Here is an 83,997-nt window from a genome sequence, read left to right as displayed (position 1 = left end):
GGGGAGGGAGACCTTTTCCAAAAGGTCCCCTCCCCGGTCTCTCTTCATCCCGTAACTCATTAAGGAGCAGGCACATGACGTGGGAGAGCATCGAACGGCTGAAGACGGCGGCGGAACGCAATGCCCTGGCCATCAGCGAGGTCAAGGCGGCGGGGCGCAAGGTGGTGGGGTTGTACTGTCTGTATTCCCCGGCTGAGGTCGCCCTGGCGGCGGGTGCGGTGCCGGTGGTGCTGTGCGGCACGCGCAACGACCCCATTGCCACGGCTGAGCAGGTGCTGCCGCGCAACCTGTGTCCGCTCATCAAGAGCAGCTTCGGGTTCGCCATGGAGGGCTCGTGCCCGTACCTGTCGGCGGCGGACCTGGTGGTGGCTGACACCACCTGCGACGGCAAGAAGAAGATGTTCGAACTGCTGGGCGAGATGAAGCCCGTGCACCTCCTGCACCTGCCGTCCACCCCGGGCGAGGAGGCGCTGCCCTTCTGGCACGGACAACTGGAAGGGCTGGTGAAGCGGGTGGAAAGCGACTTCGGGGTGGCCATCACGCAGGAGAACCTCACCGACGCCATCAGGCTGGCCAACCGCGAGCGCCGCGCGCTGAAGGCGCTGATGGACCTGCCGCAGATGGACCCGGCCCCGGTGACCGGCATGCAGATGCTGGAAATGCTCTTCAAGCTGGGGTTCTTTGCCGACCGCGAGACCGTCATCGAACTGGCGGAAGGCGTGGTGGACGAGGTGCAGGCGGCGGCAAAGGCCGGAACCCTGCCCCAGGGCAAGGGCGGCCCGCGCATCCTGCTCACCGGCGTGCCCGTGGGCATGGGCTCGCACAAGGTGGTGCGGCTCATCGAGGAGTGCGGCGGCCAGGTGGTGTGCATGGAGAACTGTACCGGCTACAAGAAGGCCGACCTGGTGGACGAGACGGGCGACCCGCTCACCGCGCTGGCCCGCCGGTACCTGGCCACGCCGTGCTCGGTCATGGTGCCCAACCAGGGCCGCTTCGACCTGCTGGAAAAGCTGGTGGCCGACTTCAGGCCGCACGGCGTGGTGGACCTGACCTGGCAGGCCTGCCACACCTACAACGTGGAGGCGTACAAGGTGCGCAACTTCCTGCGCGACAGGTTCGACCTGCCCAGCCTGCACATCGAGACGGACTACTCCGAGGCCGACGCGGAACAGCTCAAGGTGCGCATCGAGGCGTTCCTGGAGATGGTGGGCGGGTAGGAACAGAAAAGCGAACGGCATCGGCGCGGGCGGTGGCCCGTGCCCGGTGCGCGGCGATGCATGCAAGGGGGCCGTCCGCAGGGGTGGCCCCTTTCGCGTGGCCGTGCCGCCGACGATGTCGCCCCCGCCGGACTCGCGCGGGTCTGGTGACCGTTGCGCGAGCCCGGCGGGGGCGGTGATGGGGCCGGGACGGACACCCGACGGAGGCGAGGAGCGGCATGCCTCCGGCGGAGGGCGTCGTGCACGCGGCATGCCCGTCCCGGCGGGGGTGTGGCGTTGCGGACCGCCGCACCCCAAGATTCGTCGTGCTTCGCTGGGCCGCGCCGTGCGGCGCGGTGTTACAGTTCCACCTGCGCGCCGATCTCGATGACCCGCCCCGGCGGGATGCCGAAGAAGGTGGTGGCGTTCCAGGCGTTGCGCGACATGAAGGCGAACAGCCCCTTGCGCCAGCCCGCCATGTTCGAGGTGCCGCTGGTGAGCAGGGTTTCGCGGCCCACGAAGAAGGTGGTGGTTTCCATGCGCATGGGCAGGCCGCGCGCGGCGGCCAGTTGCACCAGTTCGGGCACGCGCGGGGTCTGCATGAAGCCGTAGCGGGCCACCATGCGGTGGAACCCTTCGCCCAGCTTGTGCACCACCAGCCTGTCGGGCCGGGGCACGAAGGGCATGGGCTCGGCCACGATGGTCAGCAGCATCACGGTTTCATGCAGGGTGTGGTTGTGCTTGTAGTGGTGCAGCAGGGGCAGCGGGGTGCCCGTGGGGTTCACGGACATGAATACCGCCGTGCCCGGCACGCGCAGCGGCTTGGTGCGGCGCACCCCCTCGAGAAAGGTGCCGAAGGGGACCGAGGCGGCGGCAAAGCGGACGGAAAGGGCGGCCCGGCCGTCGCGCCAGGTGAGCATCAGGGTCATGACGCACAGGGCCAGCAGCAGAGTGAACCAGCCGCCGTCCATGATCTTGAGCAGGTTGGCGGACAGGAACGCCCCGTCGAAGGCCAGGAACAGCGCCACCAGCGGCACGGCCTGCCAGGCCCGCCAGTTCCAGCGCTGGCGCGCCACGGCGTAGTAGAGCAGCGAGGTCATGGTCATGGTGGCGGTGACGGCGATGCCGTAGGCCCCGGCCAGCCGGCTGGACTCCCGGAAGGCCAGCACCAGCCCCAGGCAGGCGATCATCAGCATCCAGTTCACGGTGGGCAGGTAGATCTGCCCGCGCGTTTCCTCCGAGGTGTGGATGATGCGCATGCGCGGTATGAAGCCCAACTGGATGCCCTGCTGCGTCAGCGAGTACACGCCGGAGATCATGGCCTGCGACGCGATGACCGCGGCCACCGTGGACAGCGTCACCATGGGATACAGCAGGGGGCGCGGGACCAGGGCGTAGAAGGGGTTGAAGGCCAGGCCCGGGTCGGCCAGCAGCATGGCCCCCTGTCCGAAATAGTTGAGCATCAGCGCGGGAAAGACCACGGCCATCCACGAAAGCCGGATGGGCCGCGCGCCGAAGTGCCCCATGTCGGCGTACAGCGCTTCGCCCCCGGTGATGCACAGCACCACGGACCCCAGCACCACCATGCCGTGCAGGTGGTTTTCCATGAAGAACCGTACGGCATAGGTGGGGCTGGCGGCCGCGAACACCAGCGGGTTGCGCAGCGCGGCCATGATGCCCAGCGCGGCGATGGAAACGAACCACAGCAGCATCACCGGGCCGAACACCCTGCCGATGCGTTGCGTTCCGTGCCGCTGGGCCATGAACAGCCCCACCAGCACCCCGATGGTGATGGGCAGCACGAAGGGACCGGCGGCCTCGGTGGCCACTTCCAGGCCCTCCACGGCCGAGAGCACGGAAATGGCTGGGGTGATCACCGCATCGCCATACAGCAGCGCGGCCCCGAAAATGGCGAACAGCGGCAGCATGCGCCGGAAAAGCGAAGGCGCGGGGGAAGGAGGGGGCGTTTCGCCATCCTCCCGCCCGGCATGGGCCTGTCTGGACGAGCCGTCCCGCAAGAGGGCCAGCAGGGCGAAGGTTCCGCCCTCGCCGTCGTTGTCGGCGCGCATGATGAACAGCACGTACTTGATGGTGACCACCACGGTCAGCGCCCAGAACACCAGCGAGAGCACCCCCAGGATGTTGGTGGGCGTCGGGGGCAGGGCGTGCAGGCCGTGGAAGCATTCCTTGATGGCGTACAGCGGGCTGGTGCCGATGTCGCCGTACACCACGCCCAGCGCGGCCAGGGCCATGGGCAGCAGGCGGTTGGCGGCGTGGGTGGGCAGCGTGGCGCCGGGCTCGACGAAGGGCGTGGGCGGAGCGGCCGGGCCGGATGGTGCGGCGGGGCCAGATGGGGCAGACGTGGGAGAAGTCGCGGAAATGGATGCGTGCGTGGACATGTGGTCGTGACCGGCAACGGGCGCGGGCCCGGCCAAAGGCACGGGCGATGCGCCCCCGGTGGCGGAGGCTTGCGGGGCGGTCTGCCCTTGGGTGGCGTGGGAAACGGGCGCGGCCGTGGCGCGCGCGGCGGGTCGCGCGTCGCCGTCCGGCATGCTGCCGGACGCGGCTTCGCCCAACGGAACGGGACCGGTGGACATTGGGCCTCCGAAAAGGGTGGGGAAAGCTTCCCCCACCCCGAGGCCCGTGGTCCGGCGGCGGCCGCCCGCTGCGGCGCAACGGACGGATGCACGGAAGGTGCTCGGAGGGGTGCTCTCCCTTCGACGCCTGCGAGGTTAGCTGACGGGCTCGGGCCGAAGAGATTGCCCTACGCCTTGCGGCGATGCGCCCCGTGCCGGGTGACCGGCTGTTGGGTCCCCCGCTTCCGCCCCCAGGGCGGAACTCGGCGATTTCGAGGAGGGGCTACGCCTGTCCGGGCATGCTGTCAATGGGGAGCGAACGCCATGTGCCGCAGGGCGTCGCGGGCGTACCGCCGCAGGTCCGCCGCCGGGGACGGAGGGGCGGGCCGGGCCGGGGAGGGCGGCGGGAGTAATGGACAGGCCGGGACGGGGCGGAACACGCCATTGCCTGCTGCCCGGTCCGGATATATCCGGATATATCCGGACATATATGGAACGCGCACGCGCGTGACGCGGCATGATCCGGCCCCGCCTGCCGGGCACGGGGCGCCGCGCGAGGGGGAGACCCCGGCGGGCGTTTTTACCGTTTTTTCGGGCCTCGCCGAAGAAACCGCTTGACGGTGGCGGCGTGCCCATGTAGATACCCCTCCTGCCTCGCAGGTGTAGGCGCGTAGCTCAGGGGGAGAGCACTTCCTTGACACGGAAGGGGTCAGCAGTTCAAATCTGCTCGTGCCTACCACACCGAAAGCCCAGAGAGGGAGGTTCCAGCCTCCCTTTCTTGTTATGGTGCGCGCGGCGGCAACAACAAACTCACCGAGGAGATTCGGCGTGAACGTGACCATCGAAGGACAGGTGTTCGACGTGCAGTCCGGCGTCTCCTGCCGTGACGCCCTCAAGGGCGCCCTGAGCGGGAAGAAATTCAAGAATGTCGTGGCCTGCCGCTGCAACGGCGCCCCGCTCGACCTCACCGCCACCGTGCCCGCCGACACCACCACCATCGAGCCGGTCTTCGCCGATTCGCCGGAAGGGCTCGAGCTCATCCGCCACTCCGCCGCGCACATCATGGCGGAAGCGGTGCAGAAGCTGTTCCCCGGCGTCAAGGTGACCATCGGTCCCGCCATCGACAGCGGGTTCTACTACGATTTCGACTACGAGCGCCCCTTCTCCGTGGACGACCTCGAAGCCATCGAGGCCGAGATGCAGAAGATCGTGGCCGCCGCGCACCCCTTCACCCGCACCGAAATGTCCAGGGACGAGGCCATCGCCCTGTTCGAGGGCATGGGCGAGACCTACAAGGTCGAGATCGTGCGCGACATTCCGGCGGACACGGTGTCCGTGTACCGCAGCGGCCAGTTCGTGGACCTGTGTCGCGGCCCGCACATTCCGGACACCAGCTTCGTCAAGGCGTTCAAGCTGTTGTCCGTGGCCGGGGCCTACTGGCGCGGCGACGAGAAGAACCGCATGCTCTCGCGGGTGTACGGCACCGCCTTCGCCGACCCCAAGGCCCTCAAGGACCACCTGCACCAGTTGGAAGAGGCCAAGCGCCGCGACCACCGCAAGTTGGGCCAGCAACTGGACCTGTTCGCCTTCCACGAGGATGTCGCCCCCGGCATGGTCTACTGGCATCCCAAGGGCATGCTGCTGCGCACCATCCTCGAGGACTTCCTGCGCAAGGAACACCTGAAGCGCGGGTACGAACTGGTGCAGGGGCCGCAGCTGCTGCGCCGCGAGGTGTGGGAAAAGTCGGGCCACTACGACAACTACCGCGAGAACATGTACTTCACCGTCATCGACGACAACGCCTATGGCGTGAAGCCCATGAACTGCGTCTCGCACATGCTCATCTACAAGAGCCACCTGCGCAGCTACCGCGACCTGCCGCGCCGCATGTTCGAGCTGGGCGTGGTGCACCGCCACGAGAAGTCGGGCGTGCTGCACGGCCTTCTGCGCGTGCGCCAGTTCACCCAGGACGACGCGCACATCCTGTGCCGTCCCGACCAGCTGGAGGCGGAGATCATCGGCGTCATCGCGCTGGTGCGCGACCTGATGGGCCTGTTCGGGTTCGACTACCGCATCGTCATCTCCACCCGGCCGGAAAAGTCCATCGGCTCGGACGAGGACTGGGACCGCGCCACCAACGCGCTCATCGGCGCGGTGGCCACGGCGGGCCTGTCGTACACCATCAACGAGGGCGACGGCGCCTTCTACGGCCCAAAGATCGACGTGAAGGTCACCGACGCCATCGGCCGTGAGTGGCAACTGTCCACCATCCAGGTCGATTTCACCTTGCCTGACAGATTCGACTTGGTGTACATCGGGCAGGATGGCGAGCGTCATCGCCCGGTTATGGTCCACAGGGCCATCCTGGGTTCGCTCGAACGCTTCATCGGCGTGCTCACCGAGCACTTTGCCGGGGCCTTCCCCACGTGGATCGTCCCGGTTCAGGCGCGCCTGCTGACCGTCACCGACGCCCAGAACGACTTCGCGCTGGGCGCGCGCGATCAGCTTATGGCCGCCGGCCTTCGCGTGGAGGCCGATACGCGCAACGAAAAGCTGGGCTACAAGGTCCGCGAAGCCCAGTTGGAAAAGATCCCCTACATCCTCGTGGTGGGGGACAAGGAAGTGGAGGCCGGGGGCGTCAACGTGCGCCTGCGCACCGGCGAGAACCTTGGCCTCAAGACCCTTGCCGAAGTGGCGGATATGATCAGGGCGGACTGCCAGGAACCCTTCAAACGTGGAGGAATGAGCTATAGCTTCTCCTAACAACAGGATGCGCCGCGATATCCCGCAGGACAGCGTGCGGCGCAATGAACAGGTCCGGGCCCGCGAGGTGCGGGTCATCGGGGCGGACGGCGAACAGCTCGGCATCCTGTCGCGCAACGACGCCATCGCGCTTGCCAAGGAGCAGGGTCTCGACCTCGTCGAGGTGGCCGCCACGGCCGACCCGCCCGTGTGCCGCGTGATGGACTACGGGCGCTTCAAGTACGAGCAGCAGAAGAAGAAGGCCGAGGCGAAGAAGAACCAGACCGTGATCCAGATAAAGGAAATCAAGGTCCGGCCCAAGACGGATGACCACGACTACGACACCAAGGTCAGGCACATCCGCCGCTTCATCGAGGAAGGCGACCGCTGCAAGGTCACCGTGTTCTTCCGCGGGCGCGAAATCGTCCACAAGGATCGCGGTCAGTCCATTCTCGACCGCATCGTCGAGGACACCAAGGACATCGCCAAGGTGGACCAGGAAGCCCGCGCCGAAGGCCGCACCCTGTTCATGATGCTCGCTCCGCTGCCGAAGAAATAGGCCGCTTCGGCCCTTGCTTCCGGCGCGTTTTTATCGCATTATGCCCCCTCTCGCCGGGGGTGCGGTCGCTTGCGCCGCGGCAACCGACCGGGAATTTTCGACGATCCAGTCCTTGAGAAGGCAAACCGGGTCCTCCGCCTTGCGGGGGGCTTCGTCATGCGTCCGTCGCCGCTCCGGCGGTTTCGGCGCGAGCAGAGAACGGCAAGGAGTATCCAATGCCCAAGATCAAGACCCGGCGTTCCGCCGCCAAGCGCTTCTCCGTGACCGGCAGCGGCAAGTTCAAGCGCCGCAAGCAGAACCTGCGCCACATCCTCACGAAGAAGAACGCCAAGCGCCGCATGCGCCTCGGCCAGTCCGCCACCGTGGACAGCACCAATGAGAAGGCTGTGCGGAGGATGATGCCCTACGCCTAGCGAAGGCGTTCAAAAAAGTACTTTTGCCCTCTGGCTGCGTCAGGCTCGTCCCGTGCGAAGGTCGAATATACCAGAATATACTCCCTCCGCCCGGAACTCGCCTTCCTTGCCAGAGAACAAAATTACCTTTTTTGAATCGCCTTCGCCGGGGCTCGTGCCCCGGCAGGGCGTGCTCTCGGCGTAACGAGAGCGCATCTCCCGCACTCATACATTATCCGCTCCGCTGGCCCGGTCTCTCGCCTCGCGGAGTCAAGATCACGATGGAGGTATTCCATGCGCGTGAAGAGAGGTCTCGCCTCCCACAGGCGTCACAAGAAGTATCTGGATGCGGCCAAGGGTTTCCGTGGCGGCCGCAGCAAGCTGTACCGCACCGCCCGCGAGGCCGTGGAACGTTCGTGGATGTACGCGTTCCGCGACCGCAAGGTGAAGAAGCGCGAATTCCGCAAGCTGTGGATCCTGCGCATCAACGCCGGCGCCCGCATGCACGGCCTGTCGTACAGCAAGTTCATGCACGGCCTCACCCTTGCCGGCATCTCCCTGAACCGCAAGGTGCTTGCCGACCTTGCCGTGCGCGAGAAGGAAGATTTCGCGAAGCTGGCGCAACTCGCCGCCTCGAAACTCAACTAACCCCCCACGGGGTCTCTACGCATGGACCTTCTCAAGGAACTGGAAAGCCTGGTCCCGGAACTCGAAAGAGGCCTGGACCAGGCTTCGTCATTGACCGAGCTTGAGGAACTGCGCGTCGCCTTCCTTGGCCGCAAGGGGCGTCTTGCGCAGATTATGGGCCGCCTGCCCGAACTTTCGCCCGAGGACCGGCCCCGCCTGGGGCAGGCCGCCAACGGCGTCAAGATGGCCCTCACCGAGCGCTTCGAGGGCCGCAAGGCCGCTCTCGAAGCCGCCAGCGAGGCCGCCGCGCTCTCGCGCTTCGACCCGACCCTGCCCGGCCGCGCGCCGTGGCGCGGCTCGCTCCACCCGGACACCCTGGTCATGGAGGAAATCTGCTCCGTGTTCCGGGGCCTCGGCTACGACATCGTGACCGGGCCGGAAGTGGAGATGGACCACTACAACTTCGAAGCGCTGAACATGCCCGCCGAACACCCGGCGCGCGACATGCAGGACACCCTGTACGTCACCGAGTCCATCCTGATGCGCACCCACACCTCGCCGTTGCAGGTGCGCACCATGCTGGCGCGCAAGCCCCCGGTGGCCATCATCGCCCCCGGCAAGGTCTATCGCCGCGACTCGGACATCACGCACACCCCCATGTTCCACCAGATCGAAGGTCTGATGGTGGACCAGGGCGTGAGCATGGCCGACCTGCGGGGCACGCTCACCTCGTTCCTGCGCACCGTGTTCGGCGGCGATACCAGGGTCCGCTTCCGCCCCAGCTTCTTCCCCTTCACCGAGCCCAGCGCAGAGGTGGACATCTCGTGCTGTATCTGCGGGGGCAAGGGGCACGTGGGCAGCGAACCCTGCCGGGTCTGCAAGACCACCGGCTGGGTCGAAATCCTGGGCTGCGGCATGGTGGATCCCGCCGTGTTCACCGCCGTGGGCTATGACCCGGAAGTGTACACCGGCTTCGCCTTCGGCCTCGGCGTGGAGCGCGTGGCCATGCTCAAGTACGGCATCGGCGATCTGCGCATGTTCTTCGAGAATGATGTGCGGTTCCTGTCGCAGTTTACGTAGCCACTGGCCCCGGATGGGTCTTTCGCCCGCTGGCGGCGTCGGGCGCGCCTTGTGCCTCGGTCACGTACGGGAAAAGTACGCTCGCCTCGGCCAAAGCTTGCCCTCCTTGCCAGCGAACGAAATCCCTCATCCGGGGTTGCTGCTGTCATGACCACCGTTTTTCGAATGCTTCTGCGGGGTAGTCCTGCCCCGCCCGGAAGGGGTGCAGGGGACAAGGTCCCCTGCCCGCCGGAGGCGTAAAAAACGCCTGGCGACGCCTGCCCCTTCGCAAACTTTCTCATGGAGTAGCCCCATGCTGCTGTCCCTTGCCTGGCTGCGCGAATTCGTTCCCTTCGAAGGCACCGCCGAACAACTCGGCGACCGTCTGACCATGCTTGGCCTTGAACTGGAGGAAATCCGCCGCCCGTTCGACGCCATCCGCACCATCGTGGTGGGCCACGTGGTGGAACGCGCCAAGCACCCCGAGGCCGACAAGCTGTCGGTGTGCAAGGTGGACGCGGGCCAGGGCGAACTGCTGGACATCGTGTGCGGCGCGCCCAACGTGGCGGCCGGGCAGAAGGTGCCGGTGGCCCTGGTGGGCGCCACCATGCCCGACGGCATGGTCATCAAGAAAGCCAAGCTGCGCGGCCAGCCCTCGCACGGCATGATCTGCTCCGAGCGCGAACTGGGCCTCAGCGACGACCACGGCGGCATCATGGTCCTGCCCGAGCACTTCACGGTGGGCAGGCTGCTGGTGGACGAACTGCAACTGGACATGGAGGTGTGCGACATCTCCATCACGCCCAACCGCGCCGACTGCCTCTCGGTGCTGGGCCTTGCACGCGAGGTGGCGCTGGGCTTCGGCCTGCCGCTGACCCTACCCCGGCTGAACCTGGTGGAGGACGGCCCGGACTGCTCCGGCGAGGTGGCCATCGAGATCGCCGACCCCGCGCTGTGCCAAGCCTACCACGGGCGCATCCTCGAAAACATCCGCGTGGGCAAGAGCCCGGCGCGCGTCCGGCACCGGCTCGCGGCCATCGGCGTGCGTCCCATCTCCAACATCGTGGACGCCACCAACTACGTGATGATGGAACTGGGCCAGCCCATGCACGCCTTCGACCTGGACCTGCTGGAAGGCGGGCGCATCGTGGTCTCCCCGGCGGTGGCGGGCGAGCGCATCGTGACCCTGGACGGCCAGGACCGCGCGCTGGTGCCCGGCGACCTGCTGATCCGCGACGGGGTGAAGCCCGTGGCCCTGGCGGGCGTCATGGGCGGCGCCAACTCCGAGGTTTCCGACGCCACCACCCGCGTGCTGCTGGAAAGCGCCGTGTTCCGCCCCGGCACCGTGCGCCGCACGGGCCGCAGGCTGGGCCTTTCCAGCGAGGCCTCGTACCGCTTCGAGCGCGGCGTGGACCAGGCCGGGGCGGTGTACGCCATGCACCGCGCCGCCCAGATGATGGCCGAACTTTCCGGCGCGCGGCTGCGCCCCGGCATGTGCAGCGCGGAACCGCGCCCGTGGGCCAGCCCCGAGTTGCGCTTCCGCCCGGCTCGCGCCCGGATGCTGCTGGGCCTTGGGGAGGACGCCATCGGCGACGGGTTCTGCGCCGACACCCTGACCAGCCTCGGCTGCGTGGTGGACCGTACCCAAGGGTCCGGCGGCGGCGACTGGAAGGTTTCCGCCCCCAGCCACCGCCTGGACTTCGAGCGCGAGGCCGACCTGATCGAGGAAGTGGGCCGCGTGTACGGGCTGGACGCCATCCCGCCCGTGCTGCCCAAGGTCATGCGTCCCCTGGACCAGGCGGGCGCGCCCGTGTCCGAGTATGATTTCTGGACGCGCATCAAGGGCTGGGGCCGTGGCCTCGGCCTCAACGAGGCCGTCAACTACAGCTTCGTGGGCCAGAAGGACCTGGACCACCTGGGGCTGCCCGCCGAAGGCCGCATCCCGATCATGAACCCGCTGTCCGAGGACCAGAACGTGCTGCGCACGGCGCTGGCCCCCGGCCTTTTGAACAACCTGCGCCACAACATCGCGCAGGGCAACGCGGGCCTGCGGCTGTTCGAACTGGCGCGCATCTTCACGGCGGACGCCGCTTCGGAAACCACCGCCCGCGAACGCGGCCGCCTGGGCATCCTGATGTACGGCGCGCGCCACGACAGCGCCTGGCCCAACCCGGAAGCCGACGCCGACTACCAGGACCTGAAGGGCGTGGTGGAACACTTCGCGGCCTTCCTGCATCTGGGGCAGCCGCGCTGCGAGATGGCCGACGCGCCGCATCCCTTCCTGGCCCCGTGCGTCACCGTGACGGTGCAGGGCAGGGTGCTGGGCGTCATGGGCCGGGTGAAGCCCGACCTCGCCGACGCCTACCACGCCCGCAAGGACGTGTGGCTGGCCGACATCGACCTGGACGCCGCGCGCCGGTTGCACGACGCGGTGGCGGTGCGCTTCGCCGCGTTGCCGGTGTACCCCCCGGTGCGCCGCGACATCACGGTCATGGCGCCCGCCTCGTTGCAGGCAGGGGCGGTGCTGGACCACGTGCGCACCATGAAGCTGCCGCTGCTGGAAGCCATCGAACTCATCGACGTGTTCGCCCCCGAAGACCGCGAGGAGCGCAACCTGACCTTCCGCATGACCTTCCGCCACGCCGGGCGCACCCTGAAGGACGCCGAAGTGGACAAGGAACGCGAGAAAGTGGCAAGTTCGCTCCAGCAGGCGCTTCCCGTACGGCTCTAGGGACCGGACAGGAGCCGGGCGGGGAGCGCCGCGTGCCCGCCCGCGGGCGGGAGTAGCGCGAACAAACCGGGAGACGGCATGGCGGAGCGGACATACCGGATAGGCGAGGCGGCGTCGCTGCTGAACCTGAAGACCTATGTCCTCAGGTTCTGGGAAACGGAGTTTCCCCAACTGGTTCCGCTGCGTACCGAGAAGGGGCAACGTCTCTACACCGAGGCGGACCTGGCCCTGCTGCGGCGTATCCGGTTCCTGCTGCACGAACGCGGCCTGACCATCGAGGGCGCACGCCGCATGCTGGCCGAGCGCGGGGCCGCACCCGTACCCGGTTCACCCGGCAGGGCGGACGTGGCGGCCACGGGCGGGCTGACCGGCTTCGGCGAGGACGACCCCGACGACGCGGCCCTGTCCGGCCTGCCGGGCGACGACGATGCTCCCGCCGACGCCGATGCCGCCGCCGATTTTGCCGCCGGTCTCGATGCCGACGCCCCGGCCGATGGCGGCGTGCAGGGCCGCATCCTGTCCGCATCCGCCTCGCGGGTGCAGGCGTGGGACCAGTACCTGCACGGCCTGCTGCTGCCCGAGGACGGCGACCCTGTTCCCGCAGGCGACCGGAACGGACATGTGGACCCGCAATCGGCCGAGACCGCGCCGGGTTCCGGCGCGTCCGTCACATTGTCCGGTGGCGCATCGTCCGGTGGTGTATTCCCCGGCGGCGCGGCGCCCGGAACGGTGCGCGCGATCATCGCGGAACTGGAGGCCATGCGCCGCCTGCTGGCCGGCGCGGACTGACCGTTCCCCTCTTTTCCGGCTGGCGAGGCCCGGCAGCGCCGCCCGTCAACCCGTTTCCGCCGTTCCCGGCCGCGCGCCGCGCAACCGTACGCAACGGTGGTTTCCCGCAACCGCGCATCCGCGCCACGAGCACCGCATGATCCTTTCCCCTTCGCTGCTGTCCTCCGACTTCGGCCGCCTGGCCGACGAACTGGCCGCCCTGGAGGCCGCCGGGCTGTCCTGGGTGCACTGGGACGTCATGGACGGCACCTTCGTGCCCAACATCACCTACGGCCAGCCGGTCATCGCCCATCTGCGGAAACAGAGCCGCCTGTTCTTCGACGTGCACCTGATGGTGGAACGCCCGGAGCGCTACCTGCACGAATTCGTGGACGCCGGGGCGGACATGCTGGTGGTCCACGCCGAGGCCACCCCCCACGTGCAGCGCGCCCTGGCCGAAATCCGCCGCCTGGGCGTCAAGTCGGGCGTGGCGCTGAACCCGCACACCCCGCTTTCCGTGCTGGACTACGTGCTGGACGACACGGACATGGTGCTGGTCATGACCGTGAACCCCGGCTTCGGCGGCCAGTCGTTCCTGCCCGCCAGCTACCGCAAGATCGCCGACCTGCGCGCCATGATCAACGCGCGCGGCCTGTCCACGCTCATCCAGGTGGATGGCGGGGTGGACCCGTCCAACACGGCGCAACTGGTGCGTAGCGGGGTCGACGTGCTGGTCTCCGGCTCGGCCTTCTTCAAGTTTCCGCCCTACGCCGAACGTCTGAAGGCGTTCGAGGCCGCGGCGAATTCCGTATTGTAAGCGCAACCGGGGCGGGCCGGGAATTCCCGTGGCCGGGAACGCCCAACGTGCATCCGTCCCATTCATTTTCCCGTTGCCAGAAGGCGCGGAACGGACTAGTCGGGTGTGGGCGCCGCCGCAGGGCAGTGCCCACCTCTCGTGTCTGCGGCGCATCCCGCCGCGTGGATGATCGTTCCGATGGGCGCGCCGCGCTTGTCATCCGTCGCCTGTCATTCCGGCGCGCCGCGCCGTACCGCTGCATCGCCAACGGCGCCGGGCGCCCGCCCGCCGCCGCATCGAACCCCGCTGGAGGTTGCAATGCCGTCTCGCAAGGAACTCGCCAACGCCATCCGCGTGCTCAGCATGGACGCCGTGGAAAAGGCCAAGTCCGGGCACCCCGGTGCGCCCATGGGCATGGCGGACATCGCCGAAGTGCTCTGGAACGACTGCCTGAAGCACAACCCCGCCAACCCCAAATGGGCCGACCGCGACCGCTTCGTGCTTTCCAACGGGCACGGCTCCATGCTCATCTATGCGCTGCTGCATCTTTCCGGCTACGACGTGAGCATGGACGACATCCGCAACTTCCGACAGCTGCATTCCAAGACCCCCGGCCACCCCGAGTACCCCATCACCCCCGGCGTGGAGACCACCACCGGTCCGCTGGGGCAGGGCATCGCCACCGCCGTGGGCATGGCCATGGCCGAACAGCTCATGGCCCAACAGTTCAACCGCCCCGGCTTCGAGGTGGTGGATCATTCCACGTACGTCTTCCTGGGCGACGGCTGCATGATGGAAGGCATCTCGCACGAGGCGTGCTCGCTGGCGGGCACCCTGGGCCTCGGCAAGCTGACCGCCTTCTATGACGACAACGGCATCTCCATCGACGGCGACATCGCCGGGTGGTTCGCGGACGACACCCCGGCCCGCTTCGAGGCTTACGGCTGGCACGTGGTGCGCGACGTGGACGGCCACGACGGCGAGGCCGTGGCCGCGGCGGTGAAGGCCGCCCGCGCCGTGCCCGGCAAGCCCAGCCTGATCTGCTGCAAGACCCGCATCGGCCAGGGCGCGCCCACCAAGGCGGGCAGCCACAACTGCCACGGCTCGCCCCTGGGCGCCGCCGAAATCGCCGCCGCGCGCGAGGCCATGAACTGGCCGTACCCGCCCTTCGAGGTGCCCGCCGACATCTACGCCGGTTGGGACGCCCGCCCGCGCGGCAACGCCGCCGAAGCGGCCTGGAACGACCTGTTCGCCCGCTACCGTGCCGCCCATCCCGAACTGGCCGCCGAATTCGAACGCCGCATGGCCGGCGACCTGCCCGCCGACTGGCAGGCGGGCGTGGCCGCTGCCCTGGCCGCCACTGATGCGGCCAGGGAAACGCTGGCCACGCGCATCGCCTCGCGCAACGCCCTCAACGCCGTGGCCCCGCTGCTGCCGGAAATGGTGGGCGGCTCGGCCGACCTCACCGGCTCGGTGGGCACCTGGCACAAGGGGTCCAAGCTGGTCACCCCGGGCGACTGGTCCGGCAACTACATCTCCTACGGCGTGCGCGAGTTCGCCATGGGCGCCATCATGAACGGCCTTGCCCTGCATGGCGGGTTCATCCCCTACGCGGGCACCTTCCTGATCTTCTCGGACTACGCCAGGAACGCCATCCGCCTGTCCGCGCTCATGGGCGCGCGGGTGGTCTGGGTGCTCACGCACGATTCCATCGGCGTGGGCGAGGACGGCCCCACCCATCAGCCGGTGGAACAGCTGGCCGGGCTGCGCCTGATCCCCAACGCGCAGGTGTGGCGCCCCTGCGACACCGTGGAAACCCTGGCCGCGTGGCAGGCCGCCGTGGAATGCGCCACCGGCCCCACCTGCGTCTCGCTGACCCGGCAGGACGTGCCCTTCGTGGAGCGCACCGACGAGCAGCGCGCCAACATCGCGCGCGGCGGCTACGTGCTGCGCGACTGCGCGGGCACGCCGGAAGCCATCGTCATGGCCACCGGCTCGGAAGTGCAACTGGCCCTGGCCGCCGCCGATGCGCTGGCCGCCAAGGGCCGCAGGGTACGCGTGGTGTCCATGCCGTCGTCTACCACCTTCGACAGGCAGGACGCCGCCTACCGGGAATCGGTGTTGCCTTCCGCCGTGCGGGCGCGCGTGGCCGTGGAGGCCGCCGCCGTGGACGGCTGGTGGAAGTACCTGGGCCTGGACGGCAAGGCCGTGGGCATGACCGGCTTCGGCGAGTCGGCCCCCGGCAAGGTCTTGTTCGAATACTTCGGGATTACGACCGAGAAGGTCATCGAGGCGGTGGAATCCCTGATCTAGGAACCCCACCGTACGGGAGGCGGCCCCCGCCCCCTGGTCTGGACACCGGGCGCGAACGTGGTAGGATGCCAAAGCCACGTTCGCGCCTTTTCTTTTGCCAACCAAATCAAGCCAATCGAGCAGTAGAGGTATATCCATGGCCGTACTCAAGATGACCGACCTTGATCTGAAGGGTAAGCGCGTCCTGCTGCGCGAAGACCTCAACGTGCCCCTCAAGGATGGCAAGGTGACCAGCGACAAGCGCATCCGCGCCGCGCTGCCCTCCATCGAAATGGCCCTGAAGGCGGGCGCCCGCGTGCTGCTGGTGTCGCACCTGGGCCGTCCCACGGAGGGCGAGTTCGACCCCGCCTTCTCGCTGGCCCCGGTGGCCGAGCATCTTTCCAAGGCCCTGGGGCGCGACGTGCCGCTGGTGCGCGACTACATCGACGGTATCGAGGTTGCCGAGGGGCAGTGCGTGCTGTGTGAGAACGTGCGCTTCCTGAAGGGCGAAAAGAAGGACGACGAGGCCCTGGGCCGCAAGCTGGCCGCCCTGTGCGACATCTTCGTCATGGACGCCTTCGGCGCGGCGCACCGTGCCCAGGCCTCCACCCACGCCGCCGTGCGCTTCGCCAAGGTGGCCTGCGCCGGTCCCCTGCTGGCGGCCGAACTGGACGCCCTGTCCCGCGCCCTGGATGCCCCGGCCAAGCCCATGGTGGGCATCATCGGCGGTTCCAAGGTGTCCACCAAGCTCACCCTGCTGGACACGCTGTCCAGGAAGGTGGACCGGCTCATCGTGGGCGGCGGCATCGCCAACAACTTCATCAAGGCCGCCGGGTACGAGGTGGGCCGTTCGCTGTACGAGCCGGACCTGGTGGACGAGGCCGCCCGCCTGATGGCCGCCGCCAGGGCCGCCGGGGGCGAGATTCCCGTGCCGGTGGACGTGGTGGTGGGGCCGGAATTCGCGGACTCCGCCCCGGCCACGGTACGCAAGGTCACGGACGTGAAGCCGGACGAGATGATCCTGGACATCGGCCCCGAAACCGCCGCGTTGTACCGCGACATCCTGATGCAGGCGGGCACCATCGTCTGGAACGGCCCGGTGGGCGCCTTCGAGGTGGAGCAGTTCGGCCAGGGCACCAAGGCCGTGTGCATGGCCGTGGCCGACAGCCCGGCTTTCTCCCTGGCGGGCGGCGGCGACACCGTGGCCGCCATCGAGAAGTACGGCGTGGTGGACCGCATCTCGTACATGTCCACCGGGGGCGGGGCCTTCCTGGAATTCCTGGAAGGCAAGACCCTGCCCGCCGTGGCCGTGCTCGAGGAACGTTCCGGCAAGGGCTAGCATAGGGTAGGGCGAAGCGCCGGCGCACTGCGGGCAATCCCGTGGGTGCGGCGGCCCGCGCCATGTGTTTCACGCGGCGCGTTTCCGTTGGTCCGGTGGCCAATGCCATCAGCAACGGGAGCGCGCCGTTGGCGTTTCACGCCGGGGCACTGCATGGGGCGCGGCGTGGATGTTCCGCCAACGCTCCGCACCTCTCGGGCGCGGGCGGATACGTCGAATGGACGGGAAGGGCAGGGGGGAGAAAAGGCCCGGGCCGTTGCATTGCATCGGCGCCACGGGTGCCGCCGGTACGTTGCCGCATCGTGCCGCGCAACGTGCGTGCGCTGCGCGTGCCGCCGGGGGCAGGACCGGATGGAAGCGGCCACTGACGCAGGTTTTCGTCGTGGCGTGCAGCAAGGGTGCGTGGCGCTGCGTCCGTTTTGCGTTTCCGCTTCCGTTTTTTTGCTACGCTGCTGTTGACTTGCTGTAGTGGCGGATGTAAGAGCGGCGATGTGCCGTGACCGGTGCCGGTGTTTCGGCGTCGTCGCTTCGGCCCCGTCGTTCAATTCCCGCGGAGGTCCAGTATGGATGACTTTTTGAAGGAAGCATTGGAAATCGTGAAGGCGCAGGCCGGCGTGCGGACCATGACGGAGGACGAGATCACCTCCATGGTGCAGACGCTGGCCAATGGCATTCGTGCCATCAGCCTCGGCGAGACCGAGCCGGAAGAGGCGTGCGAAACCTGCGGCGACCCCCGCAAGGCCGTGAAGGAAAAGTCCATCACCTGCCTTGAATGCGGCAAGTCGTTCAAGATCCTCACCCGCAAGCACCTTGCCTCGCATGGCCTCGATGCCGTCGCCTATCGCGAGAAGTGGGGCCTCAAGAAGAGCACCCCGCTGGTGTGCAAGGCGTTGCAGCGCGAACGCCGCAAGAAGATGAAGGACATGAAGCTCTGGGAGAAACGGCGCAAGCACGTTGCTTCCTAGCCTAGGCGGGGGGCTCCGGCCGCGTGCCGGACAGCCTCGGGAGGGCCGCATGTTGCGGCGGCGCCGCCGAGAATTCGCGACGGAAAAAGGCCGTCCTGCGTTGGCAGGGCGGCCTTTCGCCGTTCCGGGATGGGGCGATGCCGTGGCGTCGCGCAGGGGGCAACCCCCGTGGCCTCGCGCGGCCGGAAACGAAGAACCACCCGGAAGGAGCGGTTCCATGCGTCGTCACGTCGTCACGCCGGGACCGGGAGGCGTGGCGCTCAGTTGTCCAGGGCGCCTTCGCCCACGATGAGCGAGCGGCCCCCGTCGTCGGAACCGTCGGGCCGGGGTTCGCGCTCCGTGGCCACCATGCGGTAGCCGAAGCTGACATAGAGCGGGCCCTTGTCCTCGGGGTCGAGGTAGAAGCGCGTCTCGAAGGGGATGGCCCCCTCGTCGCCCACGGCGCGGGGCAGGTAGTCGTATTCCGCGGCGTCCAGCACCCGGCCCGAGGCGTCGCTGAGGTAGACCATCACCGTGAGTTGTTCGTACCACCTGGCCCAGGCGGGCAGGGCGCCCGGCACGGGACTGGCCTGGCCGCGAACGCCCACTGATTCGCGCAGGGGCACCACGCGGTAGGTGAAGCGCAGGTACTGCATGGAGACGGTTTGCGGGGTGTCGCTCTGCAATTGCGCACGGGCAAGGTGTCCCACGGTCTGCCTGGCGCAGCCCGCCAGCAGCGCCAGGCACAGGCCCGCGACCAGCACGGCCGCCAATGCGGCCGCCTGCCGGGACGGGCGGCCGGAACGGCCGGAGGAACGGGGCGGAATACTGCGCGACGAAAAGAAGGACACGGGCATGACATCTCCGGCGGTTGCGGGACGCGCGCTGTGCGCTGCAAGAAGGTGCGCGTGGCGGGGTGGTGGGTCCTGCCGCGCTGCCGAAGCGTTTCCAGCGCGAAACGGTGCGTTCAACGGGCCTTACGGCTTGGGCGGACCATAGACCAGCATTTCCGCCAGCGTCAAGGATACGCGGGGGGCGGCGCGCTGGCCCGTGCCCTTGCCCGCACAGTGTTCCAACTCCAGTTCCGCCAGCCGCCGGTAGAAGGGGGTGCGGTCCAGCGTGGGCACCGCCTCGTCGGGCTGGCCGTCGGTCAGGCCGCAGAAGCGGTGGCAGCCGCGAAATACCTGGCGCTGCCCGCCGGGTCGCAGCAGGACGTTGCGGGTGCCGTGCATGCGGCAGATCATCAGCCGGTGGGCGTACAGGCCGCACAACCCGTCGTCGTTGACCGGGCACATCACGCGCGGCACCACCCCGGCGGACTGTGCGGCTGCGCACTGGGCCACCACCTCGCGGGCGCGGCGCACGTATTCGGCGCGGCGCGCCTCCGGCAGGGCCAGCATGCCCTTCCACAGGTAGGCCCATTCCACGTGGGTGTGGTGCTTGAAGTGGGTGCGGCAGCAGTTGTCCTCGCAGCCCGCGCAGGTCAGCCCGGCGGCGCGGGCAGTTTCCGCGTAGGTCCGCTCCATGTCGGCGTACAGTTCCGACAGGCGGGCGAAGACGCCGGGGCCTTTCCGGCCACCCTTCGATGTCGGTTGGCCCGGTTGGGGGGGGACAGCCGCGTTCAGGGCAGCAGTTATGCGAGATGACGCGGGGGGGACGGGCTTGCGGCCGGACTTGCGGACGGACATCAGGCCTCCCCGCCCGCCAGCCAGGCCACGATGCGCTCGGCGCACGCGCCGGGCGCCAGGTCGTCGGCGGCCAGGGTAAAGCTGGCGTAGCGCCGGTACAGGGCGATGCGCTCGTTGTACAGGTCCTCGATGGTCTGCCCCGGCGCGATGGCCAGTCCCCGTTCCGGGTTCATGGCGATGCGTGCGAGGATCAGCGGCAGGGAGACCTCAAGGTAGATCAGCGGCCCCAGCGCGGCAAGGTGGACCATGGCTTCGTGGCGGTAGACCACGCTGCCCCCGGTGGAGAGCACGGTACGCCGCGCGCCGATGCGGCGGATGACGCCCGCCTCCACGTCCAGGAAGCGTTCCTTGCTCATGGAATCGGCCACGGCCTGCAACCGGACGCCGTAGGTGGCCTCGATGAGGTTGTCGGTGTCCACGTGGGCCCAGCCCAGTTGAAGGGCCAGTTCGCGGCCCACGGTGGTCTTGCCGGCGCCTGCCATGCCGATGATGCTGACGCACCCGTCGGGTGCGATGCGTACGGGGTCAAGCGGGAGAGGGGCGGAAGGAGCGGTCATGGAAAGTCCTGTGGGAAGTCCTGTGGGGAAGTCCTGTGCGCTGGGATGGACGGATGTGCGTGCCGGGACGCCGTGACCTCCGGGCGGGGATACGGGACCACCCCCTTGCGGCGCAGGCCCGGCGCGTGTGCCTGTGTAGTCGGCGGCGGCGTGCGGTGTCAACCTGATGCGTCGGCGCCGGGTGCGCGGGGAGACGCGGGAACCCGCCCCAAACGCAAACAGGCAGGCCCGCCGAAGCGGACCTGCCTGAAAGGCATCGTACGGAAGCGATTAACGCTTGGAGTACTGGTACCGGGCGCGGGCGGCGCGCTGGCCGTACTTCTTGCGTTCCTTCTTGCGGGCGTCGCGGGTCAGGAACCCGGCGCGCTTCAGGGCGCCGCGCAGTTCCGGCTCGACTTCGAGCAGGGCGCGGGAAATGCCGTGGCGCACCGCTTCGGCCTGGCCGGTCACGCCGCCGCCGCAGACATTGACCTTGATGTCGAAGCGTTCGACGTTCTTGGTCAGCACCAGGGGCTGGCGGATGATCATTTGCAGCGACTTGCGCGGGAAGTAGTCTTCGAACGGACGACCGTTCACCACGATCTGGCCGGAACCGGCGTACAGACGGGTACGGGCCGTGGCGGTCTTGCGGCGACCGGTGCCGTAGTTGAATTCGTTGGCCATGATTCTCTCCGGCTCGATCGGGTTAGTACTTGATGACCAGCGTCTGCGGGTTCTGGGCGGCATGCGGATGCTCGGGGCCAGCGTAGACCTTGAGCTTCTTCAGCATGGCGCGGCCGAGCCGGTTCTTGGGCAGCATGCCCCGCACGGCGTTCATCAGCACGCGTTCCGGATGGGAGGCGAGCATCTTCTCGAGGGTGATCTCGCGAAGGCCGCCGACGTACCCGGAGTGACGGTAGTATTTCTTGTCGGCAAGCTTGTTGCCGGTGACCTTGATCTTTTCGCAGTTGACCACGACGATGAAGTCGCCGTTGTCCATGTGCGGGGCGAACTCGGGCTTGTGCTTGCCACGCAGGCGATGCGTGATCTGGGTGGCAAGGCGGCCGAGAACCAGGTCGGAGGCATCGACCACGAACCATTCGCGGTTGATGTTCTCGGGCGTGGGGCTGAACGTTTTCATCAGAGCGTACTCCTGTGCGAGCTCGAAAGAACGGTCTTTGTATTGGGTTCCCCGCCCCGTGTCAACAGAAAAAGGGCGTGGAAACGCGCGACGGACGACGCCCGCCCAAAGGCTGGCGTCATGCGTGCGATGCTTGCCGTACCGGACGGAACCGGACTGGACAGACTGCACGGGGCCGGGCTGCCCATCGACCTGACGGACAGGCGTCGATGATGGCGGCCCCTGGCGCATGTCGCGGTGACGCGGGGTTCGCCTGGCGGCCGTCCGCACTTCGGTTCCCACTGGCGCGCCTAACGGGGCGGCTGGCCTGGGGAGCGGACGGCTGGCCCCGCGGATACGCCGAAAGCGGCGGGCGGGGCGGCACCGGGCAGGCGCCGGAAGGACACTGCCGGACGGTTGGCTTGGACCATCCGGCGGGCTTCCGTGGCGTGAACCCGAAGCGTATCGCTTCAAACTCTTGAGCTTTACACCACGACCGCATACATTGCCAAGAGCTTTTCTTGAACCCCCGCGGGAGGACCCATGCCCAGCATTCGCAAGAGCTTGCTCCAGTTCGTCTTTTCCGGTGCGTACATGAAGCGGTGGAACGACAAGCTGCGGCCCGTGGAACTGATGGAGGTGGACAAGCAGGCCCACAAGATGATCGTCGCGTGGCTGCTGCTGCAACTGAACACCCGCAACCTGCCCGCCGAGGAACGGCTGCGCCTTGGCGCCGAAGTGGTGGAAGGCGGGCTGTTCGACTACTTCTACCGCCTGGTCATCACCGACGTGAAGCCGCCGGTGTTCTACCGCATCAAGGAGAACGAGGCCCACTACCGCGAACTCACCGAGTGGGTGGCGGACGAGTTGGAGCACATCGTGCGTCCGCTGGACGAGGATTTCTGGCAGCGCCTGCTGACGTACATCCGCCGCCGCGAAAAGGACACCTTGGCCGACCGCATCCTGACCGCCGCGCACCTCTACGCCAGCGGCTGGGAATTCAACCTCATCAAGCCGCTGAACGGGTTCGACGACGAGATGCCGGAAATCGACGGCTCGTTCCAGAGGCGCCTGACCGCCATGGCCGACCTGGCCGGGGTGCCCGAACTCATCGGCGGTTCCAGCAACGCGCTGGGGCGTTTCGCCAACCTGTGCGGCCAGTTGCGCTTCCAGAAGCGCTGGTCGCAGACCCCGCGCATTCCCGAAACCTCGGTCATCGGCCACATGTTCATCGTGGCCTGCTACGCCTATTTCTTCAGCATCGCCGTGGGCGCCTGCCCGGCCCGCCGGCTGAACAACTTCTTCTGCGGCCTGTTCCACGATCTGCCCGAAGTGCTGACCCGCGACATCATCTCGCCGGTGAAGCGTTCGGTGAAGCAGCTTCCCGAACTCATCCGCCAGTACGAAGAGCAGGAGATGCAGGAGCGGGTGTTCTCGCTGCTGGACAAGGCGGGCTACGGCGACGTGGCCAGCCGCCTGGGCTATTTCCTGGGGCTGGCCACCGGTTCGGAGTTCGACGAAACGGTGCGCGAGCCCGGCCCCGGCGGCGTTCCCGACGGTACGACGTCCGTGGTCCGCAAGGTCACCTTCGACGAGTTGCAGAACACCTGCAACATCGACGAACTGGACCCCAAGGACGGCCGCCTGGTCAAGGCCTGCGACACCCTGGCCGCGTTCATCGAGGCGCACACCTCGGTGCGCAACGGGGTGACCTCCAGCCACCTGCAGGAGGCCATCGCGCGGCTGCGCGGCGAGTACCGCCGGGTGACGCTGGGGCCGTTGCATGTGGGGGCGCTTTTCGCCGACTTCGATTAGGCGAGGCCCGTGCATGGGGGCTTTTGCCCTCTGCCGGCGTCAGAACGCCGTTTCATCCCGGTCGAGTACCACAAAAGTACACTCCCTCCATGAAACGGCGTTCTTCCTTGGCAGAGAACAAAATCCCCACCTGCACGGGCCTCGCCTGTAGCGTTGGCTTAGCCACGGCTTCCTTCGAACATGCGGCATGAAGCCGCGCCGGATGTGCGGAGTGTGGTGACGTTCCCGCTCCGCATCCGCCCGCAGGGCTTGTGAAAGAGAAGACAAGCGGGGCGGATTTTGCTATCGGTAACGCCATGCCCGATCCCGGCGCGAGTCCGGAGACGAGACCCATTGCCCCACCACACACCGCGAGGAGAGTACACATGCTGTTGCGAAAGCGTGCCTGGGACATCGTGCGGGAGGAATTCCCCAAGCTGCGCGAGGACGATTCGCTGGCCGAGGCCATGCGCAAGCTCAGTTCCTGCGTGGGGCCCGGCGGCGGGGGCGGGGCGGGCTGCCTGTGCGCCCTGGTGTATGACGAGCGCGACATGCTGCGCGGCGCCCTTTCGGTGTGGGACACCGTGCGCTTCATGGAGGATTCGCTGCTGCGCAGCGGTTCCCTGCGCGGCATCGAGGAGGACGGCTTCGACCGCATCTACCGCAATGCCTGCAAGGTGGCCGGGTCCACCAAGGTGCGCGACGTCATGGACCGCGACATGACCCAGGTGGCCCCCGACGACCCGCTGCTGGTGGTGCTGGAGAGCTTCGTGAAGAAGGGCCGCAGCTACGCCGTGGTGACCGAGGCGGGCAAGGTGCTGGGCGTCATCATGATCAACGACGTGTTCCGCGAGATTAGCGGCGAGATCATCAGCCGCGCCTGAATCCGCAACGGATGCATGCCGACGAACAAGGGCCGCTCCCGGAAGGGGGCGGCCCGTTTGCGTTGCGCGTGGGTTGGGTGACGGGAGGGACAACTGCGCCGTCCGTCCGTTCGTCTGGGGGCGGGGCCTGTCGGCCGGGCCGCACCGGTTGCGGTGGCGCAGCCCGGGCGGGCCATGCCCGCCATGCCGTCACTCCCTGGCCGTCATCCCTTGGCCGGGGTCTCGGTCCTGGGCGCTTCCGCCTTGGGCCTGGTGGTGGCGCCGAAGGCGTTGGTCACCAGCGCGTTGAGCAGTAACGAGGTGTAGCGCGCGTCGTAGCGCGTCTTGTCCGCCGCCAGTTCCTGCGCGGCGGGTATCAGATCCTTGGCCGGGGCGTGGGGGCGTGCGCTGATCATGGCCGAGAACGAATCGGCCACGGCGCAGATGCGGCCCAGCCGGCTGATCTGCTCGCCCTTGAGCTTCTGGGGGTAGCCGGAGCCGTCCAGCCGTTCGTGGTGTTCCAGGGTGCACTGGCGCAACTCGTCGAAGGCCAGCCCCATCTTGTGCATGATCTTGGCCCCCACCAGCGGGTGCAGGGGAATCTTGTCCTTTTCGTCGGGCTTCAGCGGGGAGGTCTTGGACAGGATGAACGCGGGCACCTTGGCCATGCCCAGGTCGTGCAGCAAGAGGGCCAGCGCCGACCGGTCCATGTCCCGGCGTTTCAGGTTGTCGCCCATGGAGGTGACCAGCAGCCACAGCCCCACCGAAAGGGTGTTCAGCGAGTGCCTGGCCAGCGAATGTTCACGGTACAGGCGGCGCATGAACTGTTTCACCCGGTGCCTGTCCTGCCACAGGTATTCGGTGAGGACCATGATGTCGCGGTACAACACCTCGAACACCGGCTTCACCGGTTGCTCGATGAACTCGTTCACCCGCAGGGTCAGGGCCTGCTGGAAGATGTCCGCGACCTCGCCTTCCTTCAGGTTCTTGTCCACCAGCACGAGGTCGAGCTGGTGGACGATGTGCTGTGAATAGATGGGGTGGTCCGACCGCGACACGAACAGGTCGCCCGCCTCGCACAGTCGCTGCACCTCTTCCACCTGCTCGTTGGAAAGCCGTGCGCCCTTGCGGGTGTACGGCTGCAACTGCGCGATGTCCTCGCGGAAGCGGAACAGGTCCACCGGGGGACGATATTTGGGGAAGCTCGACAATATCTCCGTGCTGATCTGGTAGTATTCCTCGGAGATGTTGTCGGGGATGGTTGCCTTCACCGTGGGTAGCTCCCTTGTGGCGCGCGCGTCGTGGGCGGCGGGACGCGGCGGAGCCCGGCCCGCAGGGGAGCCCGACGCCACCGCCTGCCGTCATTTCCTGTAGATCTTCACCATGTTGGTGCCGCGCGGCTTGCGGCCCGACTTGGGCTGCCCGGCGGTAATGACCACGTTGTCGCCCTTTTCGAAGTCGGGCGCCGTGTCCACGAAGCGTTCGGCCCGGGCCACGTGGCTGGGGATGTCCTGCGGGATGTCCTGCGGCACGATGCCCCACGAGAAGTTCAGGGCGCGCAGGGCCGCCGGGTCGGGCGTCAGGGCCCAGACCATCTGGCGCGGGCGGCGCGACGAGATGAGCCGGGCCGATGCGCCGCTCATGCTGTGCGAGACGATGCCCTTGGCCCCGGTCTTCTCGGCCAGCAGACAGGCCGCGTAGGCCAGGAATTCCGCCGTGCCCTTTTCCTCGGCCGGTTCCACGAGGCGTTGCGTCTCGAAGTGCAACTCTTCCGCCTTGGTGGCGATTTCCTTCATGAATTCCACGGTCTCCACGGGAAAGTTGCCCATGGCCGTTTCTTCCGAAAGCATCACGCAGTCGGCCCCGTCAAGCACCGCGTTGGCCACGTCGGTGGTTTCCGCGCGGGTGGGCGAAGGGCTGTTGACCATGGACAGCAACATCTGGGTGGCCACGATGACCGGCTTGGCCGCGCGGTTGCAGGCGCGGATGATGCGCTTCTGCATGGCGGGCAGGGCGGGCAGGGGGCATTCCACGCCCAGGTCGCCGCGCGCCACCATGATCACGTCGGCCTCGGTCAGGATGTCCTCCAGCCGGTCCACGGCGTTCTGCCGTTCCAGCTTGGCGATGACCGGGATGTGCCTGCGGCCGCTGGCCGCGATGATTTCCTTGGCGTCGCGGATGTCTTCCGGCGTCTGCACGAAGGACAGGGCCACGGCGTCCACGCCCAGTTCCAGGCCGTCGGCCAGGTCCTTGCGGTCCTTTTCGGTCAGGGCGGGCAGGCGCACCGACTTGCCGGGCAGGGCGAGGCCCTTGCGCGAGGTGATGATGCCGCTGTTGTCGGCCTCCAGTTCGAAGCACCCCTCCGGCGCGGTGCCCAGCACGCGGAACTGCAACCCGCCGTCGGAAAGCACCACCCGGTCACCGGCTTCCAGCCCGTTCAGCACGGCCTGGTTGGAGAAGGGGATGAGCGGCAGCACCGCGCCCGCCGGGGCCTTGGGGCCCAGCAGCACGCGGTCGCCCTTGCCCACGGAGACGGCGCCGTCGGGAATCTCGCCGATGCGGATCTTGGGGCCGGAAAGGTCCTGCAGGATGGTCACCGGGCAGCCGCATTCGGCTTCCAGTTCGCGCAGCGTGCGCACCAGGTCCACGAACATGGATGCGCCGCCGTGGGAAAAGTTGAGGCGAAAGATGCGCACTCCGGCGGCGATGAGGCGCGAAAGCACCTCCCGCGAGCGCGAGGCCGGTCCTATGGTGGCGATTATCTTCGTTCTCATGCTCCACCCCTGTGCAATAAGTTGTATCTTGTCAAGCCGTTTGTGCGTCGCGGAGGGGGCCGCCAGCCGTGTGGGGCCGCCGTGGCGGATACCCCCGTATACCTCGCCGACACCCTTCGTGTCCCCATGCTTTCCGTAAAAATATCAGGGCAGGCCATGCCCCGGTGCGCCGGGGCGGGCCGCATGCCGCAACGCGGCGCCGCGAATCCCGTGCGGCAGCGCACGCGCGGCCCGTGCCGCGTGTGCCGGGCGGTGGGGGCGCGGCCCCGCGTGGCGCGCTTGTTGTACGGTGAAATACCTTGATGTTTTTATGGGTGAGAATGCGCGCCGGTTGCCGTTAGAAATTTTCTAGACTCCGCTGGGAGCCACGGCTTGACAGTGTGCAACATATCATAGAGAAAGTGGGAAATTGTGGTAAAAGGTGGTAGAGTCTCCTCAGAAAAGGCCCCTTCCCCGGACAAAAAGCACCCCGCGCGCCACGCGGGGGAAACGGCGGAAGCGGGTGCGCATCCTCTACACTTCGCGCAACAGCGCGAGATGAAAGGCAAGTGGTGTTCCCGTGTTGTTCAGAGGCCGTTCCCACCGCAGTCTCGACCCCAAGGGCCGACTGATGCTGCCGCCGGATTTCCGCGACATCCTCGTGTCGCGCGCCGAGGGCGGCAAGCTGGTGCTGACCAGCTTCGACGACTGCGTCATGGGCTACCCCCTGCCGGACTGGGAAGACTTCGAGCGCAAGTTCTCGACCCTGAAGAACCCCTCGCGCAAGATGCGCGACTTCCGCCGCCTGGTCATCGGCAGCGCCGAGCTCATGGACATGGACGGGCAGGGGCGGGTGCGCATTTCGCGTTCGCACATGGACTACGCGGGCATCACCAAGGACGTGGTGCTGCTGGGCCAGGGCAGCCGCTTCGAAATCTGGGACCAGGGCCGCTTTGACGGCATCGTGGCGCAGGACTTCGACGACGTGGCCGCCGAACTGGCCGACAGCGGCATAGAACTTTCCCTCTAGTCAGCAAGGCACGGCCCTCAAAAGCTCCAGGATACCGCAATGACCGGCGCACCCGTTCCCACCGCACCGCAGGCCGCCCCCGCTCCCACGGAAGGGGCGCGCGCCGCCGCGCTGCACGTGCCCGTGCTGCTGGACGAGGTGCTGGAGGCGCTGGCGCCCCGCCCCGGCGGCCGCTACCTGGACGGCACCGTGGGGCTTGGCGGCCATTCGGCGGCCATCATGGAGCGCATCGGCCCGGGCGGCGAACTGTGCTGCCTCGACCGCGACGCCACCGCCCTGGACCTGGCCCGCCAGCGCCTGGCCCCGTGGGGCGGCCGCGTGCACTTCTTCCACACCCGCTACGCCGACTTCGAATCCGCGCTGGACCAACTGGGCTGGGACAAGGTGGACGGCGCGCTCATCGACATCGGGGTGTCGTCCATGCAGATCGACACCGCCGGTCGCGGCTTCAGCTTCCATGCGGACGGCCCGCTGGACATGCGCATGGACCAGGGCGGCGACGAGGATTCGGCCGCCAGGCTGGTGAACCGGGCCACCGTGGACGTGCTCAAGGACATCATCCGCCGCTACGGCGAGGACCCCATGGCCGGGCGCATCGCCCGCGCCATCGTGGACGCCCGCGCGGCGGGCCCCATCGAGACCACGGCCCAGTTGGCGGCCATCGTGGACAGGGCCTACCCGGCCAAGTGGCGCGCCACCTCGCGCAACCACCCGGCCACCCGCACCTTTCAGGCCCTGCGCATGGCCGTCAACGACGAGTTGGGCCAGTTGGAACGCTTTCTCGACCGCATCCTGGACCGGCTGAACCCCGGCGGGCGGCTGGCGGTGATCACCTTCCATTCCCTGGAAGACCGCATCGTCAAGCACCGCCTGCGCGACGAAGCGCAGGGCTGCGTGTGCCCGCGCAACGTGTCCCGCTGCGAATGCGGCCACACGGCCCGCGTGGACGTGCTGACCCGGAAGCCGGTCACCGCCACCGGGGCGGAACTGGCCCGCAACTCCCGCGCCGCCAGCGCCAAGCTGCGCGCGGCCGTGCGGCTGGCCCGGGGGCAGGCCCCGCGCCCCCGGCGGCGCAACAAGTACGCCCCCGGCGACCGCGATGCAGGGCAGGGGGGCGCGTCATGAGCCACGGCGTGGGAAGCTGGGTGCTGGCCATGATCCTGTCGGTGCTGACCAGCCTGGTGCTGGGGCTTTCGCTGGTCTGGCTGAACATCGAACGCATGGACATGGCCTACACCCTGCGCAAGTTGCAGGGCGAACTGGACGGCAGGGCGGCCCTGACCGCCAAGCTGGAAGTGGAGCGGGACCGGCTGATGTCGCCGTATGAACTGGGAAGGAAGGCGGAGGCCATGGGCATGCGGGGGGCGCGCCCCGGCCAGATCCGCCGCATCGAGGAGGCGGGGCGCTAGCGCCCCGGAGCGTCATGCTGCGAGCAGACAGGAAGTCACGCATTCTCGGCAGGCCCGCGCCGCGCACCGCGCGCGACGCGCGTCCCTCTTTCGAGGCGCGCGCGCCCCGCGCCGCACGCGCCCTGCGCAACAGGAAGGCCCCCGGCTCGCCGTTCGGCGGCGGCCCGCGCTTCAATCCCTTTGCCCGCTTCGGCGGGGCGGACTGGAGCAAGGTGCGCCTGTACGGCGTGGGCTGCATGTTCGCGCTGCTGTGGGTGCTGCTGTGGGCGCGCGCCTGGTACGTGCAGGTCTACGACGGCGACCGGCTGGCCGGGCTTGCCCGCCGCCAGCACATGGCGGCGGAGACCGTTTCCGGCCGGCGCGGGGCCATCCTTGACCGCAACGGGCAGATCCTGGCCCGCAGCGTGGAGGTGCGCTCCGTCTACGTCCGCCCCGGCGAGGTCCGCGACGTGGACGCCACGGTCAACGCCCTGGCCGCCGCGCTGGAAGCCCCGGCCAAGAACGTGCGCGACGCCGTTGTCGCCAAGCGGGGCTTTTCGTGGGTGGCCCGCAAGGTGGACGACCTGGCCGCGGAGAACGTGCGCAAGGCCGGCCTGCCCGGCGTGTACCTGACCAGCGAGTACGAGCGCATCTATCCCTTCAAGCAGATGGCCGGGCAACTGCTCGGCTTCGTGGGCATGGAGAGCAAGGGCCTGGAAGGCATAGAGCTGGCCTTCGAGGAAGTGCTGAGCGGCGATTCCGCCCGCAACGTGGTGCAGCGCGACGCCGCCGGCCGCCGCCTGGACATGGACGGCGGCGCGGGCCGCGCGTCCCTGCGCGGCCGCGACGTGCGCCTGACCATCGACACCCAGGTGCAGTTCTTTGCCGAAGAAGCCCTGGCCCGCTCCGTGGACCAGTTCGACGCCTCCTGGGGCGGCTGCCTGGTGGTGGACGTGGACTCCGGCGACATCCTGGCCTGGGCGCAGTACCCGTTCTTCAATCCCAACGCCTACCGCGACTACAAGGCCGACCGCTGGCGCAACCGCCTGGCCGCCGACGCACTGGAGCCCGGCTCCACGCTGAAGCCGTTCCTGGTGGCCGCCGCGTTGCAGGAAGGCGTGGTCAAGGGCGACACCTCCTTCAATTGCGAAAAGGGCCGCTGGAAGACCCGCTACATCACCATCCGCGACACGCACAGCTACGACGTGCTGCCCGTGAACAAGGTGCTGCGCTACTCCAGCAACATCGGCATGGCCAAGATCGGCCTGGAACTGGGGTCCAGGCGCTACTGGGAATACCTGAGCCAGTTGGGCTTCGGCGACCGCACCGGCCTGCCCATCACCGAGAGCAAGGGCATCCTGCGCGATCCGCGCCACTGGTCCGAGCCGGACCTGATCACCACCTCGTTCGGCCAGTCCATCGCCGCCACCGGCGTGCAGATGGCCCAGGCCTACCTGACCCTGGCCAACGGCGGCGAACGCAAGCCGCTGCGGCTGATCGCGGATTCCGGCGACGACACCCCGGCCAACTCGGCCAGCCAGAAGGTGTACAACGACAAGACGGTGAAGCAGGTCATCTCCATGCTGCGCGAAGTGGTGGAGGAAGACGGCACCGGCACCCGCGCGCGCATCCCCGGCATCATGGTGGGCGGCAAGACCGGCACCGCGCAAAAGGCTGACGAGACGGGGCGTTACGGCCACGAACGGCTGGCTTCGTTCGTGGGGTTCGCCCCCATCGACCGGCCCAAGTATCTGATATTGGTCATGGTGGACGAACCGCAGAAAAATTCGTACGGCGGCGTGGTCGCCGCGCCCGTGTTCAAGCACGTGGCCATGCGCACCATGGCCTACCACGGCCTGCTGCCCGACGCCCCCGACCCCGAGGCCCCCACCTACGCCACGCCCATGGGCAAGACCGGCCCGGTGGAAGTGCGCCGCGAGGTGGCCGAGGCCGTGCGCGAGGACCCCGACGGGGTGCCCAACGTGGTGGGCAAATCGGTGCGCCGGGCCGTGGAGGTGTTCGCCCGGCAGGGCATGGTGCCCGTGCTCAAGGGCGTGGGGCAGACCGTGATCCGCCAGACCCCGGAACCGGGTGCCGAATGGCCCAAGGGCCAGCCCGCGGGGCAGTGCGTCCTCTGGCTTTCCGAGAATTCGTAGGAGCATCGCCGCATGACCCGCATTTCCTTTGACGACCTTCTGGCCCGCATTCGCAAGGACAGGCCGGAAATCCGCACCGACTCGCGCAGGGTGGGCCGGGGCGACGTGTTCGTGGCCGTGCCCGGCGTCGCCGCCAACGGCGGGGCGGGTGTGGACGGCGCGGACTTCATCCCCAAGGCGTGGGCCGCCGGGGCCGGGGCGGTGGTCTGCCTGCCCGGCCGGGTGGACGAGGCCCTTGCCGCCGCTCCGGAAGGTTCCGTGGTCGCCGCGCACGACGACCCGCGCGCGGCCATCGGCCTGCTGGCGCAGGCGCGGTACGGCACGGACGCGCTGTCCTTCCCGGTGGTGGCTGTCACCGGCACCAACGGCAAGACCACCATCACCTATCTGCTGGAACACGTGTTTTCCGCCCTGGGCCGCCGGGCCGGGGTGCTGGGCACGGTCAGCTACCGCTGGCCGGGCTTCGCCATGGACGCGCCGCTGACCACGCCCGACTGCATCGAAATCCACGCCATGCTGGCCCGCATGCAGGCCGCCGGGGTGGACGTGGCGCTGATGGAGGTCTCGTCCCACGCGCTGGACCAGCGCCGGGTGGCGGGCATCCGCTTCGCCGGGGCCATCCTGACCAACCTGACGCAGGACCATCTGGACTACCACGGCGACATGGAACGCTACTATGCCGCCAAGGCCCGCCTGTTCACCGGACTGCCCGACGCGGACAAGGCCTGCGCCGTCAACGCCGACGACGCCTGGGGCCGCCGCCTGCTGGGCGAGGTTCCGCACGCCATCGGCTTCGGGCTGGATGCGCGGCCCGATGGGGGAGAAGTCGTGCCGGGCCGCCGCCACCTGCACGGCGAAATGGTCCGCAACGACACCTCGGGCCTCACGTTGCGCATGACCTTCGAGGGGCGGCAGTGGGAACTTTCCTCGCACCTCGTGGGCGCGCACAACGCCTCCAACCTGCTGGCCGTGCAGGCCGTGTGCCTGGGCATGGGCCTTGCGCCCGAAGATTTCGCCAGCCTGGCCGACTTCGCCGGGGTACCGGGGCGGCTGGAGCGCATCGTGAACCCGCGAGGGCTGGACATTTTCGTGGATTACGCCCATACCCCCGACGCGCTGGAAAACGTGCTGCGCGCGCTGCGCGCGGTGGGCTTTGCGCGCATCGTCACCGTGTTCGGCTGCGGCGGCAACCGCGACCGCACCAAGCGCCCGCTGATGGGGCAGGCGGTGGCGCGGTATGCCGACGTGGCCGTGCTCACGTCCGATAACCCCCGCCACGAGGACCCCGAAGCCATCATGGCCGATGTGCTGCCCGGCCTTGCCGGTGCGCGCGAGGTGGTCAGCGACCCCGACCGGGCCAGGGCCATCGGCAAGGCCCTCGCGCTGCTGCGGCCGGGCGACGCGCTGCTGGTGGCGGGCAAGGGGCATGAAAGTTACCAGCAGATCGGCGACCGCAAGGTGCCGTACAGCGACCAGCAGGTCATCCGGGAGATATTGGGGTGCAATTGATGTCCACCACCACGCGCCACGCCGCGCGGGTCCGCGCCGTGCCCTGCCAGGCCGGTCGGACCAGCCAGGCCAGTCGGGCCGGTTCCGCCGCGCGCACCGGGGGTTTCCGGCGCGCCGTCCTGACGGCGCGCGCGGCCGGACAGCCGGACGGACACGTGACCGAACGCACCACCGGGAGCCGCCATGCTGTATAACCTGCTGTACCCGCTGAGCTCCGAATTCACGGTCCTCAACGTCTTCCGCTACATCACCTTCCGGTCGGTGTGGGCGCTCTTGACCGCGCTGCTGCTGTCCATCCTCATGGGTCCGCGCTTCATCGAATGGCTGCAACGCATCAAGTGCGGCCAGCAGATCCACGAGGACGTCACCTGCCACGTGCAGAAGGCGGGCACCCCCACCATGGGCGGCCTGCTCATCGCCTTTTCCCTGTCCGTGAGCGTGCTGCTGTGGGCCGACCTGACCAACAAGTACGTCTGGCTGACCATGCTCATCTTCCTGGGCTTCGGGCTGGTGGGCTTTCTGGACGACTACATCAAGATCCGCCGCCGCAACAACAAGGGCCTGTCCGCCCGCGCCAAGTTCGCGGGGCAGGTGGCGGTGGCCGCCGTGGCCATGTACCTGGTGGTCAGCGAGCCGGTGTACTCCACGCGGCTGGCCTTTCCGTTCTTCAAGGGGCTCGCGCCCGACCTGGGCTGGCTGTACATCCCCTTCGCGGTGACGGTCATGGTGGGTTCGTCCAACGGGGTGAACCTCACCGACGGGCTGGACGGCCTGGCCATCGGGCCCACCATCATCGCGGGCATGGTCTTCGCCGTGTTCATCTACGTGGCGGGCAACGTGCAGATGTCCGGCTACCTGCAAGTGCCCTACGTGCCCGGCGTGGGCGAGGTCACCGTGTTCTGCGGGGCGCTGGTGGGGGCGAGCCTGGGTTTTCTGTGGTTCAACGCCTATCCCGCCCAGGTGTTCATGGGCGACGTGGGCTCGCTGGCCCTGGGCGGCGCGCTGGGCTTCCTGGCCGTGCTGTGCAAGCAGGAACTGCTGCTGCTCGTCGTGGGCGGGCTGTTCGTGGTGGAAACCCTGTCGGTGATCCTGCAGGTGGGCTACTTCAAGTTCACGGGCGGCAAGCGCATCTTCCGCATGGCCCCACTGCATCATCACTTCGAATTGCAGGGCATCCCCGAGTCGAAGATCATCATCAGGTTCTGGATCATGTCGGCGCTGCTGGGGCTGATGGCGCTGTCGGTTCTGAAATTGCGCTAGGACAAGGATACGGCAATGACCTGCGACAAGCACATGGCGCGGACCATCGGCAAGGGCGACCTTGCGGTGGTCGTGGGCGCGGGCCGCTCCGGCATGGCGGCCGCGCGGCTGCTGCACCGCATGGGCGCGCGCGTGCGTCTGCTGGAACGCAACGCCGGCGGGGTGCCCGCCGACTTCGCGCGCTGGGCCGCCGGGGCCGGGGTGGAAATCGCCACCGGCGACCATTCCCCGGCGCAGTTCGAGGGCGCGCGGGCCGTGGTGCCCAGCCCAGGCATGGCCGTGGCCGCCCTGCGTCCCCTGCTTTCGGCAGGGCCGGACGCACCCGAGGTGTTGGCCGAGATGGAGCTTGCCTGGCGGCAACTGGACGGCGAGCCGGTGCTGGCCGTCACCGGCACCAGCGGCAAGACCACCACGGTTTCGCTGTGCGCCGCCATGCTGCGCGCGCAGGGCCTTGCGGTGTTCCTGGGCGGCAACATCGGCACCCCCCTCAGCGAGTACGTGCTGTCGGTCGCGGATGGCGGGCCGCGCGCCGACGTGCTGGTCATCGAGATTTCCAGCTTCCAGTTGCAGGCGTGCACCACCTTTCGCCCGCGTGTGGCCATGCTGCTGAACATCAGCGAGAACCACCTGGACTACCATGCCGACATGGCGGAATACATCGACGCCAAGTTCCGGCTGTTCCGATGCATGGAAGAAGGGGACCTGGCCATCTTCGGCGAGGGCGTGCGCGACCTGGCGGCCGCGCGCGCACCCAGGGCCCGCACGCTGTTCTTCGACGCCGGGGCCGGGCGCTTTCCGCATACCCGGCTGCTGGGCGGGCACAACCAGGCCAACATCGAGGCCGCATGGCAGGCCTGCCGCGAATTCGGCGTGACGGCCGAGGCGGCGGAAAAGGCCGTGGCGGACTTCGCCCCGCTGGAGCACCGGCTGGAGGCCGTGGCCGAGCGCAACGGCGTGCTGTGGGTGAACGATTCCAAGTGCACCACGGTGGAGGCGTTGCGTGTGGCGCTGCAAGCCTTCGACCGGCCGGTGGTGCTGATGGTGGGCGGCAAGTTCAAGGGGGGCGACCTCGCGTCCCTGCTGCCGCTGATGCGCGGGCGGGTGCGGGCCGTGGTGGGCTTTGGCGCCAGCCGTGAACAGTTCGAGGCCGCGTGGCTGGGCCAGGGGGATTTTCCCATGTTGTGGCATGACACCCTGGAACCCGCCGTGGCCGAGGCCGCCGCGCTGGCCAAGCCCGGCGACGCGGTGGTGATGGCCCCGGCCACCTCCAGCTTCGACCTGTTCGCCAACTACAAGGAGCGCGGCCACGCCTTCCGCCGCGCTGTGGAGGCCCTGCCATGAGGTTCGGCGCGCAAGCGGACGCCCATCCCTCGGCCGCGCTGGCCGACCTGCGGCACGACGGGTCCGGCCATTACGGCAGCTTCGGCGGCATCGCCCACGGCGATCACGGCCCGCAGAACGGCGTGGACTGGTGGCTGTTCGCCATCGCCCTGACCCTGCTGGGCATCGGCCTGCTGATGGTGCTGTCCGCCAGCGGCATCGTGGCCGAGCGCTTCAACGGCGACAAGTACTACTTTTTCAAGCGCCAGCTGATTTTCGCCTGCGTGGGCGGCGTGTCCCTGTTCACCGCCGCGCTGATGCCGCGCAACCTGCTGTACAAGCTGCAATACCCCATCCTGTTCGGGGTGCTCATCCTGCTCGTCCTGGTGCTGACGCCGCTGGGCAACAAGGTCAACGGCGCACGCCGCTGGATCCAGGTGGGGCCCGTGGCCGTGCAGCCCATGGAGTTCACCAAGATCGCCCTGGCCCTGTACCTGGCCTACTTCATGAGCACCAAGCAGGAGATCATCAAGACCTTCAGCCGGGGGGTCATACCGCCGTTCGCCGTGACCGGGGTGTTCTGCGCGCTGCTGTTGCGCCAGCCCGACTTCGGCGGGGCGGCGGTGCTGGCCATGATCCTGTTCTTCATGTGCCTGGTGGGCGGCACCCGGTTCTTCTACTTGGCCGTGTCCGGGGCGGCGGCCGTGGCGGGCGCCGTCATGCTGGTGGTGCATTCGCCGTACCGCTTCCGCCGGTTCACTGCCTTTCTCGACCCCTTCGCCGACGCGCAGGATTCCGGCTACCAGCTGGTGCAGTCGCTGTTCGCGCTGGGGTCCGGCGGCATCACCGGCGTGGGCATCGGCGCCAGCCGCCAGAAACTGTTCTACCTGCCGGAAGCGCACAACGACTTCATCATCGCCGTGCTGGGCGAGGAACTGGGCTTCATCGGCATGTCGCTGGTCTTCGTGCTGATGGGCATGCTGTTCTGGCGGAGCTTCCGCATCGCCGCCCGGCAGGACGACCTGCGCGACCGGTTCACCGCCTTCGGGGTGACCCTGGTGCTGTTGCTGGGGGCCGTGCTGAACATGGCGGTGGTCATGGGCGTGGCGCCCCCCAAGGGCGTGCCCATGCCCTTCCTGAGCTACGGGGGCAGCAGCCTGCTGACCACCCTGACCTGTGTGGGGCTGTTGCTGAACTATTCGCGCACGGCACGCTGACGGCGTGCCGCCGCACGTTTTCACCATCGCACGAGACACCGGAGGAAACACCATGCGCCGCGTCATCCTCACCACGGGCGGAACCGGGGGGCACATCTTCCCGGCGCTGGCCGTGGCCGAGGAGATCACCCGCCGTCATCCCAAGGCCCGCATCCTGTTCCTGGGCGGACAGTACGGGCCGGAAGCCGACCTTGCGGCCCGCGCCGGGCTCGAGTATGTGGGCCTGCCGGTACGCGGGGTGATGGGGCGCGGCCTGCGCGCGGTGGCCGCCGCCGGGGCCATGGCCCTTGGCGTGTGGCGCGCGGTGTCCATGGTGCGCCGGTTCGACCCGGACATCGCCGTGGGCTTCGGCGGCTACGCCGCCTTCGCCGGGGTGCTGGCCGCGCGCCTGTGCGGCAGGCCCGCCGCCATCCACGAGCAGAACGCCATCCCCGGACTGACCAACCGCCTGCTGGGCCACGTGGTGCAGCGGGTGTTCCTGTCCCTGCCGGACACGGCGGGCGTATTCCCCGCGCGGCGCTGCGTGGCCACCGGCAACCCGGTGCGCGCGGCCATCGTTGCGGCGGGGGCGGCAGGGGCGGCCCAGGGTAAGGGGGACGAGGCCCACGGAGGCGGGGACGCCCCGCGTTCCGTCCACTCGCGCCGCCTGCTGGTCATGGGAGGCAGCCTTGGCGCCCGCGCCATCAACGATGCCGTGGTGGCCGCGCTGCCCACCCTGCGCGATGCCGGGGTGGAACTGTGGCACCAGACCGGCACCGCCGACTGGGAGCGGGTGCGCGCGGGCTACAAGCAGGCCGGAATTTCCCAGGCCCGCGTCGAGGCGTTCATCGACGACGTGGCCAGCGCCTACACCTGGGCGGACCTTGTCCTGTGCCGCGCCGGGGCCACCTCCGTGGCCGAACTGGCCGTGGCGGGCAAGCCCTCGGTGCTGGTGCCGTTTCCCTTCGCCACCCACGACCACCAGTTGCACAACGCCCGGCATATTGCCGACGCCGGGGCCGCGCTGGTGGTGGAGCAGAAGGACCTTGCCCCCGGCCCCGACGGCAGGCCCGCCGTGGCGCTGGACCGTGTGCTGGTCGAACTTCTGGCCGACCGCCAGCGCCTGGGACACATGGGCCGCGCTGCCCACGCCATGGGCAGGCCGCAGGCTGCCGCCGCCGTGGTGGACGGCATGGAAGCTATCCTCGCGGGGCACAAGTAGGTTGGAGTTTTTCGTGTGTTCTTTGCGAGGGTGGAGCCGGTTTTTTGTTTGCCTCCGGCGGGCAAGGGGCTCCGCCCCCTGCACCCCCGTTATGGAAGAGTATTTTATTGGTGTAGCAACGTATCGTTCTGGTCTGTGTTGCATTTGACCGAACTGCCCTCTCGAAATGGGGGTGCAGGGGGCGGAGCCGCGCTGCGATCGCCATCCGTAAGACTCGAAGACTCGTCTAACGGCTGCCGTCCTTGCCCGCCGGAGGCGTAAAAAACAGAACCCTGCTTTCGCCAGCGGCCGCAATAACGCGAAAGGCAACATGAAAAACTATGAATAACAACAAGATCAAGAAAATACACATGGTGGGCATCGGCGGCTCGGGCATGAGCGGCATTGCCGAGGTGCTGCTGAACCTGGGCTACGAGGTGTGCGGTTCGGACATGTCCGACGGCACGGTGGTGCGCCGCCTGCGCAAGCTGGGGGCCGAGATCTACATCGGCCACGGCGAGGGCAACCTGACCGACGCGCAGGTGCTGGTGAAGTCCACGGCCATCGGCGACGACAATCCGGAGGTGGCGGCCGCGCGCAAGCGGGGCATTCCCATCATTCCGCGCGCCGAAATGCTGGCCGAGCTGATGCGCCTGCGCACGGGCATCGCCATTGCGGGCACGCACGGCAAGACCACCACCACCTCGCTCACGGCGGCCATCTTCGACGAGGCGGGCACCGACCCCACGGTGATCATCGGCGGCCGCCTGAACGCCTACGGGGCCAACGCCCGCCTGGGCGACGGCGCCTACCTCATCGCCGAGGCGGACGAATCGGACGGCTCGTTCCTGTGCCTGTTCCCCATCGTCACCGTGGTCACCAACGTGGACATGGACCACATGGACCACTACCCCTCGCAGCAGGCCATCGACGACGCCTTCGTGGACTTCATGAACAAGGTGCCGTTCTACGGCATGAACGTGGTCTGCGGCGACGACCCCGGCGTGCGCCGCCTGCTGCCGCGCGTGAAGCGCCCGGTGGTCACCTACGGCTTCGACGAGGGCAACGCCATCCGGGCCGAGGTGCTGGCCTGCGCGGACACCAGCCTGTTCAACGTCATCGTCGACGGCGAGGACATCGGGCAGGTGCGTCTGGCCCAGCCGGGCCGCCACAACATCCTGAACGCCCTGGCCGCCATCGGCGTGGCGCTGGAATGCGACATCGCGCCCGAGAAGATCGTGTCGGGCCTGGCCAGGTTCGGCGGGGTGGGGCGGCGCTTCGAGCGCAAGGGCGAGCGCGACGGCGTGCTGGTGGTGGACGACTACGGTCACCACCCGGCGGAGATCGCGGCCACCCTGGCCACGGCGCGCCAGTGCTTCCCGCACCGGCGGCTGGTGGTGGTGTTCCAGCCGCACCGGTTCACCCGCACCCAGGCCCTGTTCGGCGAGTTCTGCAAGGTGTTCGACGGGGTGGACAAACTGCTGCTGACGGAAATCTACCCCGCGTCGGAAAAGCCCATCCCCGGCGTGAGCGGGCAAAGCCTGGCCCAGGGCATCCGCCAGGTGTCGAAGACCGACGTGACCTACCATCAGGATTTCGATTCCGTGCTGGCGGCGCTGCCCGAAGTGCTGCAACCCGGCGACCTGCTGCTGACGCTGGGCGCGGGCAACGTGACCACCATCGGCCCCCGCTACCTGGAAGGGGAATAGCATGCTCAAGGTTCTCGACGGCCCCGTGCTTGCGCACCGCACCACGCTCCGCCTTGGCGGCAGGGCGCTGGCGGAGGCGCGCGCGGCCGGGCCGGGGGACCTGGACGGCCTGCCCGAAGCGCTGGCGCGCCTTGGCGGCGAGCCGCGCATGCTGGGCTGCGGCAGCAACATTTTGGCCGACGACGGCGAACTGCCCGTGGTGGTGGTGACGCTGGAGGACGGCGGCCCCTTCGACGCCGCGCCGGAAGTGACCGGCGAGACGGAGGACGGCCGCGTGCTGGTGCGCGTGGGCGCGGCGCAACGGCTGCCGCGCCTGGTGTCGCGCCTGTCCGCGTGGGGCCTTTGCGGCATGGAAGGGCTGGCGGGGATACCCGGCGCGGTGGGCGGCGCGGTGGCCATGAACGCCGGTTCCTACGGCTGCGAATGCGGCGCGGCGCTGCATTCCGTCTCGGTGTTCTCGCCCGCGCTGGGCCACGTGACCCTGGGGCGCGAGCGGTTCCGGTACGGGTACCGCCATTTCGAGGTGTTGGACGCCGCGGGCTCGCCGCTGGACGGCTGGTTCCTGGTCACCTCGGCCACCTTTGCTCTTACGCGGTGCGACAGCGCGGTGGTGCATGCGGCCATGCGCGGCAATTACCTGAAGAAGAAAGCGACGCAACCGGTGCTGGCCCACAGTGCGGGGTGCGTGTTCCGCAATCCCTCTACAGATAATCCAGCGGGCAAGTTGCTGGATGCGGCGGGCTTGAAAGGGCACCGCATCGGCGGCATGGCCTTCTCGTCCATGCATGCCAACTTCATGGTCAACGAAGGAAATGGCACTGCAAAAGAGGCTTTCAGTTTATTACAGTTGGCAAGAGTTGCCGTGAGTGAACGTTTCGGAATAGACCTTGAACTTGAAGTGAAGGTCTGGTCATGGCGGTAGCATTGTCGCGTGGAAAGAAAGGCGCGAAGAATGCGTACAGCAGAAAAAGCGTGAAGCCGCAGAAGCCCACGCTGAATCCGGGCAACGGACTGCTCTCGTTCGTCAAGTGGATATTCACCATGCTGCTTTCCGTATCCCTTCTGGTCGGAATAAGCATAGGTTTGCTGTACGTCTACAGATATGCGACCAGTTCTGAATATTTTGCAGTCAAATCTATTGAAGTCTCCGGCAATTTGAGGTTAAGACAGGAGGAAATCCTGGCGTTGGCGGGCGTTGCCCCCGGCTCGAACAGCCTTGCGGTGAACATCGCGGACATGGAGTCGGGCCTGCTGCGCAACCCCTGGATTACGGAAGTATCCGTAAAAAGGTTGCTTCCGGACGGATTTGCGATAAAAGTCGCTGAACGGGAGCCGAAGTTCTGGGTACAGCGCGGAGGAGAGCTTCTCTACGCCGACGAACACGGCAACATCATCGCCCCGGTGGGGGCGGGCCGGTTCACCTCGCTGCCCACGCTGGAAGTGGAGACGGGGGCCGAGGAAGCGCTGGAGCGATTGCCCGAGATAACCGGCGATCTGAAGCGGGCCAGGCTGCCCGTGGACATCGCCCTGGTATCGTGGGTGCGCCTGAGCCCCGGCAAGGGCGTGGAACTGTATCTGGAAAACAGCGACCTGCGGCTCAGCATCGCGCTGGAAGACTGGCGCGAGAACCTCGACAGGCTGGGTAAGGTGCTCGACGACCTTGCCCGTCGGGGCGAACTGAAGCAGGTGCGCGAGGTGAAGGCGGGGGGCGTCAACGTCTGGGTACAGAAGGACGCCGCCCTCGGCGGCTGACCCGGCAGAGCGAAACCGCACGGGCAGCCCCCACGGCACCCGTTCGGCATCGCGTAAACAGGAGTAGCAGATGCCCAAGTCGGATCTGATTGTCGGCCTTGATATCGGTACCACCAAGATCTGCGCGGTCGTGGGCGAAGCCACGCCCGACGGGGTCGATATCGTCGGCATCGGCACCAGTCCCTCCACCGGCCTGCGCAAGGGCGTGGTGGTCAACATCGAGCAGACCGTCCAGTCCATCAAGAAAGCTCTCGAAGAAGCCGAGCTGATGGCCGGCTGCGAAATCCGTTCGGTCTATGCGGGTATCGCGGGCAGCCACATCAAGGGCTTCAACAGTCATGGCGTCATCGCCGTAAAGGGCGGCGAGGTGGGCCCCAAGGACGTCGAACGCGCGCTGGACGCGGCGAAAGCCGTGGCCATTCCGCTGGACCGCGAAGTCATCCACATCCTTCCGCAGGAATACATCGTGGACGACCAGCGCGGCATCGCCGACCCGCTCGGCATGGCGGGCGTGCGGCTCGAGGTCAAGGTGCACATCGTGACGGGCGCCGTGACGTCCGCCCAGAACATCGTGCGTTCCTGCCACAGGAGCGGGCTCGACGTGTCGGACATCGTGCTCGAGGCGCTGGCCTCCAGCAAGGCCGTGCTGACCGAGGAAGAGAGGGAGATTGGCGTCGCCCTCGTGGACCTTGGCGGCGGCACCACCGACATCGCCGTGTTCTCCAACGATTCCATCAAGCACACGGGCGTGCTTGCGCTGGGCGGACAGAACCTGACCAACGACATCGCGTTCGGGTTGCGCACCCCCATGGTCTCGGCCGAAAAGATCAAGGTCAAGTACGGCTGCGCCATGGCCGACCTTGTGCGCAACGACGACCTCATCGAGGTGCCGAGCGTGGGCGGGCGCGATCCGCGCCGCCTGTCGCGCCAGGTGCTTGCCGAAATCTGCGAACCCCGCATGGAGGAAATCCTGTCGCTGGTGGATCAGGAACTCGTCCGCTCCGGCTTCAAGAGCATGATCGGGGCGGGCGTGGTGCTGACCGGCGGCACGGCCCTCATCGACGGGTGCCAGGAACTTGGCGAGCAGATCTTCAACATGCCCACCCGCATCGGCTACCCCCGCAATGTGGGCGGGCTGCGCGACGTGGTGAACAGCCCGAAGTTCGCCACCGCCGTGGGGCTTCTGCGCTACGGCGCCGAAAAGGAGGGCCTCGAGCTCAAGTTCCGCATCCGCGACGGAAACGTGTTCAACCGCGTGCTGTCGCGCATGCGCAAGTGGTTCTCCGACATCTCGTAAACCGTGGGTCCAGCGGACCAGTCATTCGGACAAGGAGAGGCGTATGGAATTTCACGAGATCGATGCCGAAAGCACCGCGAAGATCAAGGTCATCGGTGTCGGCGGCGGCGGCGGCAACGCGGTCCAGAACATGATATCCTCCGCGCTGAAGGGCGTCACCTTCATCGCGGCGAACACCGATATCCAGGCCCTCAGCCGGTCTTCCGCCGAACTCAAGATCCAGCTCGGCGACAAGCTGACCAAGGGCCTCGGCGCGGGCGCCAACCCCGGCATCGGCCGCGACGCCGCCCTTGAAAGCATGGGCGCCATCAAGGACGCCATCGGCGAGGCCGACATGGTCTTCGTCACCGCGGGCATGGGCGGCGGCACCGGCACCGGCGCGGCCCCCGTCATCGCGCAGGCCGCCAAGGAACTGGGCGCGCTGACCGTGGGCGTGGTCACCAAGCCGTTCTTCTTCGAAGGCAAGAAGCGCCTGGAAGCCGCCGAACTCGGCATTTCCGAATTCCGCGAGCACGTGGACAGCCTGATCACCATCCCCAACGACCGCCTGCTCTCCCTGGCCCCCAAGAAGGCCACCTTCGTGGAAATGCTGAAGAAGGCCGACGAAGTGCTGTACTTCGCGGTGAAGGGCATTTCCGACCTGATCATGGTGCCCGGCCTCATCAACCTGGACTTCGCGGACGTGAAGGCGGTGATGGGCGAATCGGGCCTGGCCATGATGGGCGCGGGCATCGCGCGCGGCGAATCGCGCGCCCGCGAGGCCGCCATGAAGGCCATCACCAGCCCGCTGCTGGAAGACGTGTCCATCGACGGCGCGCGCGGCGTGCTCATGAACATCACCTGCGGGCCGGACCTGACCATCGACGAGGTCAGCGAAGCCGCGGGCATCATCCAGGAAGCCGCGCACGAGGACGCGCGCATCTTCTTCGGCACCGTGTTCGACGACGCGGCGGGCGAGGAAATGCGCATCACCGTCATCGCCACCGGCATCGACGCGGGCATCGTGGGCGTGGAAGGCGCGGGCAAGTCGGGCACGGTCACCCCGTTCCGCAAGGGCGGCTCGCTGGCCCAGCCCGCCCCCCGTTCGGCCGCGCAGCCGCGCGCCGAGCAGGTGCAGGCCAAGCCCGCCGCGCAGCAGACGGTCCAGCCGCGCGGCCTGGGCGGCTTCTCGGACGACGACCGCAACATTCCCGCCTACCTGCGCAAGCAGGGCCAGGTGCAGGCCACGGTGAACCGCGTCAACAGCCACGCCCCCGGCGAAGAGGATTTCATCTTCGACGAGGACGAATTCGAGATTCCGTCCTTCATCCGCAAGCAGGCGGACTAGCGGGCGGAAGCTCCACGGCCCGCGCCTCTTCTCCGCGCCGCGCGGAAAGGGCGATGCGGGCCGCCCGGCCCAGCGGAACCGGCGTTGCAAACCGGGGGGGTACGCCGCGGGCGCCGGGTACGCACGCGCCTTGCGTGCACGATACGCACGATAGACCCCGCGCACGGGACGAAGAAGACGCCTCTCCATCCCGGGCACGGTTTACGGGAGGGCCGCCCCCAACGGGGCGGCCTTTTCTCGTTGCGGGGGCTGGATTTTTTCACGGCAGTGGTTACGCTGTATGCCGTGCGTGACTGCCCGGCAAGCCGTGGCCCGGCCGGTTCGACGGCCGCAGCAGGCGGACGGCATGTGGCCGATGTGCCGCACAGCCCGCAAAGGAGACAACCATGCTGACGCAACAACTTTCCGGGGTTCACCCCACCCGCCGTGTCGCGCGGCCTTCACCGGTTCTCCCGCTGCTTCTGCTGATGGCGGCCCTGCTGGCCACCGCCTGCGCCCCGCTTGTCCGGGGGCTGAGCGGCGACGCCGTGGTTTCGTCGTCGCGCCCGCCGGTGCTGGTGCGTCCGGCCGCCGGGTTCACGCTGCTGGGCAGCGGGGCGGCATCGCCCTTGCTGAATACGGAACTGGGGCTGCGCCACGTTGACGTGGGCTGGGCGTTCTACGCCGATGTCACGCGCGAGCGGCAACTGGCCGTGCTGCTGAGCGAGGTGCCCAGCGGCTGGCAGTGGGAACTGGACGTTTCCAGCCCCTGGCGAGAAGTGCGGCGCGACGGATTTGCCACCGGCCCCGCCCGGTTCGCCGGCGCCACCTTCCTGATGCCCGCCTCGGCCGACCCGTTCGCGGCCATGTTGCCCGCGCCTCCGAAGCTGGCCCCTGACGAGGGCGAATGGCGTTGGCTGGTGCGGCGCTACACCCAACTGTCCGACTTCCGCGCCGTGAAGCTGGTGGTGGAATACCGCGAACCCGTGCCTGCGGGCGCGGGCGAGCAACTGGCCGATGCCCTGGACGCCGGGCAGCAGCCCTCGGGACGCGCCGCGGCCCTGCTGGGCGAGTTCGAGGCGCGGTCGCGCGCGGCCTTCTCGGTTGTGGCCTATCCCGAGGGCGGCGTGACGGCAGAGGATTTCGTGTTCGACGCCAGCAGGGTGCACGCGCGCAACCTGGCCGGCATGGCCGGGCGCATGGAGCCCATCCGCAACCTGCCCAGCGACAAGTAACCGCAGGCGGCAACCGGGGCAGGGGCGGCCCGCGCCGTACCCTGCCCCCCGATATGCTCCGGCGTCATTCTCCGGCGTTCTCCGCCGCCGGCCTCCGTCGCCACCGATTCTTTTGCCCCCGTGCGCCTCGCGTGCGCCCGGAACCGCCAGGGGAACCCCATGCCCAAGCTGATCGCCTTCGTCATCGTCCTGCTGCTGGCCGGCTTCGTCTACGCGCTCATGTACCGCAACCCCGTCCGGCGGGGGCTGGCGGGCGACATGCTGGCCTCGTCGGCACGGCCCGCGCTGCTGGTGCGTCCGGCGGCGGGGCTGGCGCCCGCAGGGGCGGGCGTGGCGGACATCGCGCCGGAAACGGCCAGCGCCACCGGCTCGGCCAGGGTGTACTATGCCCTGCACGCCGCGCCGGGCAGGGGCGGCAGTGGTGAACCGGCCCGTCTGGCGGCCCTGCTGGCGGAAGCTTCCAGCGAGTACCGCTGGCCGCTGGACGTGTCGTCGGGCCTGACCGAAGTGCGCACCGCCACCGGCGAACTGGCGGGCATGTCCCTGCGCGCCGCCACCTTCGTGCTGCCGCCGGACAGGGACGCGCTGGCCCCGGCCTTCGGCGACGATCCCGCCCCTTGGCGCTCCGGCGCGCTGGTGCGCAGGTTCACCGGGCTCGCGGAGATGCGCCACGTGAAGATGGTGGTGGAATACCGCGAACCGCTGGGGGGCGCCGGTGAACAGGGAGGGGAGGGCGCGCCCCGCTTCGGCCACCCGGCGGTGCTGGACGACCCGGCCGCGCTGGCGGCCTTCGAGGCGCGGGCGGAACGGGCCTTCCAACTGGAGCGGCCCGGCGGGGACTGGGCCAGGGGCAGGGACATCACCCGGCTGGACGCCGCGCCGGAGCAGGTGAAGCGCCGCGAGATCACCCGCATGCTGGGGATACTCGAGCGCGACAGGGGTGATGACCGCTGACGCGGATAGGGGTGACGAGGGGGGACGGCCGCTGACGCGGACTGGCGGGATGATCGCTGCCGCCTTGCGGAAAGGATGGGGGGCGGAAAAATTTGGCTTGGCGGAGAGCGGAAGGGCTATTCGGCGCGCTTCACGTAGCAGACGATGCGCCCTTCGGCCACGGCCACTCCGGGCGCGGATTCGGACGCGATGCGCACGAAGATGTTGCCGATGCGGTAGCCTTGCAGGCGCACGTCGGCCTCGGCGATGAGGTCGGCGAAGGGCGCGGGGCGCAGGAAGTCCACGCGCATGTCCACGGTGGAGACCATGTCGTTGGGGCCGAAATGGGTCCACAGGGCCACGTTGCCGCAGATGTCGGCCAGGGTGGAGATGACCCCGCCGTGCAGCGCCCCGCGCGACTTGTTGCCCGCGAATTCCTCGCGGAAGGGCAGGCGCAGCCGGGCGTAGCCGGTGCGCACCTCCTCCACCCGGATGCCGAGGTGGCGGTGCCAGTCCACGTGCTGCTCGACGAAGGACACGAGGTCTTCATGGACGGTGCTCACGGGGCCTCCCGGAGGTGTTGGCATGAAAAGAGGGGCGGGGAACATGGCCCCGCCCCTTTGTATATCCGATGTGTGCCGTGCGCGCCACCGGGTGAGGCACGCGCAGCGCCGGTCCGTCAGACGCCGGGCGATCCGCTCAGCGCCGCGCGATCCGCTCAGCGTCGCGCGGCCATGGCCTGCAGGCGGGCGATGCGTTCCTCCATGGGCGGGTGGGTGCTGAACAGGCTGGCCATGCGGGCGCCGCTGAACGGGTTCACGATGAACATGTGCGCGGTGGCCTGGCTGCCGTGCTGCATGGGCACCTTCTGCGACCACGCCTGGAGCTTGGCCAGCGCCCCGGCCAGGTACAACGGGTTGCCGGACAGCGAGGCGCCCGTCTCGTCGGCCAAATACTCGCGCGAGCGCGAGATGGCGAACTGGATCAGCGAGGCGGCGATGGGCGCCACGATGGCCATCATGATGGCCACCAGCGGGCTGGTGCCGCCCTCTTCGTCGTCGCCGCGGCCAAAGCCGAAGATGGCCGCCCACTGCATCATGTTGGCGATGGACACGATGACCGAGGCCAGCACCCCGGCCACGGTCTGCACCAGGATGTCGCGGTTGGCGATGTGGCCGATCTCGTGGGCCAGCACGCCCTTCAGTTCTTCCGGCGAGAGGATGCGCATGATGCCGTGGGTCACCGCCACCACGCCGTGGGCCGGGTCGCGCCCGGTGGCGAAGGCGTTGGGGGCGTCTTCGGGGATGACGCACACGCGCGGCTTGGGAATGCCCGCGCGGGCGGCCAGTTCCTCGACCATGGCGTGCAGCATGGGGGCGTCGTGGGGGGCCACCTCCTGCGCGCCGTACATGGAAAGGACGATCTTGTCGGAATACCAGTAGCTGCCGACGTTCATCACCAGGGCCAGGATCAGTGCGATCATGATGCCCGTCTTGCCGCCCATGGCCCCGCCAAGGACGATGATGATGCCCGAAAGAAGGGCAAGCAGCATGGCGGTCTTGATCTGACTGGTCACGGTCTGTGCTCCTTGCGTGGGTAGGCGCGGGATGGCCCGCACGGTTGGATGTCGGGCGGCTGGTCTGGGAACGGCCGGTGGCCTGGAAACGTCCGGTGGCCGATATGCCCCGGTGGCCGATATGTGTGGACGCGCCGGACCGCATGGCCGCGCGGTGCGTCCTGCCGCCTGCGCAACTATGTAATATCGCAGCGAGAGATGGCAAGGGGGGGCTGCCGCAATGCGCGAAAGGGACTGCGGAAGACGGGGGGCGGCGGCGTCGCGCGGTGCGCGGCGGAGCGGCATGCCGCACCGACATGCCGCGTGGACGCGCGGCAACATCGTCTAGTGGGTGATCATGCCCACCTGCAACATCATGTGGAAGCGGCGCACCATGGCCTGCGGCAGGGGCGATTCCCACATGCCCAGCGCCTGCGCCACGCCCCACGTGGCCAGCAGCGCCAGCACGCACCCGGCGGCGATGGACCACGCGGGCAGGCGGCGCTTGCCGGGCAGGGTCACCGACAGGCAGCCATCCACGGGGCAGGCGGCGATGCATTCGGTGCAGCCCACGCACTCGCCGGACGACACCCGCTCCAGCCGCTGCACGGGCAGGGCGGCCGGGCAGGCGCGCGAGCAGCGCCCGCAGTCCACGCAGGATGCCGCGTCGCGCCGTATCGCCACCGGAGAAAGGCGCGCCAGCAGCGAAAGCAGCGCGCCGTACGGACACAGCACCCGGCACCAGAAGTAGGGCAGCACCAGCGAGCCCGCGCCCAGCACGGCGAACACGGTGAGCGCCGTGGCGCTGGGCGCCAGGAAGAACTGGAGCATCCGGGTGTCCGCCACGAAGTTGTAGGGCGAGAGCAGGAAGCCCTCTATGGATTCCACGTCCATGGACACCACGGAAATCCACGCGAAGCCCGCCAGCAGCAGGTACTTGGGCAGCGAGAGCAGGCGGGACGCGCGCGGCCCGGTGCGCCGGGCGATGCGAAGCCGCGCGCTCAGCCGGGCCAGCAGCGACGACACGAAGCCCACGGGGCAGATGTGCCCGCAGAAGCCCTTGCGCAGCAGCAGGGCCATGCCCAGCACGGCGATGAAGATGAACAGCCCCGCAGGGTGCACCGGGTCCCACTGGCCGGTGAACAGCAGCCGCTTGAAGGCGATCAGCGCGCTGATGGGCAGAAAGCCCTCCACGGAGGGGGGCTTGGGCACGAAATCTTCAGTTTCGCCCATGGCCCAGCGCACGTACAGGAAAAAGTGCCAACCGGCGTACAGCAGGAACAGGGTGTAGGCGGCCTGCACGCCGAAGCGGACGCGGGCGGGGGACAGCAGGCGGGACCGGGAACGCGGCACGGAATGCTCCTTGGGCTGAGGCTGGCGAAACGGGGCCGGATGCCCGCCGTCATCGTGGCCCGTGGCGGCGGAAACGTCCGTGACGTGGGTCACGTGAACCACGCGGGACGTTGCGTCCATGCCAAGCCGGCGGCGGAAACCGCCATGTCTGGCGGGGGCGCGGATTTCGGCCCGCGTCGTCGTCACCCGCCCCTGCGGCATCAACGGCAAACGGACGGGATATGCCTTCCCGTCCGTTGCGTCCACCGGCTTGCGCGCCGGCGTCCCGGAAAGATGCGCGTCTATCCCGCGCGGGTCAGGACCACCCCGGCCACGATGATGCAGGCCGATACGGTGCGCCAGCGGGTCAGGGGTTCCTTCAGCACCACCACCGAGAGGGCGGCGGCGAACAGCACGCTGGTTTCGCGCAGGGTGGCCACCAGAGCGATGGGGGCCAGGGTCATGGCCCAGATGACGATCCAGTACGCCCCCACGGACATGAGGCCCGCCGCCGTGCCGCCGCGCCAGTGGGCGCGCATGGCCGCCAGTCCTTCCCGGCCGCGCCGGGCCAGCAGGATGGTCAGCATGACCAGGCCGTCGAACAGGAACAGCCACACGGTGTAGCCGTGCGGCGATCCGCTGGTGCGTGCGCCGATGCCGTCGGTGATGGTGTAGCTGGCGATGAACAGCGAGGTGCCCAGGGCGAAGGCCAAGGCGCGCAGGTCGGGCCTGGCCTGCGCGCGCCCGCCGCGCAGGGACATGAGCCAGATGCCCGAGGCCAGCAGGCCCACGCCCGTGGCCGCTGACGGCGAGAGCGCCTCTCCGAAGGCGGTGGCCATGACCACGGCCACCACCAGCGGGGCGCTGCCACGGGCGATGGGGTAGACCTGCCCCAGGTCGCCCGTGCGGTAGGCCTGGGCCAGAAACAGCTTGTACCCGGTGTGGAACAGCAGCGAGGTGCCCAGCCACGGCCAGGCCGATGGCGGCGGGGGCGTCACGAAGGGCACGGCCAACAGCGCGGCGGCCGCACCGGACACGGCCACCAGGGTTATGGCCAGAAGGCGGTCCGCGCCCACCTTGACCACCGCGTTCCACCCGGCGTGCAGCATGGCCGCCGAGAGCACGGCGACGAACACCAGCGGTTCCATGGGGGCTCCCGATCACGTGGTCTTGTTGTGCGCGACGTGGCCCGGCTGGTCCGGCATGCCGCGCGGCAGTGTGCGCTCACGCTGTCTTCTACCAACAGCCAAATGCGCCCGCCGTCAAGCGCGCTGAAAGACATTGGTCGAAGCGGCGGGGCGCTTCAGGGGCAAAAGAGAAACCGGAGGGGAGGGCGAAGTCGAACCAGGCTGGGGCAGACCGGACGGAAAACGCGAAACGGACGGCCGGGGCCGTCCGTTTCCTGCGCGCGCCGCAGCCGGGCGTGAGCCTGCCGCAGGCCGCATGCCCGTTGGGCGAAAAACGTGTTCTAGTGGTGGTGCGGATCGTTGGGGGTGGTGCACTTGATGTAGCGCAGACCAATGGCCACGCCGATGATGCCCGCGAAGAACCATGCGAAATCCATGACAGCCTCCTTCTGGTACCCGGCGCGGAACGCGCGCGGGTTGTGCGCAATTTCCCAATCCTCGGTTCGAGGTGTACCGGAAAGAATCAGGAAGTTCAAGGGGCTTACCGCAGGAGGGGGTGATGGGCCGCACGGCATGGGCCGTGGGCCGTCACTGTCCGGCCTGCCGTTGTGCGTTCCGTCAGGCCCCGGCGCGGCCTGTTCCTGCCGCCGCGAAGCCCCGCCGGGCCTCGTCCACGAAGCGGCGCAACCGCTTGGGGCACTTGCGCCCGTCCGGGCCTTCCACGCCGGTGTGCGCGTCCACCCCGGCCGGGCGTACCCGCAGGATGGCCGCGCGCACGTTGTCCGGGTTCAAGCCCCCGGCAAGGATCACCGGGCGGGGCGAACGGCGCGCCAGTTCCGCGCTCACGGTCCAGTCGTGGGTGCGGCCGGTGGCCCCGTCCGCGCCGGTGGCCGGGTCGTGGGTGTCGGTGATGAAGGCGTCGGCCAGCGGGGCCAGTTCACGCACGGTGTCCAGCAGTTCCAGCAGGTTGCCTTCCGCGCGCACCACCAGACTCTTGATCAGGAACAGGTCCGGAACCTCGCGCCGCAGCCGGGCCAGTTCGCTGGCCGCCACCGGGCCGTGCAGTTGCAGGTGGCGCAGGCCCAGCACGCGGCAGAAGGCCGCCGCCTCGGCCCCGTCGGCAATGTAGGTGATGCCCACGGGCAGCAGGGGCGGGGCGGGCAGGCGTTCCACCTCGGCCACCAGTTGGGCGGCTTCGGGCTCGGTCAGGTCTTCCGCGTTCACCGGCAGGCGCAGGGGCAGGCCCATGGCGTGCACCCCGGCCGCGCGCAGGGTCAGGGCTTCGGCCAGGTCGTGCACGCCCGCCACCTGGATCAGCCCGGAGAAGGGCGCGCCGCGCTCCAGCCGGGGAGGGTCGGGAAACGGGGCCGTGGTCATGCGGGCTTGTCCCGCGCGGCATCGTCGCCGTCGCTGTCGTCACTGCGTGGCCCGCAATGGGTGACGCAGCCGTCCGCCAGGCGCAGCACGTGTGTGATTTCCGGAATCAGGTCGCCCTCGTGGTGGGTGACCAGCACCATCTGCACGCCCGCGCGGGCCAGTTGCCCCAGCAGGGCCAGGAACGCAGCGCGGCTGGCCGGGTCCAGCCCGGAGCAGGGTTCGTCCAGCAGCAGCAGGTCCGGTGCGCCCGCCAGGGCGCGGGCCAGCAGCACCCGGCGCAACTGCCCCGTGGACAGGGTGCGGATGCGCTGTCCGGCCAAGCCCGCCGCGCCCAGCATGCGCAGCCAGTGGGCGGCCTCGGTCCGCTGGTCGTCGTCGGGTTCCTCGTACAGGCCGATGGTGCCGGAAAAGCCGGTGAGCACCAATTCCTCGGCGGTCAGGTCGTAGCCGTAGGTGGCCTGCAACTGGTCGGACACCAGGGCTACGCGGCGGTTCAGCAGGGGCAGGTCGCGCAGGGACGCCTGTGCGGGCGGTTCGCGCCGGGCCACGCCGCAGGATGCCTCGTCCGCGAACCACACGATGTCGCCGCCCACGGCCACGTTTTCCTCGCCGTGCAGCAGGCGCAGCAGGGTGGACTTGCCGGAGCCGTTGGGGCCGATGACGCACCAGTTCTCGCCGCGCCGGATGGTCCAGTCGATGGCGTGCAGCACGTGCACCCGCTCCACGTACACGTCGGCGCGTTCGATGCGGGCCAGCACCGGGGCGGGCGCGCCGGGGTGGCGGACGGGTGTGGCACTGCCGTTCACGGAGGCCCCGGCCATGTCCGGGGTGTCCAGGTCATCGTCCACTCCGGCATCTGGTCCGTCACCAGGGCAAACTCCGGAGTCGGCGGGCAGGTTGGCCATGACTTCGGCCAGCGGGCCTTCCGCCGCCAGGCGTCCGCCCTGCATCAGCAGGGCGCGGGTGAGGCAGGCGGGCAACTGGCCGGTGCGGTGGGTGGCGAACAGCACGGTCACGCCCAGCGCGGCGGCCTGGTCCACGGCGCCCAGCACGGCGGCGCGGGCCGTAGCGTCCAGTCCTTCGCACACCTCGTCCAGCAGCAGCACGGCGGGCTGGCGCACCAGGGCGCGGGCCACCAGCATCAGCCGCAACTGCCCCTGCGACATGGCGGGCACCTTGACGTCCAGCAGGTGGGCGGCCCCCAGGCTGCGGGCCAGGTCGCGCGCGGCGGCGATCCGTTCCGCGCCGGGATCCTCGTAAAGCAGGGGGGTGTCGAAGTAGCCGGTGAGCAGCAGTTCCTGGCCGGTGAGCAGCCAGCCCTGGCGCACGTAGCGTTCCTGCTGGGCCGAGGACACGTTGGCGCACAGGGCGCGCCCGACGAGGGGGGATGTTTCCGGGGGCGGCGCGGTTTCGCTATCAGTCGCGGGCGGGAACCAGGTTACCCGGCCGCCGTCGATCTGGTCCGGCCGGGTGGTGCCGCGCACCACGCGCAGCAGGGTGGACTTGCCCGCGCCGTTGCGGCCGAACACGGCCCAGCATTCCCCGGCGCGCAGGGTCCAGCTTGCGCCGTCCAGGGCGCGGCGCCCGCCGAAGCTGACGCGGACGTTATCCAGCACCGCCAGCGGGGCGGCGCGGTCGGCATGGTGCGAAGGTGTGGTAGTCATGATGATTGGGGATAATGGGAGAAATGGAGCATGGTGCAGGAAAAGCAGGGAACAACGGAACGTCATTCGGTCATAGGGGCACGCCGAATGAGGTTTTTCGTTCGTTGGCAAGGACAACGAGCATGCCACGGAGGGAGTATACTTTTGTGGTATTCGACCGGAGTGGCAGGCGAAGTTGGACGTAGCCAACGGGCGAAAGGACCATTCGGCGCGTCCCTAGAAGGGGCGCTGATGCATCACGCCCTTCCGGAACCACACGCTGTGCGTGTAGCCGAAGCGGCGGGCGTATTCTTCCAACTGGTCGAAGCCCCAGGCCACGGTGGAGGTGCAGTGCGCGTCCGAGCCGAAGGTGATGGGCAGTTCCAGTTCGCGGGCCATCTCCATGATGGCGGGGCAGGGGTAGATTTCCTTGCACAGCTTGCGCAGCCCGGCCGAGGAGATTTCCATGGCCATGCCCGCCGCGCGCAGGGTGGCCAGGGCGTCGCGCACCCGCTGGCGCGATTCGGGTCGCTTCAGCCATTCGTGGAAGGCATCCACCGCGAATATCTTGATGATGTCCGGGTGGGCGGCGATGTTGAACATGCCCGACGCCCCCATGCGGCGCAGGCTGTCGAAGTAGCGCACGAAGGCGTCGTGGGTCTGCTCCGGCGAAAGGTCCTTCCAGTCGTCCACGGTGCAGTCGAAGCCCCAGGTGCCCAGAAAATGGATGCCCCCGATGATGTAGTCGAAGGGGTAGCGGTGGATGGTTTCCGCCGTGAACGGCTCCTGCCCCGGCAGCCAGTCCATTTCCAGGCCCAGCAGCACGGTGCGGCCGTCCTGCCGTGCAGCGGCCAGGGCGCGCACCTCGTCCACGTAGCGGGGGAAGCCCGCCGTCAGCCTGTCGCGGTAGTCCCTGGGATAGGAATAGGCGAGGGGACGGGGCGAGTGTTCGGAAAAGCCGAAGACTTCCATGCCGCGATCCATGGCGGTGGCGAACATCTCTTCCACGGTGGCCTGCCCGTGGGAATGGCTGGTGTGGGCGTGCAGATCGACGGTGATCACGGCGGTGTGTCCATGGCCGCCCCGCGGTGCCGGGGCGGGTTGCGGTGAAAGGCCGTCCGGACGGAGCGGGCGGGGCGGCGGGTTATTCCTTGGGACGTTCCATGACCCGCACGAAGGCGTTGCGCACGGCCTCGACGATCTGGTCGTCGCGCACCGGGTCGCGCAGCACGATGGTGCCGGTCTGGGCGTAGCGCGGGGCCAGGTTGTTCAGCGCCAGCGCGTAGATGTCCTGGATGTCCTTGGGGTCGGGGGTGTACACGGGGGGCTCGCGCAGCACCTGCTCGATGGCCTTGATGACCCGCAGTTCATTGCGGTTGCGGATGTCGGTCAGGTCGATGTCGCCGATGCGGTACTTCTCGCGTCTGGGCGCCATGGGCGGGCCTCCTGCGGGGGGATGGGTGTCCGGTGGCGGGGGCTGGCCCCTTGCCATGCAGGCGGCACGTGCCGCCCCGAAGAACATAGCAACGGCGCGGGCCGCTCGCAAGCATGCGTGCCGTACGCCGCATGTGAAACCGCCGCCCCTCCGGCCCGTGCGGGCGAAAGGGCGGCGGCGTGCGTTCGATGGGGGGGACGGATACCGGGAAATGCGGAAACGGCGCGCATGCGCGTCCCGTCCCCTTCCGTCCTCTTTCGCGTGTTCCCGGTGCTAGCCGTCGCCCTGGATGCGGCGGCGAATTTCCTTGGCCGCCCTGCGGCCCGCGCCCATGGCCAGGATGACCGTGGCCGCGCCGGTGACGATGTCGCCCCCGGCGAACACGTTGGGGATGGAGGTCTCGCCGGTGTCCTCGTCCACCTCGATGTAGCCGCGCCTGCTCAGCTTCAGCTGCGGCGTGGCTTCCAGCAGGATGGGGTTGGGCCGGGTGCCCACGGCGATGATGGCGAGGTCGGTGGGCAGGTCGTAGGTGTCGCCTTCCACCGGCACCGGGCTGCGGCGGCCCGAGGCGTCCGGCTCGCCAAGCCGCATGCGTTGCAGGGTCACGCCGGTCAGGCGGCCCATCTCGTCGCCGTGGAAGGTCACGGGATTGGCCAGCAGTTCCAGGATCACGCCCTCTTCCTCGGCGTGTTCCAGTTCCTCGTGCCGGGCGGGCAGTTCGTCGCGGGTGCGGCGGTAGACGATGCGCACCGATTCCGCACCCAGGCGCTGCGCCGTGCGCGCCGCGTCCATGGCCACGTTGCCGCCGCCGTACACGGTGACGTTGCGGCCCTGGTAGACCGGGGTGTCGTAGTCCGGAAACGCGTAGGCCCGGCCCAGGTTGACGCGGGTAAGGTATTCGTTGGCGGAAAACACCCCGGTCAGGTTTTCGCCGGGGATGCCGAGAAAGCGCGGCAGGCCCGCGCCCACGCCGATGAACACGGCGCGGTAGCCTTCCGCGAACAGGTCGTCCACCGAGAAGGTGCGGCCGCCCACCCAGTTGGTGACGAAATCCACCTCCTGGGTGCGCAGGGCCTGCACTTCCTTTTCCACGATGGCCGATTTGGGCAGGCGGAATTCGGGAATGCCGTACACCAGCACCCCGCCCACCTCGTGCAGGGCCTCGAACACGGTCACCTTGATCCCGCGCGAGGACAGGTACCCCGCCACGGTCAGGCTGGCCGGGCCGCTGCCTATGCAGGCCACGCGCAGGTCCGGGTCCACCGCCGGGCAGGTGAGCTTGGCCGAAAGATAGTTGCAGGCGTCGAGGGCCATGTAGGTGTCGGCCACGTAGCGCTCCAGGCGGCCGATGGCCACGGGCTGGCCCTTGGCGTTCAGCACGCAGGCGCCCTCGCACTGGTTTTCCTGCGGGCACACCCGGCCGCACACGGCGGGCAGGCTGTTGGTGGACTTGATGGTGCGGTACGCGCCCTCAAGGTCGCCCTTGGCAAGCTGGCCGATGAAGTCCTTGATGGGCACTTCCACCGGGCAGCCCTTGACGCATTTGGGGTTCTTGCATTGCAGGCAGCGCTTGGCCTCTTCCGTGGCCATCCGCTGCGTGTAGCCCAGGGCCACCTCGTCGAAATTGCGGATGCGCTCCCCGGCGGGCTGGCAGGGCATGTCCACGCGCGGGGCGATCTTCTTGCCCCCGGCGGGCTTGCGTTCGGCGGTCGCGGTCATGGCGTTACTTCTCCCCCGCGCAGGTACACTTGCAGTGGTGGTCGTACGATGCCTTCTCCTGCGGCTTGAAGGCCGCCAGGCGCTGGCGCAGTTCGTTGAAGTCCACCTTGTGGCCGTCGAATTCGGGGCCGTCCACGCAGGCGAAGCGGGTTTCGCCGCCCACGCTCACGCGGCACGCGCCGCACATGCCGATGCCGTCCACCATGATGGAGTTCAGGCTGACCGTGGTCTTCACGCCGAAAGGCTCGGTGGTTTTCGCCACCGCCGCCATCATGGGCACGGGGCCCACGGCCACCACCTCGGACACGGTCTTGTCCGTTTCCAGCCGCTGGCGCAGCAGGTCGGTGACCAGCCCCTTGTGGCCGAAGCTGCCGTCGTCGGTGGACACGAGCACCTCGGGGCAGAAGGACGAAAGTTCGTCGTAGAACAGCAGCAGGTCCTTGCTGCGCGCGCCGATGACCGCCACCACGTGGTTGCCCGCCTTGTGGTGCCCCTTGGCGATGTGGTGCATGGCCGCGATGCCCGTGCCGCCGCCCACGCAGATGACCGTGCCCGCCTTCTCGATGTGTGTGGGCTTGCCCAGCGGGCCGCACAGGTCGAGGATGGAATCGCCCGCGTCCAGGGTTTCCAGCAGGGCGGTGGACTTGCCCATGACCAGGTAGACGATGGTGATGGTGCCGCGTTCGGGGTCGGCGTCGGCGATGGTGAGCGGGATGCGTTCGCCCTTTTCGCAGACGCGCAGGATGACGAAGTTGCCCGGCTGCGCCTTTTTCGCGATGTGCGGCGCGTCGATGACCAGCTTGCTGGTCTGGCCGGGGATCAGGCGCTCTTTTTCCAGTATCTTGCAGGGCATGCGCGTGCTTCCTTCCTTGCGGGGATTGGCGGATGACGGTTGCCGGGGCGCCGCGCGGGAACGGCCGCAACCGGCTGAACGGTCAGCGACCTTCGTAAGTTCTGCGCCCGCGCAATGCAAGAAAAATGCGGGTTGCGCGGGCGCGGATACGTATGTAACTTAGTGTATCAGACCAGCGGCGGATTGTGGCGCGCACGGCGCCAGTTGCCCGATATCCGTTTGCCCGCGATCCAGTTGCCCCGGATACGTCTGCCCCCAAGACCTGTCTGCCCAAGACCCGTTTGCCCACTATCTGCCAGGGACCGGCCATGGACATCGGCGACGCAACCTCGTCACGCGGCCTTGCCGCGTACAGCCGCGCACTGACCCGCGATGCGGGCGATGCGCTGGGGCTGCTTGCCGCCAGACGCACGAAGACGGCCTTTTCCCTTGGCCCGCTGACGGTCAGCTACGAGACCGAAACCGCCCCCACCGCGGAGGACGCGGCCGTACAGGCCGCCGAATCGCTGCAACGCATGCGGGCCTTCAACTTCGCGGACAGCCTGCAAACGCAGCAACTGCTGGCGGAACTGGCGCCCGCCGATGCCCCGGCGCAGCCCTCCGACCCCACGGCAGCGCTTGGCGCCAGTCCCGATGCCGGAATTGCCGAAGCCACCGGAACCGCCGGAACCACCAGAACTGGCGGAACTGGCGGCGCGCAGGCCGCGCTGTTCGGAGAAACCGCCCCCACCTGCACCCCCGCCGCCGGCGCGCGCGCCTATGCCCGCTCCGCCTCGCTGGTGGACCGTTCGTCCATGATTCAGGCCGCCGTGTAGGTGCGACTTCCCCTTGTCATGGGGCTGCGTCGTTTTATTCCGCAATTGACATTCGTTATCAATCGAGCGACAACGGCCTCGGCGCACGCATGGCGCCCCGAGGCCGTTCCATTGTCCGGCGAAAGGATACGCCGCTACACCCGGAAGCCCAGCAGGGCCGCGCATTGCCGGGCCTGTGCCCCTTCCGCCGCGCCGTTGTGTTGCAGGCGTTCCCACATCCGGTTCTGCACGGTCCACCAGTCGAAGTCGGGCGCCACTTCGCGGGTGCGTTCCACGGCCCCGCACAGTCCGGCCCAGTCCGGCGCGGGGGCCGCCAGCAGGTCCAGCAGATGTTCCTGCACCAGCAGGTGCAGCCCGCGCCGCTGCCTGGGCGTCGGTTGCAGCGAGCGCAGCAGTTCCAGGCCCTGCCGCCATGCGATTTCGTCGTCGCCGGGAAGGCCGGGAGCCGGGGCCTCGGCCACCAGCGCCAGCCCCAGTTGCGGGGCAAGGCCCGCCCACAGGTGGCTGGCGGGCATGTCGTGCTGGGCCTCCTCCCACGGGTCCACCAGGGCCAGGGCCTGGCGGGTCAGGGCGGCCCGCCGGGGGGCCTCGCGGCGTTCGTCGCCGTGCAGCAGGGCCAGCAGCAGGGCCTGACGGGCGTTTACCGGCAGGTCGGCCACGGAAAGGGATGTTTCGGCGGCGTCGGGTTCCGTTGCCGGGCGTACCGTCACCCGCGAGGCGCGGGCGGGCGTGTCCGGCCCCGGCGGCTGCCAGGTGAAGCGCACGGCGCGGCCTTCCGCCTCTTGCGGCAGGCGCAGCGCGGCGGTGCCGGTGATGGCGCCGCCAGCCAGCCCGGTGGAGGGGCCGGCGTGGTGTGTATCAGGAGCATCGAGGGTCACGTCCACCTCGGCGCCCGGCCAGGCGTGGGTTGCGGTGCCGCCCGGAGCGGGCAGGCCGTGTTCCGCGCGCAGCCGCCACAGGGCCTGGAGCACCAGGCTGGCGTCCGTGCCGCGCCGGGGCAGCACGGTGCGGGACAGGATATCCGCCCCGGTGCCTTCCTCCGGCTTGTTGGAGGCGGCGCGGGCCAGGTGTTCCGCCAGGCGCGGCAGCAGGTCCGGCCCGCCGGTGGCGGTGCACAGGTCCATGGCGCGCAGGGCGCAGGTCATGGCGTTCACCGGCTCGATGCGCGAGATTTCGTCGAAGAACCAGGCGCAGCTGGCAAAGGACGCCAGCCCCGCTTCCTGCATGGCCAGCAGCTTCCACGCCGCGTCGGCCTGCCGCCCGGCGATGCCGGGGGCCAGATGCGCGGCGGCGAAGGCTTCGCGCGCGGCCGGGTCGCCGCTTTGGGCCAGCACCTGGCCGTAGGCCAGCAGGGCGGCCTTGGAATCGCGGAACAGCGCGGCCCCGGCGGCGGCGAAATGGGCGTCCAGCCCCTGCTTCACCGCGTCCAGGCCCTGGCGCAGGGGGCCGCGCCAGCGCTGGTTCCAGCCGGGGTGGCCGCCGTCGGTGCAGCCGCAGTCGGACCGCCAGCGCTCCACGCCGTGGGCGCAACTCCACGACGAGGGCTCGTGCAGCAGCACCCGCATGCGCGGCGGGTTGCGGTGCAGGAACGCCGCGAAGTTGGTCAGCGCCACCCCGTCGCGTCCGGCGTAGCCCTGGGCCAGCACGTGGGCCAGGGCCATCTCGCCGAAGGTGAAGTGGTGGCCGTAGGTTTCGCCGTCGGTGCATACGGCCAGCAGCCGGTCGCCGGGGCCGCTTTCGCCCCGCTCCCCGCCGGGGGGCGCGGGCAGGGCGCGGGCCGCGTCGGCCAGCCGCCGCCAGAAGATTTCGCCGTCGCGCAAAAGTTGCTCGAACGCCACGGCCCGCGAGATGGGGCCGTCGTAGAAGAAGATGTCGATATGCCGGCCCGAGGGCAGTTCCGCCCGGTAGGGCAGGCCGATGTCCAGCGAGCCTTCGTGCACCGGCTGCCACGCGGCGTTGGCCGGGGCGATGCCGTCCAGCACGGCCACGGCCCGGGCCTGGCGCGGGGCCAGCACGGTGAAGGCGATGCCCGCCGCGGCCAGGGTTTCCAGCGTGGGGGTGTCCACGGCTGCCTCCGGCAGCCACATGCCCTCGGGCGCGCGGCCGAACCGCGCCGTAAAGTCGGCCACGGCCCACGCGGTTTCCACCTCGCGGTCCAGCGGTGTGGCCAGGGGCATGATGACGTGGTGATAGACCTGGGCCATGGCGTTGCCGTGTCCCCAGCGCGCGGCGCTTGTCCGGTCGCCCTCCACCATGCGGCGCAGGGTGTCGGGGGCGTGGCGGTCCATCCAGCGCAGCAGGGTGGGCCCGGCGTTGAAGCTGGTCCATTCGTAGCAGTTCAGGATGTCGCCGATGCGCCCCTCGCGGTCCAGCCTGCGCGCCCAGCCCAGCGGGGCGTAACTTTCCCGCAGGATGCGGGTATTCCAGTCCGGGGCCGGGGCTGCGCTGCCCTCGGGCAAGATATCATCCAGCCACGGATCCTCGCGGGGCGGCTGGTAGAAATGGCCGTGGATGCACAGGCTGCGGGGCATGGGAACCTCCTGGTTTCCGGCAGGATACACCGCCCGGTCGAACGGGGAAAGGTGCCCCACCCCCCGATTGGTTGATGATGGGGGTGCAGGCAGGGTTTACGGGGGAACGATGCGAGGCTATCATCATGCCGTAGCCAACCGGGGGGTTGCCGTGAACGTCGATACGGAAATGGTGAAGGATTTTCCCGTGATGGGTGAAAAGCCCATGCGCGGGGTCTTTTCCACGACGGCCGACATGAAGATCGGCTTCGGCGGTACGCGGCGCACCGTGCAGCAGAACGTGATGATCTACGTGGTTCGCCGCGACGACGGGCGCTACGACGCCCAGGCGCTGAACGACAGCCACGTGCCCACCGGAGAGTCCACCATCCTCACCTACGAGGATCTGGTGCTGGACTACATCCCCGAACCCGCCATCTACCACGAGAAGGTGTATCCGGCCATGCGCGAGTTGGCCGGGCACATCGCGCGCGGCGAACGCCACCGCGAGCGGGGCGAGACCTGGAGCGCCGAGTTCGAGTTCCAGAACGCCCTGGCCATCGACGAGCAGAACGTGCGCGCCACCTTCGGGCTGGGGCTCACCTACCTTGCCCGCGAAGACCTGGACAAGGCCCGCGAGGTGTTCCAGCGGCTCATTGCCCTGCCCGGCGCCTTCGACCCGCGCCACAAGCACATGTTCAACGACTTCGGCATCAAGCTGCGCAAGAGCCGCATGTTCGGCGAGGCGTTGCGCTTCTACGCCCGCGCCGCGCAACTGGCGCCCAGGGACGACCACCTGCTGTACAACATCGCCCGCACCCTGTTCGAATCCGGCGACTACGAGCGGGCCAACGGCTTTCTGTGCCGCGCCCTGACCCTGAATCCCCGGCTGGAGGAAGGGCAGCAGTTGCGCGCGGTCATCGCCGTGCGCAAGGGCCGCGAGGTGGGACACCCCACGGACACGCCCCAGGAACTTCTGCTGAACGACCCGTGCGATGTGCCGGAGGTTTTGGCGGACGCGGTGGAAGGCTATTAGCTGCAAGGGTCTTTTTGCCCTCTGCCGTCCGACCCGAAGGGCGCGAAGCGTGCCCGTCAGGCGAGCTTGCAAGCCTTACGGGCATCGTGCGCAGAGCGGTCAGAACGCTTTTTTATTCCGGTCACGTACGAAAGAGAGCGCTGCTGTCCCCATCCGTAACACTCGCGCAAGCGCTCGCGTAACGGCTGCGGCACGCTCCCTCCATAAAAAAGCGTTCTTCCTCGGCAGAGAACAAAAATTCTCCTTGCAAACAGCGCGCAGGGTACGTGCTTGAGGCATGCGGATAGCGCACATGCCACGGGGCGGCGTTCCGAAGAACGCCGCCCCGTTTTCATTCAGGCGAGGGAATCGCCCGGTCTGGTCACCCGATCTAGTACGGCGCGCCCAGATTCACGGCCGCATGCACCGTGGCCCCGAAGAACACCGCCCGGCCCGCCAGTTCGCCCAGCAGCACCAGCGGCCCCATCCAGCGGGGGATGCGCGGGCTGCGCGCCAGCGCCACCAGCGGCACGAGGATGCCCAGCACCAGCCGCGCCCAGTACAGGGGCGATGCCAGCCAGGCGCGCGAGGTCATCTGCATCACCGTGCCGCCCGACGCCCAGACGCAGGGCACGATGACGTACACCGCCAGCGCCGCCGCCAGGCTGCCCAGCAGCACGGCGCGCAGCATGGGCTGGCTGGCCTCGCCCGCGAACCAGCTGCCGAAGGAGGCCCCCAGCAGCAGCGCCGACAGCAGGAAGAACCCCAGCGGCGCGGCGTTGTGCAGGGCGGGCATGGCGGGCGGGGCATAGGTCATGCCCGAGGTGTACAGGGCCGCCAGGCCCGCCAGCGCGGCGGCGGCGCGCAGGCCCGCGCCCGCCTTGCCGGTGAAGGCGGCCACGGCCAGCAGCACGGCGAACGCGCCGAAGGCAAGGATTTCGCGGCTCAGCCACGCCTTTTCCAGATGGGCCAGGGTGCGCACCGCCCCTTCCGGATGCCCCAGGTGGAACAGCGAGGCCAGCAGGGCCACGCCCATGACGGCGGTGGCGGCCAGCCATTCCGTCCGGTTGGCGGGCGCGTCGTTATCCGCGCCCGTGCCGGGGGTGGTGGCGCAGGCCCCACCCGCGCAGCCGCACGAACGCACGGCCCGTAGCAGGGCGATACCCACGGCAGCCTGCGACAGCACGGTGAACAGCACCAGGGGAAGTTCGATGTTCTGCATGGCTACCTCCTCACCACGCGGGGTGTTCTGGGCATGATGAAGCGGGTGGACGGATTGACCTGCGGCATTTCCGGATACCCTGCCGGGTACTGCACGGCGTTGGCGGCATCGGCCGTGGACATGGCGGCGATGTCCACCAGCCGCAGCGCCCGCACCGGGCAGCTCTGCACGCAGGCGGGCTGCTCCCCGGCGTCCAGCCGTTCGTGGCACAGGCTGCACTTTTCCGCCTTCTTCAGCACCGGGTTGTAGCGCGGCGCGCCGTACGGACAGGAACGGATGCAGTTGCCGCAGCCGATGCAGCGGTCCTGATGGTGCACCACCACGCCGTCCTCGCGCTTCTCGTACGCCTTCACCGGGCAGGCGTTGAGGCAGGCGGGGTTTTCGCAGTGGTTGCAGGCCAGCGACAAGAAGGCCCGCTCGCGGTGGGGGTAGATGGCCTCGTCCAGCGGGTACAGCTGCCGCCAGACCACGCCGGTTTCCTGATGGTAGTAGTTCTTGCAGGCCATGGCGCAGGTGAAGCAGCCGATGCAGCGCTCCACGTCCACCAGAAATGCGCGCTGCCTGGGAAGAGATGCGTGTTGTGTGGTCATGGGCCGCCTCCTACGCTCTCGCCACGTCGGCGAACTGGTCGTGAATGGCCACGCCGGGCGCGCCGGTCTTGTAGGCGCCCATGTCGGCCGGTTCGTCATCCACAAGGTTCTGCACGTTGAAGTCCAGCTTGCGGAACCACGCCTCGTACATCAGCAGGCAGTCGCCGGGCACCGTTTCGGTGATCTTGGCGCGCAGCTTCACCTCGCCGATGGGGTTGAACACCCGCACGGTGTCCAGGTCGGCGATGCCCTTGGCCCTGGCCAGCGCGGGGCTCAGGTAGACGAAGGGCTCCGTCTGGAACTCCTCCATCCAGTCCAGGTTGGCGAACTGCGAATGAATGGCGAACTTGCTGTGCGGGGTCAGCAGGCGGTAGGGGGCGTAGGCCTTGCGGCCTTCCTTGTACTCCGGCAGGGCCTTGTGGCCATGGCTGGCGCACAGGTCGGACCTGAACTCGTACTTGCCCGAGGGGGTCTTGAACGTGCGGTCGCTCCACGAGGCGGACGAGGCCAGCTTCGCCTTGGCCGGTCCCTTGCGCAGGTCCTGCCAGTGGCTGATGCCGAGCAGGTCGTACACGCCCTTGTTGAATTCCTTCTCCATCCATTCCCTGGTGTCGATGTCCTGCGGGTAGGTGCAGGAACCGGGCGACAGGCGGTTCATGTGCTTCGAGAGCAGCGCCGCGATTTCGATGTTGGACTTGGCCTCGTGCATGGGGGCGATGGCCTGCTCGTTGAGCGATACCCAGTAGTGCCAGTAGGATGCGTTGACGGTCCATTCCTCGAACAGGGTGGTCACCGGCAGCACGATGTCGGAATGGCGCACCGTTTCGGTGAAGAACTGTTCGACGCTGACCACCATCTCCAGCTTTTCGAAGGCCCGCAGCATCTTGTTGCGGTCGAAGTCCTGCGCGAAGGGGTTCTTGCACGACGACCACAGCACCCGCACCGGCGGGTCTTGGGCGTCCAGCAGTTCCTGGGCGGTCTTGTTGATGTTCAGGGCACGGTCGGTGTAGGCGGCGGGGGCCGCCGACCCGGCCGTGACGTCGAACTCGCCCTTGGGGCCGGACTTGCCCGTGAAGCCGGTGGACCCCGCCGGGGCCTTCTGGATCATGGCGTGGTAGTTGAAGCCCCAGGTCTGCAAATGGCCGTAGCGCGCGCCTCCGCCCACCTTGCCTACGTTGCCGGTCATGGCCACCAGCGCGTCGATGGCGCGCACGGAGGCCCCGCCGTTGATGTGGCGCTGCATGCCGTAGCCGATCCAGATGGTGGCGGGTTTGGCGGTGGCGAATTCCTCGGCCACGTGGCGGATGTCGTCGGCGGGGATGCCGGACTTCTCCGCCGCCCACTCCACGGTGACGTTGCTGCGCAGGTACGCGGCGAATTCCTCGAAGCCCACGGCGTTGTTGGCCACGAAGTCGCGGTCCACCAGGCCCAGGTCAAGCACGTGCCGGGCCATGCCCAGGGCCAGCGCGCCGTCGCTGCCGGTTTCCGGCTGCCAGGCCACGTCGCCCTTGGTGGCGGTCTGGGTCAGCACGGGGTCGATGACCACGATCTTGGCCCCCCGGTCGCGGGCGGCGTAGACGTACTTCATGGAGTGCACGGAACACCACGCGGGGTTGGCGCCCCAGATGATGATGTAGCGTGACTTTTCCATGTCTTCCGGGTCGTTGCACCACATGTCGCCCAGGTCGTAGTTCTGGGCGTCGATGCCCGCGGGCCAGCAGGGCGTGCCCACCAGGCGGGTGGTGTAGCCCAGCGAGGACATCATGCCCTCCACCCCGTAGTTGGTGATGCCGAAGTTGCCGGAATACTTGGTAAGGGCAAGGCCCAGCAGGTTGCCGTCCTTTTCCTTGATCTCCAGCAGCTTGCGGGCGATGCGCTCCATGGCCTCGTCCCACGAGACGCGCCGCCAGTTGCCGCTGCCGCGCCCGTCCTGGACCATGGGGTACTTGATGCGGTCCGGGCTGTAGACGCGCCGGGGGTAGCTGTAGCCCTTCACGCACAGCCCGCCCGCCGTGAAGGTGGATTCCGGCGCGCCTTCCACGAACCTGACCACCCCGTCCCTGACGTAGGTGACCATGCTGCACGTGTCGTAACAGTTGCGCGGGCAGGCGTTGCGGAAGATCTGGAAATCGGACTTGTTGAAGGGCGCGGCGGACGCGTTGCGGGGCAGCAGCAGCCCGCAGGGCAGCGTGGCCAGCGCGCCGGATGCGATGAGCCCCTTGAGGAAGCTCCGCCTGCTCATGGAACAGGACGACGCCCCGCGCGAGGGGATGCCGGTTTTGCCGGTGTGGTCGGACATGATGACCTCCGTGGGTTTCATGATCTGCGGGAATGGGGTGCCGGTGCGTCCGTTGCCTGGACGACGCCGGACGCGCCGGTGATTTCTTTGGTGGCGGCGTGGTGGGCGCAGGCGGCGGCCGCGTCTTCCTGCCAGCACAGCAGCAGGGCCAGGGCGCGGGCGATGGCCGGGGGCACGCCGGGTTCGGCCAGGGCCCGCTGCACGAAGCGGGGCACCCACGCGCCCATGTGCTCCGCCACCAGCCAGCGCCAGGCGTCCTCCACGGCCAGTCCGGGCTCCTCGCCCTTTTCGGCGGGGGTAGGGTGGGCGGGCGACGGGACAATGGCGGCGGGATGGTCCGCGTCGCGCAACGCCAGCAGGGCCAGGGCGGCGTCCAGTTCGAAGCTCAGGTGGTCGTCGGGCGTGGTTCCTTCGCCGGGTACGGCATATCCGAGGGCGTGGTACAGGGCGCGCACGTCCATGGTGGACTCGCCCATCAGGCGGGGCTCGGTTTCCAGCCATGCGGAGGCGTAGGGCGGCGCGGGCACGGCCATGGGACCCACGAACAGCCGGTTGAAGGCGTATTCGGCTTCGCGCCACTGGTCCTCGCCCGGCGGGTGCGCATGCCCTGTGGCCGGGTCATGCCGGGCGGAAGCGTTGGGCGGAAGGGAGGCGGGGCCGCCATGTTCCGCGACGCAGGCATCCAGCGCCAGCGAGGCCGCGCGCAGGTCGTCCGCGCTGCGCGCGGCGAACAGGTCGCGCAGGCCGCGCAACAGGGCTGCCTGGCGCGCGTCGCCCACGGGATGTCCCTCCGGGATGGCGGGGACGTCCCGTGCGTCCCCCGCGTCGAGCGGGGCCGAACCGGCCGGGGTGGGGTTGATATCCATGATGTCTCCTCGGACCGTCCGCGCCGCCACGCGGGCGCGCGGACAGTGGCCTGTTTTTGGATATATGCAGGCTAGTCGAGGAGCACGGTTGTCACAAGGCTACGAAATGGGGTGATAATGGGTAGTACGATCTACCCGATGTGGAGTGGCGGTGTCCGGATGAGGGGGTGAGGGCATCCGGAAAGGAGCCCGGAGAAGGGGACCGTGGACGGGAGAGGGCGTGCAACATGGCGCCAGTGCAGGGTTTCCGGCGGCTGCGGCCATGCCGTCGCCGCGTGGTCCGGCCTACGGCGGCAGTGCAGGGAGGGGACGGGTGGGGCGTTGCCGGGCGCCGGGCTCCGTGCCGGCGTCCCGAAATAATCATGCGCCCGGCGTCATTCCCCCAAACCTATTCTCCGGGCGGGGCGGAGCGGGGGCCGGGGGCGCTGCGCAGGAAGGCGCACAGGCTGGCGTCCTTGCCGTGCAGGCCCAGCTTGCGGCGGATGTTCTTGCGGTGGGTCTGCACCGTTTCCACGGACAGGTTGAGGGCGCTGGCGATTTCCTTGGTGGGGCTGCCCGCCTGGATGAACTGGCAGATGCGCATTTCCGCCGGGCTCAGGCGCAGCAGCAGCGGGTCCGGCCCGGCATCGTCGGGGGCCAGGCGCATCAGCTGGTCGCGGATCACGGTCAGGTAGCCGCGCCGCACCTCGGGCTCCATGTCCGCCTCCAGATGGTCCAGCGCGGGCAGCAGCATGGCGTGCACCTTGCGCGCCACCTCGCGGTTGATCTCGGCGCGTTCGCCGTCGATGTTGCGCAGCACCGTGCGCAGGGTGATGTTCATTTCCTCCAGGTGGGTCTTTTCCTCGCGCAGGGCTTCGGTGCGTTCGGCCACCACCCGTTCCAGCGCCTCGCGCTGGTGCACGTGGCTGGTCACGTCGGTGAGCATGACCAGGTACCCGTCGCTGGCCAGGCTGACGGCGTTGAGCGGCGAGATGCGCATGCGGAAGACCTGCGCGGCGTGGGGCGGCCCCACTTCCGGCTGGCCGGGAGCGGCGGCGGGAAGCGTCATGTCCGCCGGGGCCGCGTCCGCCCGTGCGGCTCCGGTCCGGCCTCGCCGAGGGCTCCGGGCGCGGCCGGGCGCAAGGGGTCCGGCCTCCGTGGCGTCGTCGTCCGTGGTGTCGGGGGCGGCAGGGGCGGCGGGGGTGATCTCGCACGATACCCCCAGCGGGTAGAAGCGCAGCAGGTCCTGCATGCTTTCGCCCTCCAGCCCCAGCGCGGTCCAGATGGGCAGGCCCGGCACCGCACGCCCGGCCAGGTGCTGGCGCGCGGCGCGGTTGACGCTGGTGATGATGCCCGAGGCGTCCATGGCCAGCACCATGTCCGAGGTGGAGTTCAGGAAGTTCTCGACCTTGCACTTTTCCAGCGTGAGCAGGCGGTTGGCCTCGTCCAACTGTGAGGTATCCACCTCTGCCCGGCGGGTTTCCCAGTGGCGGGTGAACAGCACCGAGAAGGCGTCGCCGTACAGGCGCACCACCTCGGCCGCCGCGTCGCGGGCGCGGCGCGGGGCGGGCATGGCTTCCACAACGTCCAGCACCGCGTGGATCAGGGTGTGGAAGCAGCCCAGGAACATGGCCTCGGTGACGCCGCGCATGCGGTGGCGGCGGGCCGAGGCCAGCAGTTCGCGGCCCCAGCCGTCCCGGGAGTCGGCATCCACGCCGTCTTCGATTTCGCGCACCAGGTCGCCGAAGGTGGGGGCAAGCCCGGCGTGCAGCGCGGCGCGCAGGGGCTGCAAAAAGCCCAGCAGCGAATCGATGCAGTCCTGCCGCCTGGCCGTGGTGTGGCGCAGGTAGCCCGCCGCGCGCATGTGCTCGGACCAGCGGGCCAGGAACAGGTCCATCTGTCCTTCGATGCCCAGCAGCACCGGGCGGGCCGCCGCGAAGAGGGCCGACGCGCCCGGACCGTGGTGTCTGGGGAGACCGGGGGAACGTCCGGTTTCGGTGGTGCGCCCGGCCTCGGACATGGCCGGGGGGGCGATGGAGGTGCGGGGGGTGCGGACGGCCATGGGAACTCCGGAAGGTCTGCGCCCGTCATGCTGCCGGACGGATGCCGAAAGGACGCCGGGCGGAGTGGCGGACGGCGGGGGCGGAATGCGCCGCGTTGACGTCGGGAAGGCGCGCGCGGCATACCCGATGGGTACCCGGTGCGTTGCTTCCCCGTGCGGCTGTGCTATTCTTTACCCGAGTCACGCGTGGACACAAGGGCGTGTCCGGCGGAAATCCTTTGGAGGCCGTGGTGGCGGAATACGGTGAGTGTGGCGGCGCGGGGCGCGCCCCGAGCGCGGCGGAGCGGCCGGGTGGCCGACGGGCATCCGTTGTTTCGTTGCCGCTGGCCCGGTTGTGCGCGAGGTCGCTCGCGGGGTTGCTTGCGGGGGCGATCGTCTGGGCGACGGGCGCGGCAGCGGCCATGGCGGCTGACGCGGTTGCGCCCGCCGCCGCCAGTCCCGCCGCCCCGGCCAGTCCCGCGGTCGAGCCGTGTCCGCTCACCTCGCCGGAACATACCGCCCGGCTGGTGGCCCCCGCCGTGGCGGAAAGCGGCGGCACTGTCGCCGTCCCTGCCCGCGTGGGCACCCCCCTGCCGGTGGTGGTGGCACTGGAGGGGCCGCCCCTGCCCTCCGGCGTGTTCCCCGTGGTGAACATCGACAAGGCCGCCGGGCCGGACGGCGGACGGGTGTCCACCACCACCGGGTACCCGGAGTCGGAGCTGCGCTTCAGCGCGCCGGGCCGCTACGAACTGGCCCTGACGGTGACCCTGGTGGCCCGGTCCAGTTGCGGGGGGGCCAAGGCCCGCACGGTGATGGAACGGCGCGTGGCGGTTCAGGTGGCGCCGTAGGTCGCTGCGGGGCGCTGGCGTCCGGCGTCATGTGGCGTGCCTGATCGGTACGGGCAAGGGCAGGGGGCATGGGGCGGCTCACGGATGCGGCGGGGGGGGGGAGTTTCCGCGTGGAGATGGCGTTCGCGCCCTTGTCAGGGCAGCAAAGGATTGTTATTTATCTTGGCTGGAGCGGCGTACTATAATCTGGATGCTTCACCGGCCCCGCCGGAACGGCCGTTCCGCACAAACGTTACAGGAGGTTTCGACATGCTCGGACGCACGGTCTCCGCGCCCACGAGGGCGCGGGCGGAAACCGTCAACGCCTTCATGCGCGGTGTATACAACTGGATGTTCGTGGGGCTTGCCGTGACGGCCGCCGCCGCGTGGTTCACGGCGTCGAGCCCGGCCATGCTGCAACTGGTGTTCGGCAACAGCTTCGTGCTGATCGGCCTGATCATCGCCGAAATCGGCCTGGTCATGGGCATCAGCGCGGGCATCGCGCGGCTTTCCGCCGGCGCGGCCACCGGGCTTTTCGTGCTGTACAGCGCCCTGAACGGCATCACCCTTTCCGCGGTGCTGCTGGCCTACACCATGAGCACGGTGTTCCAGGCCTTCGCCACGGCGGCGGGCATGTTCGGCGCCATGTCCCTCTACGGCCTGACCACCAAGAAGGACCTCACCTCGTGGGGCAGCTTCCTGTTCATGGGCCTCATCGGCATTCTCATCGCCAGCGTGGTGAACATTTTCGTGGGCAGTTCGGCCATGTCGCTGGTCATCAGCGCCATCGGCGTGATCGTGTTCACGGGCCTGACCGCCTACGACAGCCAGAAGCTGCGCATGATGGGCGAAACCGCCCCCATGGACGACGCCACCGCCATCCGGCGCGGCACCATCCTGGGCGCGCTGACGCTGTATCTGGACTTCATCAACCTGTTCCTGATGCTGCTGCGGCTGTTCGGCTCCTCGCGCGACTAGCCGCACGCATGGCTTGCGTGACCGACAGTGACTGCCAAGGGGGGCGCAAGCTCCCCTTTTTCGTGGCGGCGGTGCGGGCCCCGGCCCGTCCGTCCGGCAAGTCCCATCCCGTCCCATCCCGTCCCGCCCCGGCCCCCCGCCCGCATTCCCCCGGCGACAAGCGCGCCCGCGCATGATAGACTTATGCGCATGTGCACACCGTTGCCTGTTTCCGGATCAGTCCGGGTGACGTCATGAATGCCGCCGCCGTGCAGAAGGCCCTCGCCCCCCTGCTGCGGCCCTTGGGCGCGGCCTACGCCGCGTGCATGGCCGCGCGCCGCGCCGCGTACGAGGCGGGCCTGCTGCCGCGCTTTTCCCCGCCGCGCCCGGTGGTGTCGGTGGGCAACATTTGCTGGGGCGGCACGGGCAAGACCCCGCTGGTGCACTGGCTGTTGCGCTGGTGCGGTGCGCACGGGCTGTCCGCCGCCGTGCTCACGCGCGGCTACGGCGCGAAACCGTCCCGACTGCCCCTGCTGGTGCGGCCCGGCCACACGGCGGCGGAGGCGGGCGACGAACCGCTGATGCTGGCCCGCCAGAACCCCGACGCGGCCGTGCTGGTGGACCCGGTGCGGCGGCGGGCCGGGCACTGGGCGGAAGCGCGCCTTTCCCCGCATCTGTACCTGCTGGACGACGGTTTTCAGCACCTGGCCGTGCGCCGCGACCTGGACATCGTGGTGCTGCGCCCGGCGGACCTCACCGGCGAGTGGGGCCGGACCATCCCGGCGGGCTCGTGGCGCGAGGGCGCGGGGGCGCTGGCCCGGGCGCACGCCTTCTGCGTGAAGGCCGAGCCGGAACTGTTCGACGCCCTGGGCCCCCAGATGGAACGCCGCCTGATCCACCACGGCGTGCCGGTGTTCGGCTTTCGCCTTGCGCCGCGCGGCCTGGTGCGGGTGGCCCGGGGGCTGGACCCGCGCCCGGCGGAGCAGGGGGCGGCCACCCGTCCCCATCTGGACGGCGCGCCCTACGTGCTGGCCTCGGGCGTGGGCGAACCGGCGCAGGTGCATGCCACGGCCACGCGCTTCTTCGGCTATCCGCCGCTGCGCCACCGCATCTTTCCGGACCATCATCCGTACGGCCCCGGCGACGTGCGTTCGCTGGCGGCCGAAGGGTGCGCGGTGGTGTGCACCCCCAAGGACGCCGTCAAACTGGCGCCGTTGTGCGGCGAAGGTGACGGGCGCGGTGGCGCGAACCCGTTGGACCTGTGGGCCTTCGACCTGGTGACCGAATTCGGACCGGCGTTGTGGTCCGCGACGAATTTTCCCGAATGGTGGGCCGCCCGCTGGGCCGGGCTTTCCGCCGCCCGCCGGAACTGACCGCCCCTTGCCGGGGGCGGCTGGCCCCGGCTGGCCCCGGCTGGCCCCGGCTGGCCCCAGCTGGCAACGACCGGCGGCAACCGGTCGCAACCGGTCGCAACCGGTCGCAACCGGTCGCAACAGGCAGCCCGCCCGCATTCGACATCTTTCACTCCGGCCCGGCCGGAAAGGACATCCATACATGACAAAGAAGAAACGCGACGAAAGCTACATGCTGCCCGACGCGAACGACCTGGCGGCCCTGTTCCGCGAGGCGCACCGCCCGCTGAAGATCGACGCGCTGATGCGCATGCTGGGCCTGCACCGCCGCATGAAGAAGGAACTGGAGGACCGCCTGGACGACCTCGTCCGGCAGGGCCGCATCATCCGCCTGCGCGGCGGGGCCTGGGGCCTTGTGGAGCAGTTGCGGCTGGTCACGGGCACCCTGTCCATCCAGCGTTCGGGCATGGGCTTCGTGCTGCCCGAGGAAAAGGGGCGCGACGACATCTACGTGCACCCCTACCAGATGGGCGACGCCTGGCACGGCGACAAGGTGGTGGTGGCCCTGCTGCCCGGCCGCCACGGCAAGAATCCTGAAGGGCGCATCGTGCGCGTGCTGGAGCGGGGCCGCAAGGAGATACCCGCCCGCGTGGTGCGCCGCATGGGCAGGCACAGCCTGCTCTGCCGCCCGGCCGACCCGCGCATGGCCGTGAGCTTCGTGGTGGACATGAGCGCCGTGGAGGAAAAGGCCGAGAAGGGCGACCTGGTGGTGGCGGCCCCCGGCGAAAAGGTGGAGGACGGCCTGTGGGCGGCCACCGGGCTTGCCGTGCTGGGCGCCGACGACAACGTGCTGGTGCAGGAACGGCTGGTGAAGATCAACCACGACGTGCCCACCGACTTTCCGCCCGAGGTGCTGGAAGAGGCGCAGGCCCTGCCCGCCGCGCCCGGCCGCGACGACATGGAGGGGCGCATCGACCTGCGCCACCTGGAGTTCGTGACCATCGACGGGGCCAAGGCCCGCGACTTCGACGACGCCGTGTATGTGGAAGAGCAGGGCACCGGCTACCGGCTGTGGGTGGCCATCGCCGACGTGGCCCACTACGTGCGGCCCGGCTCGGCCATGGACCGCGAGGCGCAGGCCCGGTCCAACTCGTACTATTTCCCGCAGTCGGTGGAGCCCATGCTGCCCGAGGCCCTTTCCAACGGGCTGTGCAGCCTGAACCCGCGCGTGCCCCGGCTGGCCATGGTGGCGGAAACCTTCTTCTACGCCGACGGCAGCCCCGGCCGCAGCAAGTTCTACGCGGCCGTCATCGAATCCAAGGCCCGTCTGACCTACGGCCAGGTCAACCGGGCGCTGTTCGAGAAGGACGAGCAGGAACGCCGTCTGCTCACCCCGGTGCTGCCCCTGCTGGAACGCGCCGAACGGCTGGCCCGCCTGCTGCACGAAAAGCGCGACGAGCGCGGCAGCCTGGACTTCGACCTGCCCGAGCCGGAGGTGATCTTCAACATCTACGGCGAGACGGTGGACATCGGCCGCAAGGTGCGCCACTTCGGCCACCAGATCATCGAGGAGTTCATGATCGCTGCCAACGAGGCGGTGGCCCGCTTCCTGACCGAGAAGAACGCCCGCTTCCTGTACCGGGTGCACCCGGAACCGGACACCGAAAAGCTGGAAGGGCTGTTCAAGGTGCTGGCCCGCACCTCGCTGGCGCAGCACCTGCCCGGCAAGCCGTCGGCCAAGGCGTTGCAGGGCGTGTTGCAGGCGGCCAAGGGCTCGGACCAGGAATTCCTGGTCAGCCGCATGGCCCTGCGCACCATGATGCAGGCCCGCTACTCGCCCGAGCACGAAGCCCATTTCGGCCTGGCCTCGGAATGCTACTGCCACTTCACCTCGCCCATCCGGCGCTATGCGGACCTGGTGGTGCACCGGGCGCTGCGCCGCACGCTGGGGCTGCCGGTGAACGGGCCGCTGCCGGGCGAGCGGGCGCTGCTGACCATCGCCGACACCCTGAACACCAACGAGCGCGTGGCCATGGAGGCCGAGCGCGAGATACTCAAGCGCATCACCGTGCTGTTCCTGTCCGAACGGGTGGGCGAGGAGTTCACCGGGGTCATTTCCGGCATCATCGACTTCGGCTTCTTCGTGGAATTCAACGAGGTGTTGGCCGAGGGCATGGTGCGCCTGTCGTCGCTGGACGACGACTACTACGGCTACCTGCCCGAGCGGCAGGAACTGGTGGGCGAGCGCACCGGCCGCAGCTTCCGGCTGGGACAGGCCGTGACCGTGCGCCTGGCCGAGGTCAACGTGGCCCGGCTGGAAGTGAACCTGGCGTTGGCCGGCGCCGACGCCGTGGCGTCCACGGGCGCCAGGAAGCCCCGGCCTGCCGGACGTGATCGTGCCGTGCGCGCCGGACGCGAAGGACGCGACGGACGCGACGGCAGGGGCGCGCGCGGCGGACGCGGTTACGGGCGTGGGGAGGAGCCCGGAGCGGGGCGCGGACCGCGTGACGACGCGGGGCGCGGTGACCGCGCACCGGCCGCCGCTCCGTCTGCCGCCGCGGATGCCGGTCGCGCGTCGCGCAAGGCCAGGGCCCGGTCCACCACCGACGCGAGTTGGGACGACCCCATGCCCACGGAACTGCCGGAACCGTTCGAGAACGCGCCGCGCAAGGGGCGGGGCGGCAAGCCCGGCCCCCGGCCCGCCGCCCGCAAGGGGGCTGCCCCGAAGCCCTCTGCCCCGAAGAACGCCGGAGAGGAAAAGGCCGTCAAGCCAGCCCAATCCGGCAAGGCTGCGGAGGGCAAGGTTGGCGACGCCAAGCCCGGCAAGGGCCAGGCCGCCAAACCTGCCAAGTCCGACAAGTCGGCCAAGTCCGCCAAATCCGGCAAGGCCGCCGCATCCGGAAAGAGCGGCACGACCACGGCTGCACCGAAGAAGACGGGCGGCGACAAGCCCGCCAAGGCCAAGGCGTCCACGTCCGGGCAGGGTAAGCAGAATCAGGACAAGCCGGATCAGGGCAAGCGGGACCAGGCAAAGCCCGCCAAGGCCGGGAAGCCCAAGGGCAGTGACGGCGCAGCCTAGATTTCGTCGTTCATGCCGAACATATGAAGCCGCCCCGGAGGAGAACCTCCGGGGCGGCGTTTCGTTGCGGAAAGGTGCGGGGGGCATGCTCCGCTACAGCCGGGTGATGCCGAAGCGGGCCAGCAGTTCGGCCAGGCGCTGGTTCAGGTTGGTGGTGGAGCGCGACAGCAGATCCAGGCTGATGTACAGGGCGAATTCCACCCGGAACGAGGCGTCGGTCCACAGCGAGCCGATCTCGCGGGCCAGTTGCGGCTCGATCTGCAACAAGTGCAGCAGCGATTCCAGTTCCGTGGCCGTCTGGGGGCGGAACAGCTGCATGTTGGCCCGGCCGGGGTCCTGCTGCCACAACTTGTTGCGCCGGATGCGCGTCAGCCCGGAATCGAACAGCGTTTCCACGGCGGCCACCGAGGTGCGCCGCTCCTTGCGGGTGCGGATGTGGATCTTGCCCATGTCCTCGCCCGCGCGGCGGCGCAACAGGGTGACGAACTGGAATTCCAGCAGCGATTGCAGGGCCTTGCCCAGACAGGGCAGGGAAAAGTCGCCCAGGGTGCGGCGCACGACGGCCGTCTCCTTGGGAGAGAAGCCGTCCAGCGCGCGCAGAAAGTCCTCGCGCAGCAGGTTCAGGGTGATGGCCACGCTGCACGCCATGCCCACCACCTGGTCGCGCAGGAACTGCACCTGCTCGGGATTGACCTCGGGCGCGGGCGCGCCTTGCGCCTCGGCTTCCGCGCCGGCCAGGTCACCGGACAGGCCGCCGGACAGCAGCAGGGTTTGCAGCCTTTCCATCTCGCGGGCGGCGGGGTCGATGCACACGATCTGGCTGATGAAGTCGATGTCGCCCGGGGCAAAGGGGTAGTCCGGCCGGGCGGCCATGCCCTGCAGGATGTCGTGCACCAGCTTGCGCGCCTTGCGGCTGGCGAAGTCGCGCGTCTCGTACTCGAACAGGTTCTGCACCCGCGTCTTGTCCAGGGGCCTGGGCGTGCGGCACAACCGTTCCAGCAGGGCGTCGAAAGGGTAGCGGATGACCAGCAGCGAGCGTTCCTTGGCCAGGGTGAACGCCTCCTGCACCATGATGGCGTCGTAGGCTTCGTCCACCAGACCCGCCACGAAGTGCGCGAAATGCCTGCGCCAGTATTGCTCGTCCAGTTCGGTGGATTCGGTGATGGCGTCGGAGGGGCCAAGGGCCTCTTCGCCGTAGGCGCGCACCAGGGTTTCGATGAAATTGTCGGTGCACAGCGCCGTGGTGTACACCACGCCCTGCACGCATTTCAGCAGCAGGGTTTCCGTGTTCACCAGGCCGGTGCGCAGCAGGCTGGAATCGGCCCCGCCGGGCTTGGCGTACTGCCCCAACTGGGCCACGAATTCGCCCACCAGCTTGCGGATGTGCTCGTGCAGCGGGTCCATGGCGCCGCGCGCGGCCACGATTTCGATGATGGACCGCTGCTGCGTTTCGAGCAGGGGATATTCGTTGATGCGCTCGCTGTTGGTGCGGATGAGGCACAGCAACACCTCGCGCTCCACCACCTCGCGCACGGCGCGGCGGTCCTTGGTGGCGGCCAGGCAGGCCACGTAGGCGGCCAGCCGTTCTTCCGGCGGCGGGCCCTGGGTGGGATCATGGTTGCGCGCGTCGGTCATGGCAAGTTCCTGCGTGCGTCGTTCGGCGGTGCGAAACTGGGTGTAATCCCCCATTCGCACATGGGGGCGCTCCATGTCTCTGGCCGCTGACGGGCGGATTGTCAACCTGATATCATGAACTCAGTTCCCGGCCGATATCATGAAGTCAGTTCGCGGGCCATGGCTTCGCCCTGGCCGCCGCCCCCCGCCATGCGGGCCAGCTCTTTCCGGATGTCCTCTCCGTCCAGCCTGCGGCACAGGGTGAAGGTGGCGTTGTCCGCCACCTCCTTGCTGACCTGGAAGTGTCGGCCCGCGCGGGCGGCCAACTGCGGCCAGTGGGTGATCAGGATCACCTGCCGACGTTCGGCCAGCGCGGCCAGCCGGTCCGAGACGCGGTTCAGGGTCAGGCCCCCCACGCCGGAATCCACCTCGTCGAAGATCAGGGTGGCGGCCTCGTCGCGGGCCATCAGTCCCACCACCGCCAACAGGAAGCGGGAAAGTTCGCCGCCCGAGGCGATGCGGTCCAGCGGCTGGGGCGGCTGGCCGGGGTTGGGCACCCACAGCAGGCGCGCCCGGTCCTCCACGCAGCCGGGCCACGGCTCGTGCGGGGTGAACTCGAAGGCCACGCGCACGTGCTCGGAAAAGCCCAGGCCCGCCAGTTCGCCCTCCAGCGCCTGGGCCAGCCGGGCGGCCGCCTCGTGCCGGGCGGGGTTCAGTCCGGCCAGCACGGCGCACAGCCGTTCCTTCAGGGCTTCCTCCTCGCGCTCCAGGGTGCGCAGGTCCAGGCGGCAGGCGTCGAGAAACGAAAGATTTTCCTCGATCTCTCGGCGCAGGTCCACGATCTCGTCCAGGGTGCGGCGCAGCTTGCGCTTCAACTGGGCCAGTTCGTACAGCCGCTTTTCGATGGATTCCATGTCCAGGTCGTCATCGTCGGAGCCGGACGCGGCGGGCGCCGGACGGCGGCGCAGGCGGCGTTCCAGGTCGGACAGCCCCTGCCGGAAGGCGGAAATGGCGGCCAGGTCGCCAGACCAGCCGGAGGCATCGCCAGACGAGTTCGGATCGTCGCCGGGGGCGGCGGCCAGGCGGGCCAGCCCGTCCAGCGACCGTTCCAGCAGGCCCAACGCCTCGGCCACGCCGGGGCCGTCCTCGCCGCGCAGCACGGCCAGGGCGCGCTCCTGCGCTTCCTGCGCCGCGGCCATGTCGCGCAGGGCGCGGCGGCGTTCCTCCAGCCGTTCCTCTTCGCCCGCCTCGGGGGCCACCTTGTCGATCTCGCGCTGTTGGAATTCCAGCACGTCGCGCCGGTCTTCCAGCGAACGGGCGCGGGCGGCCAGTTCTTCGCGTTGCGCGGCCACCTCGCGCAGGGCCTTCAAGGCTTCGTCGCGGGCGGCCACCAGATCCGGCCGGTTCAGGAATTCGTCCAGCAGCCGGGCCTGGAAGGCGGGTTGCAGCAGCTTCTGCTGGCCGTGCTGGCTGGTGTGCACCACCAGCGAGGCGCGCATGTCGCGCACCGCGTCCTGCGAGCTCAGCCGGTCGTTGATGAACAGGCGGCTGCGGCCGGTGTCGGCCGTCAGTTCGCGGCGCAGCACCATGTCGCCGTCGGGCAGGGCGAACAGGGCTTCCACGTGGGCCTTGTCCTTGCCGGGGCGGACCATGTCGGAGGCCAGGCGGTCGCCGATGAGGAAGTTGAGCGCCTTGAGGATGAAGCTCTTGCCCGCGCCCGTTTCGCCGGTAAGGGCGTTGAGGCCGGGGGCGAAGTCCAGTTCCATGTCCTCGATGAGCGCGAGGTCCCGAATGCGCAGGTATTCCAGCATGAGGTGTCCTTGCTCAGGTCCGGCCGTCGCCGTCCGCCGTGGGGGCGGAGGCGGCCTCCGGTGAAATGTCGGCTTTGGCGTCCGGTGCCGCATTTGGTCCCGCATCCGGTCCCGCGCCTCGCGCCGTGGGGGACGATGCGGCGGGCGGCGCTTCCAGCCCCCGACGCAGGTGTCCGCCGGGGCCGTGCCCGTCCAGCAGTCGCAGGAAGGCCCGCTCCTGTCCGTCCGCCGTGGCGCGCCGTCCGGCTTCGGCCAGTTCGTGCAGCCCTTGCTCCACGCGGTAGGCGCGCAGGCTGGTCAGGCCGAATTCGGCCTGGGTGCGCCAAGGCGCGCCGGGTTCCAGCGCCAGGCGCGCGAGGATGCCGAGCCTGTAGAAGGTGAGCGCCTTGCGGCGTGAAGTCAAGCGTTCAACCCCCCGCATCCATTCAAGGTCGCCGCCGCCGAAGCGCTGGGCCAGGACCAGCATTTCGAAGGCGGCCTCGGGGCAGTGGCGCTGCGGATCGTAGGTGAACCCCGGCTGGGCGTCGCGGCCCTCGCGGCGCAGCAGTTCCGCCCACAGCAGGCAGGCGTGGTACGCCGACCGGGGTTTTTCCGGCTCGCGCACCTGCCGCGCCTGATGCAGGCGGTACCAGAAGGGTTTGGCGGCCTTCAGGTCGCCGCGCACCAGCGCGGCCCCGGCGGCGGCCACGTTGACGTCCACGTCGTCGGCATGTGCTCCGGTGGCCAGCAGCCGGTCGAGCAGGACCGCCAGCGCGGGCGTTTCGCGCACCGGCAGGGGCGGTTGCCCCTTGGACGGTTCCGCGGCGGCGCGCAGCCGGGCGGCCAGGCTGGCGGGCGTTTCGGGCAGCGCATCCAGCGCTGCGGCCAGGGTGCCGGGCGGCAGTTCCAGCATGCCGCCGCGCTGCTTGTGGGACAGCGCCAGCCACAGGGCCTCGGCGCCGTCCGCCCCGGTGGCGGCTCCATCCGGCGCCTCGTCCATGGCGCGCAGCACCGTCGCCGCCCGGTGGTCCGGCAGGTGCTGCCCCTGCACCCGTTCCCACGCGGCGCGGCCGATGCGTTCGGCCACGTCCGGCTTGCGCAGCAGGAAGCGCAGTTTTTCCAGCAGGTCCAGGCCGTCGGCGTAGACCACCATTTCACGTCCGTCGTCGAACAGCGCGTCCTGGTCCGGCCCCACGTCGGGGGTGAGCACGCAGGCCCCGCACGAGGCCCCTTCCGTGAGCCGGAAATTGACCTCGAACCCGATGGATTCGTTGGGGATGAGCCGGGTGTCGCCGTACAGGCGCAGCATTTCGGCAAAGGGCACGCCCTGCCGGGCCTGCACGCCGAAATGTTGGCGCAGCAGGTCCGCCAGCCAGCCGCGCAGGGGGCGGTGCCGGTCCAGCACGCCCACCATGGAAATGTCGTGGTCGCGTTGCGCGTGGGGGCGCCACGGGCGGTCATGGCCGCTCATGGCCAGATGCACGGGACGCGGGTGGCGCCATTGCGGCGGCAGCGCCCGGAACAGCGAAAGGTGGGGGGTGAACGCCACGTCGAACAGCCGCGCGTAATGGCGGTGCCAGTGCATGTTCAGGTGGCTGTCGATGGCCCAGTACGCCTTGCGGCAGCGCAAGGTTTCCAGCCCGGCCAGGATGACCCGCGCGCCCAGCGTTTCCTGCTGCACCAAGAGGTCGGGGGCGAAGCCGCGCGCGTCGAGCAGGGCGGTGATGTCCACGATGCCGCCGGGCGGATGCAGGTCCAGCACCTCGTGCCCCATGCGCCGGAACGCGGCTGCCAGGTGCGTGCCGACGCAGGCGATGCGCATGGCCTAGCGCTTCAGGCGCGGGTCCAGCAGGTCGCGCAGGCTTTCGCCCAGCAGATTGTAGCCGAGCACGGTGAACAGGATGGCGCAGCCCGGAAAAATGGACAGCCACGGGGCTATCTCCAGCACGTCCTTGCCTTCCAGCAGCATGTTGCCCCAGCTGGGCATGGGCGGCTGCACGCCAAGCCCCAGAAAGCTGAGGGCCGATTCGGTCAGGATGGCCCCGGCCACGCCCAGCGTGGCGGACACCAGCACCGGGGCCACGGCGTTGGGCAGCACGTGCAGGCCCAGGATGCGCACCGGCCCGGCCCCGGCCAGCCGGGCGGCGGCGATGAAGTCGCGCTCGCGCAGGGACAGGGTTTCCGCGCGCACCAGACGGGCCACGCCCATCCACGAGGTGAGCCCGATCACCGCCATGATGTTCAGCAGGCTGGGCTCCAGGAAGGCGATGACCGCAAGGATCAGGAAGAACGAGGGGAAACACAGCATGATGTCCACGCAGCGCATGATCAGTTCGTCCGTCAGCCCGCCGAAGTAGCCCGCCGCCAGCCCCAGCGCCAGGCCGATGGCGACGGAGATGCCCACCGAGACGAAGCCCACCCACAGCGACACCCGCGCCCCGTGCAGCATGCGCGAGAGCACGTCGCGGCCCAGGGCGTCGGTGCCCAGGGGGTGCGCGGAAGACGGCGGGTGCAGGATGGCCGTCAGGTCCAGGGCGGTGGGGTCGTGCGGGGAAATCCACGGGGCCAGCAGGGCCGCCGCCGACATGGCCAGCACCAGCGAAAGGCCGGTGGCCAGCATGGGGTGGCGCGCCCAGAAACGCAGCCAGCGGCGGGGGGAGAATGCGGCGGCCGCGCTCATGCGTTGCCCCCTTCGCCATTGCCCCCGCTGCCGTTGCCGCCCGTGCCCCCGGTGAGCCGGATGCGCGGGTCGGCCAGGCCGTAGCACAGGTCGGCCAGCAGGTTGCCGATCAGGGTCAGCACCGCGCCCAGCACCAGGTTGCCCATGATCAGCGGGTAGTCGCGCGCCATGACCGCCTGGTAGAACAGCTGCCCCAGGCCGGGCAGGGCGAAGATGGATTCGATGATCACGCTGCCGCCGATGAGCCCCGGCAGCGACAGCCCCAGGATGGTGATGACCGGCAGCAGCGCGTTGCGCAGCGCGTGGCGGAAGATGACGGTGCGCACCGGCAGTCCCTTGGCCCGCGCCGTGAGAATGTAGTCCTGCCGCAGCACTTCCAGCATGGAGGCGCGCATGAACCGCGAAAGCCCGGCCAGGCTGCCGAAGGTGTAGATGAAGATGGGCATGGCCAGGTGCGCCAGGATGTCCCACGCCTTGCCCAGCGGCGTCATGGCGGCGTGGTCCAGCGAGGTCAGGCCGGAAAGCGGCAGCCATTGCAGGTGGATGCCGAACAGCAGCATCAGCAGCAGGGCCAGCCAGAATCCCGGCATGGCGAACCCTATGAACACCAGCACCGTCATGGCCCGGTCGAACAGCCTGCCCTGCCAATGGGCGGATGCCACCCCGATGGGGATGGCGCACAACAGGGTGAGCACCAGCGAGGCCACGTTCATGCCCACGGTGAGCGGCAACCGTTCCTTGATCTTGTCCCACACCGGGCGCGGGTCGCTGGACATGGAATTGCCGAAGTCCAGCCGGGCCAGGCGGCCCAGCCACTGCACGTACTGCACGTGCAGCGGCTTGTCGAGGCCGTACAGTGATTCCAGTCGCTTGCGGGTTTCTGCCCCGGCCAGCGGGTTCATGGTGGTCTGCATGTCCGTGGGCGAACCGGGAGCCAGGTGGATGACCCAGAAGCTGATCACCGTGATGCCCCAGAACACGAAGAGCATCCATGCCAGCTTGCGGGCCATGCGGCGCAACGTGGCGGCCATGCGGCCGGGGCGCTGCGCGGGGGGATGGGCACCGTCGGGGGAGTGGGGGGCGCCCGGCCCGGCGGGATCGCCAGACCCGGCAGAGACACCAGACCCGGCAAGGCCATCCGCGCTGGCGGGCTGCCCGCCAGAGGGGGGAACCTCCGGCGCGGGCCGCGCGCCGTCCGTCCGGATTTCTCCGGCGGCGGGCGGCGGTGGCGGGGTGTCGCGAAGATCGCTGGTCACGTCGTCGATGTCCTCAAAGCCAAGTGATGGGGGCGGCCCCTAGCCCTCGTGCTCCATCCACCCGCGCAGGTCGCGCACTTCCTCGGCCCAGCGGGGCGAAAGGCGTACCTCCATGAACTGGCGGTACACCTCGTCCAGGAAGCCGAGGCAGGTTTCGATCAGGTAGATTTTCTCCAGCAGGCGGGCGTCGGGATCGTCGTCCCCGCCCTCGCCGTCCTTTTCCACGGTGGGGGTCTTCAGGCTGTTGAGGGAAAAGTCCTCGGCCCGCAGGCTGACCTGCCAGGAATCGGCCTCGCGCTCGAAGCGCAGCAGGGCGCGGGTCACCTTCTTGCCGGTGGTCAGGCCCAGGCGCGCCTCGCGCAGGGGCGACATGGAGCCGGACACGGTGGCGGTCTCCAGGCTTTCGCCCTCGCCGCCCTGCACCGAGATGCGCTGCTCCATGTGCACGCCGAAGGGGCTGCCGTCGCGCATGCGGAACGAGCCGGGCGCGGTTTCGCTGCGGTACCACAGCCAGGTCAGGAATTCCTGGCCCAGGATCACGTCGGTGGTCTGGCCGAGATAGGGGGTGTCGCTCATCGTGTGTCCTTGTCCGGCGCGCCTACCCGGCGAACCGGGTGGGTTCCAGCGTGTCCAGCCGGGTCATGGCGGCCTCGTCCAGCATGGAGGCGGCCAGCGCGTACGGCGTCAGCGGCTCCAGGTGCAGGTCGAAGGTCAGCGTGAAATAGTCGGAGAACAGGTCGAGCATCTTCGACTGGGTGGAGGCGAAGTAGACGATGCCCGTATCGATGGCCCACAGCACGTTGAATTCCGCGGGGATGGGCAGAAAACGCGACATCAGGCGCAGCCGGGTCTGTTCCTTCAGTTCCTTCTTGCGCTCGCGCGAGACGAACTTCTTGCCCTGCTCCTTGTTGCGGGCCTCTTCCTCGCGCAGGGCCAGGGACAGGTGCTTCTTGAGCACGGCGGCGGGGATGCGCCGGGTGTCCTGCCGCAGCGAAAAGGCGATGTAGCCACCCTTCTCGGGCGGGGCGGTGCGCCAGGCCGTGTCGAGCATGTCGTCGAAGCACACCCAGCCCCACGAGCGCTCGTCGGAAGTGGCGTCGATGTCGCGGAAGCAGAACTGTTTTAGCTTGTCGGGCAGGGTGGGCCAGAGGGTGGCGGGCACTGGGTCCGCGATGCGGAACCGGGTGAAGCTGCTGCTGGCGTTGAGAAAACCCATTGGTGTCTCCCTTGGTTGCGGATTGGGCACATACCTAGCCTATCTTGCCGTGGCGCGCCACCCCGTGGGCATGGTGCGCAGGACCGGACGGGCGGGCGGCATGCCCACGGGGTGCGGTGGCCTGTCCGAAATCTTCGAGCGGGGGTGGACTGCCGCCTATCGTCGTGGTTCCGGAAGCGACCACGCATGTCGCCGGGGGAGCGAGTACCCCTGCAAGGGGTTTTTCGTTCGGGGGAGATACGTTTTTTATGCCTGTATTATCAGAGTATTGAATGTGATTTTTGAGAAAATTTAAAAACGGTGTTGACTTCATCCGGGTTTCGCGTAGAAACCACCTCCGCGCCGAACGGAACCGGCAACGCCTCCTGCAAGGGGGGTGCGCTGGATCGGACGGGGCAAAAGGTCAGCATGACCGGCGCGAAAAAAACGCGAAAGGGTGTTGACGGATGTCTCCGAAAGGAGCATAGCTGAAAGTCCGCCCGCACGCTCAACGTGCACGGCGGAAAGGCTCGGGCACTGGTCCGGCCGGCGGTCTGAACAGACCACGGTTCTTTGACAAGTAAATAGCGAGTCGGGAAGGAATCAGCCTTTACGATAAGTAATCAATCGTGCGGGTGTCCCAAGTACGGGGTGTCTGCGCGACTTCAGTTTTTCAACTGGAGAGTTTGATTCTGGCTCAGATTGAACGCTGGCGGCGTGCCTAACACATGCAAGTCGTGCGTGAAAGGGCTTCGGCCTGAGTAAAGCGGCGCACGGGTGAGTAACGCGTGGATGATCTGCC

67 protein-coding genes, 1 tRNA gene, 1 rRNA gene, 1 pseudogene and 1 riboswitch are annotated in these 83,997 nt (G+C 68.8%); of the genes and pseudogenes, 39 read left to right on the top strand and 31 right to left on the bottom strand.

The window, feature by feature from the left end; translation table 11 throughout:
- Positions 1-74: 74 nt before the first annotated feature.
- Positions 75-1,217, top strand: coding sequence for a double-cubane-cluster-containing anaerobic reductase (locus V6B97_RS10195; protein WP_333506396.1), 1,143 nt, complete (start codon positions 75-77; stop codon positions 1,215-1,217).
- A gap of 338 nt (positions 1,218-1,555) precedes the next feature.
- Here V6B97_RS10195 and kup read toward each other — a convergent pair whose 3' ends face one another.
- Entirely contained in the window at positions 1,556-3,595 is a 2,040-nt protein-coding gene (kup, locus tag V6B97_RS10190) for a potassium uptake protein (protein ID WP_333506399.1), read from the bottom strand.
- 307 nt (positions 3,596-3,902) lie between these two features.
- Positions 3,903-4,051: riboswitch (cyclic di-AMP (ydaO/yuaA leader) on the bottom strand.
- 385 nt (positions 4,052-4,436) lie between these two features.
- On the opposite strand from kup, the gene V6B97_RS10185 reads away from it, so the two are divergent.
- From V6B97_RS10185 to V6B97_RS10130, 12 genes and pseudogenes are all read left to right on the top strand, one after another.
- A tRNA-Val gene (locus tag V6B97_RS10185) sits at positions 4,437-4,511 on the top strand.
- A gap of 89 nt (positions 4,512-4,600) precedes the next feature.
- Positions 4,601-6,535: a threonine--tRNA ligase gene (thrS, locus tag V6B97_RS10180; protein WP_333506395.1), complete on the top strand. Its 1,935-nt coding sequence runs from the start codon at positions 4,601-4,603 to the stop codon at positions 6,533-6,535.
- A 7-nt stretch (positions 6,536-6,542) separates the two neighbouring features.
- Positions 6,543-7,073, top strand: coding sequence for a translation initiation factor IF-3 (gene infC / locus V6B97_RS10175; RefSeq protein ID WP_333506394.1), 531 nt, complete (start codon positions 6,543-6,545; stop codon positions 7,071-7,073).
- Positions 7,074-7,288: 215 nt separating this feature from the next.
- Positions 7,289-7,486, top strand: a complete 198-nt coding sequence (gene rpmI, locus V6B97_RS10170) for a 50S ribosomal protein L35 (protein ID WP_012612126.1) — start codon at positions 7,289-7,291, stop codon at positions 7,484-7,486.
- A gap of 273 nt (positions 7,487-7,759) precedes the next feature.
- Entirely contained in the window at positions 7,760-8,113 is a 354-nt protein-coding gene (rplT, locus tag V6B97_RS10165; protein WP_007522954.1) for a 50S ribosomal protein L20, read from the top strand.
- A 21-nt stretch (positions 8,114-8,134) separates the two neighbouring features.
- Positions 8,135-9,172 carry a phenylalanine--tRNA ligase subunit alpha gene (gene pheS, locus V6B97_RS10160; protein ID WP_333506393.1) on the top strand — a complete coding sequence of 346 codons (1,038 nt, stop codon included), beginning with the start codon at positions 8,135-8,137 and terminating at the stop codon, positions 9,170-9,172.
- 292 nt (positions 9,173-9,464) lie between these two features.
- Positions 9,465-11,882 carry a phenylalanine--tRNA ligase subunit beta gene (pheT, locus tag V6B97_RS10155; protein ID WP_333506392.1) on the top strand — a complete coding sequence of 806 codons (2,418 nt, stop codon included), beginning with the start codon at positions 9,465-9,467 and terminating at the stop codon, positions 11,880-11,882.
- A gap of 78 nt (positions 11,883-11,960) precedes the next feature.
- Positions 11,961-12,182: pseudogene (locus V6B97_RS10150) on the top strand (MerR family transcriptional regulator); the annotation flags it as partial.
- A gap of 625 nt (positions 12,183-12,807) precedes the next feature.
- Positions 12,808-13,467 carry a ribulose-phosphate 3-epimerase gene (gene rpe / locus V6B97_RS10145; RefSeq protein WP_333506391.1) on the top strand — a complete coding sequence of 220 codons (660 nt, stop codon included), beginning with the start codon at positions 12,808-12,810 and terminating at the stop codon, positions 13,465-13,467.
- Between the two features lie 297 nt (positions 13,468-13,764).
- A complete protein-coding gene (gene tkt, locus V6B97_RS10140; protein WP_333506390.1) occupies positions 13,765-15,759 on the top strand; it encodes a transketolase in 1,995 nt (664 codons plus the stop codon).
- Between the two features lie 136 nt (positions 15,760-15,895).
- A complete protein-coding gene (locus tag V6B97_RS10135) occupies positions 15,896-17,077 on the top strand; it encodes a phosphoglycerate kinase (RefSeq protein WP_333506389.1) in 1,182 nt (393 codons plus the stop codon).
- A 563-nt stretch (positions 17,078-17,640) separates the two neighbouring features.
- A complete protein-coding gene (locus tag V6B97_RS10130) occupies positions 17,641-18,042 on the top strand; it encodes a MucR family transcriptional regulator (protein ID WP_333506388.1) in 402 nt (133 codons plus the stop codon).
- Between the two features lie 260 nt (positions 18,043-18,302).
- Here V6B97_RS10130 and V6B97_RS10125 read toward each other — a convergent pair whose 3' ends face one another.
- The 5 genes from V6B97_RS10125 to rplM all read right to left on the bottom strand — a co-directional run bounded on the left by V6B97_RS10125 (position 18,303) and on the right by rplM (position 21,386).
- Positions 18,303-18,878 carry a hypothetical protein gene (locus V6B97_RS10125; RefSeq protein ID WP_333506387.1) on the bottom strand — a complete coding sequence of 192 codons (576 nt, stop codon included), beginning with the start codon at positions 18,876-18,878 and terminating at the stop codon, positions 18,303-18,305.
- A gap of 120 nt (positions 18,879-18,998) precedes the next feature.
- The gene (locus tag V6B97_RS10120; RefSeq protein ID WP_333506386.1) at positions 18,999-19,709 is read right to left on the bottom strand and encodes a hypothetical protein; all 711 of its coding nucleotides are present in this window, start codon (positions 19,707-19,709) and stop codon (positions 18,999-19,001) included.
- Complete coding sequence (gene thrB, locus V6B97_RS10115; protein WP_333506385.1) at positions 19,709-20,266, bottom strand: homoserine kinase; 558 nt, start codon at positions 20,264-20,266, stop codon at positions 19,709-19,711. Before thrB ends, V6B97_RS10120 begins: the two co-directional genes overlap by 1 nt.
- A 270-nt stretch (positions 20,267-20,536) precedes the next feature.
- Entirely contained in the window at positions 20,537-20,929 is a 393-nt protein-coding gene (rpsI, locus tag V6B97_RS10110; RefSeq protein ID WP_007522928.1) for a 30S ribosomal protein S9, read from the bottom strand.
- 22 nt (positions 20,930-20,951) lie between these two features.
- Entirely contained in the window at positions 20,952-21,386 is a 435-nt protein-coding gene (gene rplM, locus V6B97_RS10105) for a 50S ribosomal protein L13 (RefSeq protein ID WP_333506384.1), read from the bottom strand.
- 522 nt (positions 21,387-21,908) lie between these two features.
- Here rplM and V6B97_RS10100 point away from each other — a divergent pair.
- Together V6B97_RS10100 and V6B97_RS10095 are read left to right on the top strand one after the other, a co-directional pair.
- Positions 21,909-23,180, top strand: a complete 1,272-nt coding sequence (locus V6B97_RS10100) for an HD domain-containing protein (RefSeq protein ID WP_333506383.1) — start codon at positions 21,909-21,911, stop codon at positions 23,178-23,180.
- Between the two features lie 365 nt (positions 23,181-23,545).
- Positions 23,546-24,043 carry a CBS domain-containing protein gene (locus V6B97_RS10095; RefSeq protein ID WP_333506382.1) on the top strand — a complete coding sequence of 166 codons (498 nt, stop codon included), beginning with the start codon at positions 23,546-23,548 and terminating at the stop codon, positions 24,041-24,043.
- 203 nt (positions 24,044-24,246) lie between these two features.
- On the opposite strand, the gene V6B97_RS10090 is transcribed toward V6B97_RS10095, so the two are convergent.
- Both V6B97_RS10090 and pyk read right to left on the bottom strand, forming a co-directional pair.
- Entirely contained in the window at positions 24,247-25,293 is a 1,047-nt protein-coding gene (locus tag V6B97_RS10090; protein ID WP_333506381.1) for an HD-GYP domain-containing protein, read from the bottom strand.
- A gap of 90 nt (positions 25,294-25,383) precedes the next feature.
- On the bottom strand, positions 25,384-26,796 hold the full coding sequence (pyk, locus tag V6B97_RS10085; RefSeq protein WP_333506380.1) for a pyruvate kinase: 1,413 nt from the start codon (positions 26,794-26,796) through the stop codon (positions 25,384-25,386).
- 559 nt (positions 26,797-27,355) lie between these two features.
- Between pyk and mraZ the strand changes: the two genes are divergently transcribed.
- The 17 genes from mraZ to V6B97_RS10000 all read left to right on the top strand — a co-directional run bounded on the left by mraZ (position 27,356) and on the right by V6B97_RS10000 (position 46,088).
- Positions 27,356-27,805: a division/cell wall cluster transcriptional repressor MraZ gene (mraZ, locus tag V6B97_RS10080; RefSeq protein ID WP_333506379.1), complete on the top strand. Its 450-nt coding sequence runs from the start codon at positions 27,356-27,358 to the stop codon at positions 27,803-27,805.
- Between the two features lie 39 nt (positions 27,806-27,844).
- Complete coding sequence (gene rsmH / locus V6B97_RS10075; RefSeq protein WP_333506378.1) at positions 27,845-28,930, top strand: 16S rRNA (cytosine(1402)-N(4))-methyltransferase RsmH; 1,086 nt, start codon at positions 27,845-27,847, stop codon at positions 28,928-28,930.
- The gene (locus V6B97_RS10070; RefSeq protein ID WP_333506377.1) at positions 28,927-29,214 is read left to right on the top strand and encodes a hypothetical protein; all 288 of its coding nucleotides are present in this window, start codon (positions 28,927-28,929) and stop codon (positions 29,212-29,214) included. The genes rsmH and V6B97_RS10070 overlap by 4 nt, the downstream gene beginning before the upstream one ends.
- A gap of 14 nt (positions 29,215-29,228) precedes the next feature.
- On the top strand, positions 29,229-31,349 hold the full coding sequence (locus tag V6B97_RS10065) for a penicillin-binding transpeptidase domain-containing protein (RefSeq protein WP_333506376.1): 2,121 nt from the start codon (positions 29,229-29,231) through the stop codon (positions 31,347-31,349).
- A 12-nt stretch (positions 31,350-31,361) separates the two neighbouring features.
- The gene (locus V6B97_RS10060; protein WP_333506375.1) at positions 31,362-32,858 is read left to right on the top strand and encodes a UDP-N-acetylmuramoyl-L-alanyl-D-glutamate--2,6-diaminopimelate ligase; all 1,497 of its coding nucleotides are present in this window, start codon (positions 31,362-31,364) and stop codon (positions 32,856-32,858) included.
- Positions 32,858-33,052 (top strand): hypothetical protein, encoded by a 195-nt coding sequence (locus tag V6B97_RS10055; RefSeq protein WP_333506374.1) that lies wholly within the window; start codon positions 32,858-32,860, stop codon positions 33,050-33,052. Before V6B97_RS10060 ends, V6B97_RS10055 begins: the two co-directional genes overlap by 1 nt.
- Positions 33,042-34,118 carry a phospho-N-acetylmuramoyl-pentapeptide-transferase gene (mraY, locus tag V6B97_RS10050; RefSeq protein WP_333506373.1) on the top strand — a complete coding sequence of 359 codons (1,077 nt, stop codon included), beginning with the start codon at positions 33,042-33,044 and terminating at the stop codon, positions 34,116-34,118. Before V6B97_RS10055 ends, mraY begins: the two co-directional genes overlap by 11 nt.
- A 15-nt stretch (positions 34,119-34,133) precedes the next feature.
- Positions 34,134-35,459 (top strand): UDP-N-acetylmuramoyl-L-alanine--D-glutamate ligase, encoded by a 1,326-nt coding sequence (gene murD / locus V6B97_RS10045; RefSeq protein WP_333506372.1) that lies wholly within the window; start codon positions 34,134-34,136, stop codon positions 35,457-35,459.
- Complete coding sequence (gene ftsW, locus V6B97_RS10040) at positions 35,456-36,655, top strand: putative lipid II flippase FtsW (protein ID WP_333506371.1); 1,200 nt, start codon at positions 35,456-35,458, stop codon at positions 36,653-36,655. The genes murD and ftsW overlap by 4 nt, the downstream gene beginning before the upstream one ends.
- Before the next feature lie 52 nt (positions 36,656-36,707).
- Positions 36,708-37,856: an undecaprenyldiphospho-muramoylpentapeptide beta-N-acetylglucosaminyltransferase gene (gene murG, locus V6B97_RS10035; protein WP_333506370.1), complete on the top strand. Its 1,149-nt coding sequence runs from the start codon at positions 36,708-36,710 to the stop codon at positions 37,854-37,856.
- 320 nt (positions 37,857-38,176) lie between these two features.
- The gene (murC, locus tag V6B97_RS10030; protein ID WP_333506369.1) at positions 38,177-39,544 is read left to right on the top strand and encodes a UDP-N-acetylmuramate--L-alanine ligase; all 1,368 of its coding nucleotides are present in this window, start codon (positions 38,177-38,179) and stop codon (positions 39,542-39,544) included.
- Position 39,545: 1 nt separating this feature from the next.
- Positions 39,546-40,466, top strand: a complete 921-nt coding sequence (gene murB / locus V6B97_RS10025; RefSeq protein WP_333506368.1) for a UDP-N-acetylmuramate dehydrogenase — start codon at positions 39,546-39,548, stop codon at positions 40,464-40,466.
- A gap of 50 nt (positions 40,467-40,516) precedes the next feature.
- Positions 40,517-41,296, top strand: a complete 780-nt coding sequence (locus V6B97_RS10020; protein WP_333506367.1) for a cell division protein FtsQ/DivIB — start codon at positions 40,517-40,519, stop codon at positions 41,294-41,296.
- 70 nt (positions 41,297-41,366) lie between these two features.
- Entirely contained in the window at positions 41,367-42,593 is a 1,227-nt protein-coding gene (gene ftsA / locus V6B97_RS10015; RefSeq protein WP_333506366.1) for a cell division protein FtsA, read from the top strand.
- A gap of 43 nt (positions 42,594-42,636) precedes the next feature.
- On the top strand, positions 42,637-43,920 hold the full coding sequence (gene ftsZ, locus V6B97_RS10010; protein ID WP_333506365.1) for a cell division protein FtsZ: 1,284 nt from the start codon (positions 42,637-42,639) through the stop codon (positions 43,918-43,920).
- Between the two features lie 386 nt (positions 43,921-44,306).
- Positions 44,307-45,134 (top strand): DUF4851 domain-containing protein, encoded by an 828-nt coding sequence (locus V6B97_RS10005; RefSeq protein ID WP_333506364.1) that lies wholly within the window; start codon positions 44,307-44,309, stop codon positions 45,132-45,134.
- Between the two features lie 159 nt (positions 45,135-45,293).
- On the top strand, positions 45,294-46,088 hold the full coding sequence (locus V6B97_RS10000) for a DUF4851 domain-containing protein (RefSeq protein ID WP_333506363.1): 795 nt from the start codon (positions 45,294-45,296) through the stop codon (positions 46,086-46,088).
- A gap of 116 nt (positions 46,089-46,204) precedes the next feature.
- Here V6B97_RS10000 and V6B97_RS09995 read toward each other — a convergent pair whose 3' ends face one another.
- The 10 genes from V6B97_RS09995 to V6B97_RS09950 all read right to left on the bottom strand — a co-directional run bounded on the left by V6B97_RS09995 (position 46,205) and on the right by V6B97_RS09950 (position 57,108).
- The gene (locus tag V6B97_RS09995) at positions 46,205-46,630 is read right to left on the bottom strand and encodes a PaaI family thioesterase (protein ID WP_333506362.1); all 426 of its coding nucleotides are present in this window, start codon (positions 46,628-46,630) and stop codon (positions 46,205-46,207) included.
- Positions 46,631-46,785: 155 nt separating this feature from the next.
- Positions 46,786-47,643, bottom strand: a complete 858-nt coding sequence (locus V6B97_RS09990; protein ID WP_333506361.1) for a zinc metalloprotease HtpX — start codon at positions 47,641-47,643, stop codon at positions 46,786-46,788.
- A gap of 324 nt (positions 47,644-47,967) precedes the next feature.
- Complete coding sequence (locus V6B97_RS09985; RefSeq protein WP_442935478.1) at positions 47,968-48,975, bottom strand: 4Fe-4S binding protein; 1,008 nt, start codon at positions 48,973-48,975, stop codon at positions 47,968-47,970.
- Positions 48,976-49,256: 281 nt separating this feature from the next.
- Positions 49,257-50,102, bottom strand: a complete 846-nt coding sequence (locus V6B97_RS09980) for an EamA family transporter (RefSeq protein WP_333506359.1) — start codon at positions 50,100-50,102, stop codon at positions 49,257-49,259.
- Between the two features lie 597 nt (positions 50,103-50,699).
- Complete coding sequence (locus V6B97_RS09975) at positions 50,700-51,458, bottom strand: phosphoribosylanthranilate isomerase (RefSeq protein WP_333506358.1); 759 nt, start codon at positions 51,456-51,458, stop codon at positions 50,700-50,702.
- Positions 51,455-53,122, bottom strand: coding sequence for an ATP-binding cassette domain-containing protein (locus V6B97_RS09970; RefSeq protein ID WP_333506357.1), 1,668 nt, complete (start codon positions 53,120-53,122; stop codon positions 51,455-51,457). The genes V6B97_RS09975 and V6B97_RS09970 overlap by 4 nt, the downstream gene beginning before the upstream one ends.
- Before the next feature lie 216 nt (positions 53,123-53,338).
- On the bottom strand, positions 53,339-54,163 hold the full coding sequence (locus V6B97_RS09965; protein ID WP_333506356.1) for a histidinol-phosphatase: 825 nt from the start codon (positions 54,161-54,163) through the stop codon (positions 53,339-53,341).
- 82 nt (positions 54,164-54,245) lie between these two features.
- Positions 54,246-54,536 (bottom strand): late competence development ComFB family protein, encoded by a 291-nt coding sequence (locus tag V6B97_RS09960; RefSeq protein WP_333506355.1) that lies wholly within the window; start codon positions 54,534-54,536, stop codon positions 54,246-54,248.
- A 273-nt stretch (positions 54,537-54,809) separates the two neighbouring features.
- A complete protein-coding gene (gltA, locus tag V6B97_RS09955; protein ID WP_333506354.1) occupies positions 54,810-56,255 on the bottom strand; it encodes an NADPH-dependent glutamate synthase in 1,446 nt (481 codons plus the stop codon).
- A 4-nt stretch (positions 56,256-56,259) separates the two neighbouring features.
- On the bottom strand, positions 56,260-57,108 hold the full coding sequence (locus V6B97_RS09950; protein ID WP_167123006.1) for a sulfide/dihydroorotate dehydrogenase-like FAD/NAD-binding protein: 849 nt from the start codon (positions 57,106-57,108) through the stop codon (positions 56,260-56,262).
- A 308-nt stretch (positions 57,109-57,416) separates the two neighbouring features.
- Between V6B97_RS09950 and V6B97_RS09945 the strand changes: the two genes are divergently transcribed.
- The gene (locus V6B97_RS09945; RefSeq protein WP_333506353.1) at positions 57,417-57,923 is read left to right on the top strand and encodes a hypothetical protein; all 507 of its coding nucleotides are present in this window, start codon (positions 57,417-57,419) and stop codon (positions 57,921-57,923) included.
- A 134-nt stretch (positions 57,924-58,057) separates the two neighbouring features.
- On the opposite strand, the gene V6B97_RS09940 is transcribed toward V6B97_RS09945, so the two are convergent.
- Positions 58,058-60,454 carry a DUF3536 domain-containing protein gene (locus V6B97_RS09940; protein WP_333506352.1) on the bottom strand — a complete coding sequence of 799 codons (2,397 nt, stop codon included), beginning with the start codon at positions 60,452-60,454 and terminating at the stop codon, positions 58,058-58,060.
- A gap of 151 nt (positions 60,455-60,605) precedes the next feature.
- On the opposite strand from V6B97_RS09940, the gene V6B97_RS09935 reads away from it, so the two are divergent.
- Complete coding sequence (locus V6B97_RS09935; protein ID WP_333506351.1) at positions 60,606-61,469, top strand: tetratricopeptide repeat protein; 864 nt, start codon at positions 60,606-60,608, stop codon at positions 61,467-61,469.
- A 370-nt stretch (positions 61,470-61,839) separates the two neighbouring features.
- On the opposite strand, the gene V6B97_RS09930 is transcribed toward V6B97_RS09935, so the two are convergent.
- The 5 genes from V6B97_RS09930 to V6B97_RS09910 form a co-directional block, all read right to left on the bottom strand.
- Positions 61,840-62,670, bottom strand: a complete 831-nt coding sequence (locus tag V6B97_RS09930; protein ID WP_333506350.1) for a dimethyl sulfoxide reductase anchor subunit family protein — start codon at positions 62,668-62,670, stop codon at positions 61,840-61,842.
- 2 nt (positions 62,671-62,672) lie between these two features.
- The gene (locus V6B97_RS09925) at positions 62,673-63,260 is read right to left on the bottom strand and encodes a 4Fe-4S dicluster domain-containing protein (RefSeq protein WP_333506349.1); all 588 of its coding nucleotides are present in this window, start codon (positions 63,258-63,260) and stop codon (positions 62,673-62,675) included.
- 10 nt (positions 63,261-63,270) lie between these two features.
- Entirely contained in the window at positions 63,271-65,502 is a 2,232-nt protein-coding gene (locus tag V6B97_RS09920; protein ID WP_333506398.1) for a molybdopterin-dependent oxidoreductase, read from the bottom strand.
- Between the two features lie 74 nt (positions 65,503-65,576).
- Complete coding sequence (locus tag V6B97_RS09915) at positions 65,577-66,425, bottom strand: TorD/DmsD family molecular chaperone (RefSeq protein WP_333506348.1); 849 nt, start codon at positions 66,423-66,425, stop codon at positions 65,577-65,579.
- A 388-nt stretch (positions 66,426-66,813) separates the two neighbouring features.
- Positions 66,814-68,466 (bottom strand): LuxR C-terminal-related transcriptional regulator, encoded by a 1,653-nt coding sequence (locus V6B97_RS09910; RefSeq protein WP_333506347.1) that lies wholly within the window; start codon positions 68,464-68,466, stop codon positions 66,814-66,816.
- Between the two features lie 401 nt (positions 68,467-68,867).
- On the opposite strand from V6B97_RS09910, the gene V6B97_RS09905 reads away from it, so the two are divergent.
- From V6B97_RS09905 to rnr, 4 genes are all read left to right on the top strand, one after another.
- Positions 68,868-69,293, top strand: coding sequence for a hypothetical protein (locus tag V6B97_RS09905; RefSeq protein WP_333506346.1), 426 nt, complete (start codon positions 68,868-68,870; stop codon positions 69,291-69,293).
- Between the two features lie 249 nt (positions 69,294-69,542).
- Positions 69,543-70,250: a Bax inhibitor-1/YccA family protein gene (locus V6B97_RS09900; RefSeq protein WP_333506345.1), complete on the top strand. Its 708-nt coding sequence runs from the start codon at positions 69,543-69,545 to the stop codon at positions 70,248-70,250.
- A 233-nt stretch (positions 70,251-70,483) separates the two neighbouring features.
- Positions 70,484-71,602: a tetraacyldisaccharide 4'-kinase gene (gene lpxK, locus V6B97_RS09895; RefSeq protein WP_333506344.1), complete on the top strand. Its 1,119-nt coding sequence runs from the start codon at positions 70,484-70,486 to the stop codon at positions 71,600-71,602.
- 181 nt (positions 71,603-71,783) lie between these two features.
- A complete protein-coding gene (gene rnr, locus V6B97_RS09890; RefSeq protein WP_333506343.1) occupies positions 71,784-74,660 on the top strand; it encodes a ribonuclease R in 2,877 nt (958 codons plus the stop codon).
- A gap of 93 nt (positions 74,661-74,753) precedes the next feature.
- Here the strand turns inward: rnr and V6B97_RS09885 are convergent, their stop codons facing one another.
- The 7 genes from V6B97_RS09885 to rdgC form a co-directional block, all read right to left on the bottom strand.
- Complete coding sequence (locus tag V6B97_RS09885) at positions 74,754-76,295, bottom strand: hypothetical protein (RefSeq protein WP_333506342.1); 1,542 nt, start codon at positions 76,293-76,295, stop codon at positions 74,754-74,756.
- Positions 76,296-76,432: 137 nt separating this feature from the next.
- Positions 76,433-78,085: a DNA repair protein RecN gene (locus tag V6B97_RS09880; RefSeq protein ID WP_333506341.1), complete on the bottom strand. Its 1,653-nt coding sequence runs from the start codon at positions 78,083-78,085 to the stop codon at positions 76,433-76,435.
- 13 nt (positions 78,086-78,098) lie between these two features.
- On the bottom strand, positions 78,099-79,886 hold the full coding sequence (locus V6B97_RS09875; protein WP_333506340.1) for a glycosyltransferase family protein: 1,788 nt from the start codon (positions 79,884-79,886) through the stop codon (positions 78,099-78,101).
- A gap of 3 nt (positions 79,887-79,889) precedes the next feature.
- Complete coding sequence (locus V6B97_RS09870) at positions 79,890-80,744, bottom strand: ABC transporter permease (protein ID WP_333506339.1); 855 nt, start codon at positions 80,742-80,744, stop codon at positions 79,890-79,892.
- Positions 80,741-81,775 carry an ABC transporter permease gene (locus tag V6B97_RS09865; RefSeq protein ID WP_333506397.1) on the bottom strand — a complete coding sequence of 345 codons (1,035 nt, stop codon included), beginning with the start codon at positions 81,773-81,775 and terminating at the stop codon, positions 80,741-80,743. The genes V6B97_RS09870 and V6B97_RS09865 overlap by 4 nt, the downstream gene beginning before the upstream one ends.
- A gap of 264 nt (positions 81,776-82,039) precedes the next feature.
- Positions 82,040-82,576 carry a hypothetical protein gene (locus tag V6B97_RS09860; RefSeq protein WP_333506338.1) on the bottom strand — a complete coding sequence of 179 codons (537 nt, stop codon included), beginning with the start codon at positions 82,574-82,576 and terminating at the stop codon, positions 82,040-82,042.
- A 22-nt stretch (positions 82,577-82,598) separates the two neighbouring features.
- Positions 82,599-83,216 carry a recombination-associated protein RdgC gene (gene rdgC / locus V6B97_RS09855; protein ID WP_333506337.1) on the bottom strand — a complete coding sequence of 206 codons (618 nt, stop codon included), beginning with the start codon at positions 83,214-83,216 and terminating at the stop codon, positions 82,599-82,601.
- A 653-nt stretch (positions 83,217-83,869) separates the two neighbouring features.
- On the opposite strand from rdgC, the gene V6B97_RS09850 reads away from it, so the two are divergent.
- Positions 83,870-83,997: ribosomal RNA gene (locus tag V6B97_RS09850) — 16S ribosomal RNA — on the top strand; the annotation flags it as partial.

This window comes from Nitratidesulfovibrio sp. 1201_IL3209, assembly GCF_036763125.1.
Classification (GTDB): Bacteria; Desulfobacterota; Desulfovibrionia; order Desulfovibrionales; family Desulfovibrionaceae; genus Cupidesulfovibrio.
This window is presented reverse-complemented; position numbering and strand designations above follow the sequence as displayed.

What these genes read in the sequence shown, in the direction of transcription:
- V6B97_RS10195 (WP_333506396.1), top strand. Translation starts at nt 75, where the DNA reads ATGACGTGGGAGAGCATCGAACGGCTGAAGACGGCGGCGGAACGCAAT.
- kup (WP_333506399.1), bottom strand. Translation starts at nt 3,595, where the DNA reads ATGTCCACGCACGCATCCATTTCCGCGACTTCTCCCACGTCTGCCCCA.
- infC (WP_333506394.1), top strand. Translation starts at nt 6,543, where the DNA reads ATGCGCCGCGATATCCCGCAGGACAGCGTGCGGCGCAATGAACAGGTC.
- rpmI (WP_012612126.1), top strand. Translation starts at nt 7,289, where the DNA reads ATGCCCAAGATCAAGACCCGGCGTTCCGCCGCCAAGCGCTTCTCCGTG.
- rplT (WP_007522954.1), top strand. Translation starts at nt 7,760, where the DNA reads ATGCGCGTGAAGAGAGGTCTCGCCTCCCACAGGCGTCACAAGAAGTAT.
- pheS (WP_333506393.1), top strand. Translation starts at nt 8,135, where the DNA reads ATGGACCTTCTCAAGGAACTGGAAAGCCTGGTCCCGGAACTCGAAAGA.
- pheT (WP_333506392.1), top strand. Translation starts at nt 9,465, where the DNA reads ATGCTGCTGTCCCTTGCCTGGCTGCGCGAATTCGTTCCCTTCGAAGGC.
- rpe (WP_333506391.1), top strand. Translation starts at nt 12,808, where the DNA reads ATGATCCTTTCCCCTTCGCTGCTGTCCTCCGACTTCGGCCGCCTGGCC.
- tkt (WP_333506390.1), top strand. Translation starts at nt 13,765, where the DNA reads ATGCCGTCTCGCAAGGAACTCGCCAACGCCATCCGCGTGCTCAGCATG.
- V6B97_RS10135 (WP_333506389.1), top strand. Translation starts at nt 15,896, where the DNA reads ATGGCCGTACTCAAGATGACCGACCTTGATCTGAAGGGTAAGCGCGTC.
- V6B97_RS10130 (WP_333506388.1), top strand. Translation starts at nt 17,641, where the DNA reads ATGGATGACTTTTTGAAGGAAGCATTGGAAATCGTGAAGGCGCAGGCC.
- V6B97_RS10125 (WP_333506387.1), bottom strand. Translation starts at nt 18,878, where the DNA reads ATGCCCGTGTCCTTCTTTTCGTCGCGCAGTATTCCGCCCCGTTCCTCC.
- V6B97_RS10120 (WP_333506386.1), bottom strand. Translation starts at nt 19,709, where the DNA reads ATGTCCGTCCGCAAGTCCGGCCGCAAGCCCGTCCCCCCCGCGTCATCT.
- thrB (WP_333506385.1), bottom strand. Translation starts at nt 20,266, where the DNA reads ATGACCGCTCCTTCCGCCCCTCTCCCGCTTGACCCCGTACGCATCGCA.
- rpsI (WP_007522928.1), bottom strand. Translation starts at nt 20,929, where the DNA reads ATGGCCAACGAATTCAACTACGGCACCGGTCGCCGCAAGACCGCCACG.
- rplM (WP_333506384.1), bottom strand. Translation starts at nt 21,386, where the DNA reads ATGAAAACGTTCAGCCCCACGCCCGAGAACATCAACCGCGAATGGTTC.
- V6B97_RS10100 (WP_333506383.1), top strand. Translation starts at nt 21,909, where the DNA reads ATGCCCAGCATTCGCAAGAGCTTGCTCCAGTTCGTCTTTTCCGGTGCG.
- V6B97_RS10095 (WP_333506382.1), top strand. Translation starts at nt 23,546, where the DNA reads ATGCTGTTGCGAAAGCGTGCCTGGGACATCGTGCGGGAGGAATTCCCC.
- pyk (WP_333506380.1), bottom strand. Translation starts at nt 26,796, where the DNA reads ATGAGAACGAAGATAATCGCCACCATAGGACCGGCCTCGCGCTCGCGG.
- rsmH (WP_333506378.1), top strand. Translation starts at nt 27,845, where the DNA reads ATGACCGGCGCACCCGTTCCCACCGCACCGCAGGCCGCCCCCGCTCCC.
- V6B97_RS10070 (WP_333506377.1), top strand. Translation starts at nt 28,927, where the DNA reads ATGAGCCACGGCGTGGGAAGCTGGGTGCTGGCCATGATCCTGTCGGTG.
- V6B97_RS10065 (WP_333506376.1), top strand. Translation starts at nt 29,229, where the DNA reads ATGCTGCGAGCAGACAGGAAGTCACGCATTCTCGGCAGGCCCGCGCCG.
- V6B97_RS10060 (WP_333506375.1), top strand. Translation starts at nt 31,362, where the DNA reads ATGACCCGCATTTCCTTTGACGACCTTCTGGCCCGCATTCGCAAGGAC.
- V6B97_RS10055 (WP_333506374.1), top strand. Translation starts at nt 32,858, where the DNA reads ATGTCCACCACCACGCGCCACGCCGCGCGGGTCCGCGCCGTGCCCTGC.
- mraY (WP_333506373.1), top strand. Translation starts at nt 33,042, where the DNA reads ATGCTGTATAACCTGCTGTACCCGCTGAGCTCCGAATTCACGGTCCTC.
- murD (WP_333506372.1), top strand. Translation starts at nt 34,134, where the DNA reads ATGACCTGCGACAAGCACATGGCGCGGACCATCGGCAAGGGCGACCTT.
- ftsW (WP_333506371.1), top strand. Translation starts at nt 35,456, where the DNA reads ATGAGGTTCGGCGCGCAAGCGGACGCCCATCCCTCGGCCGCGCTGGCC.
- murG (WP_333506370.1), top strand. Translation starts at nt 36,708, where the DNA reads ATGCGCCGCGTCATCCTCACCACGGGCGGAACCGGGGGGCACATCTTC.
- murC (WP_333506369.1), top strand. Translation starts at nt 38,177, where the DNA reads ATGAATAACAACAAGATCAAGAAAATACACATGGTGGGCATCGGCGGC.
- murB (WP_333506368.1), top strand. Translation starts at nt 39,546, where the DNA reads ATGCTCAAGGTTCTCGACGGCCCCGTGCTTGCGCACCGCACCACGCTC.
- ftsA (WP_333506366.1), top strand. Translation starts at nt 41,367, where the DNA reads ATGCCCAAGTCGGATCTGATTGTCGGCCTTGATATCGGTACCACCAAG.
- ftsZ (WP_333506365.1), top strand. Translation starts at nt 42,637, where the DNA reads ATGGAATTTCACGAGATCGATGCCGAAAGCACCGCGAAGATCAAGGTC.
- V6B97_RS10005 (WP_333506364.1), top strand. Translation starts at nt 44,307, where the DNA reads ATGCTGACGCAACAACTTTCCGGGGTTCACCCCACCCGCCGTGTCGCG.
- V6B97_RS10000 (WP_333506363.1), top strand. Translation starts at nt 45,294, where the DNA reads ATGCCCAAGCTGATCGCCTTCGTCATCGTCCTGCTGCTGGCCGGCTTC.
- V6B97_RS09980 (WP_333506359.1), bottom strand. Translation starts at nt 50,102, where the DNA reads ATGGAACCGCTGGTGTTCGTCGCCGTGCTCTCGGCGGCCATGCTGCAC.
- V6B97_RS09975 (WP_333506358.1), bottom strand. Translation starts at nt 51,458, where the DNA reads ATGACCACGGCCCCGTTTCCCGACCCTCCCCGGCTGGAGCGCGGCGCG.
- V6B97_RS09970 (WP_333506357.1), bottom strand. Translation starts at nt 53,122, where the DNA reads ATGACTACCACACCTTCGCACCATGCCGACCGCGCCGCCCCGCTGGCG.
- V6B97_RS09960 (WP_333506355.1), bottom strand. Translation starts at nt 54,536, where the DNA reads ATGGCGCCCAGACGCGAGAAGTACCGCATCGGCGACATCGACCTGACC.
- gltA (WP_333506354.1), bottom strand. Translation starts at nt 56,255, where the DNA reads ATGACCGCGACCGCCGAACGCAAGCCCGCCGGGGGCAAGAAGATCGCC.
- V6B97_RS09950 (WP_167123006.1), bottom strand. Translation starts at nt 57,108, where the DNA reads ATGCCCTGCAAGATACTGGAAAAAGAGCGCCTGATCCCCGGCCAGACC.
- V6B97_RS09945 (WP_333506353.1), top strand. Translation starts at nt 57,417, where the DNA reads ATGGACATCGGCGACGCAACCTCGTCACGCGGCCTTGCCGCGTACAGC.
- V6B97_RS09940 (WP_333506352.1), bottom strand. Translation starts at nt 60,454, where the DNA reads ATGCCCCGCAGCCTGTGCATCCACGGCCATTTCTACCAGCCGCCCCGC.
- V6B97_RS09930 (WP_333506350.1), bottom strand. Translation starts at nt 62,670, where the DNA reads ATGCAGAACATCGAACTTCCCCTGGTGCTGTTCACCGTGCTGTCGCAG.
- V6B97_RS09925 (WP_333506349.1), bottom strand. Translation starts at nt 63,260, where the DNA reads ATGACCACACAACACGCATCTCTTCCCAGGCAGCGCGCATTTCTGGTG.
- V6B97_RS09920 (WP_333506398.1), bottom strand. Translation starts at nt 65,502, where the DNA reads ATGAGCAGGCGGAGCTTCCTCAAGGGGCTCATCGCATCCGGCGCGCTG.
- V6B97_RS09915 (WP_333506348.1), bottom strand. Translation starts at nt 66,425, where the DNA reads ATGGATATCAACCCCACCCCGGCCGGTTCGGCCCCGCTCGACGCGGGG.
- V6B97_RS09910 (WP_333506347.1), bottom strand. Translation starts at nt 68,466, where the DNA reads ATGGCCGTCCGCACCCCCCGCACCTCCATCGCCCCCCCGGCCATGTCC.
- V6B97_RS09905 (WP_333506346.1), top strand. Translation starts at nt 68,868, where the DNA reads ATGGCGGCTGACGCGGTTGCGCCCGCCGCCGCCAGTCCCGCCGCCCCG.
- V6B97_RS09900 (WP_333506345.1), top strand. Translation starts at nt 69,543, where the DNA reads ATGCTCGGACGCACGGTCTCCGCGCCCACGAGGGCGCGGGCGGAAACC.
- lpxK (WP_333506344.1), top strand. Translation starts at nt 70,484, where the DNA reads ATGAATGCCGCCGCCGTGCAGAAGGCCCTCGCCCCCCTGCTGCGGCCC.
- rnr (WP_333506343.1), top strand. Translation starts at nt 71,784, where the DNA reads ATGACAAAGAAGAAACGCGACGAAAGCTACATGCTGCCCGACGCGAAC.
- V6B97_RS09885 (WP_333506342.1), bottom strand. Translation starts at nt 76,295, where the DNA reads ATGACCGACGCGCGCAACCATGATCCCACCCAGGGCCCGCCGCCGGAA.
- V6B97_RS09880 (WP_333506341.1), bottom strand. Translation starts at nt 78,085, where the DNA reads ATGCTGGAATACCTGCGCATTCGGGACCTCGCGCTCATCGAGGACATG.
- V6B97_RS09875 (WP_333506340.1), bottom strand. Translation starts at nt 79,886, where the DNA reads ATGCGCATCGCCTGCGTCGGCACGCACCTGGCAGCCGCGTTCCGGCGC.
- V6B97_RS09870 (WP_333506339.1), bottom strand. Translation starts at nt 80,744, where the DNA reads ATGAGCGCGGCCGCCGCATTCTCCCCCCGCCGCTGGCTGCGTTTCTGG.
- V6B97_RS09865 (WP_333506397.1), bottom strand. Translation starts at nt 81,775, where the DNA reads ATGGCCGCCACGTTGCGCCGCATGGCCCGCAAGCTGGCATGGATGCTC.
- V6B97_RS09860 (WP_333506338.1), bottom strand. Translation starts at nt 82,576, where the DNA reads ATGAGCGACACCCCCTATCTCGGCCAGACCACCGACGTGATCCTGGGC.
- rdgC (WP_333506337.1), bottom strand. Translation starts at nt 83,216, where the DNA reads ATGGGTTTTCTCAACGCCAGCAGCAGCTTCACCCGGTTCCGCATCGCG.